Here is a 115,343-nt window from a genome sequence, read left to right on the forward strand (position 1 = left end):
GGGAAGATCCCGAGAACCGCCTCAGGATACAGTTTCAGCTCTCCGTTGCGTTCGTTTGCAGCAAGGTTGGAGCTTTTTTCTGCGCTGAACGCAATTAGTTTGTCTTCAAAAAGCTCTTGATTGAAATTGATCTTGAAGGGTGTCGATTTCAGCCATTCATATAGTTGTGTCCTGAATTCCAGAAAATCATCGGAAAAATCCTCGAACGACTTTTCAAGAACTTCATCCGGAATCCTTGTTTCGTTGAAATGCCCGTACGCAAGTGTAAAACTCTGATTGAGTACCACATTGCTATCGTCACGCTCAAACAGGCACCATTGCTCCCGGTCCATACGCAACGTCACAGGAAAGAACAGAAGCGGAGCGTGGATCGGCGTCCCGTCCGAAAGTTTTCCTTTAATGAAAGGATAGCCCAGATACAAATCACGCGAGCCTCTCTCCTCCTCAACGAAGCGCTCGGTACGGGAAATTTTCCGCAGCCGCTTGCTCACTTCGTTGACTTTTTCAAATCGGGGATCCGCTACATCACACAATGCCACACGCCCCTTCCCTTGAATAACCTGCTTGAGCACCTCGATCGAAGACCTGGACAGCAGGAAATCCGTGTCGTGGAAATCCAGAAATTGTTCAGCAGACAAGCTCGTGAGTAACAAAGACTTGTTGCGGGTACTGAGATTGGTAAGTCTTTTTAAATATGCTTTAAGAATCCGGCTCATAGGTACTCAAACGATGCCTGACACCTAACTATTGGACAAGACTTCGTCCTCCACTTCCTTTTTTTCCGGAATGACCACCGATGCCAGTATACTTACCGCCAAAATCCCCAGGATCACATACAACGAATAAACAGTCTGAAATCCGATCGACTCGAGATAGTGATGCGCCAGCATTTTGCCACCGATGAATACAAGCAGAACACCCAGTCCGTATTTCAGGAAACGGAAAAGGCCCATGATGTTGCTCAGAAAAAAGAACATGGAACGGAGGCCCATAATCGCAAAGATGTTCGAAAAGAAAACAACGTAGGGGTCTTTGGTAACCGAGAAAACTGCAGGCACCGAGTCAACAGCGAAAATAAGGTCCGTGAACTCGACAATCAGTACGACCACAAAAAGTGGCGTAACAAGCCATTTGCCCTTTTTCAGTACAAAGAAATGCTCCCTTACGTAACGCGGGAACACGGGCAGGTATTTGGACGCGAATTTGACAACCGGATGTTTCGCCGGGTCGATTTTCTCCTCTTCTCCTCCTTCGAAGAATATCTTACCACCCTGGTATACGAGCAAAAGCCCGAAAATGTAAATGATCCATTCAAAACGCTGCATCAGGGCCGAGCCCACGAAGATGAACACGAAACGCATGACAATTGCGCCCAAAACTCCCCAGAAAAGGACTTTTTTGAAATACTTAGGTCTTACACCGAAAGACGAAAAGATCAGAATGATCACGAAAATATTGTCGACCGAAAGAGCATACTCCAGCAAATAGCCAGTAATAAATTCCAGCGACATGTTTTTACGGTAGATTTCCAGACTTTCGTAAAAATCGCCGGGAATCAGTTTGAGGTGCGGCGCATATTTATTTTTGATTGTTTCAAGCTCAGCATAACTATCCATTCCATGCACCAGATCACCGTGTGTATTGATGATCAGGTAGAACACCAGCGCCAGCGCTATCCAGGCTACGGTCCAGGCAGCCGCCTCTCCAAACTTGACCACGTGGTCCTTTTTGTTGAAAACACCCAGATCCAAAAGCAGCATCACACTGATTACCAGTATAAAACCTCCAAAAAACAGTACTTCGTTGGAAAACATGAATAAGCAAATTTAGTTACGAATAGACCGGCTGGACTCCCATTAAAACCGGGCCATACCGATGGATTATAGTCAATATGATTTAAAGGAGGCAAAGGTAAGCAAAATATGAAGTGGATAACTGAAATCGGACGGGCGGTAAATAGGCCGACCTCAACTTGAAATTACGACGGATGAACACCTTTTGATACAAAATGGCCCGGATTATCGTCTGTCGGCATTTTTTGATCAAAAAATTTTCGGGAGCGACCAATTGATTTACAATTTGTTAATGTTTTTGTAAGATCTTTTTGCTAAATATTTTCCCCAAAAGCTTGCGTCAAATACCAGACGTACCTACATTTGCACCACGATAATCAAGATCGGTTATGCGAAAGTAGCTCAGCTGGTAGAGCGCGACCTTGCCAAGGTCGAGGTCGCGGGTTCGAACCCCGTCTTTCGCTCAGAGAGAACAAAGCACCGGAGACGGTGCTTTTTTTCTCTTAACTGGTACCGGTACCTGGCTCTGCCGGGGTGGTGGAACTGGTAGACACGCAGGACTTAAAATCCTGTGGGCCGAAACGCCCGTACGGGTTCGATTCCCGTCCCCGGTACTGAATTTCAAGCAGTTATGAACGTAAGTTTGTAGCTGCTTTTTTATTGGTACAACATAGGTACAACAACAGCGGGAAAGCTTACACCACGGCTGAAGAACGGGAAAGGCGACGCCTGGAAGCTCATTATTTGCTTACAGCCCTAACCGAAAGAATAAATGCTGCAAGGTTGTTATGTCAATTACTATTTGGTAACACGTGGCGCTTTCTGGATTCTTACATTTACCGAGTATCGTTTAAAAGCAATATCAGATACGTGATATGTACTCTAAGTTATAATAATAAAAAAATCGTCTTTGTCGATTTTCATAACAAGAAGCAAGACGAGAAAAGGCGCTGTGACTGGACAAGTTGAAATGTTAGGGAATTTTTGATATGAAGTAGTTTTCTAGCGACTTGACCAGCAGCTACTATATCTCCTGTATCGTAGACTGCCCTCCTCGCATCAAGGGTCGCTAGCGAAGACATAAGATCGGGCTACGAAAATTACCGCGACAATATATCGTAGGATAAATTCTACACAACTAGTGTAATTATGTAAATAAATTCTGTATTTCTCAAAGATTTTCTCTCGATGGGTGTTGCAATTAATCGAGACGACCGCTAAATTCAAAGGAAATTAATAATTACTTAACACTACGACTTGCACGACATTTGTGTCCGAACTAGATAGCACAAGATGATAAATGCAAAAATCGTACAACAATAAGAGAATTTTTTACATATTTTCGACGTTTTAACCCTAAGAAACTATGAGTGTTGAGATGAACCCATTAGACGATATCAAGTTATCCCCGTCGTACCTCGAACTCTTTGACTACGAGGGCGCTGTCCGTTCACTAGCTAGACAGAACAGTACTAAAAAGCACTTGACGACAGGCGACCTGAATGAATCTATCATTTTGGCAACCATGTTGCATGAGTGCGAATCAACTTTCAGAATATACGTGAAAGATTTTGAGCAGGATATGTTAAATGATGTGCACAATAGATTCGAATCGACGCTAAACCAATTCATTCTTAACGGCGGGCAAGTTATTGCTGTCGTTGATAAATTTGACATTGACAATGCTAATAACAACAGAATTACCTCTCTACTTCAGCAAAAATTGTTGATTGAACCTTATAACAAAAAAATACACATATTTGAGACTAACGTTCCAAAAACCTCCGGGGAAAAATTTTACTATTCAGTTGGAGACAATAATATGTATTGGATAGAATATGATACTGAGAGACGGCATTCACAGTTTTGCTTCAACGACAATGATGTCACCTCTCATCTTATTGAGTACCACAACGAATTGATAGCCAACTCGACCAAAGTGGAACTTGAACTCAGTTATTAGGGTCGCTTTATTGCCATAATATTCCTAGATATCTGAAACTCTCCTAACTAAATTTTTCATGGATATAGAACGTTGCAATTCTATTTTTGAGTTATTTGCGGCATTCAATTTCACATACGCAATTTTGTCGAAGCCGAGCGCAGCGTCAGCTGAACTTAATGCCCACCACAATTCATTTGTACATATAATTGATGAGAATTTATTAAAGCCTTTCTCTTCGTATATCGCAAAACAAAAAGAAACTCATGCTACCAAAATCTCCTATATCGAGCAAACCATTGAAACGTACTCAAGAAACCCCAATATAACGGTAGCGGATGCAGAAAAATGCAAGAATCTTTTATATCAAAAAGATTATTGTGCCAAGAAAATTTTTCTTGCAGTGGGGAAGGCTGAAGAAAAAAAAGCACTCGCACGTGAACGTATTAATTCTCGTTTTCCCTTAGTAAGCTTTATATTAGCACTCTACTGTATTTCTATTCTTTTTTTATCGACAACAGAATCACCATGTCGGCATCTTACACTGGGGTTCATAGTTATCTTGATATTCGCCATCAGCGCAAAATACTTTAGAACTCCCATTTTTAGTTCCAGATTTACCTATGTCGATTATTTTAAGTTGATGATGATCTTCCTTTTGGGCCTGTTATTTATAACAATCCTACATGTAGTATTGAAATATTATTTGGCTACCAACTACAATCATTGGTTGGTCAAGGTTTTTCTTGGGCTTGACTCGAACATCTACTTTAGGCCACTAGTCGTTATTCTAAGCATGGCGGTACCGATCTCACACTTTATTATCTACTCAATATCTTTCCTAATAATTTTGTGGACTATAAACCAAGATAACGACAAAACGTTAGTGCCTGTTATTCCCGTGATAGACGATCTTCTGAGAGAATGTGAAATTCTGAATAGCGAACCAGTCGTCACAATTCCTCCAAGACAAAATAGTAATTTATAATACGCTAGTGAGAGGATTGCATTAAAGATCAATATTTAAATAAAACTTTTTAAAATTCGACAAAGTGCCAGACGCGAACGTCCTCCGGCGCGCCTTTCTATAAACGAAACCTTCGGTCCCACCTCGCCTATCTATTACTTTGTCAATGGGTATATTAAATGATTAATTAGATATCTGCCTTATGCAAGTAATTTGCATTGAAGATGCAGCACTTTACGAACTTATAGATCAAGTGGTCGATAGGCTGAGAGCTACGCAATCCGCGCGCTTAGAAAAATGGCTTCCAGAGGAAGAAGCCATGCGAATTTTGAATGTTAAATCTAAAACAACCCTTCAAAAATTACGCGATGAAGGAAAAATCCGTTTTTCGCAGCCTCAAAAGAAGGTTATCTTATATGATCGGGATTCAATTGAAGAATATTTGAACAAACACGCTCGAAACATTTTCTGACCATGGATGACGAAAAAATCGACCCCGAATACCTCAAAGGGTTCAACGATAGCTATCTGATTGCGCAGCATATGTCCGGTCTTTCAGAAAAGCTATCAAAAATCGAAGGTGATAGTCCACGCCTACAAGGTATGCGAGATGGCCGCCAGCAGTATTTGGTAGACCAGATTAAAAGTAAGCTTCCGCATTGGCTCAAAACGGACAAAACAAGTAAAGACGGCCCCTCGCCTGAAAAACCCAAAACCCGCGACATCGATCCACCATCTAAATAAGCTACTCCTTCCCGGGAGTGCCTTTCCCTTTGCCGGGTAACTTGCTCGGTTCCGTTGACTTCTGTTCCTGCACCTTCGTATAGCTAAGGCTCTGTGTAAACCGTGCCGACATCGAAAAAGTCTTTTCCTCTTTTTTTTCGGCGGCTTGTGGTGTCGCTGGCGTTGATTTCTCCTCAGCTTCCTTGGCTCGGAAGTTCGTTCTCAACTGCCGCATGTAGTCTTGCGAATAATTCATGTCCTTGGGAGCCTGCCGCAAACCGTCCATTTCTTTATCCGATTTCCCCTCGAACACCTTGGGGTTCATTTTGTGGAACGTTGCCTCACGCAGCTGGTTCGCCGTAGCATCATCGAGACCAAGCATACCAATCTCATGTTCAACCCTCTTATTGATCCCTGTTTCGATATCCGCTTTCTGCTTTTCGAGGTTGTAGACAACATTGACTGGATTGCTTTGTTTGGCGGGTTTCAAGAACCCTGGCGGATTGTAACGCGGCACGTATGGGTCAGGCTCCTTAAATTCGCGAGGAGTCCGGTCAAGCTCCTTGTCGATCAATTCCGTCTTTTTTCGAGCTTCCGTGACCATCTCTTCGATATATTCCATGTGCTCTGGAAACGGATAGTGCTCCTTTCGGCTATCTTGATTATCCATGTTTTGGAGGGTTGAATTCTTGACATTGACTGAATTTATGGTAATATAAAAAGACAAACAATTCGCACTGGACAGATGGAGGCTTACAATGAAATACCAGGAACATCTGCTTAAAAACGTCTTTGGCGGCGACGAAGAGCGTTTCGACAAAGCCTGGCAGCAAGCACTCGACGAGGGTTGTGAAGGCGCAATCAGTTGGAAAAAACTCGTTGCCCCTGCCCCGCTTCCCGAAAAAACACTCGGCCTGGCTTCAATCTCCAAATCCGAGTGCATCGCTTACGATTTGAAGCAAGTTTCATTCGAACCGTTCCAATCCTTCTTTATTTGGAAACGTTAAGCTCTAACTTCCGAAAACTCCCTCATAATCAAGAAAGTCTCCGATAAATAATTTCGGGGTTACTTATTTAACGGTCAAAATATTCTCGAACCAATCTAATATTTTGTCAAAATAATTTTACCCTCTTCACTTCTTGTCTATGAAATCGTTTGATCTTGATCAGCCGATCATCGAACTGGCTTCGCCATCCGAGCGAAACTACTGGACATTGCGCCATGCCGTCGAAGGCGTTCAAATTTTCGGAGGAATTGGCTCTGGTAAAACATCCGGATCTGGCAGGATGCTCGCTTTAAAATACCTCAAAGCTGGGTTTGGCGGATTGGTACTGACGGTTAAACCGGACGAAAAACAATCGTGGGTCGATTACTGCCAACAAACAGGCAGAGCCAGCGATCTGGTCATCCTGGAACCCGGCGGAAAACACAGCTTCAATTTCCTCAGTTATGAGTCCGCACAGTCCGGCGGTGGCTCCTCCCTGACCGAAAACCTGGTCGATGTCCTTAAAACCGTTATCCGTGCCGGCGAAGAAAAAGACGCCGGAAAGGGAGATGATCCGTTTTGGGAAACGGCACTCGATATGCTCATGTTTAACGTGATTGACCTTTGTCAACTTGCCTACGGCAAAGTATCTATCAAAGACCTTTATAATATTGCCCAGACAATACCTAAAGACCTGGACGGGCTGAAAGCAGAAGAACAGGAAGGCGCGAAGTATTTTCACAAAGCATTCGAAACAGCCAAGGAAAATGTCAACGCTCAGGTAGAAGAATGGTATGCCACTCTCTCCGATGCGGACCAGCGCCGTTTGCAAGACGCACTGGAGTTCGAGAACGAGCTCTTGGAAGCCGTGCCGAATGCGCGGCTATTCAAGTTTATCGACCAGTTCTTCGTCGAAAACTTTATCTCCCTAACCGACAAGACCCGCTCGATCATCGACTTTATCTTTTCCGGCTTCTTGTTTCGCTTACTTCGGGAACCGGTCTACTCTATGTTTTGCAGACATGAATTATCCACTGTTACTCCTGAGGACTCACTTCGCGGCAAGATTATCCTGATCAATCTCCCGGTAAAGACCTATCACAAGGTTGGCAGGGACTGCCAGATCCTGTTCAAATATATCTGGCAACGCACAATGGAAAAGCGCGATATCTCCTGCAACGATCGCCCGGTGTTTTTGTGGGCAGATGAGGCACAGAATTTCATTCACGAGAAAGATGCCGATTTCCAGGCGACGGCACGTAGCAGCCGCGTCTCAACAGTTTATATCTCTCAAAACCTGCCGAACTACCTCGCCTCCATGGGTGGCAAACAAGGTGAATTCAAGGTCAAAAGCTTCCTGGGAACGCTCGGTACCAAAATCTTCCATGCCAATGCCGATATCGAGACCAATAAGTATGCGTCTGAACTCATCGGGGACGCCTTCTTTGAAGAGTATGGTGACAGCGTCACCTATGCCAAGCAATTTTCCAAATCTCAGTCTCGCTCTATGCGCCTCGAACGTGTGGTACGGCCCGAAGAGTTCGTCCGCCTTAGAACCGGCGGACCGAACAACAGCTTCTGGGTGGAAGGCTACCTGCACCGGCAAGGCGACATGGTACTCAAAGGCCAGAACTATATTAAAATGTTATTCGCTCAAAACTATCAACCATAACAAACCTAACTCCTTCACTCTATGAAAAAGAACCTCTATTTCCGTTCCGTCTTTCGTCGCAAGAATGTAATCAAGGAAGCAATCCTTGATCTGTTCCTTTCAACCTGCTGCGTTCCCCGGCTGCTTCTGGAAGTGTTTATCCGCACTAACATGGGCGAGCGTTATTTTTCGTTTTCCACTGCAATTATCGCGACAACTGTTCTGGCAATTCTGCCTATCGGAGCGAGCGTCGGCTTCTATTTTCTGTCCAGGTATGGGTTCAGTCGTGAATTCGATATCTTCGAGTTCTTACTTCATGACCTGACCTGGTATCTGTTTCTTGCCGGGTTTGTGGGTATGTGCCTCGACCGTCGCCGCGAGATCAAACGGCTTCCGTCTGTCTTCGACTTTGGCCGTTACAGCCTATCGACAGGTAATATCCATAACGGCTTTTTGAACTACCAGCCCTATGGCAAGCGGCTATCTGTACGTACGATTGAGACGGTCATCGAGCCGGGTTTCTTTTTCGTAATAGGGGCAGGCCTCTGGCTCTTACAGCAGCATGTGGGCATTCTGATTGTCGTTTGTAGCGTCTGTTATTCGATCAGTTACCTGGGTGCATATCATCGCGGAGACAACTTCGTCATGGACCAAATTGACGAAATGATCTTTAACGAAGAGATGACTGCATCATTTGTTGACGGCCTGACACCGAACGAAACCAGAGGCGTTAACTATTACGGACGAAAGCCAGTCGATGAGAATATGCGAAGGAAAGTTGCCGAAAATTTCGTCGAAGATTCCGAAATAGCAGTGGCTATCTGACCCCCTAAGCAGTGCTTAGGGAAGACGTCTGATGCAAAAGTTAACACAACGTATATCAATTCCCGTACACAGCCTAAGGGGTTTTCCGTACACAGCTCCTGGTCAAACCAGATAGGCATTTCTTTTAACGTAACCAGAAATATCAATCCCGAATTCAATCCTGTTGTAGACTGCATTTATGATACGGATGATCCAGGCCAGCAATGCTGACCATGCCAAAGCCTACTTCAAGCAAGCGCTCTCCAAAGCTGATTATTACATTAATGATCAGGAGTTGAACGGGCAAATCCGCGGCAAGCTTGCTGAGCGGCTTGGCATCACAGGTGTTGCAACAAAAGAGACATTCTTTGCTCTTTGCGACAATATCGATCCGACGACTGGCAAACACCTAACGCCTCGGACAAAGGCCGAGCGGACGACAGGATATGATATCAACTTTCATTGCCCGAAATCCGTATCGATCTTGCACGCCCTGTCGGGCGATGATCACTTGCTGAAGGCATTCGAAGACAGTGTACAAGCGACCATGCGCGACATTGAGGCGGATGCCAAAACCAGGCTGCGGAAGGATGGTCAGTATGATGATCGGAAGACCGGTGAGCTAGTCTGGGCGGACTTCGTCCACCAGACCGCAAGGCCGGTGGACGGGCATCTGCCTGACCCGCATTTACACGCTCATTGTTTCGTCTTCAACGCGACATGGGACGAAGACGAGCGGCGGGTAAAGGCAGGGCAATTCCGGGATATCAAACGGGACATGCCCTATTACCAGGCACGGTTTCACAAATACCTGTCTGACAATTTGATCGATCTCGGCTATGGTATCCGGCGCACGGACAAATTCTTCGAAGCCGAAAACGTGCCTCAGCGTGTGATCGACCTCTTCTCCAAACGCACGGATGAAATTGGCCGTATTGCCAAGGAAAAGGGCATCACCGACATTGACGAACTGGGCGAGCTTGGTGCCCGCACCCGAGCCAAAAAGCAGCCGGGTGTCGGTATGAACGAGCTCAAAGCGGATTGGCGTAGACAAATCCGCGAGCTCGGACCAGAGCAAGATGGCAGTGGCGAGCGGGCTATCCGCAATGCCCCTGACACGGTGGTGGAAATAATACATGCCAAGGACTGTGTCGACCATGCGTTGCAGCACGGCTTCGAGCGAGCCTCGGTCATTCATGACCGCAGGCTGCTTGAAACTGCCTACCGCCACAGCATTGGCCAGCGGGCGATTTCACTGGATCAGGTTACCGTTAGCTTGAATTCGGACCAGCGCCTTATGGGCATTACCGACCGTGGCCAGAAGCTTATGACGACCCGTGAGGTACTGTCCGAAGAGCACTACATGGTCAAACTTGCCAGAAGCGGCCAGGGCAAACTCCGGCCCCTCTACACAGAAAGCCCGGAGGTGAAGCTCGACGGCCAGCAGGGCGAGGCCGTCAAACACCTTCTGACGACCACCGACCGGGTGTCCATCATCCGGGGCACGGCAGGCTCCGGCAAGACAACATTGATGCAGGAAGCCATCGAGCATATGAAGAGGGCCGGAAAAACAGTCACGGTCGTTGCGCCGACCTCCGAGGCGTCACGTGGCGTCTTACGGAATGAAGGTTTCGCGCAAGCTGAAACCGTCTCTCAGTTTTTGGTCGATGAAAAAATGCAGGACAAGCTGAAAGACCAGGTCTTGTGGGTCGATGAGGCGGGCCTCCTTGGCACCAGGGATATGACCGCCCTGCTCAACCTGGCCACCAAACAAAACGCCCGGTTGATATTGGGGGGCGATACGCGGCAGCACAGCTCGGTCGTCCGTGGGGATGCCTTGCGCATCCTCAATACGGTCGGCGAGATCAGGACCGCCGAAGTCAGCAAGATTTACCGGCAGCGCGACGAGAACTACCGAAGGGCCGTTGAAGACCTTTCAGCAGGAAACGTCAAGAGCGCGTTTGAAAAACTGGATGCGTCGGGGGCTATCAAAGAGATCGATCCACTTAGTCCCAACAAGGACTTGATCGACGATTACATGGCTGCCATCAAAAACAAGAAATCGGCTTTGGTGATTTCTCCCACGCACCAGCAAGCGGAAGACGTCACGGACTCCATCCGCCAAAAGCTGCGAAGCAGCGGCGAACTTGGTAAACGCGAGATTACCATTGACCGGCTTGTTAACCGTAACCTGACCGAGGCGCAGCGGTCGGATTGGCGCAATATCAATGAGGGAAATATTATCCAGTTCAACCAGAACGTTGCCGGCATCCAACGCGGCAGTCGCTGGACTGTCGCGTACAGTAATGATCACCATGTCCTTATCAAAGATGCCCAGGGCGAGACACAGACGCTGCCGACAGATAAAAGTGCCTGTTATGACATTTACCGGACAAAGTGGCTTGACCTTGCCAAGGGCGACAAGGTTCGTGTCACCCGCAATGGTTTTGATGCAAAAGAAAAGAGGCTAAATAACGGCCAGCTTTTGCAAGTCACCTCCGTCAAGAAATCGGGCGACGTTGAACTGCTGGGCGGCGACGGCAAGACCAGATACAAGATCGGCAAGGATTTCGGACACATCGCCCATGCCTATTGCATCACCAGCCACGCCTCGCAAGGTAAGACGGTTGATGAGGTGTTTATCTCACAACCAGCAGCCACCTTCCCGGCGACCAGCTCCAAGCAACTCTATGTTTCGGTTTCGCGAGGGCGCGATAAGGTGCATATCTACACCGATGACAAAGAGGAGCTGCTTAATCACGCGCAACGCCTGGGCGACCGTCAGTCTGCCCTGGAGCTCATGCAAAAGCGGAAGAATATACAAGCCGTGGCGGAACAAGTTGCACTCGAGCGCAATGCACCGCAAAAGGAAAAAAATCCGGTAAGAACGATTACTTCTAAACAGCGCACAATCGATATCGACTATGAGCCACGGATTTAAATTACGCTTCGACCAGATGCGGGAGAACGGCCCCGCGAAAACCGACAGCGAAGAAGAACCTGTTCTTGGCGGGTCGGATGATACGATGCACTCCGTTGGGCATGCCCGGAACTTGTGCTTGGTCTGGCCTGACGGCAGACGTGCGTTTTTCAACTATGCATATTTGGTCTCAGCCGATTTCGACCCAAATAGCGAGGTGAACATCATCACGCTCTGCTTTTCTTCCCAAAACGTTATTTTAAAAGGATATGGCCTGGAAGCCTTGTTTATGCAACTACTCGATCATCTGCCACGGATTATCGCCGCGATTGATCCAAGATACATTCCAGTTGAAACAGGATCGGAAAGTATTATTATCAGTATCGAGATGGAAATAACAGAATAGTAAATTTAAGCCGGACAGATTGCACTGTCCGGCTTAGATCTTTTAGTTTTGAGGTTCCTCAAACACATATGGCCATTCTGTCAAGAACGTTTTGTCAAGGATTGCAACGATTTCTTTAGGTAGATATTCCTGCGGATTGTCATAGCCAACCTTAGCGGATAGTGGAATCTGATCGACACCATCCTTTTTAATAGAGCAGATGATATTGTGGGTTCGTCCTCCGGTTGCTTCGACTTGATAACCGTTACGAGCCAAAACACCTTCAACACAGCAAGTATTGAATTCATTGGCCCAACAGTCGATCCTGAGGAAGGCCTCTTGCCAATGCCAATTGTATTTACCTTCACAGTTTTTGCATGCGTAGTTAGACATTTGTCCTCCATAATATGAGATGTTAAAAAAGCCGGGCGAGTTGCCTCGCCCGGCCAGGATGCTTACTCCTTGGGTTTATTCTTGCGAATGACCAGGGAAATCTTTTGCCCGAAAATATCCAGGGATACGGTCATGCCGTCTGCGTCGACATGTGCCCAGGCTGCGCCGGTCTTGTTCCAGTCTTTCTGGTCACTATCCTTTTTGTTGGTCAGGAAGTAAACAGCGTGGGTTGGGTATTTCTTTTCGGTTTGGGTTTCAGTTGTCATCGTAAATCTCCTTTATTTGTTGGTCGATGATGGCAGCAATACAGCGCAAAGAAGACTTGATAGCTCCCCGTAGCGAAGCGAAGTCGTTAGATGAATTTTTTGCTTTGCAAAAAATTCAGGGATAAGCGTCATCACGGATTTTGCGCTAGGCTGACAGCATATATTGACAAACAAATAAAGGCGTACTTCGATGATTGCATTAAACCCCCTGAAAAATAAATCTACAGCACTTTTGTCCCCTTTACGACTACAAAAGTCTGACAATAGAAGATTGCCAGAGACGGTGAAGTCGACTAATGCACTGGCTAGGGGAGCTTTTGTAGACAGAACAATGGATAATGTCTTAGAAAGCGATATTATCGCCGAGGTAAATTAGAAGGCTACGATAACTTACCTGAGGTTCAATAAATTATTACCGAGGGAATATTGGTTAATGTTAAATATTGAAATTCATGGCCACGATATCTACGAAAAAAAAATCGAAACGATCTTTATGGTCGGAACTTGCAATCGTCATTTTATGGCCGTTTATGAGTTTACAAGGATGCGACAAGCTTTCTCGGACAAGCACTGCCTACGGGCAAGTAATTGAAATTGGAGGATCTGGGGTCGATAGTATCGCCGTCATTTTTGTTGCAGTTAAACTTGCCAGTGAAAAGCGACTTCTAAATGTATTTACCGACAAGAATGGAAATTATAGTGGGACTGTTGATGTTCCAAAGGGTTACGGATCGTTAGATGTTCTCATTCCTGGAAATGGAAATCCAAAATTTACAGATGTATATCGGGACTTTGATATCTATATTAATGGAAATAAAACAAAAAATTGTTGTCCGGCTGAAATCGGCGGAAAGACACAATACGATTTTAAACTATATAGGTAATCTTAATCCCCCTAAATTTATATCAGGATCTGGTAGGTTACTAACCGAACTTCTTCAACTTCGTTCTTGAGTTTAAATTGTCCAGTTTTTTGCAAAAAATACTGGACATTAATAACGATGTGTGCTATACTTGCACAATGAAAACCTCTGATTATGTAGCGCTTGGCGTTGATAAACTCCCTAAAGGGTATGTGTTTACCTATGAGAGCCTGATTGACAACGTCAATCAGCGCGAGGCCGTCATTAAGGCGCTCAACCGTATGGTTTCAGCAGGCAAGCTGGCAAAACTGGCAAAAGGCAAATACTATAAGCCGGAGCAAACCCCATTTGGTACGTTATCACCCGATGTCAGCGAGGTCGTTAAAGATCTTCTCGAAGAAGGCGGCAAACCGACTGGCTACCTAACTGGGCTTAGCATCTACAACAAACTTGGCCTCACAACTCAGGTCAGCAATATTATTCAAATTGGAAGAAATGACATTCGCTCTCCCTTCCAGCGAGAACGGTACACCATTTCATTCGTCAAACAAAAAAATAGCATTACCAAAGACAATATACCCTTGCTACAAACCCTGGATACGATCCGGTATATTAAAAAGATACCCGATACCTCCATCGAAGCCGCCCTAAAACGTCTTCTAGCACTTCTAAAAGTCTATTCGGAGAAGGAACTGTCACGGATGATGCGCCTCGCCCTAAAATACCCGCCATCTACCAGGTCACTGCTCGGGGCTCTATTGGATCAATTAGGTATGGATACTGTGGCGAAGGCTCTTTATCCGACATTAAACCCCATCACGCAATATGAACTCGCGGGCGCTAACAAGGTTCTCGATTACACGGACAAGTGGAATATCAAATGAACTTACACGACAACAAAGCACTCTTCCGGCAGGCGATCCAAGCGACAGCAGACCGCATGCAAATTCCGGCCATATATGTTGAAAAAGACTATTGGGTAACCTACGCGCTTTTTACGATTTTCCAGGATGAAATTGGAGCAGAGACGATCTTCAAAGGAGGCACTGCGCTATCCAAATGCTTCAAAATGATTGAACGCTTTTCTGAAGATATCGATCTGGTTGTTCTTCGAAACGCAGGTGAGACCGATAACCGCCTTAAAACGAAGCTCAAAGAGATAAGCGCTTCGATAGAGCCTGTTCTGCCTGAAATCGAGCTTGAAGGACTTACACACAAAAGAGGCATGAACAGGAAAACAGCCCACCTATTTCCAAAAGAGTTCGCCGGCACGTATGGTCAAATAAGAGATGTAATTATTCTCGAAAGCACATGGCTTGGAAATCACGAGCCATATGGAGAACAAACAATCAGTTCATTTGTCGGCGAAATGATGCTGGATGCAAACCAGGAACAAATAGCTGTGCAGTATAACCTGCGGCCCTTTAAGGTTCAGGTTTTGTCCCCGCTGCGGACCATGTGCGAAAAAATCATGAGCCTTGTCCGGTTTTCCCATACAGACACGCCCATAGCGGACCTCCGCAAGAAAGTACGCCATATATACGACCTTCATCAATTGTTGCAGCTGGAAGAATATTCCCAATTCCTTCAATCTGGCGAATTCGAGAAAATGTTGATCGCCGTCGGAAGAGACGACTTCAAAGGCTTTCGGAACAACAATCAGTGGCTTAGAAAACATCCAATGGATGCTGTGATATTCAGCGACGTAGAGAATACGTGGAATCAGATTAAGGACGCTTACACAAGGGAGTTCAGAAACTTGGTCTTTGGCAAACTACCGGATGAAGCATCCATCCTAAATTGCCTAAAATCCATTCAGTCCCGTTTAACTTCGATTTCGTGGGTTGAGTTTGAATGATCATCTATGAGTGGTGACGCGAGAACCATTGCAAACTACGTTCGGCAGTAAACTGATTGTTGTAGATATCGCGATACACCAATTTTACACCCACAATTGATAATTTGCCTCTTACCAGATCAATCTCTTCTGGTGTCAAAGCAGTCACATTTTTCGCAAAAATGTCCATCTGCCCATTTGGTGGCAAAACCTTCTTGATCTCACTATCAATACTCACCGAGAAAAATGACCGTCTATCCAAATCCAGATATTCATCAATTTTTGGGGAAACCGTCCCCTCCTTCGAAAAAGAAAGGCTCTCAATGATCATAGGCCCCAAACCACAATTTTCAATTTGCACGGCGAGCTGTGCTTTTTGATCGACAAATTTGATCTGGGCCAAAGGTTTCAATGACTTCTCATTATGTCTACGCTGCAAATACAGCTGATAAAACGTTGCAAGAAGCGCTAAGACGGCAATTATGGATGCCACGAAAACCAACCTTTCCTGATTGTCAGGGTAAAAGGGTTGTAGGGATTTGTGACTACATGATCTGATAATCCCGGAGTAATTTCAACCGCTCTTTTGCCAGCAGATCATAAATCCTGGGGATGAACTTATGGTAAATACTGCATTGTGGGTCTTTGCCGTGGACACGGTAAACCGGACACCCACTGGTACACACCGACCGGTATTTGCATATTTTACAATCACTCGACCGGTGAGTCTCCGCATGTTCCCCCTGCTCGATCATGTCGACCAGATCCAGTTCCTCGTCGAAAATGGAGAACGATTTTTGAGTGTCGTCTCCGAAATGGACATGGCAATAGTGCATTGATCCATCCACGTAGATCGCGCCACCGGAAAAACCAGATGCGCAGGTTTGGAATCCAAGCTCTACCGGTTTGAGGTCGCAAAACTGGTGCTTCTGTGAAAAACGCCAACCTCTGGCGATGGCGGCCTCGGCAATTTCATAAACGTCTGATAGCCTCTGTTCCAATAATTCCGGATCAATCCAAGTACCCTTGACGATAGAATACCGGAACGGGATATGCAGGTCGATCAAATAGCGGGTCAAGTCCGGCAACCCTTCCAAATTCTCGTTGGCTACAACGGTATTGACCGATACTCGGATTTTGCTATCGACCAACCTTTTCAAGTTCTGATCCACTCGGGCGAATGTTCCATTCCCGGAATGAAACGACCTCGCCTGGTTTTGAAACTGCTCGACACCATCAAGAGAAACACCAAAACCGATATCATGGGCTTTGGCAAACGAGATGATTTCGTCGTTGAGGATGGTCAGGTTAGTTAGGAATGAGATTTCCGTTGCGCATCCAAGCTTATGCAACTGGGCTTTCGCTTCGCATATAAAATCTGTCCATTTTTTAAATTGCAGTAACGGCTCCCCTCCGGCAAATCGAAGCTTGATCTTTGTGATATCTTTTGCACTGACTGTTTCAACAAGCTTTTGGAGCAGTTGCAGTCGGACATTTTCGGTCATGCCACCCGTAGTCTGCAACGTTGAGATATAGCAGTAGCCACAGGACAGGTTACATTTATTGGTCGTGTGTATCCAAAGGTTTAGCGCGTCGGTGCTATCGGGTTTACCAGGCAAACTGAAACGGTCGTCGAAACGAATGATTTCCGTCTCAGACAATTGCGCAAAATATCCCTGCAAAGCCGGAATATCCAAGCCAAACCGGTCTGCCAGCTGTGAAACGTCAGTTTTACCGTCCACAGCGGAAAGGACGTCAAATTGTCGGGAGTTAAGAATACGCAGTGAATTAGGATAAAAGCAATTCACTGCGTAAAACTGGTTGCCATCAATGTTTCTGACCAGCAATCCGGGTGATTTCTTCGGAATCAATCTGAACGCGATTTGAGGTAGTACCATAAGATACGCAGTCGCAATCGTTGTCGACCTTTGCAAAGAGTTGCAAATCTCGTTGAGCCGCGCTTTCGAGCTCCATTACGTCGTCAAACAGGATGTCGGTGGAATTAATCATGGACGTTGTGGCTAAGATTTTATTGACTTATGGTTCCATCAGCCTGAATGAGCGGCTACCCGTTCATCCCTAAAGAAGCGCTGTGAGCGGGATATGCAAAGATAACAAGATGTCGGAATGTTATAAGATCTTATAACATATTTTTTCCTCAAAACTTTTTCATTCGCGGAAAAACGGAATGAAAGAAGATCGAGACCTGTCGAGGCTAAAGGAAATCGGGCTGTACCTCAAAGAGTTGAGGCATCAGGCTGGGTTGAGTCAAGATGAGCTCGCTGCAAAATGTGACCTTACAAAGAGTAATATCAGCAACATTGAAAACGGCAAAAAAGACTATTTCTTTACGACGTTTCTGGAATATGCAAAGGGCTTGGATATGCACCCCAAGTCACTACTAGCGAAGGACTTTGAGTTCATCTCGCAGTACTAGCTCCTTTGCAATGTAAGAATGGCAAATGCAAATGTATCACCAATCTAACAACTAGTCTTTGGACTTGCTCTTGCTATCAAAAGTCTTTGCAGTATTGGGCCCCTTAGCCGTAGCCGAGGTAAAACGTAGAGACTGGTTGAATTTCTCAGATGGAGACGAAGACTCTTTTATGATAGCACTCTCATCAGGGCTGATTGCCGTGCGTGATTTGTCATCCATCTGCTGACCTAGCTCTTGGTCCATTACTGGCTCTATTCCAATATGTGCCTGAAAACGGATCCAGGAAGCAATCTTCGGGTCAGCATCTTTAATTTCAGCCTCAACTCCTGCTAATACACTTGTTCTGAATGCGGCCTTTGCATCCTCCAGCACAGAAATTACTCTTGCTTGGCTACCATACCTCCCCTTACCTTGCTGTGGTGGACGGAAAGCAGAACCACTTCCTATGTCTGGAAAACTCTTAATCCTTTCATCAATCGATACAATCTGCCCCCTTGCCTCCCGTATCAAATCTTCGAGATGAGCATAAGGAGCTGGATATTTTTCGGTAAGTTCTTCAGACATAATCACAATCTGGGCTAACTGATGTTTGCTATTGTTAGACAATAACTAAATTCCAAAATTTCCGTTAGAGAAACAACCGAGAGTTGCCTGATAAAAACTCAACTGCTTTTTGTGCATGCGACGCTGCAGAAAAAATAAACCGCTTGTCATCCTTCAGCACCTTCAACCAAGACTGAATATATGCCGCATGCTGCTCTTCGGGCATTGGCTCAAAGTTCAACGTCGCGCCGAGAAAGCAAGCTCCCAGTTCGGCCACCAACTCTTCTTTAGCATACCCTTCGTCGCCAAAGTGCTTTCGACCGAAATCACGGTTCAGGCGCGAAGAATGCTTGGTCCAGTGGGTGAGCTCGTGCGCCAACGTGCTGTAATAATCTAACGGACTACCAAAACTTGCAAACGGAGGCATCTGGATCTTATCAGCTGTTTGATTGTACGCTGCCTTGGTACCGGTATAAATTTCGGCTTTGGTGCTGGTAAAGAATGCCTCCAAGCTTTCAATACGTTGGGCAACCTCCTCGCTTCTATCAGCAGGAGTTTCATAATAGTTCTCCGGGAGGCCGTCGATTTGCGATGCATTAAAGACCGTATAGGCTTTCAGATATGGGATATGTTTTTCTTCAAGTTCGCCTTTGTCGTTCTCTTCTTCTTTGACGAGCTTGTCCGCGTAAACTACCTGGGTTCCTTTTTCGCCCTTGCGAACGCAAGCTTTCAGGTCTACGGCTTGTTTAAATGTCATCCAATGTGGCAATACATAGCCTTGTTCTGCCGCAGTTGCCCACAGGACGATGATATTGATCCCGCTATAAGAAGCGCCGTTCCAGCGTTTGGGAACTGTGATCGATCCGGCGAAATTTTCGCTATTCCAGGGTTTACGCCATGTCAATTCACCTTTTTCAAGGTCGGACAGAATCTTATTGGTAACGCGGGCATAAATATCGCTAACTGGTTGCCCGGTAGATTCGTGTTTGGATATGTAAGCCGGGGAATGTAAGGTCATGTTTAGTTCTCCGCAGGTTGGGGGATGATGGTGACCAAAAACCCGGCTGCAAGCCAATGAACCGGCAAGAATTTTGGTCGCGCGAGGAATGCCGAAGGCAGGCGGACGCCGCGCGGGGAAAATTGTTGTTGGTGGAATGAGCGGGCCGGGTATCGTCACAAAAAAGTCATCCCCATTCTGCGGAGACAATGACAACATGTTATTTGGCTAAGATCCGGTTACAGCTTCAGGCGGTTCTTATCCGCTTGCGAGGCGATATGCCATGCATTGACCGAAAGAAATTCCTCATAGACCCGGTTCATTTTGAGATGTACTAAACCAGGCTGGCTGCGAATAAATCCATGCAGAACACTGGTCGCTCTATCCCCACCCGGATCATTGTCCATCCAGGTATACATGGTCTTATAACCGTAGTGTTGGATGTAAGGGGCTGCGACCGATGCGTTTGCATGCGTATGTAGGATGATCGTGTCATGCTCCCACGCCTGATAGTCAAGTTGGGTAAGTACGGAAAGGAAATCGAAAATGTCCTTGAAGATATGGATGCCACGTGAGGGCGGATTTGTTCCGCGGAAAAAGGAAATGCCCCGGGGATGGACGAAACCGTTGAAAAAAGGGTTGCGGAGTTCATAGCCACCGTTTTCATTCTTCGTACCGATAGCGATAAAGGTTCGACCTGTTTTGTGGTTCAAGACTTTCAGCTCTCTCGCATATCGCCGAGCAGTCGATATCGGAATACCTCGACCTTCCAGGTACTTGATTAGTCCCAAAAAGCGTATTTGCTCCGCCGATTTAACAAACAAGGCTTGCCCATCCACCTTATCAGCAGCCGAAAGATCTGCAATTTGCGCGAATCGACTATCACTCGCCATATTGGATATCCAGCGTGAGACATCCATAGGTGTATTAGCTTCGCCTGTAAATTTGAGGTAGCGCCGAGCAAAGTCTTCGAGAGTGCCCCCAACTGGTATAGCGTAGTCGTACCAAGTGTTTCGCTTGAAATAGACCCAGAAACTGGCTTCGCCTTCCTTCGTAATCGGAGAGCGGTACAACGCCTTTGATTTTCCCACATGTTGGGCGCTGATTTGAAGCTTGTCCAGAATTTTGGATATAGCTATACTGTCCGCATGGTCCTTGCCCATTGCGCTCCTCCGAGGAAACTGATGTGATAAAGGGCACAGGGGAGGAGAAGTTTGTCCAGAACCTCTCCTCCCTGCTTTTACGATGCATTATTCAGGCGAAGAACATCCGGTTTAGATGGTTGTCAAGATCGTCTTTATGATAAAAAATCTTTCCCTTAACATTTTGGGGGTTAAGATTATACCTTTTGATGGAATCCCAAACGGCCATTACACCTACAGTAGTACCGAGATATTCAGCAGCAGCCTTTCGGCTCATCAATTGCTGCGGGTCAGGTTCGTCGATTTCCATTTTAGCTCCTCAATCTATGTCGGGTTTGGCACCAGAAGAATCAACCGGTTGTCACTAGTCGTTCATAGGATTTCTATCATAGATTGTCAATTTTAACTTAATATTCTCAAAGCGTTAAAGGTAGAGTACATGATACATAAACAAACGTTAGATATTCACTGGACAATTCCTTGCCGCAGGCCTCTCCCACAGGGCCAACGATATAGTCATTGATATTCGTCATGCGACGCCACTATACAGTATATTCTCGATAATGGATTCATTCCGAATCATGAGGACGATTCACCCCCTTGACTCGTCCTGTTTCTGCCCGCGAGGCTTGCATGTATAAGGTGCTTTTTCGCTTTGCTGCTCCTGAGAAATCTCTAACGCATATGCGATGGAGCCCGTATGTAGAAATATCGAAGTGGTAAAAACGTGTTTACGATTTGCGAACTCGAAGCCGCCTTACTCTTGATATGAGTGATGCCCATCTCTATCTACGTACTATCCGGGCCATACGTATCCTCATGCTCTCCTTTACACGCACAACCGAGCTCATCCATGCAAAATGGAGCGAATGAAGATGCGTAAACCGCTTATCGTCTCACCTCTCCCGTCAAGCCATTGAACTGCTATAGGAACAAAAGAAAGAAACAGGACAGCTAAATACAGCCTATGTATTCCCTTTCAAATCAATCACAAAATCCTCATGTCAAACAACACGATCTTGTTTGACATAGGACTACGGGAATAAAAAGGCCGGATGACCAACCACGGCTTCCGAGCCTAACGATATCGACAATCAAAGAAGAGTTAGACTATCGTCACGATATTGTTGATCGACAACTCGCTCATGTCAAATGAGTAAAATTGACCCCGCCTATGATCGCGCGAAATTTCTGAACGATTGCACAAAAAATGATACAGGACTGGGCGGATTAGATTGATCATGGTCAGAAAGCTATAAAGCAGATCGTCTCAGGCTTGCCACCCAGGGAAACCTACACCGACGATTTACTCACCAAATTTCTTGAGGAAATTTTCACGTTCGGGATAGGATCTCGAAAAAGCCTATGCAAACACTTGATTTGCATAGGCTTGCTGATTTTCTAATATTATCTGTGCACCCCAGAGAATAGAAGTCGAAACTTCTGCTGGAAGATTTGAGGAAATTGGAGGCGATTGTTAAACGAGAATAACTCTTGGAACAGACCAACTCCAAGGCTGCTCAAACAGTTACAATTTGATTACTTTCTTTGTGTATTTGTCGCCGTTGACAGTAACAACCTCGAGAACGTATTCTCCTGGTGAAAAGTTGGTGAGATCTACCCTGCTGCCGGTCCCGTTGTCCTTTACCAATTGACCGTTGATATTTACTAGTTTCCATTTCTTGATTTTAGTCGGAACATCCAGCTCGATTTCGAAATATTCTATCGCAGGGTTCGGAGAAACCGACAGCGTAGATTTCTTGCCCAACTCCACAGATACAATTCGCGAAATTGTCTCCTTACCTTTTCTGGCAGAAGCGTCGGCTGTCGATGTTCCTTCTACTTCCTTCAAACGATAAAAATTCGTTCCCGCCATAGGCTTCGGATCAACCAAAGTGTAAGACAATTCCGAATTTAAACCACCATCATCTCCCACCCTGATCTGGCCAGGCTTGATTTCCTCGAAATTTCTACCATTATAGCTTCTCTCGATGATAAACTGATTGTTTTTCTTTTCTACAGCCGCTTTCCAGGTAAGTTCCACCTTCTCTCCGACAAGCCTAGCATTGAAATTAGTCAGAGTTGCAGAAAGTGGTGCTTCATTAATCAGGATTCTAAGAGCAGGATCCCCTTGAAGCAATATCTGATGGATATTTGCACGGTCGGCATCATAGTAGGTAGTAACCAGACTATCTGGCCCCGGATCGTAGTTATATCCCTTTGCGAGTTTGGTTTGTAAGGCAACATCTTGCAGAATCCGTCCAATTGTTCCACGGTCGCTATCCGACTCCGAGAAGATCAACGGATAAAGACGATCCAGATATTCGTTCGAAGTACCCGAGTAGGAATCCCAGCTATTTCCAAAAACCGCAATCGCTCCTTTACCAGGCGTAATAAGCCAGTCAAGCGATAAAGGCCGCGAAGTACTTAAATTGACCGAGGCCGCAAACTGGTTGCTGAAAACATTGTTCACTGCGCAACTATTGTAAAACAGGACAGGATACTTGGTCGTGTTATTGTACCCTTTCGCCGGATCGGTCACGTAGCCCGCGTTTAAATCCGTGCGGTACTGCACACCATGGCCAAAATAGCTGATCATACCTAACCCCGCCCCATTCAGTTCGGTTGAAATATTTAGCTCTTCGATCGCATTTCCCGTTAGTGTTTTGATTTTCTGACTCACAGTTCCATTGAAAGGAGAACTGGTGACCGTATTACTGATACCGGAAAGGTACCCAGAGAATTCGTTAATTTCCCAAGAGTTTTTACCGCCGCTGATATGCATCACATTCTTTCTCCATGCAATATCGGTTTGAGCTTCATAGTCTTTAATCTTTTGCAAATACCCATTCACTTCGGCATCGGATAGCGCTGAAATACGGCCCACCGGAATTGCCGGTACGTCATCAGGAGTCCCACGCAATCCATCCACAAGAAGCAAGTCAGAGCCAGGAAAACCCACCGTGGGAACTTCACCAGGCAACTCTTTGACAATCTTGTGAGGGCTGCTAATCGATTTCCCTATCAATAACAGGTATTTTGATTTGTTATCATCGGAAATCATATAGTCCACAAACCTTCTGACAGCCACCGGGCTTGGTTCCCCATAATTAAACGCATTATAAATGTCACTGATCTTAACTACCAGTGGCGTGTATTTAACGCCGGGAGAATCAGTTTGACGGTACGTGGCAAAGGCCTGCGCGGAGCTAACTAAGTTGTCGGCCGCAACGATCAGGTAATTGTAAGAAGCAGGATTGATTTGCTGGAACGTTGTCGTCGAAATTTTGGCTGCCGCAACCGTGATATTTTGGGTATTATTCCAGGCAAGTAATTTCAGTGACTTACCGTTGCGGGTCACCATCAAGTTAGCAGCTGAGCCTTGGATGATACGTGGACTGTCCGCATTCGAAATATCATAGAACGACGCGTTGGCTGGCGGGTTTAAAATTGGAAGTCTCGATTTAGATCCAGAAGAAGCAGCCGGAAGATTAAATTCAAACGCATTCAAGCCTTGTGCATCGATCGTTTGATTGTAGGATACTGTAAAATAGCTTACTGAAAACCATGATGCCCCCATGGTACTCTGGAAGCCGAGCGTTCCTCCATTTACATCATAGTCTTGCGCAGGATCCAAATCAAAATCTACCTCCTGTGAACGGAAATAAAATGGATTGGCAACGGTGATCTCGCGAAGTGATGACGCCGTTTTGCCAACGCTGATCTGGATCTGCGGACTCCCCCCTCGACCGTTCAACAGCAGCTTCACTTTTGGAATGGAGCCTCCGTACACATTTTTAGCCGCGAAATCAAAGTTAGTGGCAACAGAGCCCGGCTGAGCAGCCGATGCCGGATTTGCGGTATAAACTGGGCTTGTGGCTTGGGCACCAATTGGGAGCCGTGTCCCGGTTCCCGTTTTTCCATCTTCAAAAAAACTATTTAAACTCGGGAGTGTAGGATAGAAACCAAAATGCGTATATTCAGTTTGGTAAGTTTTCAGTTCGACCTGATTGTGAAATTGAGAAGCCGCTATGTTGACGTCAACCGCTGTATTCTCAACTTCCGCGCGCAAACCATTATCAGTACCAATCGTAAGGAAATAAGCACCTTCATTGGAGAAAGTGCTAAAATAAGGGTTTAAGCGGGATTTAGGATAGCGATACAGGAGCTCATCGGAAGCTCCGTCATTAGGAACCCCGTAAAACAGGATCTCGGTGTTATCAGCTTTCAGTATCCTCACCTGATTACCACGGCGCCACAATTGAAGCTTTAACTTGTCAGCTGATTGAAATGCGGCAGGCAAAGAAGAGATCGCCACTCGGTGAACGCCTTTTGCAGACACCCCGATCCGCACCCACTGTTGATTGTATTTGCCAGCTAGCCATTCGTTACCATTGGCCCCACTCCATTTCTGAGAAAATGAATCGGACATACCCAGACAAAAAGCCAATAAAAGCACACCGAAAAGTGAAGTAAACCTTTTTAATTTCATAACCTCAAATTTTATTATGTAGTATCTAAACTGCTGATCTTTCCTAAAACGGATCTGCTAATCTTTTACAACTTTTCTAACGGTCACCGAGCCGTTACTATGTGCTACCTCAACCGTGTATATGCCAGTAGGCAGCAGGCTCATATCGACTCCTCCACTTGGCAAGCCTGTTGATTTCTGCACCAGTCTACCTGCGGCATCCCAAATCTGCACTTTGGAGGTCTTGGCTTCACCTGCGGGAATACCTTTGATTTGAAGCCAGCCTTTTACCGGATTAGGATAGAAAACTATCAAAGACCGGAAATCCAGGCTTTGTATCCTGCTGTAAGCAAACGTTTCGTCCCTGTCGACCATTTTCAGACGGTACAGATTTTCACCGTCCAACGGCGCATGATCCGTGAAAAAATAGTCCGAATCCGACGCCTTGTCTCCGCTCGCCTGAACAGACCCAATCGCCAGCCACTTCTTGCCATCCCCGCTACGCTGAATTTCGAAATGATCCGAATTGGTTTCGGAAGCCGTCCGCCATTTCAATAAGGCGGAAGGCAGCTGCTGATTGTCCAGAGATTTTTCAGCCGTGAAGAAGATCAGCCTAACCGGAAGCGGGTCCACTTTGCGGAAATTACGGTTGCCGGATGCATCATATTCATAAACGGCTGGGGCTGCTTGTCCATATGATAAGTGGCACGCAATAGTTAGCACTACAAGGAGGTAATATTGTCTCATACTATTTAATTGTTTTAAATCTATTTTAGTCGCACTATGAAGCAAAATAACAGGCAGATACCAGTTCCAAAATAGCTCCTTCCAATGTTGGATCTAATTTTTCCAGCAAATGAGTTTTTTAAAGCTTGTGTTAGGTCATCATTTCTTCTTCATCTAATAATCCAATGCTCTGTTTCTGAAAACTAGTCTTACTTGCAAAGTTGAATATCGTCTGTCAAATAGCTCCCAAAGAATCCTGTCGTACCACCAGTCAAACACAGAGTAGTGCCAGCAACAAAAAATTCTAGCCTCGACCTTATATCTGTAAGTTAAGTGCTCTATTGTTGGCCAAGGTAAATCCATTCTTTATTACCAATATTGTCAAAAGGCCACCGGCCACAAGAATTTCACCTAGAATTTCCTTTTCATATAACTCGAAAGCATCACTATCAAGCAGGGTTTCAGCATTGCAACTTTCGTTTCAACCAAGTAGACCTCAGTGTTGCCTTTTGAGATTCCCAACAAGGCCCATTGCCTCGCCATCATTCAAGAACAAAGCTCGAAATCTTTCGAATCTTTCCAATAACTCCCATACGCACTCTGTTCCTTGTGCCTCTTGACCATTTATAGTATCAATTTCATTTGGCCATTATTTCGAATAAAGAATGTAAATATGACTCTACAAAATACCCTCTTGAAATGACTTTATCGTTTTATTTTTTTAAGTCCTAGTTTAATTGTTTGTCTAATAATATTTGAAAAGTCCTAATAGGAAACCTAGTCAAAGCACCAACGTCATTTTATTTACGACTTTAATTATTTCTTCCAAAGTCATAGGGAGGCAGCTGAACGCATTCTATGTAATAGAAATAGCTCCGTAGGTTAAATATAATTTTATTACTTAACAATTGACTTATCTGCGGAATTAACTCCTCTCTTATTTCATACACCATGTACATTGACTGATCATCAGCTGGCGGATTGAATATTTGTTTTAGCTCGACAAGGCCAACATAGTCGATATTGACTCTTCTATTAGCCGATCCGTCCTTTTACTAAAAATTGTTATTAGTCTTTCTATTTTCATGCCAATGATTTGTTTATTTTGCTGTTGCCCTGCCAGGCTTGGCACCATTTTGCTTCATGGGATCCCCATTTCGATTGTCAAATTCTATCCTATAAACGGAACGCCATACTCGCAATTCAATCTTTCAACTTGTCGATAAATTTTTTATAATCCGAATGGTTGTCAATACTTTTTAATAGTAGTATCTCACTTGCGGCAATTAGATTAAATTTAGTATCCAAAAAAACACAACTATATCGCACCGCGAAGTTACAAAGCAGTTTAACGAAAGGAGCATAATCATATCTCAAATCTATTCTTACGGACACTTCTTCAATCTCAGCTCCATCGAAGAAAATTTCAATGCACGTTGAATCAATCTCTCCAATCATATATATATCTTCCGACCAAGACTTAGATCGAGAAAGAATAGTATAAAACATATTGAAGTCATCAATTTCAAGCTGATGATTTTGCCACCATAGGATTGAATCAAAGTCAACATCAGAGAGATTGGTGCTATTTTTGAAGTAGTCAGTCACCACATCTTCTGGAAGTAAAAAAATTTTATATTGCCAAATTGCCATTAGTGACTATAAATTAGGTCCGCAGCAGTTTTGTATTGTCCAAATGGGAAATCTACTTTTTGAACTGGCACATTATCAATTTTCAGGATATTCGCTGCACGTAATCTATGATGCCCATCAACAACATACTTTGCGCCTTTATGTTCAATAAATTTTATTGGTTCAGTTATCCCATTTGTTGCTACTTTTTGAACAAATCTTTTAAACTCCCTGTTACTCATAGTTAATCCATGTGTTGGAATGAGGTCTATTGCTTTAGATGCTTTCCCTCCCGGCAACGCATCCAACGCGAGGGACGCCATTCCGAGTACAACCTGTGTATTGTCTTTCTTAACCGCTCCTTGACTGATGTTTGCTATTCCTCCTAAAACAGGAACGAATTCCGCCTTACTTTTAAGCTCCTCGCCAGCTTTTTCTAGGTGGTCACCAACGTTGGTAAACCGCTCCTGCCTGTCGGCGTACTTAGCAGCTTCTTCTTCGGTTTCTGGTTGAGTAAAAACTCCCAAATAATCTAGAACTTGTTGCAGCCAATTTTTCTTATCTCTTTCATCAGTTCTCGCTTGATTCCTCTCCGCGATCTCATCCGAAGAAGTAAATCCACCGTAAGCCGAACTCTCCCTTCCGTCGGGATCAATAAATCTGACGGGATTATTGTTCCCATAGGCATACGGGCTCCACCTTCTATTTTTCTCGCTAGCCGGGTCAACCTCCCACCAACTCGCCATTCCCGGATCATACCAGCGGGCACCGTAATCATAAAAATTGAGACTGAACTCTTCTGTAAGCTCCTTACCATTGTAAAGATACTTGTACTTCGGCGCAGAGGCATCATTGTACCAGGCACCATCCATGGTTTTCCCAAACGGGTAATAGTGGGTTTCAGAAAGTATCTCTGTCTGATCCTGGATACCCGCAGCGCCTTTGTCCGTAAATACGACGCGTGTGTTACCCAAATGGTCACGCAACACAAATTCATATCGGAAGGTGCCCGCATTGTTGAATGCCCGTCCCTCTTCGTTGTAAATCGCTTCGACGGCGTTGTTTTTCAATTCGATGCCGTCCAGGTAATCCTGGGTCAGTGTTACCACATTACCAGCCGTGACAGTCTTACGCAGTTTGTTACCCTGCCCGTCATATAGCAGTTCAATCTTATTTGTAGCATTGAATTCAAATTTAGTCGGCAGGTTCAGGTGGTTATGTGGCACCTCCATAGTTCCGTATGTGGGGGAGAGCCCACTCTCGCCCGTACTCGCCTTAGTAAGGTTGCTGGCACTTTCCACGCCCAGTGTCTGGCCGTTAATGATGCTATTGATGTATTTGCCAGCCCCCATTACCATACCCTTCCGTGTGACGGATGTGATATTTCCACGGACGTCGAATGTCTGTGATTCGCCATAGTAATCGGCAGCATTAATAGTGCCTCCCGAGGTATAACTAGCAAACTTCGAGGCTGTCAGCCTATCCAGATAGTCGTAACTGAATCCATAGGCCTGTGTGGCCCTACCTTTTACCTGCCAGACCATCTGTCCAATGTTGCCACTGTTCTGGGGGGTACCACCTAACCCCGCAGTCAGGCTGTTGTATTCGAGCACTTCCCTGAACAGGTCGCCATTGTTGTTCCCTGAAAACGTGGGCGTACTCAGGCTGGTCAACATATTACTGATCGGATATGTGCTGGCACTTAATACGGCAGTTCCATTGATATTGGATAGCAACCCGTTAGGCAGATACCCATAGTCGATCTGTTGCAGGCCATTGCCAAGCTTTTTCCAGCTGAGCTGATCTTTATCCGTATAGGCAAGTTGGCTGATAATTTTGTCACCAGTACTATTCAGGTTCTGGCTCGTTTGCGTGAGCCTGCCCCAACTGTCGAAGAGCCGTGTATTCACATAACCAGTCGTCCCGGCACTGTGCGAGCTGCTACGGGTCTCTGTTAAGATATTGTCGCCATGGTCGTAGGTATAACCAATGTTTTCGGCCGTGAGGTTACCGGCATTGGTATGATTGTTACCGGTCGTGCCGCTGATACGTCCATAAGTATCATAGTTAAAGGTTGTCTGCAGCACTGCGTTGGCAGCGGCAGGTGTTACCACCGGGTCGGCTACCGTAAACGCCTGCACTTTGCTGGTCTTCAGCTTATCAACTTCAATGCCTGTTGCGCCGTAGATATTTTCGATGATCTTATTGGTCAGTACAATACCGTCCCCGCTACCACTAGCCCATACTCCCTTCTCCGTTAAACGACCATAAGCATCATACTTGCTGCCCATCCAGCGGCCCGAGTTTGCCCGCAGGATCGGATCCTGGTATCTTACAGGTAGGTCGCGGCTATTATACTCAAACGCTTCGTATGCTTTTCCAGGCACCTTCTTCTGGTTGACCAAATCGTTGTTGGTGTATTGATAGGTATACACAAGCTCTGCACTGTTCCAATTCGCACCGGGGGGGATGACCCGCACCAGCCGGTCCTTATCGTCATAGACGTAATACGTATCCGTTTTGCTGGATTCTGCATCATTGGCCTTCCGGCTCAGCAGCATCCGGCCCTTTTTATCGGTAAAGTTAATGGTCTTGTTCCCATTGCCGTCAGTGACAGTCGTCTTGGCCAGCTGATTTACACCGAATGGGGACGATGTTCCGTTGGCAAAATTATAATTCAGAACGCCGTCGCCGCTGCTGTTCGAGCCATAAGTCGTCGTTGTCGCTGCCCACGAAGGCGGGGTTACCTTAGATACCCGGTTAAGGGAATTACTTTCATATTCTGTATCGGTGGACGCCGTCGCTCCAGGTGATTGATAAGCACCTGACGACCCCGTGCCTGCAAATGGCTCGTAATTCTTATTGGGGCGTCCTTGGCTGTCATAGCCGATTGCCAGGATCTGGTCTTTCCCACCTGTGGCCTTGCCTTTATGGACTGTCTCAATCTGCCTGCCCAGACCGTCGAAATACTGGAAGGTTTCCTGTGTTCCAAGCCCACTACCTGCTACCGCTGTAAAAACAGTGCTAGCCTTCACATTCCCTAATGTGATACCTGCGCCGGCGTTGGGGTAAGTGTAGGTATAAGAGGTCACCACATTGTTCCCACGTGTCTTGATCTGATCCAGGCGCATGAGCTTATCATAAGTAAATTCTGAAAACTGTCCGTCGGGATTGGTGATTTTGGTAACAAGGCCCGTACTTGCGGCATATTCATACTGCCAGTTAAAACCGCTGAAAGTCCTCTTTTTGATTAAACCGGCCGTAGTCCATTCATAGGTCTCAGCTTGCCAGCCAGTTTTAGTAAACTGTTTGGGAAGTCCTGCCCGGCCAGTAGCCGAAGCTGTGCCATGATAGCTGTCGATCTGCCCTTTTTGCACCCATGCTGCCTCATAGTTTTTGAATAGGTAGGGGCGGATAAAATTAGTTGCAGCGGAAGATGTTGTACTCACGAATGCGCCCGACGCGTTGTCAAAAAAAGCAAACTCTGTCTTGCTACCTTTGACTTGGGTTCCGCCAACCTTGATATTGGTTTCCAACGGGACAAGCAGGTTCAGTGTATTGAATGCAGTGAGCTGCGCTGCGGGCAACCCTGCCAGGTCGGCTGGATATTTGTATTCTGTTTCGGTGACTTTATTATCCGAGTTGGTCAGAGTCTCTTTGGTCACTTGCAAATGGTTTGTTCCGTTATATTGCTTGCTCACAGTCGCAGATTGTCCGTCACGAAATGTCTGAACCGACTCATAGCGGAATGGACGTGTTGAAAGCGGATAGGCCTTCCATATCGTCACCGGACTGCTCGGATTACCCTCGATAAAATATGTGGTAAACTTGACATAGGTACCCTGCCCATTTTTCAGTACTTCCGCCTTAGGTTGAAAAAGCTCATAACCAATGTCGCCGTTTCCTGCATTACGCTGGTATTTGGCCGAAAGCTGGCCGGATCCAATCCTGGGTTGGACCGGGTTAACAGGCACACCCGTAAAAGCAGGAGCTGCGTCATTGGTATATTTATACAAGTTGTAGTAGTCCGTGCCCGACCCGTTGAAGGATTCCTTCACAGTAGAGTACCCCAAATGGTACCCTTCAAACGAACCTAGTGGTACCACCGAGTTTTCAAAGAAAAACGGATAGACATACAGTTCACTCGCCCCACCACTACATGGGCCAGAGGGGTTGACTGAATAATAACACAATGCCGGATTTATACAGGCCCTGAAGACATATCCGTAAACCGGATTGTTGTAAAGCAGGCCGCTGGATTGAAGGGGGTTTGTTTGCGGGTCATGGTAAGTGTAGGTTTTAACTACGTCATTGGCCGAAGAAACTCCATCGTTGTTAGTAATTTTCTTAACTCTAAGCCCGCCTACTTTGATGTTCTCAGTGTTTGTCGTCACAGAGTAAATACCGAAGGACAGCTTGGCTGCAATGTTACGCCCCCATATTTCAAAACGCACCGGTACTCCGGCAGGGATGGAAGAAAATAACTGCGTGAGCAATCCTTCCTTGACCTGGGGAATGTCATTAGCTTCATTGTTATCGTTCGCATTGACGGTGACAGTTACAATGCCTAGTGAAGCGTTAGTCGAATTATTAAATGCCCTAATTTCCATGACCGTGGAAGCGTCACATGCGAGATTTCCCGTTTTCTTCGCGCCAAGCGCCTCGATTTTGAAGTAACTTGCGGTAGGGTCATTGAATGCCTGTACTACGCTACCATAGTTAAAGGACGCACCGTTTCCGCACTGCCCCAACGGCCATGAAGCATTTATCTCACCGGGTGCCTGGGCGTAGGACGTTACCTGCCGGGAGCCGTAATACGTGTTAGCTTCGTATTCGAACGTGGTCGACCCTCCGGTGGGATAGCTGATTTTCTTTAAGGTACCTAGCCTCATGGACTCTTCGCTGCTCTCCCGGTTGGCGTTTCCCTTGACGATGTCCATTTGCTCGCCCGACGGATTCATGTATTGCAACCTGGTAGCCGGAATATTCAGGCCCGAGACCGTATTGGTAGAAGCGCCGTTGTAAAAGCCCCAGTGATCTATTGCACCGGACAAGCGGTTGGGAAGAAACGTTGCCGTAGCATGTTCATAGTAGTCGAAAGTGTAGGCTGGTATGATAACCGGGGAAGCGTCGCAGGACTTTTCCTGAACACCTGTTAGTTTCAACCGTTTATCCTCATTGTCATTGCCTGTTTTCAATGCCGAAGCATCTACATAGTAGGACTGTGACAATTCAAATTTCTTGCAGAAGCTACCAGACTGTATCTGTATAAATTGTAGTGCTTTGGCGGGAGCAGTCGATACGTTACCGCCAAAGTCCCTGTTGTCGATGTCCTGACGGTTACCGCCAGCCGTAAATGTAACTGTCGCAGTTGGTGAGGTAATGGTGGCCAGGCGCCAGCCTTCCACATAATTCAGGTTTTCACGATACCCATTACTGGGCGTGCTTTGGTGGCCGGAACTAAAACCTGCTTTAAAGCCATAAATGTATTTCTCAGAGGTATAATCAAGGTTAACATTATAGTTCCCGTCAGCCGAGCTAACCTTTCGCAGGTACCAACTACTGGCCATGGGGTTGTTACCTGGATTAGTACGGGTTAATTCAATCCCCTTGGCATTGGCATCGTTGTCGATGTTGCCAAACTGGTACTTAGTGCCATCCGGGGTGATAATAGTAAAGGTCTTCAAACGCGCAATGTTGGATGCGCTGCCATCGAGCAAATACTCAATACGCACGTCCTGTTGGGGGACTAAAATAATTTTCGGATTAGTTACCCCGTCAGTGGTTTTGTCGGCTTCAAAATAAAATTTGCCGTTGTAACCCCCCACTGAAAAAGAAAAAATATCCGGCTCGGCGTCTGCCGTCAAGGTTCTCAAATTGGTGTAACTGTAAGTCGGAAGTGCTGCAACGCAACCATTTGCATCTACGGCAAGGGTAGTACCTGTCGCAAAATAACCATCAACCCTTTCGTCTTCTCTACCTTGCACAGTTCTGGTAATCGCTCCACCGGCCTGCAAGGACCAGCCTAAACCTACCCAACTGGCCAGTTCACCAGCCCGCAAGCCGCTGGCGTGGTAAGAGAGTGATACAGGCAAGCTGACAGGGCCATCGCTGACAGTATAAATCGGGATGCCCACATTGGGCACGCCTGTATAATGGCTTACCGGGATATCACCATACTTACCTAGGCTAGCCGCTGTTGGAGGCGGCATGACCACGTCTTTGATCGAGTTATTGACCGGCTGCGCGTGCAGTGCGTGAAACAAAAAGAGGAAAATGAGGCATAGGAAGGTAACGGTCTTGTTCATACAAGAGAGGTTTCAGAATGGATGAAATCAGATTGGGTATTTGGAAGGTTACTTTTGGGACAATGCGCTTCGCAGGCCTCCTTCGGCTAGCATCGCACGCATCCGGTTTTTCTGGCCCTGCGTGAAGAGTGTCAGCATTTCGTCATCGGTATTATCCATGAAGTTCATGTACATGGAAAGAATATAGCCTTGACAAAGCGTAATGTATTTGTAATCGGCCCCTTTGCTTATTTCTGACGAAGGGCCGCTATGAGGTGGGGTATCGGTCACCATGTCATCGGCGCAGGGTTCACTTTCATTCCACAATTCATACAAACCCAAATAAGTACCCATCAGGTGAACCAGTGTTTTACCCTGTATATAGGGTGCTTTGGCTGTACCCTTTTCATTGCCAAAAAAGTCCGGATCGATTACGATTCCATCCACTTCGCCGGGGGCACCTGGTAGGTGAGCATAACCGGCGTTAGAGTCGTCCAATTCACCAATCCAAATATTAATCACATTTGCGGGCTTCACAGGCGCCAATCCACCAGATTTGGGATTCTGTATTTGATTGAAGAGTCCGAAACTCGCTTTACCTGCCTTAACAAAGTTGATACCCTTAACCCCATCTACATTATCAGGGATAAAGAATTGTATTCCGGAACTCACACCTATTGGGTCAAACTTTTCGAGCGACTCGTTGGTGTAAGGTTTTTTCTCTGGCTGATAGCTGCCAAAACATTTGTTTAAAATTTCCAATTGGTAGCGTACTTGCGCTTCGTCCGGTGCTTGCTTGCCGTCAGCCGAAAGCACATGAAACATCACCGGCACACGGTATACGCGGTCGTCGTCTGACTTGGAAGCATAGGAAGAAATTAAATTTTCCATTGCAACCAAGTTCTTCCCATATTCAGGAAAGTCTTTAATTGTAGTTGGACGAACTTTTTGAGTATTAAACTGTCGAAAAATGCGCTCCTGGGCGTTGGATGCAACAGACAAACAAAGTAAAGAACAAAAAATTATGCTCTTGGAAAAAATGTAGAACTGCGACATAAGTGATAAAGGCAAGAGAATTGGGGGGTATACAGGATTGATAGGTGAATCGAATTATACTTAGGAAGTGTCACCACAAGTAAATATACTAGTTAGTTGTAACCGATATGCCACATTTTCGACCAATTACTTAAAATATTCGACCAATTAAGTAATTTTAACTACCAATAGAAGTAATTTGATAGTTATCGACGGCGGACGAGTGATGATAGTTGTACCCCAAACTATGGTCTCGATTTGTACAAATATGTCCAGGGAAAACGCCGGAAACCTCACTTTTCTGAATACCTTGAAGGACGTCGGTATCAAATATTCAAAGGGATTTTTGAAAAAAGACTGGGAGCTCTGCCACTTTACAGACCTGTACCCAATTCCCAGTATTTGAATTCATCTATGAATCTTATAATATCGGGAGGCTGCATTCATCATTGAACTACCTAGATCCGGCAGCTTTTGAAGCAGAATACTACCAGCACAACGGATAAGAACTGAAGTTTTAGTATTTACTAACCCGCAAAAGTGTAAACCAAAACAGAACCACGTCACATCACATCTAGTGGAAGCAAATACTGGAATTTCAAATTCTTTTATTAAAAATTGCATAGCGCTGCACGCAAAATAGAAGGTTGGTCTCCGAACCTTAATGAAACAAAAAATATGAACACATGTCAAAATTCAATGTTACTTATGGACTGCATTGACAAAGGAGGTCTAACTTGGATCAATCTGCACCAACTGTTATTCTCGATCGATTCCTACGCTTACCGGAAGTCCTCAAACTCATTCCGGTAAGCAAAGCAACATGGTGGAACGGCTGTCGATCGGGACGGTTCCCGAAACCTTGTAAGCTCGGCCCTCGTACAACCGCCTGGAAGGCGAGTGAAATTCAAAAATGCATTACGAAGTATTCGTTACCAGTTTGGGACTTTGACAGTAAATAAATTCGACACTTAGGGTCAGCCATCAATCGTCCTCAGGTTTTCCAGAAGAACCTGAGGACTTATCATTACAACTTGAACTGATCAGCTATTGTCTGATCTTGGCAATCGTAACCTCGCTTAATTAAAACTCACATGGAATACTTAGATATGTACCTCGCTTTAAAAGCGAATTTGGAAAAACCTACTGGCAGGCAACCATTTAGAATTTATGATCCGTCAAGGTGCGGAGATCAGAATCTGTATAATCAGTATGAATCCTTTTTCAAATTTGCAATAGGCAATAGAAGAGAGTCATGGAACGACTGCGTATCTGATCCTTTCTATCTGTATTTTATTGAATACAACCCAGAAGACGACTTAGCCCCTACTAATGAGGCCTATGCACGCCGTCAGACTGATGGCACTAACGTAATCGGGATAGGTAATATTCTCTTCCAACAGTTGTATGTAAAGTGTCGAGATGCATATAGTAAATTCACGCAAGTAGTCAAATTGCACAGGGTCGACGTGGATGGAGCTTTTACAGTACCAATTGACTACTACTCATTTTTATTAGCAAGGCACTTTCTGTTTTATCATGAATTAGCGCACCTCATGCAAGGCGATGCCCAAGAACACGTGCTTGCCTTTGAAAACTATATTCTCGGAGGTTCCATTAAATATGATGAACGAAGCCACATAAGGGAACTGGATGCCGATCTTGTCGGCTGCAACAATGCCATAGATCATGTTTTGCGCCACTTCGCCAGTTTACCAAAATACTTACAAACACAAAAAAACGGCGAAGATTTAGTTGCTCTTGCTGTTATCGGAGTTTTCTTTCTTTTTGATCTGCTTTCAAACGGTCTTCAATCCAAGATATTCCACAGGCATGGTACACATCCACATCCGGCGATAAGAGTCCGATCAATCCTGGAAACCATGTCGGAGAAATTCGTTCAAGTACAAAAATGGCCACCTTGGCGTGCCTTTGAAATCACAAAGAGATTTTTAGAAATGTTGTCATATGTCGTCCCCGAGAAGACTTATGACCGCTATGTCAGAATGATGGTTAGTAATTCTGCCGAAACCCAGGAATATCGAAGTTATCTTTTCAGAAAAATGATGAGTGACGAAAGCCTGGCATGGAAGAAAATTAAAGATAAAGCTGGTGAAGTCCCTCCAATCCGCTTTTAAACATCCACTCATTGCCCACACTTTAAATGCTTCAAGCCAGCCAGTCCCCATCGCAGTTCAAGTTGGCCCATCCGGTAGCGATTCATCTCAGCTAGACTAGCGACAACGGCACTAAAACAGAAGGGCCAAAGATACTTCGATTCACTACTCGTTTATCTTAACTGTGTGTTCGGAAAACTTTGCTATCGGAAAGCATTCTTTGACATTTTCTCGAGTCAACAAAACATGCATTTGTCACTAGGGGTATATTCCGGGGTATAACCATGACGCAAACCGGGGATGTTGAATATGATCAACTATTTACAACCAAAGTGTGGTTCCCTTCGCCCGCTCCATTTTATCTGCTTAAGACGATAAAATAGAGTACGATAAAGTCTAAGATACCACCATAAATAACTGATTTTAATCTATTTATATATCCATTAACGGATAGTGAAATATCTTTACACCTAACGAAATTGGGGGTACAATTCAGGGGTACAATTTGACTTAGGGGTATCTAGTATCCATGAAATTGACCAATAAGGCCTGTCAAAACGCCAAGCCCACTGAGAAACCTTACAAACTATCCGACGGCGGCGGTCTGTATTTACATGTGACCAAAGATGGTAGCCGCTACTGGCGCATGAAGTATTATTATCTCGGCAAAGAGAAGCTGCTTGCCTTTGGCGTTTATCCAATTATCACGCTGGCCGAAGCTAGGGAAAGACGCGAGGCCGCAAAAAAAGTTTTGGCGAACGGGCAAGATCCTTCACAAATTAAAAAAACAGAAAAGCGACTTGCGATCCGCAATTCGAGAAATACCTTTGAAGTCGTTGCGCGTGAATGGCATGAAAAACAAAAAGAGAAATGGACACCGCATCACGCACTCAATCTTACCCGCCGGATGGAGATCGATATATTCCCCTATATAGGCTCCCGGCCTATTGCAGATATTAATCCACCCGAATTATTAGAAGACGTGCTTCGCAAAATTGAACAGCGCGGTTCTCTTGATGTTGCACAACGTGTTAAGCAAATCTGCGGACAAGTTTTTAGGTATGGCATTGCAACTGGTCGTTGCCAGCGTGACCCATCTGCTGATTTAAAAGGTGCTTTGAAAGTCGCAAAAACAGAACATTTCGCAGCACTGGATATTCAGGAAATTCCAGACTTTCTCAAGGCGCTCGACAAGAACGAAGCTCGTTTATACCCGCGGACAGTCCGCGCGATCCGTATGCTGATGCTTTGCTTTACGCGCACAACTGAACTTATCCATGCCCAATGGAAAGAATTCGACTTTGAAAATAAAGTTTGGGAAATTCCGGCGGCACGCATGAAAATGCGCAAAACACATGTTGTTCCTCTCTCTCGCCAAGTAATCGAATTACTACAGGACCAGAAAAAAGAGACCGGACACCTAAATACAGTCTACGTATTCCCCGGCCAAATTAATCACAAGGTTCCAATGTCCAATAATACGATTTTATTTGCCATCGGTCGGTTAAAATACAAAGGCCGCATGACGGGACACGGCTTCCGCGCTCTCGCGATGTCTACCATTAAGGAAAAATTAGGTTACCGGCATGAAGTCGTTGATCGGCAACTCGCCCATGCTCCGATGAGTAAAATTGACCGCGCCTATGATCGGGCGAAGTTTATTGATGATCGCACCAGGATGATGCAAGACTGGGCGGACTACATTGATTCTTTAACTACTATCGGTCGCTAAACCTAGATTTTTCAAAGATATTTTACGTAATTAAATACCGAATAATCATTTGTTGAATTGGTATTTAGAACAATCACAGATTTACTTTAAATTCAGATTTGCTTGTATAGTGGCGCTATTCAGTGCTATAAATACATAACCTGTTAATAATATAAAAAAGGTTGCCATGTTCGGAGATGTGACTAATCCTTCATTTATATTCTGGCCTGTTGGGACGGGTGACACTACGACAATTGTAGTCAGTGAAACTGAAATTGTGCAACTTGACATTAATGATAAGTTAATGGCCGATGAGCAAGGAAACGAACACATACCTATTGTCGATGAGCTCGTTGCTAGGCTGCCGAAGCGGAATGGCAAGCCCTACCTATCCTGCTTTATACTCACTCATCCTGATTCAGATCATTGCAAAGGTTTCGCGGATTTACTTGACCGCGTTGAGATCGGCGAAATTTGGCATACACCTAGAATATTTCGCGAGTACGAAGATGCATGTGACCTGTGTGAAGATGCCTTAGTGTTCCGTAAGGAAGCTCACAGACGAGCGAAATTAGCCATTGACGCAAACGGTGACCCAGGTTCAGGCAATCGTGTCCGCATCATCGGCTACGCAAGCGAATTATTCGAACCCGGTGAAGCCTACTATGGCTTTCCGGAAAACGAATTTCATACGCGTCCCGGCAATCCTATTGATACATTAGACGGGACTTACGTAGGCGACAGATTTAATGCCTTCATCCATGCGCCATTCAAAATAAGTCTAGCAGATGCCCGAAATGAAACGAGCTTAGCGATGCAAATTATAATTGGCCCTGGAAATCCAATTTATGGTTTATTCCTTGGTGATCTTTCATATCCGTCTATCATGCAAATATTCAGAGAGACACATGCGCACGGAAATGACGCGCGACTTTCCTGGAACGTTCTTTTGGCTCCTCATCATTGCTCAAAGAAGGCTATGTACGAGAGGGATGCTGAAGGTAACAACATTCTTCAACAGGATGTTCTTGATGAGCTTTCAAACTGTCAACTAACCATTGGATACATAGTTTCAAGTTCAAACGAATTTCCAGCATCGAACAAATCAGGTGATAATCCCCCACATATAATAGCCAGGAACAGATATGAGGAAATTGTAAATAACAACTTTGTTTGTACCGGAGAGGTCAGTACGCCAGAGAACGTTAAACCAATCATTTTTTCTTCGACTGAAAATGGCTTAACACTAGTAAATGAAAATTATCAAATGTCTGAAAGTGCACAAAAGACGCTTTCCAGCGCTATTGCGGCTGCACGTGGAACGAATATTCCGCCGGTCACTAAGGTAGGCTTTGGTCAAGAATGAAATCGACAGGTCAAATTTGGGCCACTAAGCAGCTTACAGATATTGCAAACGCATCTAATGGGCAGTTCGAGGTTTTCAATGTTATTGAGGCACGGGAAGAAGGGCAGGCATTAAATGTTATTGTTTCTGTAAGTTGTAAACAATATCCAAAAAAAGATAATGGTATACCATTTAAGATCAGGGAAAAAATAAAAATTGATGTTCCGTGGAATTTCCCCCTGGATATACCATCTGTAAGTTTTTCACATAATAACTACGGAGCATTCCCACATGTACAGTGGGGCAACCATATGTGTCTTTTTCAGTCACCAGAGACTGAGTGGCAGCCGTCGCAAGGGATGTTTGGTTTCATTGAACGGCTAGACAAGTGGCTTGAAGCAGCCTCTCAGGGGCAGCTTGATCCCGCAGGTATGCCGCTTCACCCACCAGCAGCTTACCCTGTTAGCAATTTCAGATTGGTACCTAGAACGAATACTCCAAACCCAAATGCATTTTATTGGGTAGGTTATGTTGAGATCATCCGTGAAAATGATGTTGTTGCGGAGCTAGGCACTTGGATAGAGCATGGTGATGATTTACCCGATGGACGGCTGGCATCCGTTATTCTTCTACCTGGCGACATGCCATTTGAATACCCAAAGACAATGTTTGACTTGTTAATGGCCCTTAACGAAAGGAACTTGCCAGTAAATTTAGTTCGAGCGATTGTTGAATTGGCAATCCTTAAGACCGCTAAGGGGAAGCGAGCGATATTTCTATTAGGTTCTGCTATGCGTGGTACCGCTGGTGGTCAGCGTTTACAGCATCTAACAGGATGGCTTATTGATGCTGAGCAAGCTGACAAATTTAGAGATGTAATATTGTCGGCAACAGAAGAAGATAAGGTGGATAGTAAGCAATTTTATGAATGGGCTGCCTCCGCCAAGGTTGAGTGGTGCCGAATAATGGAGGATCGCCCCGAAATTGTCGAACGACGCGACTCCCGATCTGCTGCAAGCTGGTGGAAAGGAAAAAACGTTGCAATTCTGGGTTGTGGTGCGATCGGTAGTTCTGTTGCCAGCATGCTGGTAAGAGCTGGCACCACCGGACTACAACTATTTGACAAAGATGTTGTTACACCCGGAATTTTAGTTCGTCAAGATTTTCGGCGGGAACATATTGGATACACAAAGACGTCCGCTTTGAGGGTCAACGTTCAAAAGGCAAATCCAGATATTCAGGTCAACTGTCATAATTTAAATCTAATTAATCTGTTCAGTAGCAATGAAGTGTATACGGAGCTGATGCAAGCCGATGTTATCATTGATGCAACAGCATCTACTACATTTGCAAACGCTTTAGAGTATCATTTCAGGCACTCACCGAAAAGGCATCCACCGGTCATCACAATGAACATAGGGCACAATGCTGATTTTGGCCTAATGACATTGTCCACCGAGCGTGTTGCTGGAATGTCCTTGGATATAGACCGCCGCAGTAAAATTGCATTTTCAAATTCAATAAATGGCCAGGACTTTCTTGAAGAATTTTGGCCAACGTCTGAGAAACGGCGGCAGCATTTTCAGCCAGAACCTGGTTGTTCCAATCCTACTTTTAGGGGTTCATTTGCAGATGTACTTGCGTTGACTTCACAAATGATCAATATGGCAGCAAAGTGGCTTTCTAACGACGATACAATTTCCGTACAGCGCGCATTCGCAATTAATTTGTCAGAAAATACGTCTTCAGCACTGCCAGCCAGACAAGCGCACCATGATTGGTCAAACTATCTATTGCTAGATGACAGAGTTAGTGGATATCAGGTACGTATAGAGCTATCCGCCGTGAAATCAATGCTTTCTTGGGTCAGGCGATCTGAGCGCGTGAATGGTAAATACTCTGAAACAGGAGGTGTCTTGTTTGGACAACTGGATGAATATTTAAAAGTCATCTGGGTAGACGAGACTAGCGGCCCACCAGCTGACAGTCTAGCTTCTCCAAGCTGTTTTATCTGCGGAACTGCAGGCGTAAATGAAATGCACCAAGAAAAGGCAAGAAGAACAACCGGATCTGTTACGTTTATAGGTATGTGGCACACACATCCCTTTGGTAGACCGATTCCCAGTCATACCGACTTATCAGCAATGCGCTCATTATTAGAAAGTAAAAACGATTATTTAGGAAGCAATTTTTTAATGGTTATTATAGGTGGGACTTTGGAATATCCAATTCTTTCAGCTAGTGTCTTTGAGCGAAGCAGTTATGATCAGCAATAATAATCCATATATAGCTCTGGCACTTTCTGGAGGTGGCGCTCGGGCAATGGCATTTCATTTGGGGTGTTTAAGAGCACTTCAAGACCGAAAAATTCTCGATAAAGTCAAAGTTATTTCTACTGTCTCAGGTGGGAGCATCATCGGTGCTTACTGGGCCTATGGCTCACAAAAATTTGAAGAATTTGACGAAGATATGATAGCACTTTTAAAGAGAGGTATTCAAAGAGACATTCTTTTGAAAGTATTCTTCAGTAGTGAAACACCAAAAATTATCGGCACTCTGCTGATAACAGGATCGTTAACGTTCATTCTTCAAATAAGCGTAATGGTAATCTCTACCACCCGCAATTGGTTTGGTATCCCAACCAAAAAAGTTGAAATATTTCTCTTGTCACTTGCAAGAACGCTACCTATTTGGGGGAATTTTACAACAGCTTTCGAGGCCGTTCTAAACAATCGTTTATTCAAGGGTAAAAGAATTAGGGACGTCGATAAACCAGACTTATCTGTTATAATAAATGCCTGCGATTTAAAAACAGGCACTGCATTTCGTTTTGGTTCCGAAAAGTCTGGGGGATGGCGGTATGGTGCTCTTGTTGGCGAAAGTCCATTCGTTGCGAAAGCAGTTGCCGCCTCGGCAGCATTTCCAATTCTACTACCACCTTTAATAGAAAATTTTGACTTTAATAAAAACGGGCTGCAATACAAAGCAACTGTTTCGCTTACTGATGGTGGCGTCTATGATAACCTCGGAGTGGCCGCCATCGAACCCGGAAAAGGCCCCGATTCCATCTATAAATACCCTGTAAGTCATATAATAAGTCTCAACGCTGGAGCAGGACAGTTTGACGGGGAAGACTACCATTATTGGTGGCAAGGAAGGGTATCACGCTCATTTTCAGCTGTACACCGTAAAGCTCAGGATGCATTGTATCAGAGATTACACAGACTTCTTGAAACAGGCGAACTTTCCGGATTTGGACTTATTTATTTGGGTCAGCAGGATAACCGTCTACCGTACTCTCCACCCGATTTAATAAGACGCGACGATGTAAAAAACTACCCAACGGACTTTGCACCCATGACCAATAACAGCATCGAGCACCTCACAAAAAGGGGTGAACAACTAACTCATATAATAATTGATAGATATCTTCAACAACTCATCGATTAGTAACGCCTTGGCAGAGCATTCAGATACTTAAAAAAAATTATTATAGACCCCTGATCTCGAAGCTTTCGCAGCAACCCATTCAAAAGTAAATTCGAGAACTGCCGACAGCATATTGAATCCATCCCTAGATCCTGATCACTAGGATCTACTTTCGCCCCCACACCGTGCAATAGCTTTCTCCGTGTGACTGCTATATTCGGAAACCTTACAGCTATGATGGCATGCAAGAGGCCACCGGTTCGAGACCGGTTAGCTCCACCAAATAAAATCAATGATTTAGCTTAGATACAACACCCTCAATGTATAAATATTTTTAACTGTGTACCATCCCACGTACCAACAAAGATTTCAGATGACGTGGTATTAGAACTGCGAGTTCGTTTTCGCGCTAATAGTTCAACGGCACTTGATGGCGTACCTATCGGAAACGTCGTTCGATAGCGGAGCTTTCTCAGAATTGTCCTATTAACATACCTGTGTAAGTTTTAGACATGGCAAATTGCTAAAAGCGAACATGCAAAAGCGAAGAATAATAGAGGTGTATTGATTATCGGAGACAGCCCCCCCCGCTTTCAATGCTCATTTGCTAGCAAGATTAATGGTGCCGTCACTGTTGAAGCAGTTGATCTTCGAGACATGGGCGACTTTGCAAGAACTCTTGGTCTAAAAGCGGATAACGTCCTGCATACAGTTGTCAGCTTTGCTGACGATCTTATGACTAATGTCTCTCCTTCTGCCCTACTCGCCAGAGTCCATACAATTCAAAAAAGGCTCACAAAGACGAAAATCCAGCGGAGACTGCCGCCATAGAGTTTCTTTCTTACCAAACGCATGCAAATATTCGCGATTTCCTTGTCGAATTACAAAGTTTACCAGGAGTCAAGGACTACAGACCTGATGTGCCACGTTACTGCATTCCAGCACTAAATTCTTGCAATGATTCTATAAGCTTTCATGATGCAGCAGTTCGGATTCGTGAACAAAATCGGTTGCACGGACAACCTTTGCCGAAAAAGGCTGTTGGCAGCACCCTGTTACTTAAAGGACTGGAAGCAGAAGTTGTTGTGATACCGAGCGGCGGCTCACTTAATGCCAAGAACCTATATCTGGCGATGACCCGAGGAGCAGGAAAGGTAGTTATATGCTAATGTTCTCACATTCTTGGAAAATCCTAACATCTAACAGTTAGATGCTGTACGCACTCACGCCCAAAGCTAAATCTCTTAGATGATTCATTTTAGGCATCCTGCAAACAGAATAGTTGAAACAGACCTAAGGATATTTTCAAATTATCTTACAATTATTGAAAGGTTTCAAATTTTAGCAATCATTTCGTAACATTAGCTTTTTCTCTACTATCACAGAGTTCATCCAACATCTCTCTCAACTTTGCATGTTCGCCACTCTTTGCTCTGACAATGATCAATTCCAGTCCTATTTGGGAAAACTCAGCCCTGGGATCACTAGTCACAATGTAGCCTTTTATCTCCTGTCGAATAGAGTTCGACAAAGGAGAAAACCCCTTTTTAAACTGACTCGATCGATAAATCCGGGTCGGCCTACATGAGCTCAATAATAAAACTACACAAAAGAATATCAGCTTTTGCATGACGAAAGTACGAGTAGGATGTCACAAACCAAATAACGTCTTAAAAATCATCGCATCCAATTTCAGGCCAAATGCCCAATTAGTTTTCCACGCCACGTTCGAAGCCAAATCAAACTGCGCCTGTGTTATTGCAGTCTTTCCAAATTCCATTGAAGTTCCATTACCTAAATCGATAGTAAATGTATTGACTTTTCCGTAGTGACGCCCAATGAAGAAAGCACCACCACGAGCAAACTCCCAATTAAATCCAAACAATAAATTGTTGAACACTTTCTCGTTGATACCAACGCCAATTGTCGGATAAATTCTTTCATAGAATCTATGATCATCCAAAAAGCTTCGCCCAGACAATTTATATTGTGGTATATCTCGACCAATTAGCTTCTCAAATAAGATAACTGGAGAGACATAAAAGCTTGCCATCAATGTAACAATCCCTCGATTCGAGCTTTCCGTTTTCTTTACAACTTTACTGGTTGGGCTAGTTTCAATCAAATTATATGTAGGCGATATGAGCTTCGTATTCAACAACCCAATGTCAAAAGAGCCATGATAAACCTTAGCCATCTTAATAGTATAAGTTCCAAGAGTTTCTTTTGAAATTTTAGTCCCATCAGTTCTACTTTTAACATATTCAAATTTAATATTACTTGTGGAAGTGCTAAGCAAAAATTCCTTGTGCCGCCATGGGCGAGCAGATTTCAAGTCAATGCCTTTAATTTCCGAAGAGTTGTTAAAAATTATGGCGTCATTAAACTCCCCCTCTAGTTGATTGATTGAATATGCTTCGTTATCAGGGCTAATAGGATCTTCCTGATAGAAAATATGAACCACATATTGGAGATTGGAAATACCCTGAGGAATTGTAGAAAAAATATTATTTCCGAACTGGTCTAGGAAAATATGGATGTACTTATTCCCTCGAAATTTCGAGGTGGTTCCATTCAGTACCCTAAAACCAAACTCAGTAGGATGAATAATTGGAAACAGTTCAGCAAAATATTCACCAAATGTCTTAGACGTCACTACAGGATCGCCATCTCGATCGTCATCACGGTCCGGTGTTCCGTCGGCAAGTGCCTCGTCCCTTTTAGCAAATTTTACTTGAGCAACCAATTTCCCTTCTTTCATAATCTGAACGAGTTTTTCGCTAAGATTACTCTCATTGATCAAAATAAACTGATCATCTTTTTCGATTGAACCTTTTGGAGAATTAATAATAACTGAATACGGAGCACCGGAAGAAGACTTTATTTGAAGTTTATTTTGTTGGCTTGAAATCGAAACTAACTTGTCAATTTCATCTTTTTTAAGAACGAATTGTTGCTCATTATCTCCAATTAGGAAAGTAAAGTCTTGCGCACCACAAGTAAAATTTAGTGCCAAAATCAATAAAATTGTAGAAATATATTTCATATCAACAACTATTATCGTGTTCTTTTTATCAGAGGATTCATTCCCGCAAAGCTAATAATTTTGCGGATAGGTATTATGAACGTCAATGACGGGTTATCTCTGGGACTTCCCATAACTATGCCGACCAAATTCAAAAACTCATCAAACACAGGAGAGCCAGAGTCCCCAAAGTCGGTTGGCAAGTCTGCAACTATTAGATCATTCATAAAAACATTACGAATATGCGTTGGAATATTAGCCTCAAAGCCAATGATCCTTCTGTCCATGCTTTTGCTTCTTAAACCAAAATGCCCAATCCTTAATCTTCTAAAGTTCTGAGGCGTGACGTCCACAACGCCACTTGGGATTCCATTCTCCGGGATAAAATTCTCTACAATATTCCTATCCTTAACCCTCGCAACAGCGATGTCTATACCATCGAATAAAGCCTTTTCTAAAAATGCCATCGCACTACCATTGGTGTCAAAAATAGTTACATCAGCTCTCGTTTGCCTCGGAATTGGTTTGTAGTAACTTGTCTTACGTTTAGCAAGGATGTCTGGGGCCAGAACATGCATGTTAGAACAAAAGTATAGTTCTGTTTGGTCTAAACTTTCTAAAAAAAAACCGATTGTCCCAGGCCTATCGCTAAGATTAAGAGGAAATGTCCCTTCGCCTGGCTGAATTCCATTGCTTTTAAGCTCTAGTCCCTTTGATTCCATGACATCAGTCGGCACCTTAATTGTCTTACGGCCTTGAGGTATAAAACAAAACTTCGGTATCCTATCCCTATCCCTTAACGAGTTTAAATCGGGTTTTTCCAAGACGTGGAAAACTATTGCGTAGTAGTTAAGATAATTTCCAGCCTTTATTTTCTGACCAACGTGAACTCCGGCAAAGTTTTTTATCTCTTTGTTCCAAAAAGGAGTTTGATGACGCACATAGTCACTAATGACTGACAGTTTATCGGAGGTTTCCTTATTCATGAGCTTTATCTAGTTGAAATAATACCAACAGAAGCCATTTCTACTAAATATCGCAATAAAATTAGATGTGTTTCTAATTTTAAAAAATTATTTATTTAGCGGTATTTTTCACCCTAGCATGACTGGCACCTTCACTAGTCGAGCCACAGTAACGACCCTTTGTTCATTTCATAATCAACGATCTCAAATATAAATCAGACCTCGCATTGGCAGCTCAAGTTCTGCCAATGTAATAGATGTTCCTAGAGCGCATCGAGTAGCTGGCGAAAGTAAAACGTTTTGAGGCCGACCAATTCGCTAGAGCGTAGCAGGATTGAACTTGTGACCCCTTCCATGTCCAAAGCGGCGCCTGCCAACCCCTGTGTATACATGGAGCGCCCGTTTTCCCGCTAAATAAATATCTTACTGGAATCCGAGGACTTTTGGCAAAAAAAAACGTACCATTGCCTGACGGAATGCCATATAAATACTCTACAAATCAGATAGTTACCAGTTAATTTCTAACGGATAACTCGTTACGACAGTATTCGGCCTGCAAACCCAATTCTGAACAATACGGCAATTAATGATTCAGTTCTATGGATTCAATTGAACAGCAAAAAACTCCCAAAGTAGAAAAATCCGCAGCTTGGACGGATCAGAAGAAATGGTATATGGATCTTGCCAAAAGTTTCATTCAACTGTCTATCGGTGCCTTCCTTACAGTTTTTATCTTAAACAGTTTAGATGACAGCAGACAGGAAAAGCGATTTGTTAGGCAGTCAATTTTTGAGAAGAGAGCACAGACTTTAAAGGACTTCAGGATCTCTTCTCAAAACTATCACGGATTAGCAGCGCTAATTTCAAGTTATGTTAGCGGCAATGTCGTTGGCCGCACTCCTCTATTAATTTATGATCCGAGTTTTTCGGGAAATCCGGAGGCCCTGAAACAGGCCCGAACAGAATTTAATAATTCTCGAAAAACTTTGCTAGCCTCACTTGCGGATATCGACCTTTGGTATTGTTCAAAATCAAAATATTTCAGGGGCTTCGACAGTTTAAAAATAAAGGTAACCTCGTATGAGAAAACAATCGCTCACCTGAACGACTATGTCGAGAGCAAAATCCATCTCGAAGGACTAATAAAAAAACGGTACGAAGGTGAATGTTGTTGGTGGCGGCCCGAGCGTTGCTGAGAGGTTCCCGGTTTTTCGGGAGGGCGCGGAGGTTGAGCGAAGGTCAATTCTGGCCCAGCTAGAGATGACAATCTTAGAATTCGATGAAATAAAATAGCGGCCATGTTATATCCAGGTTCCTCAGGTGTGGGGATTCACTTCTTCACTGTTAATTGACGGTTGTGATAAGCACAGTACCGGCCAGACAATATCGCATTTTTTTACAACAGCGCTTTATGTTTTGCGATGAGATCGTGCAACAGCAAAATTTTGCTCTCGTGATCATCAGAGTGTACTCTTGTTCAATTATTTGGTTCCAAGCCAGCAAAGCAGTGATGTTTTTTTTGGGCAAGCTCTGGGGCAGGTTGGCCACCTCCGAAAAAAAAAAGATGCCCCCGAAATCATTAGAATTTCCCTTCGATTGAGGCCCGTATCCTCTTTCAAGACAATCAATCGAAATTTTGAAAGAACAACGGATGGAAGTCGGGCACCTAAACACCGATCTTGTGTTTCCAAGCATTATTAACAGCAAAAAACCATTGAGTGATAATACAACTAGGCTAGCGCTTCAGCTCATGGGATACAAAGATAGACTTACTCCACATGGCTTTCGAGCGCTTGCCCGAACGACCATCCGAGAAAGATTAAATTATGCCCCGGATATCATCGAGGCACAACTCGCACACAAAGCCGCAGGGCCGTTAGGTGAAGCTTACAATCGCCCTCAGTTTCTTGATCAGCGAATTCAAATGTGCAGAATTATGCGAACTATATTGAGAGTCTATTAACAGCCGCTTCATCGATCTAATATCCGTGGGCCTTGATCTCAACGGCACATTCCTGTTGCTCACGATCACTCAACTAATCAAATTTCACTTGTTGTGCTTACTACCAAACGGCATTTGCTGTTCAAATTAACGGCAGTGGGCCGGCTTCTCTCCCCCATAAATGTGACCTCCTATCTTCTGGTGACCTGCTTAATCTTTGATGAAGGTATAAATTTTGATGTTGTCCTCGTTCTCTTTGAAACTTGATATGAATTTCCTCGCTTGTAATATTTCGGCAAATCGAAGGTTGTAATCCGTTTTGGGTAACTTCGGCTTTTGCCCACGCATTCCAATGCTTGCGTAAGGGGTGTCCAATAACCTGATGAATTTATCAAGATATTGAACGTTGTTGCCCATGGTATTGAAAATGACAATTCGGTCTTCTGAGCTGGCCGAAGCATTGAGCAAAACGGCGTCGAGTAAGGCTGGCCGAAGTCTTATGCCGGCGGAATTCACTAATACTCCAGTCAGTGATTTCAAAACGCCTGAGCTGCTTGTAACCTGGGAGTCAGTTGATTGATCGAGCACCTTCTGCTTTTCATCTCGGGAATAAGCATTGGATGCTAGCATCCTATCAATGTCGCGGCTCTCAAGCTCGAAAGTGTCCCAGTTTTCGAGGATGTAAGCCTTGTAATGCTCTAAGAAAATCCGCTGGTATAAGGGATGGCTTTTTTTGACTTTTTCTAGAGAGCTTGAATTGGGTGGTAATCTGATCTGTTGAATTAAACTTGTGACTTTCGCTGCGGTTAAATGCGCAATGTCAAAGTCATCTTCGGGCGTCTCGACTGATGGTAAAAGCTGGGCGTAAATTGTATCCTCAATTTCATTGTCTTCAAGAAACGAAATAAGAAAAGGTTGCTTGGTTGCATCTCTAAACGAAATCTCCGCCATGCAGCCAGCCGCAAGTTCATTGGCATGTAACTCTTGGTTGATAAACGTTACCAGGAAATCAGGAAACGCTTGGTCGCACTCCATATATTGCTCATAGATGTTACTCCATGTTGCCTCAATTTTTCCTTGTTCAAACAGCATTTGCGCTACCTCAGGATATCGGATCGATTGAATGTCTGAAATAATTGTGTCAACCTTTTTTATAACTTGCAACAGCAACTCCTCACCGATCTCCTCGTGGTTTAAAAGTGACAAATAGCTATTCTGCTCTTCTTTTAAGTTGGTAGGAATTGCCAAAAATACGTTTTGAACATAATCGTCAATATTCCTGTCAACGTACGCGATCAGGTACTGACAGTTACTCTTTTGCACAAAAAGGTAGTTCGAATTGTCAAAAAGCACCTGATCAAAGGTTCCGATTTTCTTTGTAATGAGCGCAACCATGTCAACGTTCAGCTCATAAGCAGAATTTTTATGAATGAAATTGGCCTGATCTCCTGTTACGTTGCTCTCGTCCAGCTCAACAAACTTCATCTGGAGTGTTGTGACAACTAATTCTAGGCGGGTGGTGTCGGGCATGTTCGTTAAGAAATCCGGCTTCGACAAGGCATACTTCACAAATCCTGACATTTGTGCAATTTTCACAATGTCCAATTCTTTTGCAAAATGCATGATCAACCAAAAGTATCGATCTACTTTACTCAGAGGATAGTTAGACCGAGCTTCAATGAACGTCCATATGTTATGCCAAGCTGAGCAAAGATTGGTTGCGAACATAGGTAGTTCAGTACTATGGTCTAACATCCCATCGATAAATTGGACCGACCTTCCTGTCTCATCTTTGAGTAAATTCATCACTGATGATAGGTGCTCCTGGTATTCCCCGCTAGATAGCAAAAAATCGATCAGCCTATAATTAAGAATATAGTGCTTTCCGAAGTCAACGAGGCTTATTTTCTTTATAATCTGCGGAAGCTTTATAATTGAATAGTCGAATTTCTCACCCTGGCGGCTTTTTACTTTAAGTACGAACCCAAAATCCGCCTTAGTGAGACTCCCCTCATAAAATAGTGAAATATAGTCGGCGTAGTCTTCGGCTATGTAGCCGTTGCGAAGCAGAAGGCTTATCAAGGCTCTCTGCTTCTCGCTCCCTGACAGAAAAACTTCTCGATCGTCAGGCAACAAGGCACTTAAGGGTGTATTTCGTAGGGCAGATTTCTCATTTTGCAATTTGAGAATTTCCACTTTATAATTTTCCAAAATATTTGATCGAAAATCAATTATTAAGCGTTTTCTATCTCTGTATGTACGGTTCTTATCGACAGCTTTTTCTATGTCCGCGCTTAGTTTTGGCATTAACGCGAGTTGATTGCTGTAACCATTTTGACTGTAGTTATATTTCGCTTCACCTTTTATGACATAGGCAAAGTTTTCCTCATCTAGCATTTCATCCAACGTCTTTGTTTGTCCGTTGATCACAAATCCAACAAAGTTTGTTAGCCCGGAAGTCACACGAAGAAGGTAGAGAGCGTTCAGTTCTCTTAGGTCTGTAATAGTTAACTGCTCCAAAAGATCGATACTCGAATTTAAGTCGCTTATCTTCTGGTTCAATAATGCCTCCTTTTCTTGTATCAGGCTTGATTTCAAGTTGATAGATGCGTACAAACTTCCACCCCCTTCGGAGAGCCTACTGAAATCCCCCGGATAAAGGTTTTTATAAACTAGCATCGCAAGAAGCTTGTTTTCATCTAACTCTGCACTTAACTTACTTCTGTAAAGTTGAAACTCGTTCGTAATATTATGAAGCAACCTCATGTCGTCGATGAATATCGCGAGATCTTCAATGATATCTTCTTTCCACTGATAATTCATGGTCCGCTTCTTCTCGAGCAATTTCTGACTTGAATTTGACGAGTTGATCACCGGTATAACCGGCAAGATAAAATCGAAGAATTTTGTTCGCTCGTTTTCTTTGAACAGGTCATCACGAACAGCATAAACGAAGACGATGTTTCTATTGATGCGTTTTGATTTGTTTATTAGCAGGTTGATTTCCCGAAGCTTAGTAAAAATCTCTGTTTGTTGAAAGCGATCCAAGTCTTCGATGATAACTACATTGTATTTGGTGACTTCGAAAAAATATATAAGCTCGTCAATGTGGTGATTCAATATCGATTTACTGCTATTCTGATCGACTTCAAAATCTGCATCTTGGATTGAAATTTTTGTTAGTCTGAGCTTCGATACTGTCCGAATAGATTTGGCCAATACATACCATGACCCAACAAAGAAAATTGAGCATGCAATCCATTGGAGGGCGACATACCACCAAAAGGATTTTAGGAGCTCATGAATTTGATTGCCAAAAAATGCCGCCTTTGTCAGAAAAAAAATTGCCCCGAAATATAGCATAACCCCAAAAGACAATGCAGCAATCTTCCAGTTTCGGAGATCATGGATTCTTTTAAATCGGGAGTCTGGAATGTCGTCGGGCTTTTCTGCATAAAAAATCTGTTGCAGAATACTCAATTCTATCAGTCTAAGCTGCTCTTGCTGGTCCTTTTCGTCCGGCTTCGCAACATGTCCGACGCTAGTATCTGGCGGCTGCGTTGCTCCATGAACCAGTTCTTCTTTGAAGGTTGCCAGTGATATGTTCAAAAAGTGGTAACCTTGCCCAAACACCTTCCTTTGAAACGTCTTTATGATGCTGCTTTTTCCAGAGCCGAAAGGACCAGTTACCGCTATATTTCTGATATCCAACTTATCTCTATTCTCAAGTGCAGCCCTCAGGGTGTTAGTGTAAATTTCGTCAGCATCGGCCCAGTCGACTGGCGCTAGTGAGGTTATAGAGGTTGCGTTTGGCGTCTTGGCGTTTCGATGATAAATCATCTGTAATTTCCGGATGACTTTCGGTAAAAATTGAACAATTCTGTTGGTTAACATACATTCAATACTGATAGGATTGGGGGGATCATTTGCTTGAAAGTAAGGCTTTTGAAATAAATTAAAAAGATTCTCAAACACCGACCCCGAAAATGCAGGATCGGCCTGAAGAGCTCCCATTTGAGAGCCAGGAACATATTACAATAGATGACAACATGCGTATCTGTTTATCAGCTCGTTAGAGCGGCTAGGTTCATAAAACCCCAACTGTTCATAACGGCCTGGTCGACAGTTCCAAATCTGCCCGGGCCCACAACTTTCTCAGCTGCTAATTTGGAACTTAATATTACGGGCACTTCGAAGATTAACTGTATTGAACTAAATAGTCGGGCAACATTTGGGGCAAGCTTCGGATTTCCTTAGTCCCGGGCCAGCCAGCTCCCACTCTATCACGGCTTACAGTGGCTGGCATTCACGCACCTAAATGTTGATCACCGCATCAAGTGCCTCATCCGTGACTTTATTGATAAAGTTGCTCTGATATCCCATTGTGGTTTTGATATCAGAGTGGCGATACAGTCGTTGGAGGATATTTACCGGTATCTTGTCAGAAGAAATTTGAGCGAATGTATGCCTCGCAATATGCATCGTCAGCGGTTTGGAGAACCCGAGAGCCTCGGCAACCTGCTTCAAATAGTCGTTACAACTTTTAACCCTAGTCTTGATGTAGCTCTGCACGGCATTGGAATTATCAAGGCCGGCCAGTCTGCTCAAATCCGGAAATACAAGATTGTGGGTGGTAGCCTTAGAATACTGCTCTAAAATCTTCGCCACCTTTTCAGGCACTTTCAACGATCCAGCTTTGAGATTTTTGCCCATCGAGTAATACAGTCTATCATTCTGAAAATCCGACCACTTCAATCGCAAAACATCCGAAACCCTCATTCCCGCAAAGTAGAATGATATTAACCAAAGGTTTCGAGCGTGATGCTGGCCAGCTGCCAGGTCAGCATCTTCCAATAACTTCACCTCCTCCGCTGTTAATCCAATCTTCGCGCTATCAGGAAATTTGATCGCAATCTTCCCTTTCCCGAACGGGTAGTGCTTCGAGTCCGCAATTTCTGCGGAGATTGCTTGATTGAAAATCGTCCTAATCACTACAAGGTGATTGACGACGGTTCTCTCTGTCACCTTACGCTTACTTCTGAGATAAGCCTGGAACTGTCGCAGGAGCCCTGGATTGATATCGGCAAAACCAATCTCCTTCTGCTTCAAAAATTCCTTGAACCGATTGATACGTGGCTCGTCAGCCGATCTCCGATTAAACTTGCCATTCTTTTCCAATTGTTCAATGTAAAGTTGCGCTTGGGCGAAGAACCCAGTACCCGCCTCCCTTTTTATCGCCTTTCTGACGGTAGCTGCGGTTGTATCTTTCTTTTGCGTTGCCAGCTGAAGGATTTGATCATTAACCTCTGCCAATCTTGCGAGGATCAAGTTATTTAGCCACACAGAGTTCGGATGAGACTTTTTAACCTTCCCTGCACTCGCGTCCCAATCGCCCTCTTTCAAGTACTGCTTCAAGTAGATATAGGTCGATGTCCGTCCAGTTGTGACGCGCAGTGCAAGTGGGTAAGTTTCGTCCTCTCGCTTCTTTTTACGCAAAACTGCCTTTATTGTTGAGTCCATGGAAATTTCTTATCGGCTGGTTTAGAGCACCTAAGATACGGATATTCTACCGTAAATTGGTACAACATAGGTACAACAAATACCGGTTTTACTTGGTTTTACAAAATTTCAAATTTCAATAAACATCTGATTATCAATAACAATAAGACCATATAGCACCATATGAAACCAAAAATCGCAGGACTTAAAATCCTGTGGGCCGAAACGCCCGTACGGGTTCGATTCCCGTCCCCGGTACTGAATTTCAAGCAGTTATGAACCTAGGTTTGTGACTGCTTTTTTGTTACCGCAGCAGGTAGACATATTGCCCGACACCCCTTCAAATCCACTATCTTGCATCATGCACCAGGAATTTGAACCGCCCGAGGCGCTTCGGGATACCATTAAATGCTTTTGGTATGATCAACGCGAATTCGGAGACCAGGAATCGAACTTCCAGGTTGTGCCGGATGGCTATGCCGAGATTATCTTCCACTTCGGAACGCTTTCCAGGATCGACGACCATGGAGCCCGGCAGTTTCTACCTTCGCCGTTCATCATGGGCCTGCTCAATCAGCCTGCCCTTTTTTACACCAAAAACCGTTTGGAAATCATAGGTGTCAGATGCTTTCCATGGACTGTGTTCGATCTCCTCGGATTGCCGTCCGGAAGCGGCGGCGTACAGGTTTTCGAACATCCTATTGCGAAACTTCTACCTGCATTAAACAACCTCATGGGCGCTGGCCGGATTGACGAAGTATTGGCTGAGGTGAAGCAATGTTTTCTGAACATCCGGGCAGAGGTCGCCATCGATAGCACACTGTTCAAAGCGGGAGGTGCAATACAGGCGGCCAATGGGACGATTCCGGTGAGCCAGGTCGCAGAGGCGGCCCATACGACGGTCCGTACGCTGGAAAGAAAATTCAAACGTTCGTCGGGTTTTACGGTCAAAGACATATCCGGTCTGATGCGTTTTGAACAGGTACGAAACCGGCTGTGGCATGAACCGGATTCCAACCTCGCGGGCCTTGCGCATGAGCTGGGATACGCGGACCAGGCACATCTCAGCAAGGAATTCAAACGGTACAGCGGCACGAGTCCGGCCGCATTCGCACGGAAAACGAAGAAAGGGAAACAGGCGGTAAGCAACGATTTTGTCGCATTTGTACAAGCCTGAGGTGTCGACATTCCGGAATTTTGTAGCTCAATCATTCAGATATGAAAGCTACACCGAATCATTCCTTATACGACGTTATCATTTCCGGCGCTGGGCCTGTAGGCCTGTTTCTCGCCTGTGAACTGGCCCTTGCCCAATGCTCCGTGCTGGTCCTGGAAAAGGCAGAGAATCCGCATTCACCATTAAAACAACTTCCTTTCGGCATACGCGGGCTCTCCTCGCCCACCATCGACGCGCTTTACCGCCGCGGGCTGCTCGAAGACTTGGAAATCCATAAACGCATTAAAAATCCCCATACCGCGTCTATGCAGGCCCGACACCACCAGGCGGGGCATTTCGCGGGCATTCCATTTTACGAGGATGATATTGATACTTCCAAATGGAGGTACCGCCTCCCCGGTTCCCCTCAAACCAATCTGATATCCGAAATAGCCGAGCTTGAAACAGTCCTCACGCGCCGCGCAGATGCTCTAGGTGTGGAAATCAGGCGTGGGTTTCCGGTCACCGACGTTCGTCAAACCGGGGAAGGCGTGACGGTCTGGTCAGGTAGCGATTCATTTAAAGGCCAATGGCTCGTCGGCTGCGACGGAAGCCGCAGTGTTGTCCGCAAAATGGGCGGCTTTGAGTTCGCCGGTACCGAACCGGAATTTACAGGATATACGACCCTGCTCGATATTGCCGATCCCGAAAAGCTCCATCCCGGCCGCAATGTGACATCTGCAGGCATGTACATGCAATCGCAGCCGGGCTACGTGCTCATGCAGGATTTTGACGGTGGCGCGTTCCACAACTCCGACAAGCCGATCACGCGCGCACACATTCAGGAGGTCTTGCGCCGGATTTCGAATACAGATGTGACGATCAACACACTGCGTACCGCCACCACCTGGACGGACCGTGCCCGCCAGGCTACCCGCTACCGCAACGGCAGGATCCTTTTGGCTGGCGATGCCGCCCACATTCATTCACCACTTGGCGGCCAGGGCCTTAATCTCGGCCTCGGCGACGCCATGAATCTCGGCTGGAAACTCGCCACCACTGTCCAAAACCCTGCTTTGGAAGGCCTTCTGGAGACCTATCACGCCGAACGGCACCCCATTGGCGCACAAGTACTCGACTGGTCGCGCGCACAGGTAGCCATTATGCAGCCGGGCCCACACGCACGCGCATTGCATGCGATTTTCCGCGACCTGATCGCCACCCGCGACGGCGCTACTTATATGGCGGGGAGAGTCTGGGGCGTTTTCACACATTACCCTCTCAGTGACGACCACCCCATGACGGGCCGCAACGTCCCCAACTTCGAGCTGGACGACGGTACCAAAATAGGTGAGCTAATGCGCGACGGCCGGATGATACTGCTCGATTTCAAAGGAAATGAAGGCCTGAAAACTTTGGCCGATGATTTCAACGGCCGGATCAATTACATTCCATGCACTGTGAAGGACACAATAGGTTTAAATGCCCTCCTGATTCGTCCGGACGGGATCGTCGCCTGGGCGTGCAATGACGGTAGCGCTCGCCACAAACAGTTAAGTCACATTCTTACTAGTTATTGGAATGTTGCGGGACGATGATTTGTTCCGTTTTATACAATTGCCGGTTGTTCAATAGCACTATATTTGTCTGCCCTTACAAATACCAATTTCATGGAATTTCAGCATTTCGAACCTGCCAAAATACTGGTGCCCTACATCCGGCATTACTACGTCTTCGAATCCTCCGAGCATATTACCTATGAGGATACGGTGTTCCCGAGCGGCGATATGGAAGTGATATTCAATTTGGGCAATGGTGTCTGGGAGGCGTTCCAGGATGGCGATTTTCAAAAGAACCCGGCCGTTGAACTCTGGGGGCAAATCACCCGGCCGCTGCAAATCCGGTCATCGGGCGCCCATTTGATGCTGGGCGTGCGGTTTTTCACACATGCTACCTCTTTCTTGCTCGACGACGAGATCGGGATTTTCAACGACCAGGTTTCCGACCTGACGGACCTGATCGGCAGGGATACCCGGAATCTGCACAGCAGACTACTGGAAACGCATTCCCTTACCGCGCGGATCGCCCTGCTCGACGATTTTTTCACCGGCAGACTAATGCGGGCAGCCGGACGGAAAGAGCGATTGAACAGAGTGGCCCACATCCTAAACAGCATTAAGCAAGATCCTGCCGAAAACAATATCAGCCGCATAGCCGACACCTTCGGGATCACCACCCGGTATTTACACAAGCTGGTCTACAAGCATACAGGCCTTTCGCCCAAATCGTTTGACAAAATCCAGCGGTTTCAAATGAGTCTCAAACTGATTGGCGAGAACAAATTACCGCTCACGTCTGTCGCCTACGACGCCGGATATTTCGATCAATCACATTTTATCCGCGATTTCAAGTCATTTACGGGGCTCACTCCTTCGGCCTATCTCCATAATCTTTCGACCGTAAATCAAATGCTGAACAATTAATACCGGGGTTCCGGTTTGTACAATTACCGGTCCGTCGGCTGAAATAACTTTGTCATATCAATTCATTTAAAACAAAGTAAATTTCAGATTATGAGCCACTTCGAAACATTCTTTCAACTTCATCAACAAGCAGAACCATTCCTGCTCGGCAACATTTGGGACGTCAACAGCGCGCAGATTTTCGAGGCTGCGGGCTACAAGGCCATCGGCACTTCCAGCCATGCATTAGCCGCCGCATTCGGCTATGACGATGGCGAAAATCTTCCCTTTGAAACCATTCTGCGGATTGCAAAACGGGTTGTTGCAACTGTCAAAATCCCTTTCACCGTCGATATCGAAGGCGGGTACAGCGACACGACGGCCGGAATTATCGAGCATATCAAGATGCTCCACGACGCGGGCGTCGCAGGGATTAACCTGGAAGACACGCAGGCTAAGCCCTCGCGCCAACTCCAACCCGCGGACGAGTTCAAACAGCGGCTAACCCATATTGCCGACGAACTTGAACGGGAGAATATCAAGGTATTTCTCAACGTCAGGACCGACTCCTTCCTGCTGGGCCTGCCCAATGCACTGGACGAAACGATCAGCCGCATTAACATTTACGAAAACACCGGGATACATGGAATTTTCGTGCCCTGCATTGCACGGGCCGAAGATATCCAAACCGTTACCCGCGAAACGATCCTGCCCGTAAACGTCATGTGCGTGCCCGCGTTACCCGACTTCAACACATTGCAATCGCTGAATGTCAAAAGGATCAGTATGGGGCCCTTTCTTTTTAATAAGATGTCGGCGCAAACCGGAGTGTTGGCCAAAAATGTGGTTGAAGCACAAAATTTCGCCCCGCTTTTTTCCTAGATGATATTCATTTCCATTTTTCAACACTAAAAATAAAATGAGCTTAGGTTTCGAAAACATTTCAGCCTAAGTTCAAATTTATTCTACAATATTTTTTCAGGAATGGCAAAAGGGGTCTTTCTTTTCGGGTTGTTTTAATTTATATTTGAAGTTTCCCAAATCGAAAGACTCCCCGAGATTTATCGAGGGGCTTCTTCGGCATCAACAGAAATTCAGCCAACGATAGACTAATGAAAGTTTCCCCCTCAGAGCCATTTAAAATTGTCTATTCAATTCTTAACCATGAGTATCTGGGGTACATCTTCGAAGCCTTTGTGGTCCAGCTCAACAGCCAGGGCGACTTTTCCTTTCAGATCCAGAACATTTCTTCCAAAAACATCAAAGAATTCAGATCAGGGCTAGATACCCGGGATTTTGAACTGGTAAAGCTGATTGACGACATTCAGCAAGATGCGGTTCTTAAAAAATTCAATGCAAAAAAACTGAATGCAGTTGATTTCTTTCTCAAAGCGTATGATCCGCAAAAGGGCGACAAGTTGATTCAGGAAGCCATTGCAGGTTATCTGGAAAACTGTAAATCCCGCATTCTCGAAAGGCTGGCCGGAAAAGATATTTTTATCATGGGGAATGATGGTAACCCATTATGGAAACCGGTTGTGTGGGAGAATGAAAAAGCCACAATCCGGTTCCATTTCATCCGGAATGAAGACAATACGCATTATTTCCCGACGATCCGGCATCGTATGCAAAAACTGGAATTCCAGTATAAGAACGCGTTCCTGATTGGTGAAGATCCGGCATGGCTAGTGCTCGACGGCCATCTGTATCATTTCGAAGGGAATGTCGATGGGAAAAAGATTAAACCCTTCCTGGCTAAGAAATTCATCGCCATTCCGGGACAGGTCGAGGAGCAATACTACGGCCGTTTCGTTGCGCCGCTCATCGCGTCGTATGACGTTGTAGCCCGTGGTTTCGAAATCCGGAACGTATCCTCTGTTCCCAAAACCATCCTGACCATTTCGGAATATTCGTCTAACCCCAGAAAATCCCCGGTGCTTTTCCAGGACAATGAGGACGTTGAAGTTCTGGAAGAAGAAGACAACGATGTCGCATTTGACCTCTCCTTCCAGTATGCCGGATTTTCTTTTCATTATGACAGCTTCGCACATCCGTCCAGCGTGCATATGGAAAAGAAGGGAAATGATTACTTTTTCAATAAAGTCAAGCGAAGTATAGATGTAGAAAGCCAGCATGTGCGAACGCTCAAGGAAATGGGCCTCAACATGCGTAATGGCAAAGTGCAAATGCCCAAATCGGAAGCATTCGGCTGGCTGCAAGGCAAGGCGATCGCGCTTGCGGAACAAGGTATCTTGGTCAGGCAAAACACCAGTGACACCAAACGGTATTTTCTGGGCTACTCCTCGCTCGACATCTCCATCCAGGAAGGGCGCGACTGGTTCGATATCAACGCAAAAGTAAGGTTCGGAGAATTTGAAATCCCTTTCATCCAGCTCCGTAACTATATCCTGAACCGTAAAAAGGAATTCCTGCTGCCCAACGGGGAAATAGCAGTTATACCAGAATGGTGGTTTACCAAATATTCCGAGTTCTTCTCATTCACCGAAAGCGGACATGACGACGATCAACTTCGCCTGCGCATGCACCATCTGGCATTGGTTCAGGAATTGAAAGAAGAGAACCTTGCCAGCGCAGTGATCAGCCACAAGCTGGAAAGTCTGCGTGATTTTGACCATATCGAACCGGCCGAATCCCCTGTCAATTTTCAGGGCCTGCTACGTCCCTATCAGAAGACCGGGTACGACTGGCTCCGTTTTTTGAAACACTATCGGTTCGGAGGCTGCCTGGCTGATGATATGGGTCTCGGAAAGACCGTTCAAACACTGGCATTATTGCAGTCGGAAAAAGAAGGTGGTGTCGATAAACCGTCGCTCCTTATCATGCCCACTTCGCTATTGTATAACTGGCAATTGGAGGCGGGTAAATTCACGCCTGACATACGTGTGTTGCTCTATACAGGTACCAATCGCGAAAAAGATACTTCCCAGTTTGACAACTATGACCTGGTACTGACATCCTACGGCATTGTTCGCCTGGATATCGACATTATAGAAGACTACCGGTTCAATTACGTGATCCTCGACGAATCGCAGGCGATTAAAAACCCGGCATCAAATATTACGAAGGCTGTGCGACGTTTGAATTCGGCTCAAAGACTCGTACTAACGGGCACACCCATTGAAAATAACACGCTGGATCTCTGGTCGCAAATGTCATTTGTAAACCCCGGGCTGCTGGGAAGCCAGGTATTTTTCCGGGATGAGTTTCAAATCCCGATTGAAAAAAAGGGCGATGAGGAAAAAACGAAACGTCTGTATAACCTCATCAAGCCATTTATCCTGCGAAGACTAAAATCCCAGGTCGCAACCGATTTGCCGGAAAAAGTCGAAAGCATCCAGTATTGTGACATGTCCGACGAACAGGAGAAAGCTTACGAAGAAGCCAAGGCCTATTACCGCAACCTGATCCTGCAAAGCATTGATTCGGAAGGGATTTCCAAGTCACAACTGGTGGTACTCCAGGGATTGACCAAGCTCAGACAGCTTGCGAACCACCCTGTGATGGTAGACCCGGATTACACACACGATTCCGGTAAGTTTGAAGACGTGCTCTACAAGCTGCAAACCGTGATGAGCGAAGATCATAAAATATTGATTTTTAGCCAATACATTAAACACCTCGACTTATTCAGGCATTATCTCGATGAGAAAGGAATCAGTTATGCATACCTGGATGGGGCTACCCGCGACCGGCAAGAGCAGGTGCAGACCTTTCAGAGTGACGAAAGCATTAAGATATTCCTGATATCACTGAAAGCCGGCGGATTGGGGCTTAATCTCACTGCGGCTGACTACGTATTCATCCTCGATCCATGGTGGAACCCGGCTATCGAAGCACAGGCGATCGATCGGGCACATCGCATCGGTCAGGACCGGACGGTGTTCACCTATAAGTTCATTACCAAAAACTCGGTGGAAGAAAAGATACTCGCATTACAGCGGTCCAAGAAGCAACTGGCCGATGATCTGATTTCGAGTGAGGAAGGATTTATCAAATCGCTGACACGGGATGACGTTCTGAATCTGCTGTCTTAAAACGACTGTCCCCTGAGCAGAGTCGAAGGGTATTGCGTGATGCATTTCTCTTCGACTCCGCCCAGGGGGACAACAACATTGTGCACTCCTGACTATACTTTAACCACTACGCTTCCGCGGCAGCAGCCTGCGCGGCGGCGGCTTCACGGCTAATCAGCGCCTCACGGTCGGGGCCGGTTGAAATGAATGTGATCGGCAGATTCAGTTCTTCTTCCAAAAACTTCACGTAGGCCATTAATTCCACCGGGATCGCGTCGAAATCGCGAACGCCGTCGAGTGATGTTTGCCAACCTTTGAACTCCTTGTAAACCGGCTCTACGCCTTCGTCACAAAGATCATATGGTAGCTGGTCGGTCAAAGTGCCATCAGCCAGGCGATATTGAGTACAAACTTTGATACTGTCAAAAATAGTAAGGACATCCACCTTCATCATGATCAATTGCGTAACGCCGTTGATCATAATGGCATATTTCAATGCGGGCAGGTCAAGCCATCCTGTGCGGCGCGGGCGACCTGTGGTAGCACCAAATTCGCGCCCTTCCTGCCGGATCTTTTCGCCTATCTCGTCATTGAGCTCCGTAGGGAAAGGTCCGCTTCCTACACGTGTACAGTAAGCTTTGAAAATACCGAAAACTTCGCCGATCTGACGTGGCGCAATGCCCAATCCGGTGGAAGCACCGGCAGTCATGGTCGTAGAGCTGGTCACAAACGGGTAAGAGCCGAAATCGATGTCCAGCAATGAGCCTTGTGCACCTTCCGCTAAAACCGTTTTACCTTGTGTCAGTGCGTCGTTCACGACATATTCGCTATTCACCAGCGTGAATTGCTTCATAAATTCGACTGCATCGAAGAATTTTTCCTCTGCCTGAGCCAATGTTTCAGAATAGTCGAACGAATAGAAATCAAGGATCACTTTATGTGCATCCACCAGTTTTTGGTATTTGTCGGCGAAGCGCGGAGAAAGAACATCTCCTACGCGTAAACCCAGGCGAGCAACTTTATCCTGGTAGGCCGGACCGATACCGCGCAGCGTAGAACCTATCTTGGAATCACCTTTCGAACGCTCGTAGGCAGCATCGAGCAGCGCGTGGGTCGGGAGGATCAGGGAAGCCTTTTTAGACACGAACAAGTTGCTGATCAGATCCAGGTTATATTTCGCAAGACCTTCTATTTCTCTTTTGAACACAACCGGGTCCAAAACAACGCCATTTCCGATGATATTCTGGATATCATTCCGAAAAATCCCCGACGGGATCTGGTGCAGAACGTGTTTGATACCGTCAAACTCCAATGTGTGTCCGGCATTAGGGCCACCTTGAAAACGGGCAACAACCTGATAACGTGGCGCCAGGACATCCACAATTTTTCCTTTTCCCTCGTCTCCCCATTGAAGACCAAGTAGTACGTCAACTTTCATTCAAATATTGGATTACTGAAACTTATATGGTGTAAGTGGCCCGGCAGTGCATGCATTACCGGGCCTGATCGTGATAATATTATCTGTCTTCGTAAACTGCGGTAGTCTCCCGCGGCGTCTCATTGCGGTTCTGGCAGTTTTCCTTATTACAGTTTCCGTAGAAAATAAGCGAATGGTGCATTACACTGAAATTCAGCATTTCGCCTACCATATTCTGGATCGACTGGATTCTCGGGTCGCAGAATTCCATCACCTTATGGCAATCGGTGCAGATGAGGTGGTCATGTTGCTTATTGCCATAGGATTTCTCGAACTGTGCCAGATTTTTACCAAACTGATGCTTGGTTACCAGGTCGCAATCGACCAGTACATCGAGTGTATTGTAAACGGTTGCCCGGCTCACCCTGTAACGCTTGTTCTTCATGCTGATGTAAAGCTCGTCTACATCAAAGTGATCTTCCCTGGTATAGATCTCTTCCAGTATCGCAAACCTTTCAGGTGTTTTGCGAAGTCCTTTATTTTCCAGGTAAGCCGTCAATATTTTCTTAGCGGCCTCGAAATTTGGTTTGCTGGCTTGTGGCATATCTCTGATAATCTTGCGCGAAAATACGCTTTTTTACTTAAATCATTCTCACATTCGCAAGCATACTCTTGCTACCTCATTAATTACCAATCCAATAAACACATTGAATCAGCAATCGTTCACTGCATTCACTTTCCGTTCAGGTTTGTATCGAAGCGCTGCACATTGTAAACGCCTTCTACCTGTTCCAATTTGTTGATCAGTATATCCAAGTGCTTGGTATCCTGCACATAAAGCTTAATATCTCCATTAAAAACCCCGTCTTTCGTGTCGATCGTCAGCCCCCGCATGTTGATGTGCAGCTCATTGGAAATGATACGCGTTACATCGTTCACAAGTCCCACGCGATCAGTACCCGAAAGATAAAGCCCGGCCAGAAACGCCTCATCCTTGCCAGACCATTTGGCTTTGATAATCCGGTTGCCATGCTTGGACATTAGTTCAGCCGCATTCGGACAGGTAGTCCTGTGGATTTTGATCCCTTCGTTGATCGTCACAAAGCCAAACACGTCATCTCCCGCAATGGGATTACAGCACTGGGCGAGCTTATAGTCAATTTTATCCATATCGTCACCGATCAGCAACGTGTCGCTGTCCGCACGATCGCCATGGATATGTTTCAAAAACTTGGTCAGCGACTTTCCGTCACTTCCGCTATTGGGTGCCAGATTACTAGACGCCCCATTCTCAACTGCTTTCCGCTCCTTAGCATCCCGGTCTCTTTTGAACCTTTTCAGCTCGTCGAGCTGGATATAACCTTTACCGATGCGATAAAAGAAGTCTGTTGTCGTTTTACACTCAAAAAATGCCCTTAACTGATTGACTACCTCGGCAGTAGTGTCCATTCCAAGGATCTTGAGTTTTTTCTCCACCATCTGCCGCCCATCCGTCTCATATCGGCGGTTTTCCTCTTTAAGAAAATCCTTGATCCTGGCTCTCGCTTTCGAGGTTACAACGATCCGCAGCCAGTCTTCATTAGGTTTCTGTTTACTGGATGTAATGATTTCGATCTGATCGCCATTATTCAGAACATAGCTGATCGGAACAAGAATCCCGCCCACCTTGGCCGCCATACAATGCGCACCCACTTCGGAGTGAATATCAAAAGCAAAATCGAGCGCCGTCGAACCCGCTTGTAGGACTTTCAGTTCGCCTTTCGGTGTAAAAACAAATACTTCTTCATTAAAAAGATTGCTACGGAATTCATCCAGAAATTCGATGGCCGCCGTTTTATCGCCAAAACCGTTCTCGAGCGTCTCACGCACCTGTGTGATCCATTGCTCGATATTCCCTTTGACTTTCGTGTCATTGCCTTTGTATTTCCAGTGAGCTGCATAACCCTTCTCCGCAATCTCATCCATTCGCGAGGTCCGTATTTGCACCTCCACCCACTGCCCGCTCTTGCTCATCACGGTCGAATGCAACGACTGGTAACCATTGGCCCGCGGCGTGCTCAAAAAGTCTTTTAAACGATCCGGGTTAGGCTTGTAGTGGTCGGTGACGATGGAATAGGCCTGCCAGCAGATCGCCTTCTCCCTGTCACTTTCGGGAGGCGATTCAAGTACGATCCGGATAGCGAACAGGTCATATATTTCTTCAAATGGCTTATTCTGCTTCCGCATTTTATTCCAGATCGAATAAATCGACTTGGGACGGCCTTTCAGAATAAAATTCAACCCTGCGGCCTCCAGATCCTGCGCTATGGGCTCCATAAACTTGGATATGAAACGGTCACGAATGTTTTTCGTCTCCCTAAGCTTTCTGGCAACGGCCCGGTATTCCTGAGGTTCGGTGTATTTCAGGTAAAGCTCTTCCAGCTCCGACTTAATGCTATAAAGCCCCAGCCGGTGCGCCAGTGGCGCATAAATGAATATCGTTTCAGAAGCAATCTTTAGCTGCTTGTCCCGCGGCATGCTATCGAGCGTCCGCATGTTATGCAGGCGATCGGCCAACTTGACGAGAATCACCCTGACGTCATCCGACAATGTCAACAGCATTTTCCGGAAGTTTTCCGCCTGCTGCGAAGAACCATATTCGAAACGTCCCGAAATCTTGGTTAAACCGTCAATGATTTTGGCAACCTTCTTTCCAAACAGCCGCTCTATATCGTCGATCCCCATGTCGGTATCTTCCACCACATCGTGCAGCAATGCAGCCACGATACCGGTGGTACCGAGCCCGATCTCCTCAACGACGATTTGTGCCACTGCGAGCGGATGGTAGATGTATGGCTCCCCCGACCGTCTGCGCATGTCTTTATGCGCATCAACGGAAGTATAAAAGGCTTTTTTGATTAGTTTAGCATCATTATCCTTCAAAAAAGGTTTGGCTGTTCTTAAAAGCCTGCGGTATTTTTTGAGGATGTCCTTACGCTCCTGTTCAAGGTCAATGTTGAGGGATTCAACCAGTTGCTCCACTGCTATATTCTAATTGGTATGCTTCACCAAAATAACAAATTTTAGCGACATTTTTCAATATGTTTTTACCCAAAGATAAAATTTAAGAAAAAGTTTGGATGTTTTTAAAAATTAAGGATACCTTTGCACTCCCAATTCGACAATCGGGTCGAAAACGGGGATAAGTGAGCGGGCGTGGCGGAACTGGTAGACGTGCTAGACTTAGGATCTAGTGCCGCAAGGCGTGGGGGTTCGATTCCCTCCGCCCGTACAGAATACAAGGGAATGACGGGGCGTCAGATTCCTGTTTGTTTGGGATGATGAGCTGCTCCGTAGTATTGAAACCCGTCAAATGCCCTCAGGACTTCGTTTTGAGGGCATTTTTATTTTTTTCAGTTCAATGTAAAAGGTATTTACCAATAGCTTAGCGACACATGGAAGTTTTGTTAGAAAAGAGTTCGCCGACATTAGCCTCTCTGAAAGTAACGTTGACCAAGGATGATTATCAGCCCAAGGTAGATAAGACGATAAAGGATTACTCTAAACGCGTGAATCTGAAAGGATTTCGTCCTGGCAAAGTACCATCCCATGTGATTCAGCGCATGTATGGTAAAAGCATTCTGGTTGATGAAGTCAACAATATCCTGAGTAATGCGGTAAGCACTTACATCCGGGAGAATAAATTGCAGGTGGTAGGTGATCCTGTTCCGGACCGTGAAAAAGCAGCGGAAGTAAACTGGGACAATCCTGCTCAGTTCGAGTTCAGCTACGACCTGGGCGTTGCGACCGATTTCGATGTAAACCTGTCGGAACTCCCCGCGATCAAGCGTTACACCATCAATGTAGATGAGAACGAACTGACCAAAACGGTCGACAGCCTGCGCGAGCGCTTCGCTGACAGCATCCACCCGGAAGTAAGCGAGGCCGACGATATGATCTTCGGAGAACTGAAACAGGAATCTACTGAATTCACTACCCGCACTGCCATTCCTACCAAACAGGTAAAGGAAGGAGAAGTGGCTAAATTTATCGGCGTGAAGAAAGGTGATGTCGTCACTTTCGACATTCAGAATACATTTAACGATGAATCGGCAATCGCCCACGTTACCGGTAAAAAGAAAGAAGACGTTTCTGAACTTTCCGGAGAATATACGTTGACTGTTGAAGACATTACACGTTCAGCACCTGCACAATTAACCCAGGAGTTCTTCGATAAGGTATTGGGAGCCGGACAAGTTGAAAGCGAAGAGCAATTCAACGAAAAAGTACTCGAAATCATCAAAGGCAACTACGAGCGTGAAACAGAAGCGCTGCTTCGCAGGGATATCGAGAATGCATTACTCGACGGTATTGCAATCGAATTGCCGGAAGAGTTTCTGAAAAACTGGCTCGAACGTACCAATGAAGGCAAATTCACCCGCGAGCAGATCGATGAGCAGTTCGGCGATTTTCAAAAATCACTGAAACTGAGCCTGATTAAAAATAAAATCGCTGACAAAGAGAGTGTTAAAGTAGAATATCCTGAAATCCTGGCCTTCACCCGTGAAATGGTAAAAGGACAATTTGGTATCTACGGCGACGACGAAGCGATGAAAGAGACCATCGACCGCGTAGCACAAGGTTATCTGGCCGACAAAGAACGTGACAACTATACGAGCGTGTTCAACCAGGTGTTTGACAACAAGGTTCTGGAAACGATCCGCGGCCAGGTGAGCACCGACGAGCAAACCATCGAAGTAGGCGAATTTGAGAAACTGGCGAAAGGCGAAGTGGAAGCCGAAGCCTGATTTTCAGGAATCATAAAAAGCATTTTTTTTCACCGTCCCGGTTCATCCGGGCGGTGTTTTTTTATTTAAAGCCGATCCGCTCGCGCTCCTCTCCTATTTGCCGGATAATGCCGTCGCCGAACCATTGCTTGAATTTCAGACGCCATTGATCCAACTCATTTTGCAAGCGTCGGTTCTCAGCCAGCAGTCGGGTGTTCTCCTGACGAAGCCATTCTGTTTCCGACATGGATACGTCAATGCCCAGCAATTCGGGCAGCGGTACGTCGAGCAACTTCGCTACATTTTCGAGCCTCGAAACCGAAAGCTCGGTCCGTCCGCGTTCGATATCACCGTAGGCTGTCGTGGACAAGCCCAGCATATCTGCCATATTTTCCTGAGACAGCCCTTTTTGCAGGCGAATCTGTCTGATTTTTTCTGATAAATTGGATGTCACGTTCATAATGTCCGGTTATAATGCGTGGGTATAACGTTTTTATGCTGCAATGTAATCACTTGACGGCATCGCTGGATGTCGCATTTTTCGATAATTTATCGCCGAAATTGACAAGGATTATTCGGTGAAATAATCAAATTTGTGCCATGCAACCCGAAAACCATGGGCGATATAGCTAGAAACTAACCTATATTGCTTTTTGTTCTCGAAGCCAGTTGCCCTTTAACTATTGATAAATTAAAATTTAAATTTTTCGATGAATTACGGAAATGAATTTAGAAAATATGCCGTTCACCACCTGGGCGTGAATGGTCTGACCGTGGACGGTTACATGAACCACACTGTTGAAAACATGACCCGTTCGGTGATCGAGGAACGTCCGATGAACTTCCGTGAAGTTGACGTTTTTTCTCGTCTGATGGCAGATCGTATTATATTTATGGGTACCGGTGTGGACGACAATATCGCCAACATTATTGTAGCCCAGCTCCTCTTCCTTGAATCGGCGGATCCTAAAAAGGACATCCTCATGTATATCAACAGCCCGGGCGGATCGGTGTATGCAGGTTTGGGAATTTACGATACCATGCAATATGTACGTCCCGACGTTGCCACTGTATGTACCAGCCTCGCGGCATCCATGGGTGCAGTGTTGCTCGCAGGCGGAGCAGCCGGCAAGCGTTCAGCCCTTCCGCATGCACGTGTGATGATCCACCAGCCTTCGGGAGGTGCCCAGGGTACATCTGTCGACATCGAGATCACGACCCGTGAGATCGTGAAGCTCCGTCACGAGCTGTACGAAATCCTGGCAAACCATACGGGCCAGACTGCTGAGCAAATCGGCTTGGACTCGGATCGCGATAAATGGCTAAAAGCCACTGAAGCAAAGGAATACGGCCTGATCGACGAGGTTTTGACCCGCGACAAGTAACCCAAAATCCTTTTCGGACGAAATGCCCTGACAGCTATGTTGTCAGGGCATTTTTAGTATATGGCCGTCGGTTGATTTGGTAACCCGGTCAAAAAACCGGAAATTTGCAGAATAATAACCGCTGATTTTCAAATGAACAGGGGACTTGAACATTAAATGTTGTCTTCTTGTTAAATTGACTTACCAGGTTTGTTTAGTTCGGCTTCTGCATCAAGTCAGGGTCGGAAACATCCACCAAACTGTTTAAACCGAATCAATGGCACAAGTAAGTTGTTCGTTCTGCGGACGTAAGAAAAGCGAAGTAGATTTGCTGCTTTCGGGAATCGACGCTCATATCTGTAACCACTGCATTGCCCAGGGGCATCAGGTAGTCACTGAAGAGCTGGGGCCGAAAGAGGATAAGAAAGAGAAGAAATCAAAGCTTCCGAAACTAAAATCCATCCCCCCCTCTGAAATCAAGCATTTTCTTGAACAATATGTGATCGGCCAGGACGAAGCAAAGCGTTCTCTGGCCGTGGCAGTGTATAATCACTACAAACGTCTCAACCAGGTTAGTACCGAGGATGATGTTGTGATCGAGAAATCAAATATTATCATGGTGGGCGAAACCGGTACCGGTAAAACCTACCTGGCCAAATCCATTGCCCGTATTCTTCAGGTTCCCTTCTGTGTGGCAGATGCCACGGTGGTCACCGAGGCTGGTTACGTGGGCGAAGACGTCGAGACGATCCTGACACGTCTGTTACAGGCTGCCGATTACAATGTCGAGGCTGCCGAACGGGGTATCGTATATATCGATGAGATCGACAAGATCGCTCGTAAATCAGACAACCCGTCCATTACCCGCGACGTGAGTGGTGAAGGCGTTCAGCAGGCATTGCTGAAACTGCTCGAAGGATCGATTGTCAACGTGCCGCCGCAAGGCGGACGCAAGCATCCCGATCAGAAAATGATTTCGCTGAATACCGAGAATATTCTTTTCATATGCGGTGGTGCATTCGACGGAATTGAAAGACACATCGGAAAGCGGATCAATACGCGCCCAATCGGATTCTCCGGAGACAGCCGCATTATCGAGATTTTCGACAAGGGTAACCTGATGCGTTACGTCACCGCGATGGATCTCAAATCTTTCGGGTTGATCCCTGAATTAATCGGCCGTTTGCCGGTCCTGACGCATTTGAACCCATTAGACCGCGAAACTTTACGCCGCATTCTGACGGAGCCCAAAAACGCATTGGTGAAACAATATGGCAAGCTCTTTGCGATGGAAGGCATTAAACTACATTTTGAAGAGGCAGTGCTGGACTATATCGTAGATCAGGCCATGATCTACAAACTCGGAGCCCGGGGCCTGCGGTCGATCTGCGAATCCATCATGACGGACGCCATGTTCGACCTCCCTTCACAAAAAGATGTAAAAGAGTTCACGTTGTCGCTCGACTATGCCAAAGATAAATTTGAAAAATCTTCTATGGCATTACTTCGCTCAGTGGCCTAGCAGTCATCTCATTAGGTTTTCCCGAAGCGCCCTGTTTCTCTCAAAGATCCAGGGCGCTTCATTTTTCATGGCAATAGTCCTATTTTTACATTAAAATTCAATAGGAACTGATGGAAAACTGGCTAACAAATAAATCGATCGTTGTCATCGGCGGCACAACCGGCCCGGGACTGTCTGCAGCACAGGCGTTTGTCAGACATGGCGCAAATGTTGTCGTGGTCGGACGTCACCCTGAAAACTGCCTCATGGCAGAACTTAACCTGGGCAGCAACTCAAGAGCCAAACAAGGTGATGCGACTCATCCTCAGACCGCATTGGACGCCATTCAGCTTTGTATCCGGGAATTTGGGAGCTTTGACGCGATTTATCACGTGTCCGAAGAAAGTGGCGAACCAGTACTGGACGGACCACTGCATCATCTAACGTTGGAAAGCTGGCGAAAGGCCCTGGATGCTCACCTCACATCTCTCATGCTCTCCAACCAGGCAGCTGTGAGGGCTTTCATGGGTATGAATAAAGGGGGAACTATTCTAAACCTTAGCCCCGAAAACATTCAGACAGACGCCTCTCTCCCAAACCATACACATTCCACTGCACAAGCTGCCGCGATAGGATTTTCAAAATCCATAGCGGCGTCTTATGCGGCCCATCATATCCGGGTTAATGTAATTTCGGCAGAAGCGGCCATGCCTGCTGACCTGGATGGTGCAGCGGTGTATCTGATGTCGGATTATGGAAGGTTTACGAATGGCCAGGTGCTCGTGATCGACGGTGGCCGGAAGGTGATGGAAGAACAGTATCAGTAGGCACGGGAAACGTCTGCGCTGTGAACAAATTGCTATAAACGCAGGGAGAATCGCTTTTTTTCTTTTATTCGCGTAAAATAGTCAATCAGTTGTTTCAAAACTGTTGATTTTAACCCAGACAACCGAACTCCTATGGCAACCGGACCCATTGTAACGCTTACAATAAATCCTGCTCTTGATAAAAGCTCCAACGTATCCCGTATCGTGCCTGATAACAAGTTGCGATGCGAAACTCCCAATTTTGAAGCCGGAGGAGGTGGGATCAACGTGGCGAAGGCCATTCACCGCCTTGGCGGAAATCCGATTGCGATCTTCACGGTAGGCGGCCCGACCGGACAGCGGTTGCACAAACTCGTCAAAAGCGAGGGAGTCGAGACGATGGTAATCGAAACCAAGCAATGGACGCGCGAAAATTTTCACGTCCTGGAAACCAGTACCGGCTTTCAGTACCGTTTCGGGATGCCGGGGACAGAAATGATGCCTACCGAGGTACGCGCCATTCTGGAAACCATGGAGGAACTGGATCCGAAACCCTCCTATATCATCGCCAGCGGAAGCCTTCCGCCCGGAGTACCTTCTGATTTTTATGGACAGATTGCCAAAATAGCCCATTCCCAGGGCGCGCGGTTCATTGCAGATACTTCCGGCGACGCACTCCGCTATTCCACAGAGGCCGGTGTATATCTTTTGAAACCCAACATTATGGAGCTAAGCGAACTCGTAGGAGTCGATAAACTTGAAATGGACGAGGTGGATGATGCTGCCAGGGCACTGATCATCCGCGGGCAATGCGAGATCGTCATCGTTTCAATGGGCGCGATGGGAGCCATGCTCGTAACCGAAGACCAGGTAGAGCACATTCCCGCCCCTCCAGTACAGCCCAAAAGTACCGTGGGCGCCGGAGATAGCATGTTGGCAGGTATCGTTTGGACTTTGTCGCAGGGCAAATCCTACCGTGAGGCCGTCAGGATGGGTGTTGCCTGCGGAACCGCCGCTACCATGAATTCAGGTAGTGAGCTTTTCCGGATGCAGGACGTAAACCGGCTGCTTGACTGGCTTAACCGCTACGGAAAACGCTATTCGGCCAGCTAGTCAAATCCATTCCAAGGCAATAGTAAGAAAGAAGGCGTGCTGTCTTTTCCCAATAAAAGACTCGTTATGTCCGATACACATTCCCGCCGTCAGTTCGCGAAAATAACCGCTGTAACTGCGGCCGCCCTTACATTCAAGCCATTTTACATCCTGCATGCCAAACCCAGGGCCGATGGAGAAATCATTGGGCATGGATCTCATCGCTACAAGGTTCATCAGGGCTGGGGGAACCTCGACTCCTCGCAGTTCCCGGTCAACAACTGTCACGAAATGGTCCAGGATAGCAAGGGCAGACTGATCATGGTAGGTGATGAAGTGAAGAACAATATTCTGGTCTACGACCGGTCGGGTAAGCTGCTGGAAAGCTGGGGGCACGAATTCCCCGGGGGGCACGGGCTAACACTCTGGAATGCCAACGGCGAGGAGTTTCTTTTCATCAGCGATCCTAACATCGGGAAAGTATTCAAGACCGACCTTAAAGGAAAAATCCTGCTGACGATCGAGCATCCCTCGAAAGTAGGCGCTTACAAAGAGAGCGACGCATTCAAACCCACCGAAACTGCCATCGGGCCGGACGGTACCATTTATATCGCCGATGGGTATGGTTCGCAATGGATTTTGAGATATACACCAAAAGGAGAGTTTATTGACAAATTTGGCGGCTCCGGTGATGCCGACGGCCAGTTCTCGACCGCTCACGGTGTCGCAATCGATTATCGCGACAAGTCCAACCCGACCTTACTTGTCACTTCACGGGCGCACAATGCTTTCAAGAGGTTCACGCTGGACGGGAAATACCTTAGCACATTATTCCTTCCCGGTGCATTTGTCTGTCGCCCCGTTTTCAAAGACGATACATTATACGCCGGTGTTTGCTGGTCGAGGTTGCGTTACCTGAATCAGACCCCCAATTCGGGTTTTGTCACGATCCTCGACAAAGCTAATAAAGTGATCTCCAATCCGGGGGGCACCAAACCGGAATACAAGAATGGCGAACTACAGCTGATGTTGCAGGAAAAACCCATTTTCATGCATTGCCATGACGTCTGTGTGGATAACGACCACAACATCTACGTCTGCCAGTGGAATGCGAAGAAAACTTATCCCGTAAAACTGGAAAGAGTTTAAGACCGGGCGTCAGGCTGGTTCGCGGGTGATACTAGCGGATCAGCCTGATGGTGATCCCGTTGACAGCCATAGTGCCAATCGTCAGAATTCCGTAGGCTATGCCTATGGGTATTTGGGGAACTAGCCAGGCCACGCCCACCAGAAACGCTACAAATCCGTAGCCTGCCAGTAGTAATCCATATAAGATCCTGGTTGCAGCATCAGAGCCCTGCTGAGAATGCGTGAAAACCGCGAGCGTCGACGTCATGATCGGAAAGGGCGTCAATATTCCACTCCAGGTTGGCCCGAGATAATCGGCCGCCTGCGTCAGCAATACTACAAAAAAGGTAGCCACCAGCATGCGTAACGGAATATCAAAAGCAGGTTGTCTTTTGACCTCCGCTTTAGATTTCGGTTTTGGAAAAAAATAAAGAACTAAGGTCAAGACCAACAGATTCAGACCCACAGCAGCGGGCATCGAAATATCACGTCCAAGCGACATCAGCGCAATCACGAAAAAAACACCATAGCTGATCAGGACGGTGGGTAGCCACGCCATGCGCGAAGATAACTTTGCATATACCAATGCAAACAGTATGGTCCCGACTGAGCCCAGTAAAGCCGAAGTAATGGTCGACGCAGCGAATGCGGCGCCGTGTTCCAACGCAATGAAAAATGAAATGGGGCCTGCTACCCAAGGAAATCCGCCAATCCAGCCTCCCAGACCCTCACCCCACTTACGAACGGCCAGCGTCACGCCGGCGATCAGCGGTGGCATGAGAAGAATCTTTGTTAAAAGCAGTTCAGACAATGGTTTAAAGCGGCATAAATGGAGCACAAATTTACATTCCAGACCCTAATCCCTGGAAAAAAGAGGAAAATACTTCTGTATTTTAATTGCAACACAGTTGCAATGATCGTATTTTTGCAACGTTGTAACAAAAAGATCATAGCCCACTTTCTGGCAGCCAAGCAATGTCCCTCGCAAAATCCATCTTTCTCAGTGTACTGTTGTGGTTATTTTCAATAGTCAGTTTTGCTCAAAAAACGGCTTGCGAATGCTTCATCAAAGGGGTTGTCAAAGATCAGCATACCGGACAGCCTATCGTAGGCGCCACAATTTTAGTTGTAGGACAGAACAACGGTGTATTTACGGATGGGAATGGTCGGTATGAACTACGCAACCTCTGCCCCGGAAACTATACATTGGAATGCCGTATTATCGGATACAACGCATTTCAGCAGAAAATAGACCTTACAGAAGGCCATGAAGAGAATTTCAACCTCCTCGAACAGGAGGTCCATTTGAAAGATGTGGAGATCACAGCCCACCGTACGGATGCGCCTTCTTCCCAGCCGCTGACCACCATTTCAGGAACGGATCTCGATAAAACGCGTGGGCAAAACCTGGGCGAAAGCCTCAAAGGCATAACCGGTGTAACCACCTTGCAAACCGGCTCTTCCATCGCCAAGCCCGTCATTCACGGCTTGCACAGCAATCGCGTATTGATCATGAACAACGGCGTGCGGCAGGAAGGCCAGCAATGGGGCTCCGAACATGCCCCGGAAATAGATCCGTTTATCGCCACCCGCCTTTCGGTTGTGAAAGGAGCAGCGGGAGTCCGGTACGGGTCCGATGCGATAGGCGGGGTCATTCTGGTGGAACCCGAAGAACTGCCTGTCGACAAGCCAATGAGCGGTGAACTGAATGCTGTCGGATTCACCAATGGAAGGCAAGGTGTCCTTTCCGGTACTGTCCAGGGAGGCGTCAAAAGTTTCAAAGGCTTTGGCTGGCGGGCACAGGGGACGATCAAGCGCGGTGGTAATATCCGTACACCTAATTATTTCCTCGACAATACCGGCATTAGCGAAAACAATTTCTCGCTGGCTACAGGTTATAGGAGTAAAGGTTTTGGGATTGACGTATTTTACAGTCGCTTTGACACCAAAATCGGCATATTTTCAGGTTCCCACATCGGCAGCGTCACCGACTTGCTGAATGTGATTAAAAATGGGGAACCACTTATCAAATCGGGTTTCAGCTACGCCATTAACCGCCCCAACCAGAATGCTACCCACGATCTCTTAAAAGCCGAAGCGCATTACCATTTCAAGGATGGAAACCGGTTCCAGTGGACCATTGCGCGCCAATACAATAACCGCAACGAATTCGACCTGCACCGACCACGCAACGATTCCATAGCGGCACTCAACCATCCCGAACTGACATTCAAACTCACTTCATTAACAAACGATGTGGTCTGGGACCACAAACCTATTGCCGGCAAAATTGCCGGGCAGCTTGGCGTAAGTACTTTATACCAATATAACCTCATGAGCGGCCGTCCGCTGATCCCTAACTTCAATCAGTTCAATATCGGGATCTTCTGGATTGAGCGGTATGTGACAAGCAAGTGGGAGCTGGAAGCAGGACTACGCTACGATTACCGGACATTGAAAACCTACCGGATCGTGAACCGCGAAAAGCTCGCAGATCACTTCGATTTCTCCAATTTTTCTGGAACTGCCGGCGCAACCCGCAACTTTTCGGAGCGCCTTTCCACTCGTCTTAACGTGGGTACCGCCTGGCGAGCACCTAACGTGAGCGAGTTGTTCAGCGACGGCGTACACCACGGCGCAGCCGCATACGAGAAAGGCGACGCAACTTTGCAACCCGAAAAGGCGCTCAATTCCATTGCCAGTGTCAAATATGCGGCCCCGAAATGGGGCCTGGAGATAGGCGGCTATTACAATTACATTTTTGATTTTATATATCTCAAACCACAACCGGAACCCATACTGACGGTTCGTGGAGCTTTTCCTTATTTCAAATACACCCAGACGGACGCTTCTTTCAAAGGTATCGACGTTTCCGGAAGCTGGGAATTTGTCAAGCGTACGACTGTTTCAAGCAAACTCAGTTACCTGAGGGTATACGATCAACGGAACGATGGTTACCTCGTAATGATCCCACCGAACAGACTGGATAACCAATTGAAATATCAGCTAAGCGACGGTACCAAATGGCGCGACGGATTTGTTTCGATCGGAAACCTGCTTGTGGCAGAACAAAAACGTGTACCGCCCAATAGCGACTACCTGCCACCACCCAAAGCTTATTCGCTTTGGAACCTCCAAGCAGGAGCCACGATCCGGGTTGCCGAAAAGCAGCAACTCGAAATCGGTATTAACGTGCAGAACGTGTTCAACACCGTGTACCGCGATTATCTGAACCGTTTCCGGTATTACACCGACGACATGGGCCGGAATGCATCCCTGCGCCTGAAATGGAAGTTTGGAGCCTGAGAAAGCAATTTTAAGTACCCAATACATAAACTACTACGTATGAAAATGAACCGTAAGTTGACCTGGATGTTACTGGCTGGAATAGTACTTTCCTTTGCGCAATGCAAAGACTCTGGCGACGATGTAGAACCGGACGATGAAAATGAGCTGATCACATCGGTAACCCTGAAATTTACCGAACAGGGAACTTCCAGCGTGAGCACCTTTTCTTACAAAGATGCGGATGGGGACGGAGGAAATGCACCAACGAAGTTCGATACCATTTCTTTGAAGCCGAATACGACTTACAACCTGGCTATCGAACTGCTCGATGAGAGCAAGTCACCTGTGGACGATATCACTAAAGAAGTAGAAGAGGAATCGTACGAGCATTTGTTCGTTTATACCCCCACACCTGCTACGTTGCTGACTTACACCTATGGAGATAAAGACAAAAATAACTATCCCATCGGTCTGACCGGCACTGCGGTTACCGGGGCCGCAGGTGATGGCAAACTAAAAGTGCAGCTTCGCCACCAGCCCGGCGCGAAAAACGGCACGCCAACACCCGGCAGCGACGATGTCAACCTTGATTTTGCATTGAAAGTGAAGTAAAATTAGAATATATTGTCAGCCTGAGCGGAGTCGAAGGCATCTTGCGCGAAGGCCTTTGACTCCGCTCAGGCTGACAATCAATTGCATTTCGGGCAGACGCCCTGTATCAGCAGATTGAAGTTTTCCGGATGATAGCCCTCCGGCAGTTGTACCGCAGGAATGTGCAGGTTTTCAAGACAATTGGTTTCACCGCACGAACTACACTTAAAATGAATGTGATCGTGATGGTGTTTTTCCTCTGAACAATTGTGGGAGCACAATGCATATCGGAGCCCCTCATCGTCCAGTACTTTGTGTATAATGCCCTTTTCGAGGAAAGTTTTTAAAGTCCTGTATATCGTTACACGATCATAATTCTCTCCCAACGCCCCTTCCAGGTCACCGTGCGATAATGCGTTCTTTCGGTTGATAAATGTTGAAAGCACGTCTTCCCGACAAGTCGTTGTGCGCAGGTGGTGTACTTTCAGCGTATCTCTTAACTGGTCCATTGTTTCCAACAGTTTGATAAATTCCTCCCTCCTAAAACCTTTCCTGCCAAAGTTAAGTTCTAACCCGTTCAAATTCCAAGCTTTCGCGTTACACTTTCGCCGCCCGGCCGTTGATACATGAAAAATATTCTGCAACCCTGTTGCAAGTCAAACCAAATGCGCTTATTTTTGCAACATTATTGTATCTAGAAATGAAAGCAGTACACTCACATGGCAAGGCCGACTACATTGGAATCCTGGGTTCTGTGTTGTGCATTATACACTGCCTGCTGGTTCCCGCATTGGCGTTTGGCTCTACGATAGCCACGCACCACCACACGCACGTTGGCCTGCTTTCTCTGGACTACCTTTTCATCATTGTCAATGGAGTTGCCGTGTACTACGCTACACGTGAGCACCGGTCATTACCTATCCGCCTGCTGCTGTGGAGTGCATTGATACTGTTTTCTGTTTCGCTGATTTTCGAAAACAAGCACGTCGCATTCTCGTGGCTGGGGTATGCAGGTTCAGGCTTGCTGATTATCGGCCATCTGATCAATCTGTACATCTGCCAGATCGCTCCGCGGATGAAGTGGAAAACCCGCTGATCATTTATCGTACTCTACTTCGAAACGGCTTAGATCAGGTCTGTTAACACGCTTACGGCTCAATTCATATTCAAAGATCGTCTTACCCAGATTGGCCATGAATGGAAAGCCTATCGTCTCGTAATCATATTTGCTGTCATTCAGGATACCATCTTCATTGCAGTAGATTACGGCGGTCAGCATAAATTCAATCCCCTTCTCGAAATCCGCGATATAGGCATTATCCAGCAGAAAGCCATACGCATCCCCGCATTTATTGAATAGCCTGATATGACGCGGTAGCCGGGTTTTTGTTGCTCCAAAAAGCAGGAACTTCACGAAACCATCATAGTAATCGTCTGTGTAGCTCGCGGGATAACTGGTTTCCACCGGGAACTGCGACATGTACTGATACATAAACCGGTAATCCTCCTCTGTAAGGTTGAATCGCTGCGAGGCGGGTACCTGATCCGGGAAAAACAGGGTTTTCAACAGGCGATGCTGTTCTTCCAGCGGGAAAAAGTTCTTTTTAGTGAAATCAAAAGGTTCGTTTACAAGCTCATTCCCCTTCATATATCCCTTTCCCAGCATTATTGTCCCGGGCGCATTGTATTCCTTTTCGCAATATTTTGCCGGTTGCTCAAAAATAATCTTCCCGTCCTGTTCAAAACGGATGGGATTAGTATACCGGTTATTCTCCGGCCCGATAGGCGATTCCAGCCTGTGCAGGATACGGCTTTCTTTAAAACCCTTCCGGTGCAGGCTGTCATTGAACTCCTGCTGGCCGATGAATTCGTAAAGCCGGTTGAATGCGTCATTATCACTGGCGAGTAAAATCTTCCTGGCATAATGTGCTACCGAGGGCAAACCATTCTCCGAGCTGGTATCCGCCGTAACAGCTGTTTGCTCCGGCCTCACGGCATCCGTAAACATGGGGGTATGCTTACCAATGCCCAGTTTGTTCAGTTTCTCAAAAGCCAGTGCCACTGCCGGCAACTTAACCGTACTCGCCGGATAAAAATACTCACTGCTATTCAGCCGGTATCCATGCGTAGTAAAATGCGGGACATTGTTTTTATTCCTGTCAATCTTCGTATAGAGAATCTGAATACGGTACTTTTCAGGATTTTTGAGGATTTCCGAAAACCGTTCCGGGTGTTTCTTTAATAACTTTTCAATGAAATTATCGGGGGACACCTGCGCAGTTAATGACGTCACTATCAATTGTAAAAGTAAGAGAAGCAGCAGTTTATAGTTTCTAAAAAAAAGCATGGAGAATTCTGGGCGCGTGTTAGCCGAATATACAATTTTTATTTTAAAGGAAGTCCGGAATTATATTTTACTGCCTGCCTCCTTTTCTGATCAGATATAAACTATGGTGAATAATGGAAGAAAATAAGTTGCGCAGCAGAGGATGGTTTGGTAAGTCGGGAAAAGACGGATTCATTTACAGGGCCTGGATGAAAAACCAGGGGTACCCTGCTGACGAGTTTGAAGGACGGCCGGTAATCGGCATTTGTAATACTTTTTCAGAACTCACACCCTGCAACGGGCATTTCCGCGAATTGGCTGAGTCCGTCAAACGTGGCGTGTGGGAAGCAGGTGGGTTCCCGCTCGAATTCCCCGTGATGTCGCTGGGTGAAACGCTTATCAAACCCACCGCGATGCTTTACCGCAACCTGGCGAGCATGGATGTCGAAGAGTCGATTCGTGCCAACCCGATAGACGGAGTCGTGCTGCTCTGCGGTTGCGATAAGACTACCCCCTCCCTTGTAATGGGCGCAGCCAGCGTGAACATCCCTACCATTGTAGTTTCCGGTGGTCCCATGCTCACGGGCCGTTACCGCGGGCGAACCATTGGAACGAGTGATGTGTGGCGTTTCAGCGAAATGCACCGCAAAGGGGAGATTTCTCAGGAAGAACTCACCACAGCGGAAGCCTGCATGTGTCGCAGCGACGGCCATTGCGCGGTCATGGGCACCGCTTCCACCATGGCATGCATGGTCGAATCGCTGGGCCTGACACTCCCTGAGAATGCAGCTATTCCTGCTGCCGACTCACGCCGCAAGGTACTCGCGCATTTGTCGGGCCGCCGCATTGTGGAAATGGTAAAAGAGGATCTTCGTCTCTCTCAGATCCTGACGCGCGAAGCCTTCGAGAATGCGATCATGATTAATGCTGCCATCGGTGGTTCTACCAATTTTGTGATCCATTTGCTGGCAATTGCAGGTCGTATCGGGGTAGATCTGAGCCTGGACGATTTCAATGACCTCTGTAAAAAAGTACCGCTACTGCTCAATCTGCAACCTTCCGGCGGGTATTTTATGGAAGATTTCTACTATGCCGGCGGACTACCGGTGGTAATTAAGGAACTCAGTAACATCCTGCACCAAAGCGTAATTACCGCCAATGGCAAAACCATGGCCGACAACTGTGCCAATGCGGAGTGCTTTGACCCGGAAGTAATCGGTACGATGGACGAGCCTGTGAAAGACCTGACCGGACTGGCCGTCGTCCGTGGTAACCTGTGCGAGAATGGAGCGGTTATCAAACCTTCTGCATCCCTCAAACCTGAATTAATGCAGCACCGGGGCAAGGCAGTCGTTTTCGAAGATATAGACGACTACAAGGCCCGCCTCGATGATCCTAACCTGGATGTGGATGAAAACAGCATCCTGGTATTGAAAAATGTGGGTCCCAAAGGCTATCCGGGTATGCCCGAGGTAGGAAATATGTCGCTGCCTAAGAAACTGCTTGCTCAGGGTGTGGTCGACATGGTCCGCATTTCTGACGGACGCATGAGCGGTACCGGATTTGGAACGGTTGTTTTGCATGTGTCCCCCGAAGCTGCGGTCGGAGGCAATCTGGCGTTGGTGCAGGATGGAGACTTCATCGAGCTGGACGTTGAGAATCGCAGCCTGCTGCTCGAAGTATCGGACGAAGAGCTTTCACGACGACGCCAGCTTTGGAAACCGCTGGATTTGGGCTATAACCGGGGTTATGTAAACCTGCATATCAACCACGTGACCCAGGCGCATGAGGGTGCCGACCTCGACTTCCTGAGAGGTGGATCCGGAGATAAGGTAACAAGGGATTCGCATTAAAAAGGTGCAGGTACTACCGGAAGGAACGTGCCAACCTTCAAAAAAGCATGGAAATGAGTAGTCAATTATTTGATAACCAGGTAGCTATTGTTACCGGGGCCGGGCAAGGTATCGGATTCGAAATTGCCAAACAGCTGGCCTGCCAGGGAGCGGGTGTCATTCTTAACGATGCCGATAAAGCACTCGCTGCCGAGGCCGCCAAAAAAATTCGGAACAAGGAAGGTGAATGCGTTGCTTTCGGAGGCGATGCCTCACAACCGGAGGTCATCGACGCCATGGTGGACGAGGCCGTAAAGTGTTTTGGAAAGCTCACATTGACCGTCGCCAACGCAGGTATCACACTTTTCGGGGACTTCTTCGAATATCCTGCCGAAAGCCTTCGAAAAGTGCTGGAAGTAAACCTGATGGGTTCATTCCTCCTGACTCAGGCGGCGGCAAGGCAAATGCGAAAACAGAAATCAGGTGGCCGGATTTTGCTGATGTCGTCCGTTGTAGGCCATCAGGCGCACCAGTTCCTGGGAGCCTACGCAATGACGAAAGCCGGGCTGGAAATGCTCGCCAAAAATTTGGTGCTGGAACTATCTCCGCATGGAATTACGATCAATACAGTTGCCCCTGGCGCCACATTGACCGAACGGACTTTGGCTGAGGACCCTACTTATCCAAAAACCTGGTCGGCCATTACACCGATGGGTAGACCGGCCATTTGCGAGGACATTGCCAATGCAGCGTTATTCCTGCTCTCCCCGCATTCGGGGCACATTACTGGACAAAGCCTGATCGTCGACGGCGGATGGACATCCGTGAGCCCGCTGCCCGATCTAAGCAATATGAACGTCAGAAAAAGTTAAGATTATTCGCCCGAAAAAAGCTGTGCTTCCAGGTCGTCGATGCTCCCTTCCTTGGACAGGAATAGCTCCCTCGGCTTGGAAGCTGCCACGGGGTTGACCGTCATAAAACTGCGGTACTGATCATCCGAGATGATCCTCAACTGCAGCGCCCTTTTCAGCACCATCGGGAATGGCACCTTAAAAAAGTTGGCGATATCCGAAGCTAAAAAACCCGGGATTTTTGAGATGTCCGTGCGGAAAAAACTCTCCACCTCATCAAAAGGCAGCAATGCTTCGAAAATCAGCTGCTCCGACCGATTGGCCAACGAGGTGGTACTGGCATAAATAGTATGCAACCCGAGCGAAACGGTTAGCAGGTGAATGTGATAGTTGCGTTCGTTGATTTCGGAAGCCGCATTGACGAAAACCCAGCCTTTTTGATGATAGATGGCTGAAAAACCTTTGAAATGCGGGTCTACATTATGCAGTTGCGCGATTTTTATTCCTTCCGGGTAGGGAAGCTTGTGCCCGATCTGATGAACGATATCCTGTGCATAGGAAATGTCGGCCACCTCTCCCGCCGGTTCAATCATCCAGTCTCCATTCACCAATCCTTCAAAAAGCTCATCCGCGATCCGCTGGCTTTCTACTTGTCCCAAATGCAGGACAATGCGATTCCCACGAACTGAAAAGTCAAGAAGAAGCTGGTTTTTGGGTTGCTTTTTAGGCATGTCTGATGAGTTGTTGAGGTGAGAACTTCAAAGATACGCCCTTCCTGATTGCACCGCAACAACATCCGTCAATTTATCTCCACTCTAAAGTATTGAGAAGCTGTACCATATCTTGCTGCAAATAGTCGATTACAGGCGCCAATGAGTCATTTTTGGTAGCCGTGGGGAAATAAATAGCACCTCTCAGAAAATGCCCGGTGCTGTCCGTCGTGTAAAATTGATAAGGACTGGGCACATCCCCTTCTATCCTGAACAATATAGCGGTGCGGCCAGATTTACTCAAAACCCGTTGTTCCTGAATAGAAGAGGCCCTGATCTGGTGTTTGCTAGCCAGTTTGTAACTGTCATTAATGAATGCCTTGAGCAGGGCGGCGTCATTCCTCAGCGGCTTGTAGGTAAGCTGGATATTGGCTTTGAATTGTGGATAACTGATAAAGATCCAATCCTTTTCGGCGAGACGGAAAGTATCGGGCTCCACAATGGCATACTTGGAGAATTCGAACGTATAGGGATGCTTTTCATTCAGCTGCTGATACCGGTGAGGTGGCAGGTCGATGCGGTTGTAGCCTTTGGGTTTGGGGATATAAGTTTGCTCCTGCTTTGTAACACATCCTGTGAAAAACAGCAGGGTAACCACCCCAAAAGAAGAAAAAAAGAATTTGTACATACTGTAATGTCCCGTTGGCAAACTTGCGCAAAACTAACGAAAACGTCGCTACATTAATTTTATCACCGGGCTGCGGAAACAAAAAAGCGAAACTATCGGTGATAGTCTCGCTCTCCGGCATCCTCCTCTGCATTACTCAACGGTTACAGATTTGGCAAGATTTCTCGGCTGGTCTACATTCCTGCCCCGCATCACTGCGATATAGTAAGAAAGCAACTGCAGGGGGATCACCGAAACCAGTGGTGTCAGAATTTCGTGAGTATTGGGCACTTCGATCACAAAATCGACCATGCCCGGAATAAGCGTATCTCCTTCGGTAACGATTGCAATAACCCGCCCCTTACGCGCCTTTACTTCCTGAATATTGGACACGATCTTTTCATAAGAACTGTCTTTCGTGGCCAGAAAAACTACCGGCATATCCTCATCGATCAAGGCGATGGGGCCGTGCTTCATTTCGGCCGCGGGATAACCTTCGGCATGGATATAGGAAATCTCTTTGAGTTTCAATGCGCCTTCCAGGGCTACCGGGAAGTTCAGCCCCCGCCCCAGATAGATAAAATTACGGGCGTAGGTAAAAATGAAGGCGATCTCCTTGATTTTAGACGCATTATTAAACACTTTTTCCACCTTGGCGGGAATCGTTTCGAGCTCTATCAGCAGCTGACGGTAAGTTTCTTCGGAAATAGTACCTTTCCGTTTGGCTACTGCAATCGCCATCAGGGTGAGCACAGTGACCTGGGCAGTAAATGCCTTGGTACTGGCTACACCTATTTCCGGCCCTGCGTGTGTATAGGCGCCTGCATGCGTGGCACGGGCGATCGACGACCCTACCACGTTGCAGACTCCAAAAATCGTCGCCCCTTTGGATTTAGCCAGTTCGATGGCCGCCAGGGTATCCGCTGTTTCCCCGGACTGTGAAATGGCTATTACGATGTCGTTTTCTTTAATGACCGGGTTACGATAACGGAATTCAGAAGCGTATTCAACCTCCACGTTGATCCGCGCCAGTTCTTCGAACAGGTACTCCGCTACCAAACCGGCATGCCATGAAGTTCCGCAGCCGATGAGCACCAAACGGTCCGTTTGGGCGAGTTTGTCGAGATAGTCATTCAATCCCCCCAGTTGCAGATGAGCGTCATCGGCACGCAGGCGTCCGCGCATACTGTCAGCAATCGAGCGGGGTTGTTCAAAAATTTCCTTAATCATGAAATGGTCATACCCGCCTTTTTCGATGGTTTCGAGTTCCATTTCCAGTTTCTGAATATAAGGAATGGTCTCCTGGCTATCGAGGTTCTGAATGCTCAGCCTGCCTTCGCTGATCACCGCCACTTCATAATCATCAAGATAAACCACATCCTTGGTATATTCCACGATGGGCGTGGCATCTGAGGCGAAGAAATACTCGTCCTCTCCAATGCCGATCACCAGCGGGCTGCCTTTGCGGGCGGCAATAAGTTGACCGGGATGATCAATTGACATCACCACGATCGCGTAAGCTCCCACCACCTCTTTCAGCGCAAGCTTTACAGCCGATTCCAGCGAATCGCCGGTTTCCTGCTGAATATCCTCAATAAAGTGGATCAGCACTTCGGTGTCGGTATCGCTCAGGAACACATGACCCTTTTTGATCAGATTTTGCTTGATCGAGGCATAGTTCTCTATGATACCGTTATGAATGATAGATAATCTGCGGTTATTGGAATAATGTGGGTGGGCATTTACATCATTGGGTTCGCCATGGGTCGCCCAGCGGGTATGCCCGATCCCGATCGTCGCGGGAAGCTGTTTTCCGTTCAGTTCGGATTCGAGATCGGACACCTTTCCCTTTTTCTTGTAAATATTCAATTTTCCATTTTCAAGCAGCGCGATTCCGGAGCTGTCATAACCGCGATATTCCAGACGTTTCAGTCCTTTCAAAATCAAAGGATATGCCTCTCTGTTTCCTACATAAGCCACAATTCCGCACATATTCTTAAAATATTTTAATTTTGGTGTATGTAAATGACAGGGGCAAATAAATAGCAAAGAGGGGTCGTTAACAAGCTAATCTTCAATTAAATACTAAAAAATATCCAATTTATCAATAGTGCTCGAACACACAAAACATTATCCTGAAACACAAAAAAGCCGGCGATAATGAAATCGCCGGCTTTTTTGTTCTGTGAATTTATCTGTTAGTTCATCAGATCTGTATACAGATTGTAGTACGACTCTGAGAAATTCTCATCCTGCTCGTCCAGCTGAACGCGTTTCGGTGCATTGTTGAAAATTTCGTTGAGACTCTCACTGCAATGCTCTTCCGCTTTCAGAACCGCATCCGCATAGGCACATCCGATTTTGACAAATCCTTCAAAATCGGCTGAATGCAAATGGGCCAGCGCTTCATCGCTCACGTCCATCGCCTTTGCCTTATTCTGCAAATCAGCGTCGAATTTGAAATCGAAAGCATTGTTATGCACGGTGAAGACACTTTTCGTGTCCTTGAACATCGGATCGTTACGGTAAGTAGTTTTAAGGTACAATGGAATCAGAGCCGTCATCCAGTCGTTACAGTGCACCACATCGGGAGCCCATCCCAGTTTTTTAACTGTTTCCAAAACACCTTTGCAAAAGAAGATCGCGCGCTCGTCGTTGTCATCAAAGAAGTTATTCTCTTTATCGAAAAACACAGACTTACGGTGGAAGTAATCATCATTATCTATAAAGTAGACCTGTAACTTCGCATTCGGAATGGAAGCAACCTTGATGATTAGTGGCTTTTCTTCATCTCCTACGGTAATGTTGATTCCTGACAGTCGAACTACTTCATGAAGCCTGTTTTTGCGCTCGTTGATCAAACCGAAACGCGGAACCAGAATCCTGATTTCTGCCCCTCTTTCCTGCATTGCCTGAGGAAGCTTTCTAACATAATCGGCAACATCAGTAGTCTGGAGGAAAGGATTGATTTCACTGGCTACATACAAAATTCGTAGTTTCTCCATAGATCTTTTAGCAGTTTGTGAAAAAAAGTTTTGCAAAATTATACAAAAAAAATCGCAATTTCAAAAGATATTCCAAACTAATTGTCATATTGCGCCCAGTTTGGGATTTCCCTTTCCTGATGTTTCCCTACCCGGCACAACACATTGCGCCATTATTCAAAAGCAATGGTAACGCCCGGGTTACTCCCTCAGATTTCAGAATTTCCATGGAAGTATTCACTTCGATAAAAAACCTCCGCCAGTTTCTCGATCAGCAAGTTGTACAGCAGAAAACAGTCGGCCTGGTACCCACCATGGGAGCCCTTCATGAAGGTCATATTTCCCTAATCGAAGCGGCAAAAAAAGACAATGATGTCGTCGTTTGCAGCATATTCGTGAATCCCACCCAGTTCAACAATCCGGAGGATCTCGCTAAATATCCCAGGACACTCGAGGCCGATTACGCCATGCTCGAAAATGCAGGCTGCACGGCTGTACTTGCACCGTCGGCAGAAGAAATGTACCCCGAGCAACCTGTCCTGAAAATCAATTTCGGTGTGCTGGAAAGCGTCATGGAAGGCGCGTCTCGACCCGGCCACTTCAACGGTGTCGGAATTATCGTTTCCAAGCTCTTCAATATCGTGAAACCCGACAAGGCGTATTTTGGGCAAAAGGATCTGCAGCAGGTTTCGATCGTACAAAGGATGGTGGTGGACCTGGCGTTCGGCCTGGAACTGATCATCTGCCCTACGATACGCGAAAACGATGGCCTGGCGATGTCTTCCCGTAACAGGAGGCTCAGCGATACAGAGCGCAGCATTGCGCCCCACATTTACCGGATACTGGACGACGCACGTGTTAAATTAAATTCCGGCCGGCCGGTGAGTGAGGTGAGTTCATACGCCAAAGACGCATTCCATACGATTAAAGAATTCACACTGGATTATCTCGAAATAATTGATCTCAAAACATTGCTGCCTGTGGAGCAAGCCGGACCGCACGGCACCAACGCTATTTGCGTTGCCGCTTTTCTCGGACCAGTGAGACTAATTGATAATGTTATATTCTAAAACAACAAAGGCTCCTTTCGGAGCCTTTGTTGTTTGTTGCTTATGACAACTTCCAGTCGCCGCGATACTTCCGCTGTACAAACTGATTTGCCTCTTCAAAGTTGGTAATTTTCATGTTTTTACCATCCCACAGCAACTTTTTGCGGCCAGGATAATCAAATCCCTTACCGTCGGCTTTCGCAGTGCGGAGGTTATAGCTGCGGATACCCAGATTACCCATGATCACTGTTTCGGTCAACGGGCCTGCGTAGTCGAACGACGACGTGAGGGCTTTGTGTTCTTTACTATTGAACCCGGCCTTGCAAGCGTCAGTCCAGGACACATGGTGACCAAACTCAGGCATCGTCGTGTACTTGTTACCGAAGTCACCTTGTTTATATTCCAATTTTGTACCGTCTTTCAAATATACTTTGGGAGAGATACCATAAGTTCCGCAGGTCATAACACCCTTCTCACCAATCAGAAGTACACCGTTGCTGCTATCAGGCTCACCAAGCGGCTCATTGGCAGGGATCAGGTCCGGATGGAACGGACGAAGACCACCATCGTGCCACGTGAGCGTTACCTCCGATTTGTTCACCTTGTTTGCCGGGAACTTAAGCTGAACACGCGACGAAGGAGGGCACCCCTCGGGAATGTACTCAGCAGTCCAGTCTTTAATAAATACCTGCCCTACCGAGCATTCGAGTTCGGTTGGATAGCCCAGGCCGAGTGTGCGGAACGCAGGGTCGATCAGGTGACAGCCCATGTCTCCCAATGCGCCGGTACCGAAGTTCCACCAGCCGCGCCATTTGAACGGGTGCCATGCAGGATTGTAATCCACCCAGTCGGCGCAACCAACCCAAAGCTCCCAGTCGATGTCCGCAGGCGCTTCAAACTTGCCGGTTGGGACGGGAATACCTTGTGGCCATACGGGGCGGTTGGTCCAAACGTGTGCTTCGTGGACGTTACCGATCAGGCCTTTGTTAAACCATTCTTTCATTTGGTTCTGCGCAGGGTTTGAAGCACCCTGGTTACCCATTTGCGTTACTACCTTGTATTTGCGCGCGGCTTCGGTGAGCATACGGGCTTCGTAAATATCGTGGGTAAGGGGTTTTTGCACATACACGTGCTTGCCACGCTGCATGGCTGCCATGGCGATGATGGCGTGCATATGGTCGGCCGTTGAAACGGTTACGGCATCAATGCTCTTGTCCATTTCGTCGAACATTTTCCGGAAGTCCTTGTATTTTTTTGCATCAGGATGTAGTTCGAAGTTTTTCTTTACCTGGGCCTGGCTCCAGTCCACGTCGCAAAGCGCGACAAGGTTCTCCGTACCTTTGTTCCATGCATTATTTGTATCCGAAAAACCTTTACCGCCCACACCGACACCGGCAATGTTCAGCTTGTCGCTAGGGGCTTTATAACCTTTCCCCAACACATGGCGGGGTACTATGAAGAAACTTCCAATGGCCGCTGCGGAAGTCTTCTGGAGGAAGTCCCGGCGGTTAACGTCTTTCGGTTTGTTTTCTGTACTCATCGGTTTTGGTAATGAAAAAATAAAGTAGATTAATATAGATTAAAGGAATAAGTTCTTATTAAGGATCGAATACTATTAAATCCAGCTTAAATATAATAATGTTCTTATGAAACCCATGAATGGGGTCATTTCAAATATTACTGTAAATACGATGAATGGCTGCATTTCAGGCTACTTATGCAAATAAATCTCCCGCATGCGCGTGCGGGAACCGTCCCACCGGCGACGATGTTTTGATGGCTGGGTATTATTCCTGTAACTTTGCAGGGGTAATGCATTTCAATTAGACCAATACCACCGGGTAATGCAAATCACAGTAATGAAATCGAAGATTCACCGGGTTAAGGTGACTCAGGCAGAATTGAATTATGTAGGCAGCATCACGATCGACGAAGATCTGATCGACGCCGCAGGGCTCATCGAAAATGAACAGGTTCACATTGTCAATAATAACAATGGCGAACGCTTTATCACATATGTCATCAAGGGTGAACGGGGATCAGGAATGATCTGCCTCAATGGTGCCGCGGCACGCAGGGTGCAGATCGGCGACATCATCATCATCATCGCATACGGTTCCATGACGCAGGAAGAAGCGAAGACCTTCAAACCGATGGTTGTCTTCCCGGATCACAACAACCATCTGGTCGGTTAGCGGCTTCGGACATTCGCCGGCACTATACATTATTTAACATAGCATGAAAAATATACTCCGTTACACGATATCGCTTGCCTTGGCAGGCGGTCTGCTCTGGTTTGTGTTCAAGGATATCAACCTGAACGAAATGCTCGACCGTTTCGCTAAATCCGACTGGCGATGGATAGCCTTTTCATGCTTTTGCCTCCTGTGTGCACACATTACGCGTGCATGGCGATGGGGAATGCTCATCGAACCGCTGGACCACAAGCCTGGCATCGTAAACAGTTCTGTCTCGGTTCTTACCGGGTATTTCGCCAACTACATCGTGCCTCGCATGGGCGAAGTAACGCGCTGCGGAACGCTTTATCGCCTGGAACGCATTCCGGTGAGCCTCAGTTTCGGTACGGTTGTAGCGGAACGTATTTTTGATGTCATCATCCTTGTACTAATGATAGGACTGAACTTCATACTGGAATTCGATCGCCTTAGCACATTTTTCACTGATTTTTTCCAAAGTAAAATAGGCGGCAGTCAGGGGGGTGGTTCCGGCAGCGGCATGCTGTTGAGCATTCTGATAATAGGGTTACTTGCAATCGCTGTTGCCGCCACGATTATTTTCAAAAATGCCGCACTGCGTAACAAATTGCAGCAGAACGCAATCATTGCCAAGGTTGTCGGCTTCGCGCAAGGCATGCTGGAAGGCCTGCTGAGTGTACGCAAGCTGCGCAATCCCGGTCTTTTCATTTTCAGCACCATTCTGATCTGGGTATTGTACTACCTGGTTTCCTACGTGCTTTTCTTCTGTATTCCCGAAACCTCCGACCTTGGCCCGCTGGCCGGTTTGACACTGCTCGTGGTCGGTGCGATCGGCATGACGGCGCCGACGCAGGGTGGGATCGGCGCATACCACCTGCTTGTGGGTAATGTGATGGTTCTTTACGGACTTTCGCAGAACGACGGAATCACATTAGCGACTTTCATCCACGGTGCACAAATGCTGTTCATGCTCGCAATCGGCGCATTGGCATTTCTGTATGTACTGATCGTGAACAAAAACAAAGTCGAAGAGCCCGAAAGTGTGTCCGCGGCAAACTAATTGTAACTTTAATAGTCCTGAAAAATGGAAATGGAGTATGTTACGTTATTCCATTTCTTAAATCCATATTGTCTTTTACGATGAATTTGACAGAAAGCAAAATCCTGAGACTAGAAGAAGCCATTCCGACCGTTGAAGCATGGCAACGTGCCGGACAAAAAGTTGTTTTCACCAACGGATGTTTCGATATTGTACACCTGGGCCACATCGATTATCTGGAAAAAGCGCGCGCATTGGGCGACAGAATGGTGCTCGGACTGAATACCGATGCGTCGGTAAGCCGCCTGAAAGGGCCGTTGAGACCGGTCGTCAACGAATATGCAAGAGCCAGGCTAATGGCAGCCTTGTCCTTCATTGATGCTGTCATTTTGTTCGACGAACCGACGCCTAGTCAGTTGATCGAGGCCGTAAAGCCTGACATTTTGGTCAAAGGCGACGATTATACGGTTGCGAACATTGCTGGCGCGGATTTTGTTTTGGGTAGAGGAGGTGAGGTAAAAACGATTGCTTTGGTACAAGGCTATTCAACCACCGCACTGATCGAGAAAATAAAACAAGGATATAAATAGCAATAACTATGGGAGGTTACTTAATTCTGATTCTCGTAATGGGCGTCAGCTTTTACGTGCAATGGCGTTTGAAGAGCAAGTTTGAAGAATATTCACAAGTGGGATTGAGCAACGGCATGAGCGGTAAGGAAATCGCTGAAACGATGCTCAGGGAAAGCGGCATTTACGACGTAAGAGTGGTGTCCGTGGAAGGCCGTCTTACCGACCACTACAATCCGCAGGATAAGACAGTCAACCTGAGCCCCGATGTATATTATGGACGTAGCGTAGCCGCTGCGGCAGTGGCGTCCCACGAATGCGGGCACGCCGTGCAACACGCTACCGCTTACAGCTGGCTGCAGTTGCGTTCGCAAATGGTCCCGTTCCTGAGCATAGCGTCGAAGTATATGCAATGGATCATTCTCATTGGCGTACTTTTAATTCAAACCACTGCAATTCCTCTGACCATCGGCGTTGCATTGTTTGCCGTAACGACTTTGTTCAGCTTTATCACATTGCCCGTTGAATACGACGCAAGCAACAGGGCATTGGCCTGGATCCAGAAAGCGAGGGTCGTGAACGAAAAAGAGTATGTTATGTCTGCCGATGCACTTAAATGGGCTGCTCGTACTTATTTGGTGGCAGCTATCGGTTCGCTGGCCACATTGCTTTACTATGTGAGCCTGCTGATGGGACGCCGGGATTAATGAGTTACTGGTAAAAGAAATGGGGAGAAGGCAATACGCTTTCTCCCCATTTCTTTTATCAACCAGAACTACTTCTTCCGCTGGTTCCAGTACACTACGAGATTATGCGTCGCACGGCCGGAGGCGATAATGTCGAGATCCCCATCTCCGTCCAAATCCGCAGGCAGCAGATCTTCGCAGGCTATCTTGATCCTTTCATCCAGCGTATATTCCTGCCATTTCTTACCCTCTGCATCGCTGCCCACGTAAATGCGGACACCCGTTTCCCCCGAGACATTCGGGTTTCGCCAGCCCATTACCACCTGATCACGCCCCTGCCCGAAAAAATCGGCGCACGCCAATGCATGCCCTTCCTTAATACGTTCCGTGAGCACGGTGCGGCTATCTTTGGTGTAGACTACCAATGCAGAACCATGCATAGGTTCGATGGTCGCTGTAAACAACTGATTCTTACCCAGACTCCCTGTCCGGATCTCTCCTACCCCACGCTCCGGCACCATCCAGTTACCGGAGGGAGCCCAGCCATCCGCCCCATTCAGAAAAACCTGCACACCTTCCTTCCCTGCTATTGATAACCCCGCCATTCGTCCCGGTATTTCCATCGGCTGAAAATTGTGAGTCATATGCATTTGGGTTTCTACCACCTCGTAGGGCCATATCCCTTTTGTGTTTTCGGGGACGTCAAACACGATCAGCTTCACCCCTGCGCCTTGCCCTCCGGCATTGCCCTCTCCGTGCAAAGGCAGCACAGCCAGTTGAAAAGCACCGTCAGCTTTTTTGACCCAATGCATCCTGTGGATCGTCACTTCGTGATGCAGACGTACTGGTTCCCAGGTTTGCGTGCGATCATTTGGAGCTGACAGGAAGAACACCGCGCCCGAATTCTTGATATCCTTTGTCTCCGAGGGGTTCCATTGTGCGCCCACGGCGACTTCTACTTTCCCGTCCCCATCAATGTCCCGTGCCGCAATACAAACATTGTCCTGCTCCGTCAAGTCCTTAGCCATCACGTGCCTTACCCATTGTTTTCCTCCCTTCGCCGGATTCTTGTACCACACAATCTCTTTTTTGTCTGCCAACAGTATATCCGTCCTGCCGTCTCCGTCCACATCACCAGCCGCAACGCCATATCCGATGCTGATCTTATCGTCAATCGCTTCTCCCACAAATGTAGCCGTTTGGGCTGTCACCGTTCCGGAGGTTGCTAAAGTGAGCCAAACTAGTAGTTGTTTCTTCATATTCCTGAAAACCAGCGGTGACCGGTCGGTAAAAATTTTAACCTATTTTTTCACAATATACTTCAAAAAGCACGGTATGGAGATCGAAAAAACAGTTTTTTGTGTCGCTTTGATTGCCTTTACCTACTTTTGTAAATTAATGTGTAACAATATATCCCGCATGAAAACAGTCCCTTTACATCAACTTCACGTCCGTTTGGGCGCTAAAATAGTCCCGTTTGCGGGCTTTGAAATGCCTGTCCGCTACTCCTCGGATCTGGAAGAGCACCATACCGTAAGAAATGGCGTAGGCGTGTTTGATGTATCTCACATGGGGGAGTTCAGTATAAAAGGTCCCGGCGCTTTGGCTTTGATCCAGAAAGTTTCATCCAACGATGCATCCGTATTATATAATGGAAAAGTCCAGTACAGCTATCTTCCCAACGCTACGGGTGGTGTAGTGGATGACCTGCTTGTCTACCGCATCGCGGAAGAAGATTATTTCCTGGTAGTGAATGCATCCAATATCGAAAAGGATTGGAACTGGATACAAAGCCACAATGCCGAAGGTGTCGCGATGGAAAACCTGTCGGATTCGCTTTGCCTGCTGGCAGTTCAGGGGCCGAAAGCCGCCGCCGCCTTACAGAAGCTCACGGATGTAGACCTTGCTGCGATGGAGTATTATTCATTCCGGATCGGCGAAATGGCCGACATCAAGGATATTATCATTTCCGCGACCGGTTATACCGGAGCGGGAGGCTTTGAAATATACGTGCCGAATGATGATGCTGAAAAAATGTGGAATGCGATTTTCGAGGCAGGTGAAGAGTTCGGAATCAAACCCGTGGGACTCGGCGCGAGAGATACATTAAGACTTGAAAAAGGATTTTGCCTCTATGGAAATGATATCGATGACGAAACCTCCCCACTGGAAGCGGGCTTGGGCTGGGTTACCAAGTTTACGAAGGACTTTGTCAACTCGGAGGCATTGAAACAACAAAAAGAAGCGGGACCGAAGCGCAAACTGATTGGCTTTGAAATGATTGACCGTGGCATTCCGCGCGGACATTATGAACTGTGTGATGCAGAGGGTAACAAACTGGGAGAAGTAACATCGGGCACCCAATCGCCTACTCTTCAGAAGGGTATCGGGATGGGTTATGTACCGGCCACATTCAGCAAACCGGATACCGAAATTTTCGTAAAAGTCCGGGATAAATTGCTAAAGGCAAAAACCGTAAAACTCCCGTTTGTAAAGAATTAATCCCCTCCCATTTTAACAGTTCGATTGGATTTTATGAAACAACTTGATGTTTGTCTCACTCCGGATTTACTTCATTTACACAAACTTGATAATTCAATAGTTGTCGTTGCAGACATATTCAGAGCAACATCCTGCATGGTTACAGGCCTTGCCTACGGTGTGAAGAGCATTACACCTGTCGCCAGTGTGGAAGAGTGCAAGTTCTTACAGGATAAAGGGTTCATTGCGGCCGCAGAGCGGGATGCCCGAAAAGTGGAAGGCTTCGACCTCGATAACTCTCCGTTCAGTTATATGCACGAGAGCCTGATCGGCGCGGAGGTCGCCATGACCACTACGAACGGTACCCTGTCCATCGCCAAGGCTAAATCGTCGGCGGTGAAAGTCATGATCGGCTCGTTCCTGAACCTGGGGGCACTAGCAAACCATCTGAGAACAGAACCTTACGACGTGCTGGTGCTGTGTGCGGGATGGAAAGGCCGGCCTAACTTGGAAGACACCCTCTTTGCGGGCGCATTGGCCGAAGCATTGAAGGATCAATTTATGCTGCTGGAAGACGGAACCCTGATGGCGCAACGTTTATACCTGCAAAGCCGTGATAATTTGTTAGCCAGTGTCTCCAATTCCTCCCACGTACGCCGTCTGCAGCGATTAGGAATACAAAAGGATATCTCGTATTGCCTGCAAACAGACCTGTATGATGTCGTACCGGTATTACGGGGAAGCACGCTGGTATCCATGAACTAAATGTTTACTCAATTAAAACTGCATGTTCAGATTCGTCTTTGTTATTTTTTTCGGATTTCTACTGGTTTCCGGCCAGACTGAGGCACAGAGAAGAACCTCCGCGCCAAGGAAACAAATCCTGGCACCAAAGAAAAAAGCCCCGGCCCCTGTCCAAAAACAGGCTGCCAGCCAGCCTGATTCTCTGAAGGGACAGGCAGCAACTCCCATTATCGACAGTGCTGCCACAGCGCCCGATACCTTAGCACCCCCGAGCAGCAACGCAGGAGTACCTTCCGATACCCTCACGGAAGCTGCCGCTGAAGAAAAGCTCGCCAAAGAAACAAAGTCTGTCGCCGACAGTATTCATTCTTACAAGATCACCATTGAAGATATTTCTTATTTGTCGGTCTGCCCCGGAACCAATATCGCGATCCCATTTAAAGTAGACGGGCCATTTGACGAAGACAATACCTTTGTCGCTTATATGATCGATGGCTCAGGCAAATCGGTGCCCATTTCGCTTCCTGTAAAAAAGAGTCCGGTAAAGGCGGTTGTGCCCTCGTACAAAGTTGGCGGCGAAGTCTACCGCATTCAGATCATAAGCTCCATTCCGGTCGTGAAAAGTCAGGAGGTCCCGTTACGGTTACTGCAAGCACCAAGTGCCCGCATCGATTTCATCGATGGCTCCCAGACAGTAAGAATTATGCCTGGACAGGAAGCGCATCTGCGTGTACATCTGTCGGGAGCAGCGCCCTGGTCTTTCCGTCTTTCGGACAGCACCAATGTACTCCAGACACTCTCCAACCCGCATTACATTACCGTAAAACCCAACGACGTGAAAGCCTATAAGATTACAGGCATTTCCAACGCTTGTGGCAGCGGCAGCACTTCGGGCGAAGCGATTGTAAATGTCAACAACAATCCTGAACCCAAGCTCGAACTGAAAGAGGTTGAGAAAATCGCCAAGCTATGTGCGGGTGTACCGTTTCAGGTGCCTTTCAATGCCACGGGCAAGTACAAAGAAGGAAACAAATTCATAGTTCAGATTGCGGAACGGACCGGTGCTTTCAAGGCTATTTCCACTCCGGACTCGAGCGGTTTCGTCACTACTCAAATCCCGGACAGCTACAAGCCGGGAGAATACAAGCTGCGCGTAACATCCACCGCGCCATACCTGATGAGCCAGACAGCCAATATTTCCATTGTTTCACCTACGGTTGTTACCCTTCAGAAGGATTCGCTACGCCTCGGTGAAAATGAATCCGGTGAACTCACGGTGAAATTTACGGGCGGCGGCCCGTGGTTCGTTTTGCTTTCAGATGGCACCTATGAAAATAACATCATAGAGTCTCCTCATAAACTCAAAGTAAAGCCGCTCTACGATACCAATTACCAGATTACATCGGCAGGAGGCCTCTGTGGGGTGGGTAAATTCTCCGGCTCGGCGAAAGTCAGTGTAAAAAGTGCTCCTGCGAGCATTACACTGGAAAAGCTTCCGCAAAATATGGTCTGTGCCGGCTCTACCATCGACATCCCCTACAAAACAGAAGGGCGCTACAATCCGGGAAACAAATTTACGGTGCAGATTACCGATAAATCGGGTCGTTTTGTAAATCTGCCAACGACAGTGACTCCAACCACCATGAAGGTTAAAATTGCTGCTGCGGCACTGGGAGATACGATTAAAACTCAAAAAATAAGAATTATATCCACCTCTCCTGCTGTTTCCAGTGCCATCGAAGAACTTGACGTGGTCGCCCCCGACAGGGCAGTTGGCGAAGTCGCCGGAAGGGGAAATATTTCAACCGGAAGATCAACCCGGATTCAACTGAAGTTCAAAAATGGATTGCCACCCTGGTCCTTCACGCTTTCTGACGGAACTACCATTAATGGCACATTCCTGAATCCTTACCTGATTTCGGTGTCTCCCAACGCAACAACGGAATATACCATCACTTCCCTGAAAAGCGGGTGTGGTACGGGAACCGGACGAGGCACGGCTGTTATTACGGTGGAAAATTAATACGCAGAAATTCTCTTCCGATATGCATTATAGCTGGCCCAAGGATGATCGTATACGGAAGACAGGGAAATATTTTCTCCTGCTCATATCTGTCCTCAATCCACTCTGTGCCAGCAGCCAGACGATTCCGATCGGACATTGGCAAAGTCATTTCAATTACCTGTCGGCCCGACAGGTAGTTGAGGCAGGTAATAAGGTTTTCTGCTCATCGCATAACGGCCTGTTCTCGGTAAATACCCAGAATAATCAGACCCGGATCTTATCCAAAGCGGACGGATTAAGTAGTACCGGCATCAATGCAATGGGGTATCAACCGGAATCGAAACTGCTCTTGCTTGCATATAGGAACGGCACCATCGACTTTGTTTTCCTGAACGACGACTCAGAGCCGGACGAGGTTGAACCATGGAACGTCCTCAGTAACACCGCCGGATTACCAACAGATAAAGCCATCAGTCATATTGTTTTCAGAAATGGACTGGCATATCTCGCTACCGGGTTTGGTATCCTGGTACTCGATACGAAGCTTCGGCAAGTTGACGAAACATACCGCTATATTGGTCTCAACGGAGCGCAGGTCAGAGTTAACGATCTTGCATTTTCCAATGACTCACTTTTTGCAGTAACCTCGGACGGAACCCTACTGGGCACATCCATGCAGCCCAATGTAAACCGGCAGTACTTTGCTAATTGGAAAACGATAGCGGCTCCGGGACAAATCACCAGTGTAGGATTTTTTTCCGGTTCATTGTATGCTGCGATAACCGGAAAAGGGATATTCCGGTATGATCAGGGACTTTGGAAACTGAGCTATCCTTTCAGCGGCTCCGCTCTCAGGATTGCGGATACGAATGAAAAGGTCACCATCACAACGGGCAGTTCAATCGTGGTGATGGATAATCTGGGTAATATCAAGACATTCAACTCTCCATTTTTCACCGCTATTCAGGACGCAATACGTACAGGCGAAGACAAATTTTGGGTTGCCGATCAGCAAAAAGGGCTTATCTCCAATTCTCTTTCGAACTTTCAGCCTGTTCTCCCCATTCAGGGCGACACCACGTTATCTCCGCGTACAGATTCTTCCGTTGTTGATCTTAACGGTTTACGGTGGACAAAACTACCGCAATCATTCGGAGGAGGCATTCTCGTGGATGGACAAAGCGCTTCTCAAAAAAGGATACTTTCTACATCAATGGGCAATGGAAGCCTTCCAGCATCGAAAATCAATAGCCTGGCTGTTGACCTGGATGGCTATGTATGGTTTGCGAGTGCCAAAGGGGTCGGTTATTTTGCTCCGGAAGGCGTTTTAGGCACTGACCGGGTCGATGCGATACTTCCAATTTTTGGTCAGCGTAAACTATTCAGTAATGAAGAATGTACTGCGCTGGCTGTGGAACCTGGCAATCGGAAATGGATAGGCACCCGCAACGGACTGTATCTGTTTAATGCGGACGGAACAGAACTGATCAGAAAATTTACAGCGGCCGATAGCCCTCTGCCTGCTGACATCATAACTGCATTACGGTTTGACCCCGAAAACGGGCTGCTTTTTGTGGAAACTCCCAACGGTATGGTATCGTATCGCAGCGACGCTTCTGCTCCGTCCGAAAAACTATCGGCAATCAGGATATTTCCGAATCCGGTCCGACCGGGTTACTCCGGCACTTTGGGCGTAAGCGGACTCACCGCATTTTCCACGGTGAAGATTACCGACATCGCGGGCCGACTGGTATATGAAACCAGATCAGAAGGAGGCACTGCTTCCTGGAACCTGAACGACTATACCGGCAAACGGGCAAAAGGCGGAATATATATTATACTCACTATTTCGTCGGAAGGCTCCGAGAAGCTCGCCGGAAAATTGGCAATTATAGAATAAAATCATAAATTAAAATCCAGCGTTTACGTCAGCGAATGCACAATGACCATATAATGCCGATTCAGGAAAAAGTACCTTACATTGTGGGTATTACCGGTGGCAGCGCTTCCGGGAAAACCTATTTTATGAAGAGCCTGATCGACGCCTTCGATAAGGAAGAAATCACACGCATATCTCAGGATAACTACTACCGTCCGATCCATGAGATCCCCCGGGATGAAAACGGAGTTGAAAATTTCGACCTTCCGGAAACGATTGACCATCATTTGTTTGCGGAGCACATAGCTGTGCTTCGAGCCGGAAGATCAGTCCAACAAAAAGAGTACACGTTCAACAATCCGCTGATCAAACCCGAGAACCTGATCTTCGAACCAAGGCCCATCATTATCGTCGAAGGCATATTCGTTTTCTACTTTCCAGAAATTGCCCGGTTGATCGATCTCAAAATTTTTGTCGATGCCAAGGAGCATGTTAAAATAAAACGACGAATTATTCGTGATAATAATGAGCGTGGTTATGATCTCGATGACGTGCTATATCGTTGGGAGCATCACGTCGCGCCTACTTACGATAAATTCATTCTTCCTCTCCGTGCCGAAGCCGACATGATCATCAATAATAATTCACGCTTTGACGTGGGTTTACAGGTTCTGATCGGCTTTTTGAAGGGGAAATTGGAGGGAAATGACAAGTAATTCACGGAGAGCATTGCAAATTTATAAATCAATAAAATGAATCAATCTGTACGCACAAGTTTCAGCCTCCCATTCGTATTCGCAATAATTGCCACTGCAACATTGCTGTCCTGTGAAAAAAGCACGACCGATCCGCTGGACATCTATGGCTACTACCCGCTTCAGCCAGGCCACTATCAGGTATATGAAGTGAATGAGGAAATATATTCAACGGGACAAACAGCTCCTGTTGTCAAAAAATGGCAGGAAAAGGATGAGGTCGAAAAAATGATTGGAGATTCGGCCGGTATCACCACTTACCTCGTTTCAAGATCTACCCGAAACACATCCGCTGATTACTGGCAGAAGGTGAAGGAGTACACGGTTCAGAAATATCCCGACAAGCTGCTTGTCAACATTGATAACCAGACTTTTTTCTCGCTGGTGTTTCCAGTCGACACGCGCATGAAATGGAACGGAAACGCCTACAATGACCAGGAAAAGCAGGATTACTACTATGAAAAGGTGAATGAGCCTACCCAAATTGGGGAAAAGTCGTTCAATCAATCCTTGACTGTTGTGGAAAGAAAAGACACCTCGATCATCAATAAATATGTGGGTGTAAAAGTATACGGAATGGGTGTAGGGTTGGTGTCTGATGATCAAACCGCCTTTGAATTTTGCCAAAATGAAGATTGCATAGGCTCCGGCAAAATTGAATCCGGCAGTCACAAAACAAGGAAAATCATTGATTTTGGGGAGCGATAATTCTCTCTCTTCGTAAGGCGAACATCAATAAAACTTGTTTTTTTCATATTCGACACACTGAAAACTTGTTTTTTAAATTTCTCTCACTAAATTTACGTCGGATACTGGTATTAATCATTATAACCTATAAACAATGAGAACAGTGATATCGCACTCTACACAGACAAAAAAGTCTTACCGGAAGCCGGTTCTTAACAAGCTGGGAAATGTCTCCACCCTTACGAAGGGTAAAGTTGGTGGAAGCTTGGACGAAGATGAAATTTCTAAAAATTTCAACCCAGACTGATTTAGGAGGCCTTTTATTCCTTCTGTGCTTAATTTATGCTTTTTGAAGGTTGCATTTTCCCTAAAAAGAACAGTTTCAATATTGAAGATGTAAAACCAAAGTATAGCGAAGTAGTCTTTTCTGACTACGGTTACATAGGAGTAAGAGTCCAAAATAAGTTAGAAAATTTGGCCAGCAGTTTTGTAGGCGCCTTCTTTTCCAACAATAAAATATCAGAAACGGAATTTCTCAGTAATTTTTCAACTGAGAAATCTGTTTCTTTTTTTTTGTCAGTACTTGATGAAAAGATCGGGTCCGCTAACGTCGGGGTATCCGCATTCTTTGATATTGACAAGAAAGAGCTTTTGCTCTCGCGAGAGCTCTTTGGGAGGGTTCCATTGTACTATGCGCAGATCGACAGCTCCATGTTGATCTTCTCAACCAGTTTCGCCTCACTATTGTCTAATACGGCTGTGCGACGATCTGGAAAAGCAGACATTCATAAAGTTGCGAATTACGCGACATTTCTGAATGAAGCGGAGTTGCTGTATCAGGCAGACACATTCGTGAGTAACATTAAATCAGTTCTACCCGGGCATTTACTCAGACTGACTTTTCACGAAGCTAGTACAAAGCCGCTGTTAGTGCTTCAACCCTCCAAATGGTCTCATTTAACATCGTTGCCGGAATTTGGAGAGGAGTTTCGCAGCCAATTTTTGAATGCGGTTAGAAACAGCGATAAAGGTCCTAATCAGAGACTTGCCTCGCACCTAAGCGGTGGAATGGATTCATCTTCCGTTAGCACAGCTGTCAGATTCTTATTTCCAGACCATCCCCTGGTAACACTTTACAATAAAACTAACACATTACACAGTAACGAAAATCTGTTTGCCCTGGCTGTGGCCGAGGCAATCGGATCAGAACACTATGAAATAATGCAGTCTCAGAATGACTTGCAGATACTTAGAGAATCCATTCTATTGTCCCGACAGCCGTCTTGCGCCATATTAAGTCCCTCGGCCAATTGGTCCCTTATGAAAATCGCTAAATCGCATGGCTGCGACACTATATTTAACGGACGTGATGGAGATTCGATAGTTGGCAGCGGATTGGAAATAACAGAGCGTTCATTTGCAAATGGCGATTGGGAGCTTGTCAAAACCTTGTTAGAGAAGCGCGTTGCATACTATTCCCTTTCCGGTGCTTATCCTCAATGGGATCAGTATTCTTTTGAACGGAAGTTTAACATTGTGTTACAAAACTTTCTATATCGGCAACTTTCCAAAAAAGTATTCCAGGTATCCTTTAAAGAGTTCTGCCAATTTTTTGCGGATGTTTCAAAACATTTCAAAGTTTCTTATCCTTATCATTTTCGCCGGGGGCTTCAAAGTTTGCTGAATAAAGTCAGAAAAAAGGAAAGTGGCCAGATTACTTCTGTACTCTGTGATGATATTCTTCTGCAACGAAAAGAGGGGACAACAGTAACTCCCATAGGTTTGTTGGGAGAAGAGGATTGCCAGAAACTGCACAGGCAATCACTATTGGATGTTTTCAACTCCCATGCCATATTGGCCAACGAGCAGGATTTTGTATTAAGTAATCACCTTGAGATGGTCAACAATTCACCATTTTATAACCGTGAATTGTTCGAGTTATGTATGGCAATTCCTGACATCGTTAAGTACGGTGACGGAATCGGCCGTGCACATTTCCGGGAGGGGATGAAAGGTCTTTTAATTGATAAAGTGCGGTGCCGCAGCACTAAAACACCGATCAGATCCCATGGACAGGAAGTTACTTTGCGCATGTATCAGCAGGCCAGGGATTTCCTCTTCGATTCAAAAACAGTTTGGGAATTCGTTGACCGTAAGAAATTCTCGCATCAGATTTCCGTTTTAACGAACGAAAAGATTCCATACGGTCAAAAGATCAGCACCTGGTTTCATATCTCGAAAACCATATCCTTAGCCATTTGGCTTGAAACATTGCAGGAACCAAAATAGTATTGTCAACTTCCTGCCAACTGAAAGTTGTAAAGGATGGGCTAAAAATCAGGTTTTCTAGCTCTGTGCGCTGTTATCTGTCCTGACCAGTCTGAAATACTTCTTTCTCACATTTTCGAAAAGAAAAAATAGCAGAAAGAGGTCTTTATAAACATTTACTTTCTCACTGTCTTCGGAAGATGCTTCTAGTTTGGCCTTTAATTCTATGAAATTTAGATTTCTTGTTTCAGAAAATTGCGAGGCTGCTTTTAAAAGCTTATCGCGATATTCGAGTAAAGACTGAACCTGTTGTTTTGCATCTTCAAAGGTCTGCTCCCCCTTTTTGTACTTTTTTAATGGAACACAAAAAAACTCAGAGCATATGTCAGGGCGTAGCCTCTCGTATATTGTGCAGCAGGTTGAAAAATGACAACACGGCATCTTGAAGAACAACTTGCCGTGAAACTCGAAGGTACCCATCCCCAAATCGTCCGCGGTCTCCCTGTCTTTTTCATTGCGTATCGCGCCCTTTTCGAACAAGGTACCGTCACAGCACATTCCGCAGCTAACGCATAAGTCAGACACCTCATTTTCGCTGTTCACCATATTAGAATCCATGGGGATGACTGCATTACATTTGTGACATAATATGACGTTCTACGCGAATTCTGACAGTCATGAATTTCAAGGCCCCAGACACTAGTGGTGGATACACCGGTTCAATGTCTGGGGCTGCATCAGCTATTTTGTTACAACTACTTTTCCCGCCAATTGCTTCAATTTCTGATTACCTTCACCATAAATAATTACTCGATAGCTATATAACCCCGCAGCAAAAGAAGAAGAGGGAGCCCAGTACCATTCCAAATTTCGGGACTTCGGATTTGCCTGAATTTCCTTCTCCTCGATCAGAACGCCCATTTGATTATAAATGGAGTACTTAACGGCCCTCTGGTTAGAAATACTCAATTTGCTAAGTTCAAACCTGACAAAAGATGTCGCCGGATTAGGGCTAACTACCATTTCGATGTCCCCTTCCACCGATTCTCCCACCTTAAAGGAAATCTGATACGGTTGTACACAGAAATTACCAGCCCTGTCTTTGGCATTCACCAGCAATTCATAATCTCCGGCTACAAGGCCGGTTGTCGGATAGTTGATCCGGAAGCTATAATTATCCAGCGAGTCAATGCTTATGGCAGCGGCTGAAAAACTAAGTTTTTTAAACTCACATGAACCATCCGGGCAGCTTCTCAGATAAACCTCTACCAGTGCGGTATCAGCAAAGAGTCGTCTGTCGTCCCTCAATAATATGTTCAGTATTGGGTTGGCATTTACTACTCCGTCGTCCTTGGGAGCGATTCCATTAAATCTGACGGTCAACGCGGGTGGGATGATGTCCTTATTGTTAGCCGAAGAAAAAATGCTTGCTCCTTTCACGGCATCCCAGTTAACATCCAATTCAGCGATATTATTACTAATATCCATTTCCTTGAGTGTATGCTTGGGATCAACACTGACCGTAATCTTTTCAAGATCTTTCTTGTTTACAAACGAAACCATTATCGTGTCCTGATAGGCAAAGGATGGCAAAACCACTGTTTTGGAAACGTTCCCGCCACGTCCCTGAAAACCTATCTCAACAGTGATGTTTTGTCCCTTCACGTAACGACCCTTGTTTGCCAGAACGACACCTACTCTAACCGAGTCAGACATTTCTAAGGTCTTGTTCCCGGTTTCGGAATAGAGCGTAATACTTTCATCCGAGCTAACCGAGTAGTCAGGATTACCTACCGTGATGAGCTTCAGTGCGGGGTCTCCCTGTAAAAGAGATTGATGCACATTTGCAACAGTGTACTTATCCTTAGTCTGGGAGAGAATAGCATTGGCAACGGCCTGCTGAATTTTTCCAATGGATAAATTAACAGTAGCCGCGTCAACGAACATACTCTTGTATAACTGCTTCAGATACTCCGACGAAGGACTTACAAAGCTTTCAAAAGAGTTTGCAATAATCGCCACACTGCCACGGTCCGGGGCAAGTAGCCAATCCAGCGACAGCGTAATCCTGTCACTGATTGAATTGGGGTTGGTGTTAAAGCGTGCGCTAAAAATATTCCCGACGCCGCAGCCGTTGAAATACATCATCGGATACTTTTGGAAATTGTTATACCCACGTGCAACATCAGTAATATAGCCCATGTCGAGATCGGTCACAATTGGAGAACCATGCCCGAAATACGTGATCAGACCTACACCGGCATTAACATCCGATGTAATATTCACTGGTTCAACCTCGGCAATCGGCTGCTGCTTTACAAAAGGTTTAACCTTTCCACCAACTACCCCATCGGCAACGCTCGGCACCAAGTCATTCAACAGATCCTTAAGTTGAGTTATTTCACCGGTATTTTTACCGCCATTCAAATGCAGAAAGTTCTTGCGCCAGCCGTAATCTCCGATGGCATTTTGTTCATACTCCTTCACCTTCACCAGGTAATCCAGCACATTCTGATTAGATAATGCAGACAGCCGTCCAACCGGTACTGCCGGTTGTTCCGCGCTAGTTCCTGCCAGCCCCTCCACCAGCAGCAAATCTGAGGCAGGATAGCCAATGGTTGGTACTTCATCGGGCAACTCCCGCTTCATTCTCTCGTTATGTGTGATCGACTTGCCTATTAAAAAAAGGTATTTATCCTTTCCGCCCTCCCCAAGCATGTAAGTCATGAAGTTCCGTATCGCCAGAGGGCTTGGTTCGCCGTAATTAAACTGGTCATACAAATCGGTTATCTTCAATATGACCGGCTTGAATCCGCCCCCGGCGGTAGAACTCCGATACGCCGCATACTGCGTCGCACCCTGATACAGGCTTTCTGTGGTTATGATCACATAGTTGGGCTGCTTCGTCTCAATTACACTGAGATTCAAAGCCTTAATTTTTGCCGCGACAACATTTGTGACTTCGTTTGAAGCAAAAAGCGTTAAGGTCTTCCCCTTGACGCTTTTCAGCATGAAATTCTCTCCGGAACCACCTATCACACTCGGCGCGTCGAGATCCGAAATATCCAGCAATGAACCCTTTGCGGGCAAACCTTTTATCTGAAGGCGGCTAGGTCCCGTATTATCTGATTTCAGTTTGAACTCCTTTGTTACCTGCGACGTCATGTCGACCGCTTGGGAAAGAGCGACCGAATAGTAGGCGAGTGAGAATCTGTCTGATTTGTTTGTAGAAATAGATTTCAGGCCCAGTATCCCCTTTCCGGCATCATTTACATCTGCTTTGCTCAGGCTAAATGTATATTCAGAACCTGCAAAACCAGTATTAGCGATTGCCGTGACTTTTCTAAATGATTCGGCTGTTTTTCCTACGTACACTTCAATGCTCCTGTCATTATTACTTCTTCCGTGAACAAGTAATTTAATCCTGACATTTTCGACATCGCCCACCAGGTTTTTGAGTGTAAACTCATTGGTAAGCACTGTGTTCGGCAACTGAACTTTTCCTGTTCGACTTGCGCCCAGCTCGAAAAAGCTATTGAAGAAATTGGGCCTAATGGGATTCTGAGTACTGAGCGAATAATCTGTCTGAAAAACAGTTACGGCCAGTTCGTCGTGAGCGGCAATCGGGGGGGTACTCATGTTTACCGCCTCATTCACTGTTTTGGCCCTGAGACCAGCCGTGTCTCCGATTGTCAGAAAATACGAGCCTTCGTCGGAATACATACTAAAATACGGATTCATTCTCGAGCTCATCGGCCTGTACAGCAGTGAATCGCTCGCACCGTCGTTGGGAACAGCAAAAAAGAGTATCTCGTTATTTGAAACGCTAATTATGGAGACCTCCCTTCCTCTATGCCAGAGTTGCAACTTATCCGTCGCAGCCGCCGAAAACTCCTTTGGCAAAAGAGACATGGATACCTTATGCAGTCCTTTCTTGTTGATACCAATTTTCACATAAGGCTTAGCATAATTTATCCATTTATTGGAATACGTTGACTTAACCTGGCCGATAACCTCTTGTTGGCTCAAAAGAGCCAACAAGAGGATCAACACTCCGATAACATGCTGTTTATTCCGACGCATAGACGTAATCGTTGACAATCCCAAATTCTATTTCTTAATAATTTTTTGATAATAGACATCATCATTTTCGGTCGCTATTCTGACCAAATATGTGCCGGAAGGCAAATTAGACAAGTCAATTTTACTGCTTTTTCCGGTTTTTCTCGGTGTGCCATCAATACCAAGCAAACTCCATTGTTTGAGCTTAATAATCTGGTCAAGCAGAATCTCCGCGGTTTCGGATACCGGATTGGGATAAACGGTAACCAAGCTCGTGCCTTCCCGGACGATCGATACGATCTTCGAATAAGAGCTCTCGCCATCGACTTTCTGTCCGTTTGCGTCCGTAGTGGTAAAATCTACCTGTTTCAATCTATAATAGCTGGTACCTGGCAGTGGTTTGTTATCTACATAGTTGTATACTGCCTCGACATTTGAGTCACCTTTCCCTTCAATCCGTCCGATAGCCTCGAAATTCTTTGCATTGTAGCTCCTTTCAACAACGAAATGGCTATTGTTGACTTCCGAACTTGTCTTCCATGTCAAGTTAACCTGATTGTTTGACGAGAGCTGCGCGTCAAAAGAAATCAGCTCCACAGGGAGCCCTCCTTCTGTGGTCAGCAAAACCCTCAATGCAGGGTCGCCAAGATAAACTGTTTGATGGATTTGTGCTTGATCCTGAATGTAAACCTCAGCAGTTCTGGCATTTTCAGCCCCCATTCTGAATCCGACGCTGGTCTTTGTCTGTTGCGCAACGATCTGCAGAATTTTGCCCAGAGGCTGTCTGGTCACGTCGTTCTTTGTAAATAATTCTGTATACACTTTTTGCATGTAGTTATTACAGCTCGAAGCGTAACCAGCCCAGGAGTTTCCAAAAACTGCAATGGCTCCTTTATTGGCGCTAAGCAGCCAGTCCAGCGATTGAGGCCGTGAAGTTGAAGCATTTACAGTCTCTGCGAAGTTGTTACTGAATACATTTAAAATATCACAACCATTGTAAAACATGATCGGATATTTGCCCGGATTACTGAATTGCTTTGCAGCATCAGAAACATAACCAAAGTTATAGTCTGTTTGATAGGGGACGCTATGCCCAAAATAAGTGATCATTCCGACCCCACCGGCATCCGTGCCACTCGCAGGAGGAAAATTCACATGTTTGTTCAATGTATCCATTTGAATCACAGTCTCCACAGCGACAGGCTTTTTAGCCGGATAGACCTTGCCATTAAATCCAGCTGCTTTGACCTTTGCTGCCGCCGTATTAAGGTTTAGCGCATGGTCATCGATTTCTGATTGGGTTTTCCCGCCACTGATGTGTGCAACATTTCTACGCCAGCCAAGGCCGGTAGTCGTCCCTTCATATTCAACTACTTTATTAAGGTACGCTGTTGCCTGTGCATCGTTGATAGCGGGGATACGGCCAAACGGAATTACCGGAACGTCCTTGTCTGTGCCCTGCAATCCTTCGATGAGCAATAAATCTGATCCCGGAAAACCAAACGTTGGGACTTCGTCCGGCAATTCTTTGGTAATTCTGTCGTTGCGGGTTACAGATTTACCCATCAGAAGCAAATATTTATCCTTATTACCATCAGAAACCATAAAATCCACAAATCTGCGAATAGCCAGCGGACTGGGTTCTCCATAGTTAAACTGGTTGTAAAGATCTGTGATCTTAAACACCCCTGTCTTATATTTTCTCCCGGGGCTCGTGTTCTTCCGATACGCCGCAAATGCAGCAGATGATCCCAGCAATGTTTGGTTGCTGACAATCATATAATCATAGTCGGACTTGTTGATATCCGTAAACGTCACCGTTGAAACCTTGCCGGATGGAACGGCATTGGCCGTGTTTGTTGCCCAGAGCGACAAAGGTTTGTTTGTAGGTCTGCTGAAAATAACACTCGCCGGGGTACCATTGATCACCCTCGGGTTAATCGGATCCGAAATGTCATAAAACTTAACTGTTCCAGTCGCCGGAGGAGTTGTTACGCTAATTTTGCTTTTCGAATTCTGAGCCGCTGCCGGAAATGTGAACAAATAGGACGCCAGCCCTTGCATATCAATTTCTTGCTTATAAGAGACATTATAGTAGGTGACCGAGAATCTGTCGTAGGCTACTCCTTGCAAAGGGGAATCCAGGTTAAAGCCAAGTGTTCCCACACCTGCATTCAGATCTCCCGGCTGCACATCGAATGAAAATTTCCCATACATGAAGCCGTCGATAGCTACCTGCGCGACATGTCGAAGAGAACCTGCATTCGGCCCGATGTGTATATGAACATTTCTCGGATTCAATCCATTAGGGGCATAATTCGAACGTCCATGTACCAGCGCGTCAACCCTTGGCGCATCACTGCCAAATTGCTTTTTTAACTGGATTGGAAAAGAGGAGAAGATCGGATGTGCGTCGGTATCTATCAGCCTGCCTCCGCTGCGCGTTTGCCCATCTTCCATAAAGCTGTTTAAGTTGGTAGGCCTGGTGGGAAACTGTGTTGCGTGGGAGTATTCGAGCTGGTAATTTACATTGTCTGTTTGCAGGTGATAGGCAAGCACATCTGCGCCCGCAGGATCACTGAGATTCTCTATTGCCGCCCGCTTACCATTCGGAGACCCGATAGTCAGGAAATAAGCGCTTTCGTCGGAAAACATGCTGTAATACGGGTTCACGCGTGACGAATACGGCCGGTACAGCAGGGAGTCCGAACTTCCATCATTGGGAACTCCGTAAAACTCAATTTCAGTTGCGCTCGCCGCTGTCAGTGCTACCTCGGTGCCACGGAAATAAAGGTGTAAAACGTTGGGATCTGAGCCTACCATAAAGCCTGCTGGAAGCGTAACCCGGTGAATACCTCTGGTAGCTATGCCAATTCGCAACCATTTTTGACCGTATTTTCCTTGAAGCCATTCATTTCCATAAGCGCCATTCCAGGGTGTTCCTTGAGCCACTGCTTTACCTACAATCCCAAGACCAACGATTAAAACACTGAGGAAGATTTTTGTAAAAGTACATTTGTTCATAACGTATTGTTTTATAGTGCTATTATTTCATGAAGTTAATGTGAAAGGCGTTTATCAAATACATAATTACCCAAATTTTTCGAAATTTCTGGCATACCGACTTGACGTATAGTATTAACTAAATAGGCCTTGTAAAGGAATTGCTACATGGCACACTTTTTATGTAACAGGTTTAAAAATATTCTGTTGATAGAATTTTAACGCATACATTGACGGCGCATATACGTAGGTAATTGAAATTTTTTATACTTATTTTGTTCCTATCTTAATTACTCCAACTAAACTCAATCATTATGTTGCAAAAACTAATATCGTTTGCTTTTTTATGTTTGTCCGTGGCGTTTGTCAGCTGCGACGGAGATCAGGGAGATGTGGGACCGGCTGGGCCAGCGGGACCGGCAGGACCAGCGGGTGCTCAGGGACCTAAAGGCGATTCTGGTGTCAACGGACAGGACGGCGTTGGCGCGAGAATGTTTTCCACAGGCGCTGTAAAAAGCTATAATGGAGGATATGTCGCAGGCAAATCCAATTTGACCGCCGCAGATTCGATCTTCATTGCCAAAAGTGTCGTGTTTGTTTATGTGAAAAGTCAAAACAGATGGTGGAATATGCCGGGGATAGCACGTTGGGACGATAACAAGTACACCAACTTCGGCGTTTATAGCCGTTACTCAAACGCGCGTCTCTTTGTGACACTCCAGGCCCTCAGCTGGTCAGAAGATCAGCCTGTCGCCCCGGATCGCGACTTTCAGGATATAAGAATTGTGATAGTACCAGCCGACAAATTCAGAATAAGCGCAGAACTTCAGAGTGACTATGCAAAAACCATTGCCAGCTTGGGTCTGAAAGACTCGGATGCCATCAGCGCCGACTAACCAGAGCTTCTGTTACAGATTATAAAGAAAAAGGACCGCGTATACGTGGTCCTTTTTCTTTATAATTAAACCTATCCAAGTTTTAATTGCCCCCAACCAAGAACTTGCAATCACCCTTAACTTTTATTTTTGAAATTATACTATTTTCGAAACAAATAGTGTTACAATCATTGTTAACAACTAGTATTTTGTATTTTTCCGGGCTTAGGCCTTCTTAGCATACTTACTTTTTTTCGTGATGAATACCAAAAAGTCTTCAAAAACGAGCTCACCTGACGTGGTTTTGATAGGGGCAGGTATTATGAGCGCCACGCTCGGGGTTCTACTCAAAAAGCTTAATCCGTCGATCGCTATCTCAATCTTCGAACGCCTCGATCGCGTCACTGCCGAGAGCTCAGATCCATGGAACAATGCAGGCACTGGCCACTCCGCATTCTGCGAACTCAACTACACGCCGCAACTCCCGGACGGGTCCATTGAAACGAAAAAGGCCATCAAAATCGCTGAGTCCTTTGAGGTTTCAAAAGAATTCTGGTCCTTCCTGGTCGAAAATGGCGTGATCGAGTCCCCCGACACATTTATCCACAACATTCCCCACCTCAGCTTCGTATGGGGAGAGGAAAACGTAGAATATCTCCGCAAACGATACAAAGCACTGACCAGCCACCACCTCTTCCAGGGCATGGAATATACCGAGGACCAGGAAGTGATCACAAACTGGGTGCCGCTGGTTATGGAGGGACGGAATCCGGAAGAAAAAGTCGCGGCCACCCGTATGGAATTGGGAACCGATGTCAATTTCGGCGCACTCACCAAAGCGATGTTCGATTACCTGGAGCAGCAAGAGGATGTCAACCTTTATCTGAATTACGAGGTCGATGATCTCTCCCGGAACAAAGACAACTCCTGGATGATCGAGGTCAAGGACCGTGAAACCAAAAAGACCAGTAAGATCCACACCAAATTCGTCTTCATCGGAGCAGGTGGCGGCTCATTACCATTGCTTGAAAAGTCTGATATTCCCGAAGGTAAGGGATTCGGCGGCTTCCCGGTGAGCGGCCAATGGCTGGTTTGCAACAAACCTGAGATCATCGAAAGACATCAGGCAAAAGTATATGGAAAAGCGTCTGTTGGCTCACCACCGATGTCGGTTCCTCACCTGGACACCCGGGTGATCGACGGCAAGAAGGCACTGCTTTTTGGGCCATACGCAGGTTTTTCAACCAAATTTCTAAAAAACGGTTCCTATCTGGACCTTCCGCTCTCCATTAAGCTCAACAATATTAAGCCTATGGTGGCCGCTGGTCTGCATAACATCCCCTTGACGAAGTACCTGATAGACCAGGTGCGGCAGTCGCCACAGGATCGCCTCGAAGCTTTGAAGGATTACCTTCCGGAAGCACGGCTGGAAGACTGGGACCTGGAAGCTGCCGGACAACGCGTTCAGGTAATCAAAAAAGACAAGAAAGCGGGCGGTGTGCTCGAATTCGGGACGGAAATGGTAACAGCCGCCGATGGTTCTCTGGCTGCATTGCTTGGTGCGTCCCCCGGCGCCTCCACCGCGGTGTCGATCATGCTGGAACTCATCCACCGCTGCTTTCCCGAAGCAAAGTCGCCGGAATGGCAGGGGCAATTTAAAAAGATCATTCCCTCGTTTGGCAAATCACTCTCCAAGGAAAAAGAGCTGGCACTGAAAACACGCGCCTGGACTACGGAAGTATTGCATCTTAGCGCTTCGCATCTCGAAGAAGAAATGACTGCCTGAGGATCAAATTTTAAGCTATTTGGAAACTCCCGGAGGAAATCCGGGAGTTTTTTTGTGCCACTAGCAAATAATAATTGGCGATGTCCTAAAATCAAATTACTTTTGTCTACTAAATCGATAGATTTAAGTAAAACAAAGTCAACCACCACCGTTTAGAGCGCTTGCTCTTTTTTTTCATGAAATTATTGTATCCATTCAGAAAACTCATTCTGTTACTTTTCATTCTGTCCCCTTTTTTAGCACGCTCACAGGGTAACAACTTCATTGAAATTACCGGAAAAATAGCCGATCAGTCCGACAAATCGGCTTTGCCGGGTGTCAGCGTAGTCATCAAAGGTACCGTAACCGGCACCACTTCCGAGACAGATGGTAACTTCAAACTGAGGTCAAAAGCTAAGTATCCGTTTACACTGGTCGTTTCGAGCGTGGGTTTCAAAACCCAGGAATTTGAAGTTACAGGTCCAGGTTCCAACCTGAATGTCGAGCTGGTTACACAGACGCAGCTCGCACAGGAGATTGTAGTTACCGCTTCGAGAGTTGAAGAGAGTATTCTCAAATCTCCGGTAGCCATCGCGAAACTCGACATCCGCGCCATCCGCGATTCTCCCTCCCCCTCATTTTACGATGCGCTTGAAAACGTGAAAGGTGTCCAGATGACGACATCCAGCCTTACATTTAAAATACCGAACACCCGCGGTTTCAATATTCCCAGCAACTACCGTTTTATGCAGCTGGTGGATGGGATCGATATGCAGGCAGCGACATTGGGTGTACCGCTCGGCAATGCGATCGGCCCTACGGAGCTCGATATTGCCAGTGTAGAAATCACCCCGGGCGCGGCTTCGGCACTTTACGGACTGAATGCCATCAATGGAATGTCTAATCTCCTTACCAAAAGTCCTTTCTTTTACCAGGGATTGAGTGTTTATCAAAAGACCGGCGTAAACCACGTGGGCGGCACCGGTCGCGACGCAAGCGTCCTCACAGAGACCGCGGTTCGCTATGCCAAGGCATTCAACAATAAATTCGCATTCAAACTCAACTTCGGCTACATGCGCGGCACCGACTGGCTGGCCGATACCCGTCTGGATCAGAACCCAAACAACCTGAAGAGCGCAAATCCTAACTTCCCCGCATTGAATGGCGCAAACAACGCGGCATTCGACGGTTGGAATAAATATGGTGACGATGTGCTTGCGGGCAGCAATACCGTGTCAGTGAGCGGACTGAACATCAACGGGAAACCAAACCAAACCCTGAACATAGCCCGTACCGGCTACTGGGAACGTGACCTCGTGAGCCCCAAGGTGGATAACCTCAAATTTGACGCCGCATTGCACTACCGGCTCAGCGACCAGGCTGAGATCTCCTACGCTTACCGGGTAGGAAAAATGGATGGTGTATTTCAACGTGGCAACAAAATACAGCTGG

The 115,343-nt window shown here is 46.2% G+C and carries 88 protein-coding genes, 4 tRNA genes and 1 pseudogene (2 of these 93 only partly in view); 56 read left to right on the forward strand and 37 right to left on the reverse strand.

Translation table 11 applies throughout. The features are described 5' to 3' along the window. Together BP71_RS12880 and BP71_RS12885 are read right to left on the reverse strand one after the other, a co-directional pair. Positions 1 to 716, reverse strand: partial view of an AAA domain-containing protein gene (locus BP71_RS12880; RefSeq protein WP_496379764.1) — the 5' end (the start) only. Its footprint begins 3,277 nt before the window's first position; only the first 716 of its 3,993 coding nucleotides appear in the window; it begins with the start codon at positions 714 to 716; the stop codon falls past the left edge of the window. A 24-nt stretch (positions 717 to 740) separates the two neighbouring features. After that, positions 741 to 1,814, reverse strand: coding sequence for a TerC/Alx family metal homeostasis membrane protein (locus tag BP71_RS12885; protein WP_496379766.1), 1,074 nt, complete (start codon positions 1,812 to 1,814; stop codon positions 741 to 743). Between the two features lie 370 nt (positions 1,815 to 2,184). Between BP71_RS12885 and BP71_RS12890 the strand changes: the two genes are divergently transcribed. From BP71_RS12890 to BP71_RS12915, 6 genes are all read left to right on the forward strand, one after another. Further along, positions 2,185 to 2,257 (forward strand) — tRNA-Gly (locus BP71_RS12890). A 64-nt stretch (positions 2,258 to 2,321) separates the two neighbouring features. Then, positions 2,322 to 2,407: transfer RNA gene (locus BP71_RS12895), tRNA-Leu, on the forward strand. A gap of 752 nt (positions 2,408 to 3,159) precedes the next feature. Further along, positions 3,160 to 3,756 carry a hypothetical protein gene (locus BP71_RS12900; protein WP_496379768.1) on the forward strand — a complete coding sequence of 199 codons (597 nt, stop codon included), beginning with the start codon at positions 3,160 to 3,162 and terminating at the stop codon, positions 3,754 to 3,756. A gap of 58 nt (positions 3,757 to 3,814) precedes the next feature. After that, positions 3,815 to 4,723 carry a hypothetical protein gene (locus BP71_RS12905; protein WP_496379770.1) on the forward strand — a complete coding sequence of 303 codons (909 nt, stop codon included), beginning with the start codon at positions 3,815 to 3,817 and terminating at the stop codon, positions 4,721 to 4,723. A 181-nt stretch (positions 4,724 to 4,904) separates the two neighbouring features. Continuing rightward, on the forward strand, positions 4,905 to 5,174 hold the full coding sequence (locus BP71_RS12910) for a helix-turn-helix domain-containing protein (protein WP_496379772.1): 270 nt from the start codon (positions 4,905 to 4,907) through the stop codon (positions 5,172 to 5,174). Positions 5,175 to 5,176: 2 nt separating this feature from the next. Further along, positions 5,177 to 5,446, forward strand: a complete 270-nt coding sequence (locus BP71_RS12915) for a hypothetical protein (protein ID WP_496379773.1) — start codon at positions 5,177 to 5,179, stop codon at positions 5,444 to 5,446. 1 nt (position 5,447) lies between these two features. On the opposite strand, the gene BP71_RS12920 is transcribed toward BP71_RS12915, so the two are convergent. Beyond that, positions 5,448 to 6,095: a hypothetical protein gene (locus BP71_RS12920; RefSeq protein WP_496379775.1), complete on the reverse strand. Its 648-nt coding sequence runs from the start codon at positions 6,093 to 6,095 to the stop codon at positions 5,448 to 5,450. A gap of 88 nt (positions 6,096 to 6,183) precedes the next feature. Here BP71_RS12920 and BP71_RS12925 point away from each other — a divergent pair, with 88 nt between their 5' ends. The 5 genes from BP71_RS12925 to BP71_RS12945 all read left to right on the forward strand — a co-directional run bounded on the left by BP71_RS12925 (position 6,184) and on the right by BP71_RS12945 (position 12,192). Beyond that, positions 6,184 to 6,432, forward strand: a complete 249-nt coding sequence (locus BP71_RS12925) for a hypothetical protein (protein ID WP_496379777.1) — start codon at positions 6,184 to 6,186, stop codon at positions 6,430 to 6,432. A 139-nt stretch (positions 6,433 to 6,571) separates the two neighbouring features. Then, positions 6,572 to 8,083 (forward strand): type IV secretory system conjugative DNA transfer family protein, encoded by a 1,512-nt coding sequence (locus tag BP71_RS12930; RefSeq protein ID WP_496379779.1) that lies wholly within the window; start codon positions 6,572 to 6,574, stop codon positions 8,081 to 8,083. A gap of 21 nt (positions 8,084 to 8,104) precedes the next feature. Further along, the gene (locus tag BP71_RS12935) at positions 8,105 to 8,887 is read left to right on the forward strand and encodes a hypothetical protein (RefSeq protein ID WP_496379781.1); all 783 of its coding nucleotides are present in this window, start codon (positions 8,105 to 8,107) and stop codon (positions 8,885 to 8,887) included. 178 nt (positions 8,888 to 9,065) lie between these two features. Further along, positions 9,066 to 11,807 (forward strand): MobF family relaxase, encoded by a 2,742-nt coding sequence (gene mobF, locus BP71_RS12940; RefSeq protein WP_496379783.1) that lies wholly within the window; start codon positions 9,066 to 9,068, stop codon positions 11,805 to 11,807. Continuing rightward, positions 11,791 to 12,192, forward strand: coding sequence for a hypothetical protein (locus tag BP71_RS12945; protein WP_496379785.1), 402 nt, complete (start codon positions 11,791 to 11,793; stop codon positions 12,190 to 12,192). The genes mobF and BP71_RS12945 overlap by 17 nt, the downstream gene beginning before the upstream one ends. 42 nt (positions 12,193 to 12,234) lie before the next feature. Here the strand turns inward: BP71_RS12945 and BP71_RS12950 are convergent, their stop codons facing one another. Next, complete coding sequence (locus BP71_RS12950; RefSeq protein ID WP_496379787.1) at positions 12,235 to 12,564, reverse strand: hypothetical protein; 330 nt, start codon at positions 12,562 to 12,564, stop codon at positions 12,235 to 12,237. Between the two features lie 62 nt (positions 12,565 to 12,626). Then, positions 12,627 to 12,830 (reverse strand): hypothetical protein, encoded by a 204-nt coding sequence (locus BP71_RS12955; RefSeq protein ID WP_496379789.1) that lies wholly within the window; start codon positions 12,828 to 12,830, stop codon positions 12,627 to 12,629. Between the two features lie 452 nt (positions 12,831 to 13,282). On the opposite strand from BP71_RS12955, the gene BP71_RS12960 reads away from it, so the two are divergent. The 3 genes from BP71_RS12960 (at position 13,283) to BP71_RS12970 (ending at position 15,551) form a co-directional block, all read left to right on the forward strand. Next, entirely contained in the window at positions 13,283 to 13,714 is a 432-nt protein-coding gene (locus BP71_RS12960; RefSeq protein WP_496379791.1) for a hypothetical protein, read from the forward strand. 137 nt (positions 13,715 to 13,851) lie between these two features. Continuing rightward, entirely contained in the window at positions 13,852 to 14,577 is a 726-nt protein-coding gene (locus BP71_RS12965; RefSeq protein ID WP_496379793.1) for a DUF6088 family protein, read from the forward strand. Next, complete coding sequence (locus BP71_RS12970) at positions 14,574 to 15,551, forward strand: nucleotidyl transferase AbiEii/AbiGii toxin family protein (protein ID WP_496379795.1); 978 nt, start codon at positions 14,574 to 14,576, stop codon at positions 15,549 to 15,551. Before BP71_RS12965 ends, BP71_RS12970 begins: the two co-directional genes overlap by 4 nt. Before the next feature lie 4 nt (positions 15,552 to 15,555). Here the strand turns inward: BP71_RS12970 and BP71_RS12975 are convergent, their stop codons facing one another. Together BP71_RS12975 and BP71_RS12980 are read right to left on the reverse strand one after the other, a co-directional pair. Beyond that, positions 15,556 to 16,023, reverse strand: coding sequence for a hypothetical protein (locus tag BP71_RS12975; RefSeq protein ID WP_496379797.1), 468 nt, complete (start codon positions 16,021 to 16,023; stop codon positions 15,556 to 15,558). 52 nt (positions 16,024 to 16,075) lie between these two features. Beyond that, a complete protein-coding gene (locus tag BP71_RS12980) occupies positions 16,076 to 17,401 on the reverse strand; it encodes a radical SAM protein (protein WP_496379798.1) in 1,326 nt (441 codons plus the stop codon). A 317-nt stretch (positions 17,402 to 17,718) separates the two neighbouring features. Here BP71_RS12980 and BP71_RS12985 point away from each other — a divergent pair, with 317 nt between their 5' ends. After that, positions 17,719 to 17,967 (forward strand): helix-turn-helix domain-containing protein, encoded by a 249-nt coding sequence (locus tag BP71_RS12985; protein WP_496379800.1) that lies wholly within the window; start codon positions 17,719 to 17,721, stop codon positions 17,965 to 17,967. 51 nt (positions 17,968 to 18,018) lie between these two features. Here BP71_RS12985 and BP71_RS12990 read toward each other — a convergent pair whose 3' ends face one another. The 10 genes from BP71_RS12990 to BP71_RS13035 form a co-directional block, all read right to left on the reverse strand. Continuing rightward, a complete protein-coding gene (locus BP71_RS12990) occupies positions 18,019 to 18,531 on the reverse strand; it encodes a hypothetical protein (RefSeq protein ID WP_496379802.1) in 513 nt (170 codons plus the stop codon). Positions 18,532 to 18,595: 64 nt separating this feature from the next. Continuing rightward, on the reverse strand, positions 18,596 to 19,726 hold the full coding sequence (locus tag BP71_RS12995; protein ID WP_496379803.1) for an ArdC family protein: 1,131 nt from the start codon (positions 19,724 to 19,726) through the stop codon (positions 18,596 to 18,598). A 20-nt stretch (positions 19,727 to 19,746) separates the two neighbouring features. Continuing rightward, the gene (locus tag BP71_RS13000) at positions 19,747 to 20,670 is read right to left on the reverse strand and encodes a DUF8464 domain-containing protein (protein WP_496379805.1); all 924 of its coding nucleotides are present in this window, start codon (positions 20,668 to 20,670) and stop codon (positions 19,747 to 19,749) included. 91 nt (positions 20,671 to 20,761) lie between these two features. Then, positions 20,762 to 20,959 carry a hypothetical protein gene (locus tag BP71_RS13005; protein WP_496379807.1) on the reverse strand — a complete coding sequence of 66 codons (198 nt, stop codon included), beginning with the start codon at positions 20,957 to 20,959 and terminating at the stop codon, positions 20,762 to 20,764. A 1,218-nt stretch (positions 20,960 to 22,177) separates the two neighbouring features. Next, the gene (gene porU2, locus BP71_RS13010) at positions 22,178 to 25,141 is read right to left on the reverse strand and encodes a putative type IX secretion system sortase PorU2 (RefSeq protein ID WP_496379809.1); all 2,964 of its coding nucleotides are present in this window, start codon (positions 25,139 to 25,141) and stop codon (positions 22,178 to 22,180) included. Positions 25,142 to 25,198: 57 nt separating this feature from the next. Then, positions 25,199 to 25,867, reverse strand: a complete 669-nt coding sequence (locus BP71_RS13015) for a T9SS type A sorting domain-containing protein (protein ID WP_496379811.1) — start codon at positions 25,865 to 25,867, stop codon at positions 25,199 to 25,201. A gap of 791 nt (positions 25,868 to 26,658) precedes the next feature. Further along, positions 26,659 to 26,868, reverse strand: a complete 210-nt coding sequence (locus tag BP71_RS13020; protein ID WP_496380591.1) for a DUF7683 domain-containing protein — start codon at positions 26,866 to 26,868, stop codon at positions 26,659 to 26,661. Positions 26,869 to 27,049: 181 nt separating this feature from the next. After that, a complete protein-coding gene (locus tag BP71_RS13025) occupies positions 27,050 to 27,499 on the reverse strand; it encodes a hypothetical protein (RefSeq protein ID WP_496379813.1) in 450 nt (149 codons plus the stop codon). Beyond that, positions 27,499 to 33,786, reverse strand: a complete 6,288-nt coding sequence (locus tag BP71_RS13030) for a DUF6443 domain-containing protein (RefSeq protein ID WP_496379815.1) — start codon at positions 33,784 to 33,786, stop codon at positions 27,499 to 27,501. The genes BP71_RS13025 and BP71_RS13030 overlap by 1 nt, the downstream gene beginning before the upstream one ends. A gap of 48 nt (positions 33,787 to 33,834) precedes the next feature. Then, a complete protein-coding gene (locus BP71_RS13035; RefSeq protein WP_496379817.1) occupies positions 33,835 to 34,821 on the reverse strand; it encodes a M43 family zinc metalloprotease in 987 nt (328 codons plus the stop codon). Positions 34,822 to 35,537: 716 nt separating this feature from the next. Here BP71_RS13035 and BP71_RS13040 point away from each other — a divergent pair. The 6 genes from BP71_RS13040 (at position 35,538) to BP71_RS13065 (ending at position 43,423) form a co-directional block, all read left to right on the forward strand. After that, positions 35,538 to 35,762, forward strand: a complete 225-nt coding sequence (locus tag BP71_RS13040; protein ID WP_496379819.1) for a helix-turn-helix transcriptional regulator — start codon at positions 35,538 to 35,540, stop codon at positions 35,760 to 35,762. Positions 35,763 to 35,894: 132 nt separating this feature from the next. Beyond that, positions 35,895 to 36,938: a hypothetical protein gene (locus BP71_RS13045; protein WP_496379821.1), complete on the forward strand. Its 1,044-nt coding sequence runs from the start codon at positions 35,895 to 35,897 to the stop codon at positions 36,936 to 36,938. 508 nt (positions 36,939 to 37,446) lie between these two features. Next, the gene (locus tag BP71_RS13050) at positions 37,447 to 38,649 is read left to right on the forward strand and encodes a tyrosine-type recombinase/integrase (protein WP_496379823.1); all 1,203 of its coding nucleotides are present in this window, start codon (positions 37,447 to 37,449) and stop codon (positions 38,647 to 38,649) included. A gap of 166 nt (positions 38,650 to 38,815) precedes the next feature. Continuing rightward, the gene (gene mblB, locus BP71_RS13055) at positions 38,816 to 39,994 is read left to right on the forward strand and encodes an anti-phage 6A-MBL system MBL-fold protein (protein WP_496379825.1); all 1,179 of its coding nucleotides are present in this window, start codon (positions 38,816 to 38,818) and stop codon (positions 39,992 to 39,994) included. Beyond that, complete coding sequence (gene cap2-3 / locus BP71_RS13060; protein WP_496379827.1) at positions 39,991 to 42,249, forward strand: anti-phage 6A-MBL system cap2_3 protein; 2,259 nt, start codon at positions 39,991 to 39,993, stop codon at positions 42,247 to 42,249. Before mblB ends, cap2-3 begins: the two co-directional genes overlap by 4 nt. Continuing rightward, a complete protein-coding gene (locus tag BP71_RS13065; RefSeq protein WP_496379829.1) occupies positions 42,221 to 43,423 on the forward strand; it encodes a patatin-like phospholipase family protein in 1,203 nt (400 codons plus the stop codon). Before cap2-3 ends, BP71_RS13065 begins: the two co-directional genes overlap by 29 nt. Before the next feature lie 1,630 nt (positions 43,424 to 45,053). On the opposite strand, the gene BP71_RS13070 is transcribed toward BP71_RS13065, so the two are convergent. After that, positions 45,054 to 46,448, reverse strand: coding sequence for a hypothetical protein (locus BP71_RS13070; RefSeq protein ID WP_496379831.1), 1,395 nt, complete (start codon positions 46,446 to 46,448; stop codon positions 45,054 to 45,056). An 11-nt stretch (positions 46,449 to 46,459) separates the two neighbouring features. Then, complete coding sequence (locus BP71_RS13075; protein ID WP_496379833.1) at positions 46,460 to 47,413, reverse strand: hypothetical protein; 954 nt, start codon at positions 47,411 to 47,413, stop codon at positions 46,460 to 46,462. 578 nt (positions 47,414 to 47,991) lie between these two features. On the opposite strand from BP71_RS13075, the gene BP71_RS13080 reads away from it, so the two are divergent. After that, the gene (locus BP71_RS13080; protein WP_496379835.1) at positions 47,992 to 48,588 is read left to right on the forward strand and encodes a hypothetical protein; all 597 of its coding nucleotides are present in this window, start codon (positions 47,992 to 47,994) and stop codon (positions 48,586 to 48,588) included. Positions 48,589 to 49,544: 956 nt separating this feature from the next. Here BP71_RS13080 and BP71_RS13085 read toward each other — a convergent pair. Both BP71_RS13085 and BP71_RS13090 read right to left on the reverse strand, forming a co-directional pair. Continuing rightward, positions 49,545 to 53,348: an ATP-binding protein gene (locus tag BP71_RS13085; protein WP_496379837.1), complete on the reverse strand. Its 3,804-nt coding sequence runs from the start codon at positions 53,346 to 53,348 to the stop codon at positions 49,545 to 49,547. 300 nt (positions 53,349 to 53,648) lie between these two features. Next, positions 53,649 to 54,854, reverse strand: coding sequence for a phage integrase SAM-like domain-containing protein (locus BP71_RS13090; RefSeq protein ID WP_496379839.1), 1,206 nt, complete (start codon positions 54,852 to 54,854; stop codon positions 53,649 to 53,651). A gap of 157 nt (positions 54,855 to 55,011) precedes the next feature. Here BP71_RS13090 and BP71_RS13095 point away from each other — a divergent pair. The 6 genes from BP71_RS13095 to BP71_RS13120 all read left to right on the forward strand — a co-directional run bounded on the left by BP71_RS13095 (position 55,012) and on the right by BP71_RS13120 (position 62,506). Then, a tRNA-Leu gene (locus tag BP71_RS13095) sits at positions 55,012 to 55,091 on the forward strand. Positions 55,092 to 55,194: 103 nt separating this feature from the next. Further along, on the forward strand, positions 55,195 to 56,010 hold the full coding sequence (locus BP71_RS13100) for an AraC family transcriptional regulator (protein WP_496379841.1): 816 nt from the start codon (positions 55,195 to 55,197) through the stop codon (positions 56,008 to 56,010). Positions 56,011 to 56,051: 41 nt separating this feature from the next. Next, positions 56,052 to 57,587: an FAD-dependent monooxygenase gene (locus BP71_RS13105; RefSeq protein ID WP_496379842.1), complete on the forward strand. Its 1,536-nt coding sequence runs from the start codon at positions 56,052 to 56,054 to the stop codon at positions 57,585 to 57,587. A gap of 72 nt (positions 57,588 to 57,659) precedes the next feature. Then, entirely contained in the window at positions 57,660 to 58,472 is an 813-nt protein-coding gene (locus BP71_RS13110; protein ID WP_496379844.1) for a helix-turn-helix domain-containing protein, read from the forward strand. Positions 58,473 to 58,562: 90 nt separating this feature from the next. Further along, on the forward strand, positions 58,563 to 59,333 hold the full coding sequence (locus tag BP71_RS13115) for an isocitrate lyase/PEP mutase family protein (RefSeq protein ID WP_496379846.1): 771 nt from the start codon (positions 58,563 to 58,565) through the stop codon (positions 59,331 to 59,333). 230 nt (positions 59,334 to 59,563) lie between these two features. After that, positions 59,564 to 62,506 (forward strand): DEAD/DEAH box helicase, encoded by a 2,943-nt coding sequence (locus BP71_RS13120; protein WP_496379848.1) that lies wholly within the window; start codon positions 59,564 to 59,566, stop codon positions 62,504 to 62,506. A gap of 106 nt (positions 62,507 to 62,612) precedes the next feature. Here the strand turns inward: BP71_RS13120 and BP71_RS13125 are convergent, their stop codons facing one another. From BP71_RS13125 to BP71_RS13135, 3 genes are all read right to left on the reverse strand, one after another. Further along, a complete protein-coding gene (locus BP71_RS13125) occupies positions 62,613 to 63,923 on the reverse strand; it encodes an adenylosuccinate synthase (RefSeq protein ID WP_496379850.1) in 1,311 nt (436 codons plus the stop codon). Positions 63,924 to 64,002: 79 nt separating this feature from the next. Beyond that, on the reverse strand, positions 64,003 to 64,506 hold the full coding sequence (locus BP71_RS13130; protein WP_496379852.1) for a Fur family transcriptional regulator: 504 nt from the start codon (positions 64,504 to 64,506) through the stop codon (positions 64,003 to 64,005). A gap of 128 nt (positions 64,507 to 64,634) precedes the next feature. Beyond that, positions 64,635 to 66,923: a RelA/SpoT family protein gene (locus BP71_RS13135; protein WP_496379854.1), complete on the reverse strand. Its 2,289-nt coding sequence runs from the start codon at positions 66,921 to 66,923 to the stop codon at positions 64,635 to 64,637. Positions 66,924 to 67,091: 168 nt separating this feature from the next. On the opposite strand from BP71_RS13135, the gene BP71_RS13140 reads away from it, so the two are divergent. Further along, positions 67,092 to 67,173: transfer RNA gene (locus tag BP71_RS13140), tRNA-Leu, on the forward strand. A 163-nt stretch (positions 67,174 to 67,336) separates the two neighbouring features. Further along, positions 67,337 to 68,689, forward strand: a complete 1,353-nt coding sequence (tig, locus tag BP71_RS13145; RefSeq protein ID WP_496379856.1) for a trigger factor — start codon at positions 67,337 to 67,339, stop codon at positions 68,687 to 68,689. Between the two features lie 61 nt (positions 68,690 to 68,750). Here tig and BP71_RS13150 read toward each other — a convergent pair whose 3' ends face one another. Next, positions 68,751 to 69,128, reverse strand: a complete 378-nt coding sequence (locus BP71_RS13150) for a helix-turn-helix domain-containing protein (RefSeq protein WP_496379858.1) — start codon at positions 69,126 to 69,128, stop codon at positions 68,751 to 68,753. A gap of 250 nt (positions 69,129 to 69,378) precedes the next feature. Between BP71_RS13150 and BP71_RS13155 the strand changes: the two genes are divergently transcribed. From BP71_RS13155 to BP71_RS13175, 5 genes are all read left to right on the forward strand, one after another. Then, positions 69,379 to 70,053, forward strand: coding sequence for a ClpP family protease (locus tag BP71_RS13155; protein ID WP_496379860.1), 675 nt, complete (start codon positions 69,379 to 69,381; stop codon positions 70,051 to 70,053). Positions 70,054 to 70,309: 256 nt separating this feature from the next. Further along, positions 70,310 to 71,554 (forward strand): ATP-dependent Clp protease ATP-binding subunit ClpX, encoded by a 1,245-nt coding sequence (gene clpX / locus BP71_RS13160; RefSeq protein WP_496379862.1) that lies wholly within the window; start codon positions 70,310 to 70,312, stop codon positions 71,552 to 71,554. 110 nt (positions 71,555 to 71,664) lie between these two features. Further along, positions 71,665 to 72,360 carry an SDR family NAD(P)-dependent oxidoreductase gene (locus BP71_RS13165; RefSeq protein ID WP_496379864.1) on the forward strand — a complete coding sequence of 232 codons (696 nt, stop codon included), beginning with the start codon at positions 71,665 to 71,667 and terminating at the stop codon, positions 72,358 to 72,360. A gap of 132 nt (positions 72,361 to 72,492) precedes the next feature. Further along, entirely contained in the window at positions 72,493 to 73,452 is a 960-nt protein-coding gene (locus tag BP71_RS13170; RefSeq protein ID WP_496379866.1) for a 1-phosphofructokinase family hexose kinase, read from the forward strand. Between the two features lie 66 nt (positions 73,453 to 73,518). Beyond that, positions 73,519 to 74,580 carry an NHL repeat-containing protein gene (locus BP71_RS13175; RefSeq protein WP_496379868.1) on the forward strand — a complete coding sequence of 354 codons (1,062 nt, stop codon included), beginning with the start codon at positions 73,519 to 73,521 and terminating at the stop codon, positions 74,578 to 74,580. 31 nt (positions 74,581 to 74,611) lie between these two features. Here BP71_RS13175 and BP71_RS13180 read toward each other — a convergent pair whose 3' ends face one another. Further along, entirely contained in the window at positions 74,612 to 75,337 is a 726-nt protein-coding gene (locus tag BP71_RS13180) for a hypothetical protein (RefSeq protein ID WP_496379870.1), read from the reverse strand. 197 nt (positions 75,338 to 75,534) lie between these two features. Here BP71_RS13180 and BP71_RS13185 point away from each other — a divergent pair, with 197 nt between their 5' ends. Continuing rightward, positions 75,535 to 77,865, forward strand: coding sequence for a TonB-dependent receptor (locus BP71_RS13185; RefSeq protein WP_496379872.1), 2,331 nt, complete (start codon positions 75,535 to 75,537; stop codon positions 77,863 to 77,865). Between the two features lie 39 nt (positions 77,866 to 77,904). Then, positions 77,905 to 78,459 (forward strand): hypothetical protein, encoded by a 555-nt coding sequence (locus BP71_RS13190; RefSeq protein ID WP_496379874.1) that lies wholly within the window; start codon positions 77,905 to 77,907, stop codon positions 78,457 to 78,459. Positions 78,460 to 78,536: 77 nt separating this feature from the next. On the opposite strand, the gene BP71_RS13195 is transcribed toward BP71_RS13190, so the two are convergent. Then, positions 78,537 to 78,947, reverse strand: coding sequence for a Fur family transcriptional regulator (locus BP71_RS13195; RefSeq protein ID WP_295926964.1), 411 nt, complete (start codon positions 78,945 to 78,947; stop codon positions 78,537 to 78,539). 191 nt (positions 78,948 to 79,138) lie between these two features. Between BP71_RS13195 and BP71_RS13200 the strand changes: the two genes are divergently transcribed. Continuing rightward, positions 79,139 to 79,534 (forward strand): MerC domain-containing protein, encoded by a 396-nt coding sequence (locus BP71_RS13200; protein ID WP_496379876.1) that lies wholly within the window; start codon positions 79,139 to 79,141, stop codon positions 79,532 to 79,534. On the opposite strand, the gene BP71_RS13205 is transcribed toward BP71_RS13200, so the two are convergent. After that, positions 79,535 to 80,731 (reverse strand): serine hydrolase, encoded by a 1,197-nt coding sequence (locus BP71_RS13205; protein ID WP_496379878.1) that lies wholly within the window; start codon positions 80,729 to 80,731, stop codon positions 79,535 to 79,537. 167 nt (positions 80,732 to 80,898) lie between these two features. Here BP71_RS13205 and BP71_RS13210 point away from each other — a divergent pair, with 167 nt between their 5' ends. Together BP71_RS13210 and BP71_RS13215 are read left to right on the forward strand one after the other, a co-directional pair. Continuing rightward, on the forward strand, positions 80,899 to 82,617 hold the full coding sequence (locus BP71_RS13210; protein ID WP_496379880.1) for an IlvD/Edd family dehydratase: 1,719 nt from the start codon (positions 80,899 to 80,901) through the stop codon (positions 82,615 to 82,617). A gap of 53 nt (positions 82,618 to 82,670) precedes the next feature. Next, entirely contained in the window at positions 82,671 to 83,468 is a 798-nt protein-coding gene (locus BP71_RS13215; RefSeq protein ID WP_496379882.1) for an SDR family NAD(P)-dependent oxidoreductase, read from the forward strand. A 2-nt stretch (positions 83,469 to 83,470) separates the two neighbouring features. On the opposite strand, the gene BP71_RS13220 is transcribed toward BP71_RS13215, so the two are convergent. The 4 genes from BP71_RS13220 to BP71_RS13235 all read right to left on the reverse strand — a co-directional run bounded on the left by BP71_RS13220 (position 83,471) and on the right by BP71_RS13235 (position 87,829). Further along, entirely contained in the window at positions 83,471 to 84,178 is a 708-nt protein-coding gene (locus tag BP71_RS13220) for a hypothetical protein (protein WP_496379884.1), read from the reverse strand. Positions 84,179 to 84,251: 73 nt separating this feature from the next. Then, positions 84,252 to 84,845: a gliding motility lipoprotein GldD gene (gene gldD, locus BP71_RS13225; protein ID WP_496379886.1), complete on the reverse strand. Its 594-nt coding sequence runs from the start codon at positions 84,843 to 84,845 to the stop codon at positions 84,252 to 84,254. Between the two features lie 132 nt (positions 84,846 to 84,977). Continuing rightward, complete coding sequence (glmS, locus tag BP71_RS13230; RefSeq protein WP_496379888.1) at positions 84,978 to 86,816, reverse strand: glutamine--fructose-6-phosphate transaminase (isomerizing); 1,839 nt, start codon at positions 86,814 to 86,816, stop codon at positions 84,978 to 84,980. 206 nt (positions 86,817 to 87,022) lie between these two features. Next, positions 87,023 to 87,829 (reverse strand): glycogen/starch synthase, encoded by an 807-nt coding sequence (locus BP71_RS13235; protein WP_496379890.1) that lies wholly within the window; start codon positions 87,827 to 87,829, stop codon positions 87,023 to 87,025. Positions 87,830 to 88,035: 206 nt separating this feature from the next. On the opposite strand from BP71_RS13235, the gene panC reads away from it, so the two are divergent. Beyond that, entirely contained in the window at positions 88,036 to 88,878 is an 843-nt protein-coding gene (gene panC / locus BP71_RS13240) for a pantoate--beta-alanine ligase (protein WP_496380593.1), read from the forward strand. Between the two features lie 40 nt (positions 88,879 to 88,918). Here the strand turns inward: panC and BP71_RS13245 are convergent, their stop codons facing one another. Continuing rightward, complete coding sequence (locus tag BP71_RS13245) at positions 88,919 to 90,397, reverse strand: Gfo/Idh/MocA family protein (protein WP_496379892.1); 1,479 nt, start codon at positions 90,395 to 90,397, stop codon at positions 88,919 to 88,921. Positions 90,398 to 90,701: 304 nt separating this feature from the next. On the opposite strand from BP71_RS13245, the gene panD reads away from it, so the two are divergent. From panD to BP71_RS13265, 4 genes are all read left to right on the forward strand, one after another. Beyond that, a complete protein-coding gene (panD, locus tag BP71_RS13250) occupies positions 90,702 to 91,052 on the forward strand; it encodes an aspartate 1-decarboxylase (protein ID WP_295926994.1) in 351 nt (116 codons plus the stop codon). A 43-nt stretch (positions 91,053 to 91,095) separates the two neighbouring features. Further along, the gene (locus BP71_RS13255) at positions 91,096 to 92,133 is read left to right on the forward strand and encodes a lysylphosphatidylglycerol synthase transmembrane domain-containing protein (protein WP_496379895.1); all 1,038 of its coding nucleotides are present in this window, start codon (positions 91,096 to 91,098) and stop codon (positions 92,131 to 92,133) included. Positions 92,134 to 92,213: 80 nt separating this feature from the next. After that, positions 92,214 to 92,702, forward strand: a complete 489-nt coding sequence (gene rfaE2 / locus BP71_RS13260) for a D-glycero-beta-D-manno-heptose 1-phosphate adenylyltransferase (protein WP_496379897.1) — start codon at positions 92,214 to 92,216, stop codon at positions 92,700 to 92,702. 8 nt (positions 92,703 to 92,710) lie between these two features. Next, positions 92,711 to 93,388 (forward strand): zinc metallopeptidase, encoded by a 678-nt coding sequence (locus tag BP71_RS13265; RefSeq protein ID WP_496379899.1) that lies wholly within the window; start codon positions 92,711 to 92,713, stop codon positions 93,386 to 93,388. A 68-nt stretch (positions 93,389 to 93,456) separates the two neighbouring features. On the opposite strand, the gene BP71_RS13270 is transcribed toward BP71_RS13265, so the two are convergent. Next, positions 93,457 to 94,626, reverse strand: a complete 1,170-nt coding sequence (locus BP71_RS13270) for an FG-GAP repeat domain-containing protein (RefSeq protein ID WP_496379900.1) — start codon at positions 94,624 to 94,626, stop codon at positions 93,457 to 93,459. A 160-nt stretch (positions 94,627 to 94,786) separates the two neighbouring features. Between BP71_RS13270 and gcvT the strand changes: the two genes are divergently transcribed. The 8 genes from gcvT to BP71_RS13310 all read left to right on the forward strand — a co-directional run bounded on the left by gcvT (position 94,787) and on the right by BP71_RS13310 (position 104,207). Further along, entirely contained in the window at positions 94,787 to 95,869 is a 1,083-nt protein-coding gene (gene gcvT, locus BP71_RS13275) for a glycine cleavage system aminomethyltransferase GcvT (RefSeq protein ID WP_496379902.1), read from the forward strand. 33 nt (positions 95,870 to 95,902) lie between these two features. Further along, positions 95,903 to 96,613, forward strand: coding sequence for a 2-phosphosulfolactate phosphatase (locus tag BP71_RS13280; protein WP_496379904.1), 711 nt, complete (start codon positions 95,903 to 95,905; stop codon positions 96,611 to 96,613). 22 nt (positions 96,614 to 96,635) lie between these two features. After that, on the forward strand, positions 96,636 to 98,615 hold the full coding sequence (locus BP71_RS13285; RefSeq protein ID WP_496379906.1) for a PDZ domain-containing protein: 1,980 nt from the start codon (positions 96,636 to 96,638) through the stop codon (positions 98,613 to 98,615). A gap of 22 nt (positions 98,616 to 98,637) precedes the next feature. Further along, positions 98,638 to 100,497, forward strand: a complete 1,860-nt coding sequence (locus BP71_RS13290) for a PorZ beta-propeller-like domain-containing protein (protein ID WP_496379908.1) — start codon at positions 98,638 to 98,640, stop codon at positions 100,495 to 100,497. Positions 100,498 to 100,550: 53 nt separating this feature from the next. Continuing rightward, on the forward strand, positions 100,551 to 101,192 hold the full coding sequence (locus BP71_RS13295) for a uridine kinase family protein (protein ID WP_496379910.1): 642 nt from the start codon (positions 100,551 to 100,553) through the stop codon (positions 101,190 to 101,192). Positions 101,193 to 101,228: 36 nt separating this feature from the next. Further along, complete coding sequence (locus BP71_RS13300; RefSeq protein ID WP_496379912.1) at positions 101,229 to 101,939, forward strand: hypothetical protein; 711 nt, start codon at positions 101,229 to 101,231, stop codon at positions 101,937 to 101,939. Positions 101,940 to 102,072: 133 nt separating this feature from the next. After that, positions 102,073 to 102,225: a lasso RiPP family leader peptide-containing protein gene (locus tag BP71_RS13305; protein ID WP_496379914.1), complete on the forward strand. Its 153-nt coding sequence runs from the start codon at positions 102,073 to 102,075 to the stop codon at positions 102,223 to 102,225. Positions 102,226 to 102,260: 35 nt separating this feature from the next. Next, positions 102,261 to 104,207 carry an asparagine synthase-related protein gene (locus BP71_RS13310; protein WP_496379916.1) on the forward strand — a complete coding sequence of 649 codons (1,947 nt, stop codon included), beginning with the start codon at positions 102,261 to 102,263 and terminating at the stop codon, positions 104,205 to 104,207. Between the two features lie 57 nt (positions 104,208 to 104,264). Here the strand turns inward: BP71_RS13310 and BP71_RS13315 are convergent, their stop codons facing one another. From BP71_RS13315 to porU2 (BP71_RS13325), 3 genes are all read right to left on the reverse strand, one after another. Then, positions 104,265 to 104,792: a hypothetical protein gene (locus tag BP71_RS13315; protein ID WP_496379918.1), complete on the reverse strand. Its 528-nt coding sequence runs from the start codon at positions 104,790 to 104,792 to the stop codon at positions 104,265 to 104,267. 135 nt (positions 104,793 to 104,927) lie between these two features. Continuing rightward, positions 104,928 to 108,269 (reverse strand): putative type IX secretion system sortase PorU2, encoded by a 3,342-nt coding sequence (gene porU2 / locus BP71_RS13320; protein WP_496379920.1) that lies wholly within the window; start codon positions 108,267 to 108,269, stop codon positions 104,928 to 104,930. Positions 108,270 to 108,296: 27 nt separating this feature from the next. Next, positions 108,297 to 111,272: a putative type IX secretion system sortase PorU2 gene (porU2, locus tag BP71_RS13325; protein ID WP_496379922.1), complete on the reverse strand. Its 2,976-nt coding sequence runs from the start codon at positions 111,270 to 111,272 to the stop codon at positions 108,297 to 108,299. A 293-nt stretch (positions 111,273 to 111,565) separates the two neighbouring features. Here porU2 (BP71_RS13325) and BP71_RS13330 point away from each other — a divergent pair, with 293 nt between their 5' ends. The 3 genes and pseudogenes from BP71_RS13330 to BP71_RS13340 all read left to right on the forward strand — a co-directional run. Beyond that, positions 111,566 to 112,147: a hypothetical protein gene (locus tag BP71_RS13330; RefSeq protein WP_496379924.1), complete on the forward strand. Its 582-nt coding sequence runs from the start codon at positions 111,566 to 111,568 to the stop codon at positions 112,145 to 112,147. A gap of 232 nt (positions 112,148 to 112,379) precedes the next feature. Next, positions 112,380 to 113,912 (forward strand): annotated as a pseudogene (locus BP71_RS13335) (malate:quinone oxidoreductase); the annotation flags it as partial. A gap of 176 nt (positions 113,913 to 114,088) precedes the next feature. Next, positions 114,089 to 115,343 carry the 5' end (the start) of a TonB-dependent receptor gene (locus BP71_RS13340; protein WP_496379926.1) on the forward strand. The gene runs 1,670 nt beyond the window's last position, so only the first 1,255 of its 2,925 coding nucleotides appear in the window; it begins with the start codon at positions 114,089 to 114,091; its stop codon lies off the right edge, out of view.

Source organism: Dyadobacter ginsengisoli DSM 21015 (assembly GCF_059568735.1).

Excerpts from the sequence above, each read along its gene's own strand:
- BP71_RS13105 (WP_496379842.1), top strand. The coding sequence starts at position 56,052 with ATGAAAGCTACACCGAATCATTCCTTATACGACGTTATCATTTCCGGC.
- BP71_RS13025 (WP_496379813.1), bottom strand. The coding sequence starts at position 27,499 with ATGGCAATTTGGCAATATAAAATTTTTTTACTTCCAGAAGATGTGGTG.
- BP71_RS13195 (WP_295926964.1), bottom strand. The coding sequence starts at position 78,947 with ATGGACCAGTTAAGAGATACGCTGAAAGTACACCACCTGCGCACAACG.
- BP71_RS13015 (WP_496379811.1), bottom strand. The coding sequence starts at position 25,867 with ATGAGACAATATTACCTCCTTGTAGTGCTAACTATTGCGTGCCACTTA.
- BP71_RS13005 (WP_496379807.1), bottom strand. The coding sequence starts at position 20,959 with ATGGAAATCGACGAACCTGACCCGCAGCAATTGATGAGCCGAAAGGCT.
- BP71_RS13290 (WP_496379908.1), top strand. The coding sequence starts at position 98,638 with ATGCATTATAGCTGGCCCAAGGATGATCGTATACGGAAGACAGGGAAA.
- BP71_RS13280 (WP_496379904.1), top strand. The coding sequence starts at position 95,903 with ATGAAACAACTTGATGTTTGTCTCACTCCGGATTTACTTCATTTACAC.
- BP71_RS13125 (WP_496379850.1), bottom strand. The coding sequence starts at position 63,923 with ATGAAAGTTGACGTACTACTTGGTCTTCAATGGGGAGACGAGGGAAAA.
- BP71_RS13070 (WP_496379831.1), bottom strand. The coding sequence starts at position 46,448 with ATGAAATATATTTCTACAATTTTATTGATTTTGGCACTAAATTTTACT.
- BP71_RS13310 (WP_496379916.1), top strand. The coding sequence starts at position 102,261 with ATGCTTTTTGAAGGTTGCATTTTCCCTAAAAAGAACAGTTTCAATATT.
- BP71_RS13300 (WP_496379912.1), top strand. The coding sequence starts at position 101,229 with ATGAATCAATCTGTACGCACAAGTTTCAGCCTCCCATTCGTATTCGCA.
- BP71_RS13220 (WP_496379884.1), bottom strand. The coding sequence starts at position 84,178 with ATGCCTAAAAAGCAACCCAAAAACCAGCTTCTTCTTGACTTTTCAGTT.
- BP71_RS13155 (WP_496379860.1), top strand. The coding sequence starts at position 69,379 with ATGAATTACGGAAATGAATTTAGAAAATATGCCGTTCACCACCTGGGC.
- BP71_RS13035 (WP_496379817.1), bottom strand. The coding sequence starts at position 34,821 with ATGTCGCAGTTCTACATTTTTTCCAAGAGCATAATTTTTTGTTCTTTA.
- BP71_RS12915 (WP_496379773.1), top strand. The coding sequence starts at position 5,177 with ATGGATGACGAAAAAATCGACCCCGAATACCTCAAAGGGTTCAACGAT.
- BP71_RS13190 (WP_496379874.1), top strand. The coding sequence starts at position 77,905 with ATGAAAATGAACCGTAAGTTGACCTGGATGTTACTGGCTGGAATAGTA.
- BP71_RS12960 (WP_496379791.1), top strand. The coding sequence starts at position 13,283 with ATGGCCACGATATCTACGAAAAAAAAATCGAAACGATCTTTATGGTCG.
- BP71_RS13255 (WP_496379895.1), top strand. The coding sequence starts at position 91,096 with ATGAAAAATATACTCCGTTACACGATATCGCTTGCCTTGGCAGGCGGT.
- BP71_RS12965 (WP_496379793.1), top strand. The coding sequence starts at position 13,852 with ATGAAAACCTCTGATTATGTAGCGCTTGGCGTTGATAAACTCCCTAAA.
- clpX (WP_496379862.1), top strand. The coding sequence starts at position 70,310 with ATGGCACAAGTAAGTTGTTCGTTCTGCGGACGTAAGAAAAGCGAAGTA.
- BP71_RS13175 (WP_496379868.1), top strand. The coding sequence starts at position 73,519 with ATGTCCGATACACATTCCCGCCGTCAGTTCGCGAAAATAACCGCTGTA.
- BP71_RS13045 (WP_496379821.1), top strand. The coding sequence starts at position 35,895 with ATGGAATACTTAGATATGTACCTCGCTTTAAAAGCGAATTTGGAAAAA.
- BP71_RS12945 (WP_496379785.1), top strand. The coding sequence starts at position 11,791 with ATGAGCCACGGATTTAAATTACGCTTCGACCAGATGCGGGAGAACGGC.
- BP71_RS13285 (WP_496379906.1), top strand. The coding sequence starts at position 96,636 with ATGTTCAGATTCGTCTTTGTTATTTTTTTCGGATTTCTACTGGTTTCC.
- BP71_RS13085 (WP_496379837.1), bottom strand. The coding sequence starts at position 53,348 with ATGGGAGCTCTTCAGGCCGATCCTGCATTTTCGGGGTCGGTGTTTGAG.
- glmS (WP_496379888.1), bottom strand. The coding sequence starts at position 86,816 with ATGTGCGGAATTGTGGCTTATGTAGGAAACAGAGAGGCATATCCTTTG.
- BP71_RS13330 (WP_496379924.1), top strand. The coding sequence starts at position 111,566 with ATGTTGCAAAAACTAATATCGTTTGCTTTTTTATGTTTGTCCGTGGCG.
- BP71_RS12885 (WP_496379766.1), bottom strand. The coding sequence starts at position 1,814 with ATGTTTTCCAACGAAGTACTGTTTTTTGGAGGTTTTATACTGGTAATC.
- BP71_RS13150 (WP_496379858.1), bottom strand. The coding sequence starts at position 69,128 with ATGAACGTGACATCCAATTTATCAGAAAAAATCAGACAGATTCGCCTG.
- mblB (WP_496379825.1), top strand. The coding sequence starts at position 38,816 with ATGTTCGGAGATGTGACTAATCCTTCATTTATATTCTGGCCTGTTGGG.
- BP71_RS13080 (WP_496379835.1), top strand. The coding sequence starts at position 47,992 with ATGGATTCAATTGAACAGCAAAAAACTCCCAAAGTAGAAAAATCCGCA.
- BP71_RS13235 (WP_496379890.1), bottom strand. The coding sequence starts at position 87,829 with ATGGAGAAACTACGAATTTTGTATGTAGCCAGTGAAATCAATCCTTTC.
- rfaE2 (WP_496379897.1), top strand. The coding sequence starts at position 92,214 with ATGAATTTGACAGAAAGCAAAATCCTGAGACTAGAAGAAGCCATTCCG.
- mobF (WP_496379783.1), top strand. The coding sequence starts at position 9,066 with ATGATACGGATGATCCAGGCCAGCAATGCTGACCATGCCAAAGCCTAC.
- BP71_RS12955 (WP_496379789.1), bottom strand. The coding sequence starts at position 12,830 with ATGACAACTGAAACCCAAACCGAAAAGAAATACCCAACCCACGCTGTT.
- BP71_RS13100 (WP_496379841.1), top strand. The coding sequence starts at position 55,195 with ATGCACCAGGAATTTGAACCGCCCGAGGCGCTTCGGGATACCATTAAA.
- BP71_RS13305 (WP_496379914.1), top strand. The coding sequence starts at position 102,073 with ATGAGAACAGTGATATCGCACTCTACACAGACAAAAAAGTCTTACCGG.
- BP71_RS12995 (WP_496379803.1), bottom strand. The coding sequence starts at position 19,726 with ATGTTGTCATTGTCTCCGCAGAATGGGGATGACTTTTTTGTGACGATA.
- BP71_RS13000 (WP_496379805.1), bottom strand. The coding sequence starts at position 20,670 with ATGGGCAAGGACCATGCGGACAGTATAGCTATATCCAAAATTCTGGAC.
- BP71_RS12950 (WP_496379787.1), bottom strand. The coding sequence starts at position 12,564 with ATGTCTAACTACGCATGCAAAAACTGTGAAGGTAAATACAATTGGCAT.
- BP71_RS13110 (WP_496379844.1), top strand. The coding sequence starts at position 57,660 with ATGGAATTTCAGCATTTCGAACCTGCCAAAATACTGGTGCCCTACATC.
- BP71_RS12935 (WP_496379781.1), top strand. The coding sequence starts at position 8,105 with ATGAAAAAGAACCTCTATTTCCGTTCCGTCTTTCGTCGCAAGAATGTA.
- BP71_RS12910 (WP_496379772.1), top strand. The coding sequence starts at position 4,905 with ATGCAAGTAATTTGCATTGAAGATGCAGCACTTTACGAACTTATAGAT.
- BP71_RS13215 (WP_496379882.1), top strand. The coding sequence starts at position 82,671 with ATGAGTAGTCAATTATTTGATAACCAGGTAGCTATTGTTACCGGGGCC.
- BP71_RS12925 (WP_496379777.1), top strand. The coding sequence starts at position 6,184 with ATGAAATACCAGGAACATCTGCTTAAAAACGTCTTTGGCGGCGACGAA.
- BP71_RS13170 (WP_496379866.1), top strand. The coding sequence starts at position 72,493 with ATGGCAACCGGACCCATTGTAACGCTTACAATAAATCCTGCTCTTGAT.
- BP71_RS12900 (WP_496379768.1), top strand. The coding sequence starts at position 3,160 with ATGAGTGTTGAGATGAACCCATTAGACGATATCAAGTTATCCCCGTCG.
- BP71_RS13165 (WP_496379864.1), top strand. The coding sequence starts at position 71,665 with ATGGAAAACTGGCTAACAAATAAATCGATCGTTGTCATCGGCGGCACA.
- cap2-3 (WP_496379827.1), top strand. The coding sequence starts at position 39,991 with ATGAAATCGACAGGTCAAATTTGGGCCACTAAGCAGCTTACAGATATT.
- BP71_RS13180 (WP_496379870.1), bottom strand. The coding sequence starts at position 75,337 with ATGCCACCGCTGATCGCCGGCGTGACGCTGGCCGTTCGTAAGTGGGGT.
- gldD (WP_496379886.1), bottom strand. The coding sequence starts at position 84,845 with ATGTACAAATTCTTTTTTTCTTCTTTTGGGGTGGTTACCCTGCTGTTT.
- BP71_RS12990 (WP_496379802.1), bottom strand. The coding sequence starts at position 18,531 with ATGTCTGAAGAACTTACCGAAAAATATCCAGCTCCTTATGCTCATCTC.
- BP71_RS13200 (WP_496379876.1), top strand. The coding sequence starts at position 79,139 with ATGAAAGCAGTACACTCACATGGCAAGGCCGACTACATTGGAATCCTG.
- BP71_RS13265 (WP_496379899.1), top strand. The coding sequence starts at position 92,711 with ATGGGAGGTTACTTAATTCTGATTCTCGTAATGGGCGTCAGCTTTTAC.
- BP71_RS12920 (WP_496379775.1), bottom strand. The coding sequence starts at position 6,095 with ATGGATAATCAAGATAGCCGAAAGGAGCACTATCCGTTTCCAGAGCAC.
- BP71_RS13315 (WP_496379918.1), bottom strand. The coding sequence starts at position 104,792 with ATGGTGAACAGCGAAAATGAGGTGTCTGACTTATGCGTTAGCTGCGGA.
- BP71_RS13030 (WP_496379815.1), bottom strand. The coding sequence starts at position 33,786 with ATGAACAAGACCGTTACCTTCCTATGCCTCATTTTCCTCTTTTTGTTT.
- BP71_RS13295 (WP_496379910.1), top strand. The coding sequence starts at position 100,551 with ATGCCGATTCAGGAAAAAGTACCTTACATTGTGGGTATTACCGGTGGC.
- BP71_RS13075 (WP_496379833.1), bottom strand. The coding sequence starts at position 47,413 with ATGAATAAGGAAACCTCCGATAAACTGTCAGTCATTAGTGACTATGTG.
- BP71_RS13270 (WP_496379900.1), bottom strand. The coding sequence starts at position 94,626 with ATGAAGAAACAACTACTAGTTTGGCTCACTTTAGCAACCTCCGGAACG.
- BP71_RS13245 (WP_496379892.1), bottom strand. The coding sequence starts at position 90,397 with ATGAGTACAGAAAACAAACCGAAAGACGTTAACCGCCGGGACTTCCTC.
- BP71_RS12970 (WP_496379795.1), top strand. The coding sequence starts at position 14,574 with ATGAACTTACACGACAACAAAGCACTCTTCCGGCAGGCGATCCAAGCG.
- porU2 (WP_496379809.1), bottom strand. The coding sequence starts at position 25,141 with ATGAAATTAAAAAGGTTTACTTCACTTTTCGGTGTGCTTTTATTGGCT.
- porU2 (WP_496379920.1), bottom strand. The coding sequence starts at position 108,269 with ATGCGTCGGAATAAACAGCATGTTATCGGAGTGTTGATCCTCTTGTTG.
- tig (WP_496379856.1), top strand. The coding sequence starts at position 67,337 with ATGGAAGTTTTGTTAGAAAAGAGTTCGCCGACATTAGCCTCTCTGAAA.
- panD (WP_295926994.1), top strand. The coding sequence starts at position 90,702 with ATGCAAATCACAGTAATGAAATCGAAGATTCACCGGGTTAAGGTGACT.
- BP71_RS13050 (WP_496379823.1), top strand. The coding sequence starts at position 37,447 with ATGAAATTGACCAATAAGGCCTGTCAAAACGCCAAGCCCACTGAGAAA.
- panC (WP_496380593.1), top strand. The coding sequence starts at position 88,036 with ATGGAAGTATTCACTTCGATAAAAAACCTCCGCCAGTTTCTCGATCAG.
- BP71_RS13130 (WP_496379852.1), bottom strand. The coding sequence starts at position 64,506 with ATGCCACAAGCCAGCAAACCAAATTTCGAGGCCGCTAAGAAAATATTG.
- BP71_RS13115 (WP_496379846.1), top strand. The coding sequence starts at position 58,563 with ATGAGCCACTTCGAAACATTCTTTCAACTTCATCAACAAGCAGAACCA.
- BP71_RS13210 (WP_496379880.1), top strand. The coding sequence starts at position 80,899 with ATGGAAGAAAATAAGTTGCGCAGCAGAGGATGGTTTGGTAAGTCGGGA.
- BP71_RS12930 (WP_496379779.1), top strand. The coding sequence starts at position 6,572 with ATGAAATCGTTTGATCTTGATCAGCCGATCATCGAACTGGCTTCGCCA.
- gcvT (WP_496379902.1), top strand. The coding sequence starts at position 94,787 with ATGAAAACAGTCCCTTTACATCAACTTCACGTCCGTTTGGGCGCTAAA.
- BP71_RS13120 (WP_496379848.1), top strand. The coding sequence starts at position 59,564 with ATGAAAGTTTCCCCCTCAGAGCCATTTAAAATTGTCTATTCAATTCTT.
- BP71_RS12905 (WP_496379770.1), top strand. The coding sequence starts at position 3,815 with ATGGATATAGAACGTTGCAATTCTATTTTTGAGTTATTTGCGGCATTC.
- BP71_RS12985 (WP_496379800.1), top strand. The coding sequence starts at position 17,719 with ATGAAAGAAGATCGAGACCTGTCGAGGCTAAAGGAAATCGGGCTGTAC.
- BP71_RS13185 (WP_496379872.1), top strand. The coding sequence starts at position 75,535 with ATGTCCCTCGCAAAATCCATCTTTCTCAGTGTACTGTTGTGGTTATTT.
- porU2 (WP_496379922.1), bottom strand. The coding sequence starts at position 111,272 with ATGAACAAATGTACTTTTACAAAAATCTTCCTCAGTGTTTTAATCGTT.
- BP71_RS13090 (WP_496379839.1), bottom strand. The coding sequence starts at position 54,854 with ATGGACTCAACAATAAAGGCAGTTTTGCGTAAAAAGAAGCGAGAGGAC.